Raw genomic sequence first — 86,496 nt, forward strand, 5'->3', positions numbered from 1 at the left:
ACCCCTCATCCGGCGCTTCGCGCCACCTTCTCCCACAAGGGGAGAAGGGAAGAATTCTCCTTCACTCCCCGATCAGCGTCAGCCACTCGTCTTCGGTCAGCACCTTGACGCCGTGCTTGTTGGCCTCGGCAAGCTTCGAGCCCGCGCCGGGGCCGGCGACCACGAGGTCGGTCTTCTTCGATACCGAGCCCGACACTTTTGCTCCGAGCCGCTCCGCGGTGGCCTTTGCTTCATCCCGCGTCATCTTCTCAAGCGAGCCCGTGAACACCACGGTCTTGCCGGCAACGGCCGAGTTGCGCTTCGGTTTCTCGGCGTCGACGATCTCGACTTCCCTGGTCAGCCGCTCGACGATGCCGCGATTGTGGCTCTCGCCAAAATAGTCTGCGATGCTCTTGATCACGGTGTCGCCGATCTGGTCGAGCGCGTCCATGTCGGCGATCGCCTCCTCGTCGCCTTTGGCAATCCTGAGGCTCGCATCGTGGAAAGCATCCCACGAGCCATAGCCGCGCGCCAGCGCCAATGCCGTGGTTTCGCCGACATGGCGCATGCCGAGCGCATAGATGAAGCGCTCCAGCGCGATTCTGCGCCGGCTTTCGATGGCGCCGAACAGATTGCGCACCGAGGTCTCGCCGTAACCCTCGATCTCTTCCAGTTTGAGCTTTGAATTGCGCTTTTCCAGCGTAAAGATATCGGCGGGCTCCTTCACGAAACCCTCGTCGAAGAAATACTGGAGCTGCTTCTCGCCGAGACCATCGATGTCGAAGGCGCGGCGCGACACGAACAGCTTGAGGTGCTCGATCTTCTGATAGGGGCAGGCGAACTCGCCGGTGCAGCGGGCGCGCGAGCCTTCCTCGCCCGCGGCCGTCTCCTCGCGCGTGACGTCGGTGTGCAGCGGGCACGGGCACTTCTTCGGGAAGTGAAACTCCTTGGCGTTGTTCGGCCGCTTGTCGATGACGACGTCGACGACCTGCGGGATGACGTCGCCGGCGCGCTGGATCACGACGGTGTCGCCGATCCGGATATCGCGGCCCTCGCGCAACACTTCGCCCTTGTTGCCGATGCCCCTGATGTAGTCCTCGTTGTGCAGCGTGACGTTCTGCACGATCACGCCGCCGACGCCGACCGGCTCCAGCTTGCCGACCGGCGTGAACGAGCCGGTGCGGCCGACCTGGATCTCGATGTCTCGCAGCACCGTCATGGCCTGCTCAGCTGGGAACTTATGCGCGATGCCCCAGCGCGGCGTGCGCGAGACGAAGCCGAGCCGCTCCTGCCAGTCGATGCGGTCGATCTTGTAGACGACGCCGTCGATGTCGTAATCGAGTTCGGCGCGCTGCTGCTCGATCGCATGATGGAAGGCGAGCAGTTCCTCGACCGAATGGCACAACTTTGTCAGCGGATTGGTCTTGAAGCCGCAGCGCTCGAACCAGTGGATCATGCCGCTCTGCGTGCCCTCGGGCATTGCGCTCATCTCGCCCCAGGCATAGGCAAAGAAGCCGAGCGGGCGCGAGGCGGTAATGGCCGGATCCTTCTGCCGGAGCGAGCCTGCGGCCGAATTGCGCGGATTGGCGAACACGGTGTCGCCCGCCGCCTTCTGCCGCTCGTTGAGCGCGAGGAAGGCATGCTTGGTCATGTAGACCTCGCCGCGCACCTCGCAGACATCAGGGACGTTGCGGCCCTTCAGCTTCTGCGGAACGTCCTCGAGCGTGCGGATGTTCGCGGTGACGTCCTCGCCCACCGCGCCGTCGCCGCGCGTCGCCGCGGTGACGAGCTCGCCGCCCTCGTAGCGCAGCGACATCGAGAGGCCGTCGATCTTCGGCTCGGCGGAGAAGCCGACCTTGTCATCGGCGAGCTTGAGGAAGCGCACGATGCGGCCGACGAAGTCGCGCACGTCTTCCTCGGCGAAGGCGTTGTCGAGCGACAGCATGGGAACGGCATGCCGCACCTTCTTGAAGCGTCCAGACGGCGCAGCACCAACCTTCTGCGACGGCGACTCTGCGCTGACGAATTCGGGAAAGCGCTGCTCGATCGCGTTGAGGCGCTGCCGCAGGGCGTCGTACTCTGCGTCGGTGACGGTGGGCGCGTCCTCCTGGAAGTAGCGCTCGTTATGTCGCTCGATCTCGAGCGCGAGCCGAGTGTGCTCGACCTTGGCCTGGGCCTTGGTGAGATCGGCGACATCGCGAAGCGGGGCTGCTTTGGATTTTGCTGCTCTGGCCATGGTGGTTGAATACGACGGACCGGGTGGGACGGTAAAGGCGGTTACGGTCTCGTGCCCCGGACGCTGCGCAGCGCTTCCCTGGCGATGCGAAGCATCGTCCAACTCAGCGGTGCGCTGCAGAGCCGGGCCCAGCAGGGCAGCATTCTGGGTCCCGGCGCGCGCTCCGCGCGTCCGGGACACAAAAATCAAGCCGTCGCCGCCCTCAGCAGCCTCTCCGCCGCCGCCCTCGCTTCGGCCGTGATTTCGGCGCCTGCGAGCATCCGCGCGATCTCCTCGCGACGGTGGTCGGCAGCCAGGGCGTTGACACGGGTGGCGACGCGCTTGCCCTTGTCGAGGGCGTCCTTGGAGATCAGCAGATGCTGGTCGGCACGGGCGGCGACCTGCGGGGCGTGGGTCACGGCCATGACCTGCACCTTGCCGGCGAGGCGTGCGAGCCGCGCCCCGATGGCGTCCGCCACCGCGCCGCCCACGCCGGTGTCGATTTCGTCGAACACCAGCGTCGGCGCCGAGCCGCGATCGGATAGCACGACCTTGAGCGCCAGCAGGAAACGCGACAGCTCGCCGCCGGAGGCGACCTTCATCAGCGGTCCCGGCTTGGTGCCCGGGTTGGTCTGCACCCAGAACTCGACGCGGTCGAAGCCTTGCGGCCCGGGCGAACTCTCGTCGGTTTCGACCTGGGTCATGAACTTTGCGCGCTCGAGCTTGAGCGGCGCGAGCTCGGCATTGACGGACTTGTTGAGCTTGTCCGCCGATTTCTGCCGCGCCATCGACAATTTCTTGGCAGCAGCGGCATAGCGGGCGTCGGCCTCGATCGCTGCCTGCTCCAGCTTCTTCAATAGCGAGGCGCCGGCATCGATCAGCACCACATCGGCGGCATATTTGGCGGCGAGCGCGGCAAGCCCATCGACCGGCGTCGAATATTTGCGCGAGGCGGCACGCAGAGCGAACAGCCGCTCCTCGATGCGTTCAAGCTCGCCGGGGTCGAAATCGGTCGCGGCCAAGGCGGCCTGGAGATGCTGGTCGGCCTCCTCCAGCGCGTTGATGGCGATGTCGATCGCCTTCACCGCCGGTTCGACCAGCGCCGGTGAATTGACGCCGCGGCGCTCCAGCCGGCGCACCGCGGCCGAAAGAGCCGAGACCGGCGAATGATTGCCACCGACGGCTTCCTGCGCCTCCCGCAGATCCGAGGCGATCTTCTCGCCCTGCATCATGGTGGTCCGGCGCGAGGCGAGCACGGTCTCCTCGCCGGCCTTGGGCGCGAGTTGCTTGAGCTCGTCGGACGCGTGGCGCAGATAGTCGGCCTCGCGCGCGGCGCGCTCCATACCGGTACGATGCTCCTCCAGCGCGGCGTTCGCACCGCGGCGCGCATCCCACAGCGCCTCCACGGCCGAGACCTCCTTTTCAAGGCCGGCGAAGGCGTCGAGGAGGCGGCGGTGGGTGGCGGCATCGACCAGCGCGCGCTCGTCATGCTGGCCATGGATCTCGACCAGCGCAGCGCCGACCGCTTTCAGAGTCTGCACGCTGATCGACTGGTCGTTGATGAAGGCGCGGGTACGGCCGTCGGCGAGCTGCACCCGGCGGAGAATCATCTCGCAAGATTCTGCAAAATTCGTATCATCCAGACCGTTTTCGGCGAGGATTTTCGCCGCGGGGTGACTCTTCGGGACATCGAACACGGCCGTAACCTGCCCCTGCTCTGCGCCATGGCGCACGAGGCCGGCGTCGCCGCGGCCACCGAGCGCCAACGCAAAGGCATCGAGCAGGATGGATTTGCCCGCACCGGTTTCGCCGGTCAAAACCGCGAGTCCGGTGGCGAATTCGATATCGAGCCGTTCGATCAGGACTATGTCACGGATCGACAGACGCGCCAGCATGGAACCCTATTTCCTAGCCGAGACCCATTTTCTTGAAGGTCTTGCTGATCCATGACCCCTGATTCTCGCTCGGCTCGAGACCGCCGGATTTTACAAGATTATATGCGTCCTTGTACCAGCGGCTGTCAGGAAAATTGTGCCCAAGCACCGCGGCGGCGGTCTGCGCCTCGCCGACGATGCCGATTGCCATATAGGCCTCGGTCAGGCGGTACAGCGCCTCCTCGACGTGGCGGGTGGTCTGGTACTGTGTCACCACGGCCTTGTAGCGGTTGATCGCCGCCGTGTAGTCGCGCTTTTGCATATAGTAGCGGCCGACGTTCATTTCCTTGCCGGCGAGCTGGTCGCGCGCGCCCTCGATCTTGGCCTTGGCGGAGGTCGCGTATTCCGAGTTGGGATATTTGCGCACCACCTCTTCCAGCGAGGCGATTGCCTTCTCGGTACGGGTCTGGTCGCGGCTGATGTCCGGGATCTGGTCGTAGTGCGAGGCGGCGATCAGGTATTGCGCATAGGCCGCGTCCGGGCTGCCGGGATGCAGCGTGACGTAGCGGGTGGCGGCGCCGATGCACCCGTCGAAGTCGCCGCCCTGATAGGACGCGTAGGCCGACATCAGCAGCGATTTGCGCGCCCAGTCGGAATAGGGATGCTGGCGGTCGACCTCTTCGAACTTCTTGTTCGCCGCCTTCATGTCCTTCTTCTCGTTCATGAGGTACAGGCCCTCATTGTAGATCTTATCGGCGGGCTCCTCGACGAAGGTGTCGTCCTTGGCGGTGAACTTGTCCCACAGCGCGCCGGTGCCGCAGCCGGCCAGCGGCAACGCGAGCAAGAAGAAGGTGGCAGCGCGGAGCAACCCACCAGCCCCGGTCCAAGCCTTTGGCGAAACCGAGAGATGTCCGCGCGTCATACGCTGTGCCGACATGAATTTAAGACCTGACGCCCTGTGATGCGGTGCCCGCCAGCCCATGAACCCGTCATGGGCGCGAAATGTGACCGTGGTGCCTGCCATGAGACCACGCCGGTGTAACCGAAAAACGATCTTCAACGAACCGGATAGGCAGGCATTCCGCCCGGATTAAGGCGAACTTGCCGCAATCCTAGCCGATCAACGTTACCAGGAGTTTCCCGGGGGAAAGCCGCAGCCAAACGCCTGCGACAGCAGGTCGGTCAGGACACGTCCGGCCCGTAGGCCGCAGCGATCCGTCCGCCAACCATGCCGCTGCCGACCTCGACGACGGGACGCGTGGTGCGACGGGCCGCCTCGCCCTCGACCACCCGCCAGGCGGTACGATCAGCGAGCAGCGCGGTCAGGACGGCGTGGTTGAGCTTGTGGCCGCCACGAACCGAGCGATAGGCACCCAGCAGCGGCAGACCGGCCAGCGCGAGGTCACCGATGACGTCCAGAACCTTGTGGCGAACGCACTCGTCGGCGTAGCGCAGGCCGTCGGTGTTGAGCAGCCGCTCGTCGTCGAACACGACAGTGTTGTCGAAGGAGGCACCGAGTGCGTAGCCCGCGCTCCAGAGCCGGGCGACATCGCACATCAGGCCGAAGGTCCGGGCACGGCCGACTTCGCGGCGGAAGCGCTCCGGACTGAGGTCGAAGGTGAAGCTCTGCTGACCGATGACGGGATTGGTGAAATCGATCTCGACCTCGGCGCGGAACCCGGTGGCGTAAGGCCGTATCTCGCCGAAGGAGCCACCGATCTTGACCGAGACCGGCTTCAAAACCTGGATGAAGCGCCGTTGTGCCGGCTGGGTGACGATTCCGGCCTGGTCGATCGCAGCAACGAAGGCCGCGGCGCTGCCGTCCATGATCGGCACTTCCGGACCGTCGATTTCGATGGTGGCGTTGTCGACACCCATTCCCCGCAGTGCAGCAAGCACGTGCTCGGCGGTCGAGACCAGCGGGCCGTCGCGATCACCGAGAACAGTTGCGAAGTCGGTCGCGATCACCTGCTCGGCCGTCGCCTGAAACTCGCGGTCACTTCCCTCAAGGCCGGTGCGGACAAAAATAAGACCTGCGTCGACAGGCGCAGGTCCAAGGGTGAGGGTGACGGGAAGACCGGAATGAACGCCAACGCCGGCCACGGAGGCTTGCGCACGAAGCGTTGTTTGCCGGCTAAATTTCATCAGGAACCGCCCCACTACGACCACTGCGACTTATACAAGTTCCGACTGACCGGCCATGGCCGCCCGTCCGAATCCGTATCCCCAAGTCACGGCAAACCATAGTCACTGCCCGAAACAGCGCCAACTCACGCTTTTTTACCGATTGTTACCCCAAACCCGCCGTATTCGCGCCAAGGCTTAACCAAATTGCGCCGAGTTTTGGGTTGATATCGGCACGTTTACTGAACCACCCAATGCATAATTAATGATTTAAAATCAGTTGCTTGGATGTGCAGTCCGCGCATTTGCGGGGCCAAAGGAAAGGTCCCGGCAAGCTTCCCGCCGGGACCTTTTTTCGTCTGCCTTATTGTAACAATCCTCAGGTCGCCTGACGCCGCAGGAACGCCGGGATATCAAGATGGTCGTCTCCCTGTGGCGCCGGCGCAACAGGTGCGGGGCGGCCGTGCATGTCGAGGCCCTGCGGCGCCGACCGGCGAGCATACTCCGATACCGGCTCATTCGAAGCGACCTGCTGCGCAACGGACCGCTGCGGCTTGCGATCGGGCAACGGCGCCATCGCCGGCCCAGCGCTGCGCGCCGCGATCGGCGGCTCGCTCTCCTCGTCGCGACGGCCGAGGCCGACATTGGCGAGGCGCTGCAGCAGCGACAAGCGGGTCTTTTGCGGAGTTTCGTCCTCGACCTCGCCGCGGGCCTGGCGAATCTCGGCCTGCGCGGGCATCGGCAGTTCATCGAGGCGCGGCATCCGCGGCGCGCGCACGGGCGGCCGCTCGGCCTGGGGCGGGATGAAGTTTTCCGGCGTCATCGGCTCCTGCATAGAGAGCGGCGCCTGCTCGGGCTCCGGGAACAGGGACGGCTTTTGCGCGATCGGGCGCACGGTGACGTCGCCATAGGTCTGCGTTGGCGCAGGCGCTTGCGGGACTTCGGCAACGGCGGCGGCGATGGCCGCGAGCGCCGCACGCTCGACGTTGGGACGTGGAGCCATGGGAGCGCCCGAGCCCGACGCAGCGGCCGGGATCTGGCCTTCCAGCTTCTGGGCGCGCTCGGCCATGCGCTGATTGTCGGCGCGCAGCCGTGCGGTCAGGTCGGCGAGACGGCTCTCGGCCACCGCGGCCGGAGCCGGAGTCTGCTGGCCCTGGGGCGCCGGGTTCGCAACCGGGGCGCTGGTGGCTTGGGTGTTGCGGGCGATCGCGGCCTGCTCGATGCCGGTGGCGACGACGGAGACGCGGATCAGGCCATCGAGCGCTTCGTCGAAGGTCGCGCCGACGATGATGTTGGCGTCCTGGTCGACCTCTTCGCGGATACGGGTCGCGGCTTCGTCGACCTCGAACAGAGTGAGGTCCTTGCCGCCGGTGATCGAGATCAGCAGGCCCTTGGCGCCCTTCATCGAGCTGTCGTCGATTAGCGGGTTGGCGATCGCGGCCTCGGCGGCGGTCAGCGCGCGCTTGTCGCCGGAGGCCTCGCCAGTGCCCATCATCGCCTTGCCCATTTCCTTCATCACCGCTCTCACGTCGGCGAAGTCGAGGTTGATCAGGCCTTCCTTGACCATCAGGTCGGTGATGCAGGCAACGCCGGAATAGAGCACCTGGTCGGCCATCGCGAAGGCGTCGGCGAAGGTGGTCTTCTCGTTGGCGACCCGGAACAGGTTCTGGTTCGGAATGATCAGAAGGGTGTCGACCACCTTGTGCAGCTCGTTGATGCCGGCTTCGGCGGTGCGCATGCGGCGGGCACCCTCGAAGTGGAACGGCTTGGTCACGACGCCGACCGTGAGAATGCCCATGTCGCGTGCGGTCTTGGCGATGACGGGAGCGGCACCGGTGCCGGTACCTCCGCCCATGCCGGCGGTGACGAACACCATGTTGGCGCCGGAGAGATGGTCGCGCAGCTCGTCGATCACCTCTTCCGCGGCGGCGGCGCCGACGTTCGGCTGTGAGCCTGCACCCAGGCCCTGCGTGACCGCCGTGCCCATCTGCACGATGCGCTGCGCCTTCGACATCGTCAGCGCCTGCGCATCGGTGTTGGCGACCACGAAGTCGACGCCCTGGAGGCCGGCCGTGATCATGTTGTTGACGGCATTGCCGCCGGCGCCGCCGACGCCGAACACGGTGATCCGCGGCTTCAGTTCGTGAATATCAGGAACATTGATATTGATGGTCATGTTTGCCTCTCGATCACGCGCGCGTGGGTTCGCCCCGGCCGGCGGCCGCGGGAGTTGATGAAAGTCGGGAATTGCGGAATAGAATCATCAGAAGCCTTCGCGTAGCCATCGCCCGACCTTTCCGAAATAACCGCCGGTCCCTGTCTTGACCTGCTGCCGCGTATGCCGCGGTTCGACATGTTCTTGGTGGACATATTGCGGGTAGACCAGCAGCCCTGCGGGCACCGCGAAGGCGGCGTTCTTCGCCTCGTTGGGCAGCCGGCCAAAACCGAGCGGACGTCCGACCCGCACGGGCCGGCCGAGAATCTGCGTCCCGAGTTCGACGAGGCCGGTGAGCTGCGAGGCGCCGCCACTGAGCACGACGCGCCCGTTGGGCTCTGCCGCGAAGGGCGAATCCTTCAGTCTGTCCCGAACCATTTCGAAGATTTCCTCGGCACGGTGCTTGACGATGTTGGCGATGGTGGCGCGGGAGACGATCTGCGGCAGATCCTGCTCGTCACCGGCCGTCGGTACAGACATCAGCTCACGCGAGTCCGATCCGCCGGTGAGGACGGTCCCATATAACGTCTTGATTCGCTCGGCATCGGCAATGGTCGCCGAGAGTCCGCGTGCAAGATCCATCGTGATGTGTTGCCCGCCGACCGCAAAGCCGGCCGCATGCACGAAGCGACCGCCGGCATAGACCGCGATCGTGGTGGTGCCCGCGCCCATCTCGACGACGGCGGCGCCAAGATCGGCTTCGTCGTCGGTCAGCACCGACAGACCGGCCACGTAAGGGCTCGCCGCCATGGCTTCGACATTGAGGTGGCAGCGCTCCACCGCCAGCATCAGGTTCCGCGCCACCGTGGCGTCGCAGGTGACGACGTTCATGTCGACGCCGAACTGGCGCGCAACCATGCCGCGGGGATCTCGGATGCCCTTGGCGCCATCGAGCGTATAGCCGACGGGCAGCGCATGCAGCACAGTGCGGCCCTCGCCGGTGGCATGGCGCATGCCGGTCGAAGTCACACGGCTGACGTCGGCGGGCGTTACCGCTCCGCCGCGGATATCGGCGGCAGCTTCAACCAATTGGCCGGAGAGCCTGCCGCCGGAGACCGACAGCAGCACGGACTCGACCCGCACCTTGGCCATCTTCTCTGCAAGCCCGACGGCCTGGCGCACCGCCTGCTCGCATTCGGCGAGATCGACCACCGCGCCGGCCTTCATGCCGCGCGACTGGATCTGGCTGTAGCCGATCAGTTCGATCGCATGGGTACGTCCGCGCAGGGCCTCGCTCGGCGCCGACGGCTTCAGCCGCGCGATCATGCAGGCGATCTTGCTGGTGCCGATGTCGAGGCAGGCGACGAGGCCGCCGCGCTTGTGCGGCATTGGCCGGGTCTTCGGGGTCTGGGTACGGTCGAGGCCGGTCATGCGGAGTCTCCGGCCTTCTTCTTCTTTTTGTCCTTGAACAGGTCCTCGCGCGCTTTGGCGGCGTCGTCGGACAGCTGCACCACCAGGCGATCGGGCAGGCGCATGTCGACCGCGAGGATGTCGCGGGAGAACAGCCTGTCGTCCTTGTCGAGCCTGGAAAGCGTCGCAAGGGCGTTGCCGACGTCCTGCTCGGGCAGGCGGATGTCGAGACCGTCCTTCAGCCTCAGGTTCCAGCGCCGCTCACCGACGTAGATCGCGGCTTTCGTCACCGAATTCACCTGCGGATAGCGCGCGAGCAAGGCCAGGAAGTCGCGAGCCTGCGTCTCGGCACCCTTGCCCACCACGAGCGGCAGCGACAGGAAGCGGCGGGACACGTAGGGCTCGAGCACGGCACCGTCGTCGGCGATCACGGAGAGCCGGCCGGCCTGCTGCCACAGCGCAAACGCCTTGCGCTCGGTGATCTCGATCATGAGCTGGCCCGGATACAGCTTCAGCACGGTCGCATCCGCGATCCAGGGATTGGCCTTGAGCTTGTCGCGGACGCCATCGGCGTCGAGGAACAGCAGCGAGGAGCGGCCGCTGACACCGCCGATCGCGAGGATCTCGTCCTGGCTGAGCTGCTTGCGGCCGTTGATCACGACGGAGGTGATGCGGAAGCCGGCCGAATTGGCCAGCGCGTTGCGGGCGTCGCCGACAGCTGTGACGAAATCCTGGAGATGGCCACCCTTGACGATGCCGAAGCCGCAGCTTCCGATCAGCAGCAGCACGGTCATGCTGATCCCGACCCGGCGCGGCAGATAGCGCTCGACCAGCGCTACCATGCGCGGCGGCGGCTCGCGCTCGATGATGGGTTTGGCTCTGGTCTTGTTCCTGATCTTGTCGCTCGCGGCAGCGCGCCTTTCGTTGCGCTTCTGCTCCACCCACTCGCGCAGAAGCACGACCGCTCCGACAGCGGCCGCCTTCAGGTCAGCTTGGGGCCTCAGCGATCTGAAAAGCGACCGGGTGAGGCTTCCTGCACCATCCATTGCACGAGCTCGTCAACAGTTTGCCCGCGACATCACGCGGGTCCTGGCGAACATGGACGTCTCGGACTTGCCGGCCGGGTGCTGGTCTTCAGCAGAAGAAGCCTTTCCCCTTCAAAGCGTTCGCTGGAGGTGAGATCACCCGCAACAGCTCACGCGCCGGCAGCCAAAGCGCCATATGCGCCGCCAGCGTTAACCTTCGGCCTTCCTGGTAAACAAAAGGTAAAGTTCGTTAACGCGGAAAGCTTTTTGCCCCGCGCTGTGAGGCATTTATGCCGCGATATCCGGCATTTTACCGGTTTTGGCCGCCAAACCGGGCGGTTTCGGCCGTTTGGCCGTTAACCAGTCCTAATTATTTCCTCACCCGCTGTTCGGCGAGCTCGATCAGGCCGCGCAGGAAGTCGACGAACGCGACGCCTTCGGCCTTCAGCGACTTGGGGTAGAGCGAAGACTTCGTCAGCCCGGGCAGCGTGTTGGTTTCGAGGTAGACCAGACCCTTGTCCGAGACAATGAAGTCCGAGCGCGAATAGCCGGTGCACGACATCGCGCGATGCGCCAGCATCGCCTGCTCTTTCAGCGCGGCGGTGACTTCGGCCGTGAAGCGGCCCGGGCAGATCTCCTGGGTCGACTTCAAAAGATATTTCGCCGCGTAGTCGAAATTGCCCTCGCCCGGAATGATCTCGATCGGCGGCAGCGCGATGATCGAACCGTCCGGCCGCTCCAGCACGCCGCAGGTTGCCTCGACGCCGGCAATGTAGGGCTCGATGACGTACTCCTCGTGCTTGGCCGCATTGCGGACGGCGACGAGGTCCTGCCTGGCGTTGACGAAGATCAGGCCATAGCTCGAGCCGTCCCGCGCCGGCTTTGCGATCAGCCTGCCGTATTCGGCAAATGCCTCGTCGATCGTCTCGAGCGCAATGTTGGCCGGCGGCGTCACGCCACCGAGCGCGGCAAACCGCTTGGCCGCGACCTTGTCGAAGGCGAGATGCGAGGAGGCCGACCCCGATCCGGTGAAGGCCACGCCGCGCGCCTCGCACGTCACCTGCAATTCGCCGTTCTCGGCGCGCCCGCCGTGCAGGCCGAGCACGAGCACGCGACCTTCCGCCTTGGCCTGGTCGAGCGCCTGCTCCAGCGGAATGCCGCGCGTGGCGGGCTTGAACTCGTCCTCGAACGGACGGGCATGATCGAGCAGCTGCTTGGATTGGACGACGTGCACCTTGTCCTGCACGTCCCAGAACCAGAGATCGGCCTCGGGCAGCGCCTGATGCATTGCCTGGGCTGAAGCGACCGAAACCAGACGCTCCCGGTTGGAGCCGCCGAAGAGGATGGTGATTTTCATAGTCCGCGATCTCTCCAACTTATCATTCCGAGGCGCGACGACGTCGCGAGCTATGATGCGCAACTGCGCATCGGAGAATCCATTTTTCCACCGTCTCTGCGGCCCGATGGATTCCGGGCTCTCGCTTCGCGAGCCCCGGAATGACGGTGATCATGGAATTCCAACCCGCTTGATTTCCCAGTGTAGCTCAATTCCGGAATTTGCCTTCACCCGTTCGCGCACGGTCTCGCCGAGCGTTTCGATGTCGTGCGCGGTGGCCTCGCCCGTGTTGATCAGGAAATTGCAGTGCATCTCCGAGACCTGCGCGCCGCCGACGCGCAGACCGCGGCAACCGGCGGCGTCGACCAGCTTCCAGGCGGAGTGGCCGGGCGGATTCTTGAAGGTCGATCCGCCGGTCTTTTCCCGGATCGGCTGCGCGGTCTCGCGATGGCTCTGCACTTCCGCCATGCGCGCGCGGATTGCTTCCGCATCCCTGAGCTCGCCACGAAAACGCGCGGAGGTGAAGATGATGGACGGATCGACGCCGCTGCTGCGGTAGACGAACTGCATGTCGGCGTTGGAGAAGACGTGCTTTGTGCCGTCGCGGCCGATGCCGGTCGCCTCGATCAGCACGTCCCTGGTCTCACCGCCATTGGCGCCGGCGTTCATGCGCAGCGCACCGCCGATCGTGCCGGGAATGCCGAAGTAGAATTCCAGCCCGCCAATATTGGCGCTGGCCGCGACTTCCGCCACGCGCTTGTCGAGCGCGGCAGCACCAGCCGTGACGACGTTGCCGCTTACGCTGGCGTCGCCGAACGCGCGCGGCCCGAGCCGGATCACCACACCTCCAATGCCGCCGTCGCGCACGATCAGGTTGGAGCCGACGCCGACGACGTAGACCGGAATGTCGTTCGGCAGATGTGCCAGGAAATAGGCGAGATCGTCCTCATCCGCCGGCGTGAACAGCACCTGCGCCGGCCCGCCGACGCGAAACCAGGTGAGCTCGGCGAGCGATTGGTTGGCGAGCAGCCGGCCGCGAAGCTCGGGTATCGCGGCCTTGAGATCGGGCGTGATGTCGGGGAAGGTCACGAGATGCCCTCACGTGAGGGAGGCACCCTGTCCCCGTTCCCTCCCCCCTTGTGGGGGAGGGTCAGGGAGGGGGGTAGCCCCAAGCGAGATAGGAGTTCGTAGCTACCCCTCTCCCCCATCCTCCCCCACAAGGGGGGAGGGAGCGCAGTTTGCCGTATGGCGGGCTGGGAGTCCTTCATCAGCATCGTCACCCCAGCGCCTTCAATTCGCCGGGCAGCGCATAGGCCCATTGCGTGATGTTGCCGGCGCCGAGGCAGACGACGAGATCGCCCGATGTCGCGAGACCATTGACGATACGCGCGAGATCCGTCACTGCCGGCAGCGCGATCACTTCGCGGTGTCCATGCGCGCGAAGGCCGGCGACGAAATGGTCGCGGTCAATGCCTTCAATCGGCGCCTCGCCTGCGGCATAGACATCGGCGACGATCACGGCATCGGCATCGTTGAAGCAGGTGCAGAATTCCTCGAACAGCGATTGCAGGCGGGTGTAGCGGTGCGGCTGCACCACGGCGATCACCTTTCCGCTGTAGGAGTCGCGCGCGGCCTTCAGGACAGCCGCGATCTCCACGGGGTGATGGCCGTAGTCGTCGATGACGGTAATGCCGTTCCACTCGCCGGTCTTGGTGAAGCGGCGCTTGACGCCGCCGAAATTTGCAATGGCGCTGCGGATCTTGTCATCCGGGATGCCGAGAGCATGTGCGACCGCAATCGCCGCGGTCGCATTCGACGCGTTGTGCCGGCCGGGCATCGGCAGCGCGAGGTCGCCGATCTCATGCGTTGTGCCGGCCTTGCGGTCGCGGATCACGACCTTGAACTTCGAGCCGCCGCCACCGGCAGTCAGGTCGAGCAACCGCGCATCCGCCTGCGGATTCTCGCCATAGGTGATGATGCGCCGATCCTCGATCTTGCCGACGAGGCTCTGCACGATCGGATGATCGATGCACATCACGGCAAAGCCGTAGAACGGCAGGTTCTCGACGAAGCTGCGGAATGCGTCCTGCACGGCCTCGAACGTCTTGAAGTGGTCGAGGTGCTCGGGGTCGACATTGGTAACGATCGCGACTTCGGTCGGCAGCTTCAGGAACGTACCGTCGCTCTCGTCGGCTTCCACCACCATCCAGCCGCCGGCGCCGAGGCGCGCATTGGAGCCATAGGCATTGATGATGCCGCCGTTGATGACGGTCGGATCGAGGCCGCCGGCGTCGAGCAGCGTCGCGACCATCGTGGTCGTGGTGGTCTTGCCATGGGTGCCGGCAATGGCGACGCAGCTCTTCAGCCGCATCAGCTCAGCCAGCATCTCGGCGCGGCGCACCACGGGAATGCGCTGCGCGCGCGCCGCCATCAATTCCGGATTGTCGCGCTTGATCGCCGAGGACACCACGACGACGTCGGCCCCGTCGACGTTCTCGGCCGCGTGGCCGACTGAGACTTTTGCGCCCTTCTTGCGCAGCCGATCGAGATTGTAATTGTCGGAGGCGTCCGAGCCCTGCACGGCATAGCCGAGATTGACCAGCACCTCGGCGATGCCGCTCATGCCGATCCCGCCGATCCCGACGAAGTGGATGGGTCCGATCTCGCGCGGCAGTCTCATGCTCTGTTCCCTGACCTTGCCGCCTGCGAAGGCGGCATTTGGCGAAGGTGACGGCTCAAATCAGCCGCGTGCCCTTGTATTGGATGCCCCGCTTTAGAAGGCGATGACAAGGGCTTTTTCGCGTCAGATTCCCGCAACTTTGATCACGAGATCGGCGAGCCTCTCGGCAGCATCGAGCCGCCCCGCCCCCTTCGCCGCCACAGCCATCGCCGCAAGGCGCACCGGCTCGGCGGCGAAGCCGGAGATTTCCGCGGCAAGACGGTCCGAGGTGAATTCCGTCTGCGGGATGCGGATCGCGCCGTCGACCTTGGCCAGCACGCCGGCATTGGCGAACTGGTCCTGATCGATCGAGCCGGGCAGCGGCACCAGGATCGAGGGCCGGCCGATCGCGGCAAGCTCGGCAACGGTGCCGGCGCCGGAGCGCGAAACCACCAGATGGTTGGAGGCGAGCCGCGCCGGCAAATCCGTGAAGAACGGCGCAAGCTCGGCATTGATCTTGAGCCTGTCGTAGACCGCACGCACGCGCGCCATGTCCTCGTCGCGCACCTGCTGGGTGAGGATCAGCCGACCCCACAGCGCGGGCTCGAGCCGCTCGATCGCACCGGGCACGATGTCGGCCATGATGCGCGCACCCTGGCTCCCGCCGACGACGAGCAGTCGCAGCGGGCCGCTCGCTTCGGGCGCAGAATATTTCACCGCGGCAGCCGCGAGGATCGCTGGCCGCATCGGCGTGCCGACCGTCGTGGTTTTGCCGGCAAGCGCCGGATCGCGGTCGAGCACGCCGGGCAAGGACGTCGCGATGGCGCGGACGCGACTTGCGAGGAAGCGGTTGGCGCGGCCGAGCACCGCATTGGCGTCGTGAATGATGCCGGGGACGCCGGCGAATTTCGCCGCGACCAATGGCGGCAGGGTCGGATAGCCGCCGAAGCCGACGACGGCGACCGGCTTCAGACGCTTGATCAGACCATAAGCAGACAGCGTGCCGGCGGCGAGCGTGAGGCCGGCATAGGCGAGCTGGAGCGGGTTGCGCCCGCGCGCAGTCTCGCTTGCGACGACGTCGATCATGTCCTTGCTGAACAGCCCGCTGTAGCGCAGCGCGCGCTCGTCGGTGACGAGGCGCACGCGAAAGCCGCGCCGGATCAATTCGACGCCGAGCGCCTCGGCCGGAAACAGATGGCCGCCGGTGCCGCCCGCGGCGAGAAGAATCAGGGGAGACGTGTCCATGGAGACGCCTTTTACAAGGTCTTTCTCGTCATTGCGAGCGAAGCGAAGCAATCCAGACTGCCTCTGCGGAGACAGCCTGGATTGCTTCGTCGCTTCGCTCCTCGCAATGACGAAAACTACGCGTAGCTGCGCATCGCCTCGGCGTGGCCACTTGCCTCGACCTCGGTGCGCGGGCGCAGCCGGGTCAGCGCCAGCATCATGCCGACGCCGTAGGCGAGCGACACGATCGAGGAGCCGCCATAGGAGATGAAGGGTAGCGTCATGCCCTTGGCGGGGATGAGCTGGAGGTTGACGGACATGTTGATCGCAGCTTGAACGCCGAACAGGATGGCAAGCCCGGAAGCTGCGAAGCGCGAGAACATGTCCTCATTGGCATAGGCGCGCGACAGCGTGCGGATGACGACGAAGGCGAACAGCGTCAGCATGGCGAGGCACAGGATGATGCCGAACTCTTCGGCCGCGACCGCGAACACGAAATCAGTGTGGCTGTCCGGCAGGCTGCGCTTGGCAATGCCCTCACCCGGTCCGAGCCCGAACCAGCCGCCGTTGTAGAAGGCCTCCATCGCGGTATCGACCTGGAAGGTGTCACCGGAAGCCGGATTCATGAAGCGCTTGATGCGGCCTGCGACGTGCGGAACGAACAGATAGGCGCTGAACAGGCCGGCGGCGGCAGCGCCCGCAAGGCCGAACACCCAGATCATGCGCATGCCCGCGATGAAGAACAGCGAGCCCCACACCATCAAGACCAGCATGGTCTGGCCGAAATCCGGCTCCATCACGAGCAGCGAGACCAGCATCAGCAGCAGCACCAGCGCCATCGAGGTCGCCGGCATCTCAGGCCGCCTGGTCGATTCCGCGAAAAGCCAGGCCGCGACGACGACGAACGAAGGTTTGGCGATTTCAGAGGCCTGGATGTTGACTCCGAGCAGCGTGATCCAGCGCCGCGAGCCCTTCACCTCCGGGCCGATCGCGAGCGTCAGCACGATCAGGATGATGCTGGCCGCGAAGATGATCAGCGCCGAGCGGCGGATCGCGCGCGGCGACAGGAAGGAGACGCCGACCAGCACGATGCAGGACGGCAGGAGAAACAGCACGTGGCGGCTGAAGAAATGGAAGGGATCGAGCCCGATGCGGGTCGCAACCGGCGGGCTCGCCGCCAGCGACAGGATGACGCCGGTGAGCATCAGCGCCAGGATGGCGCCCATCAGCGGCTTGTCGACGGTCCACCACCACTCGGAAAAGGGGGTGCGTTCTTCACGGGAGAGCATGGGCGGCCGCTTTCGGACAGAGGTCGGTCCATTGGTCGCCGAGGTTGGTTTACGGGTGGTTAATGAGATAAGGATCTTTAGAGGTAGCTTGCGTCGCCCACCACAAATGCGCGTCATACCCCGCGAAGGCGGGGTATCCAGTGCGCCGCGGCTTCACGGCTCAAGCACCGCCTCTGGAATACTGGGTCACCCCCCTTCGCGGGTGACGACAGAGAGAAATGAGAACACAGCGTACCCTCACACCACCGGCTTCACACCCGGCAGCGCCTGCACCAGCTCGCGGAACTTGGTGCCGCGGATCTCGAAATTGCGGTACTGGTCGAAGGAGGCGCAGGCGGGTGACAGCAGCACCACGGCGTCCTGCAAACCGGACGCTTCCGCATCGCGCGCGGCATTCGCGACCGCGACATCGAGCGTCTGGCTGATCTCGTGCGCCACTTGCGCGCCCAGCGTTCCCGAAAACTCCTGCGCCGCCTCGCCGATCAGATAGGCCTTTCGGATGCGCGGGAAGAAGGAGGTCAGGCCAGTGATGCCGCCCGCCTTCGGCTTGCCGCCAGCAATCCAGAAGATGTCGGCAAAGGACGACAGTGCATGCGCGGTGGCATCCGCGTTGGTCCCCTTGGAGTCGTTGACGAACAGCACATTGCCGCGGCGGCCGACCTGCTCCATGCGGTGCGCCAGGCCGGGAAAGCTGCGCAGGCCGTTCTGGAGCACATCCTGGCTGATGCCCATCGCCAGCGCGGCAGCGGCGGCGCAGGCCGCGTTCTGTGCATTGTGCAGCCCACGCAGCGAACCGATGCCGCCGAGCGCGGCGACCTCGCTGCGGGCGCCGCCCGAGGCGCGCACGATCGTGCCGTGCTCGACATAAATTCCGGAGGCGACCGGATTCTTGACGGAGATGCGCACGACGGTCTTTCCGGCGCGGTCAAGCCGGTCGGCGATGTCGCGGCAAAAGCCGTCGTCGACACCGACGATCGAGGTGCCGCCCGCTTGCACGCCGGCGACGAGGCGCTCCTTCACCGCGGCGTAATGCGCGATGGTGCCGTGACGGTCGATGTGATCCTCGCTGACATTGAGCAGAATGCCGACGGAGGGATCGAGCGAGGGCGTGAGATCGATCTGGTAGGACGACATCTCGATCACATGGACGCGGCCCATGCGCGGCGGCTCCAGCGACAGGATCGCGGTGCCGATGTTGCCGCCCATCTGGGTGTCGTAGCCGGCCACCTTGGTCAGGTGCGCGATCAGCGCCGTCGTGGTCGACTTGCCGTTGGTGCCGGTGATGGCGACGAACGGCGCGTCCGGCGCATGCCGCCGCCGCTCGCGGCAGAACAGCTCGATGTCGCCGATCACTTCGACGCCCGCCTCGCGCGCCTTCAGCACGCTCCAGTGCGGGACCGGATGCGTCAGCGGCACGCCAGGTGCGAGCACCAGCGCTGCGAGATTCGCCCAGGAGACGTTGCGCAAGTCCGCGGTGATGAAGCCGGCTTGCGCCGCCTTGGCGACATTCTCGGCGCTGTCGTCACCGGCGATCACCTCGGCGCCGCCGGCCTGCAGGGCGTGGCAGGAGGCGAGCCCCGAGCCGCCGAGGCCGAACACGGCGACCGTCTTGCCGGCAAAGGACGTGACCGGGATCATCGATCGCTCACCGCAGCTTCAGCGTCGACAGGCCGGCAAGCGCCAGCATCACCGAAATGATCCAGAACCGGATCACGATCTGCGGCTCGGTCCAGCCCAGTTGCTCGAAATGGTGGTGGATCGGCGCCATGCGGAAGATGCGCTTTCCGGTGAACTTGAACGATACCACCTGCACGATGACGGAGACCGCCTCCAGCACGAACAGGCCGCCGATCACCGCGAGCACGATCTCGTGCTTCACCGCGACCGCGATCGCGCCCAGCATGCCGCCGAGCGCGAGCGAGCCGGTATCGCCCATGAAGATCGAGGCCGGCGGAGCGTTGAACCAGAGGAAGCCGAGCCCGGCCCCGAGCAGCGCGCCGCAGAGCACCGCGAGCTCGCCGGTACCCGCGACATATTTGATCTGGAGATAGTCGGCGAACACTGCGTTGCCGGCGAGATAAGCGATCATCGCAAAGCTCGCGGTGGCGATCATCACGGGCACGATGGCGAGGCCATCGAGACCGTCGGTGAGATTCACCGCATTGCCGGCGCCGACGATGACGAAGGCGCCAAAGACGACGAAGAACCAGCCGAAATGCAGCACCGTATCCTTGAGGAAAGGAATCGTCAGCGCGGTCGACGCGGGATCGCGATTGAGCCGCACCAGCGCATAGCAGGCGGCCAGCGCAATGACCGCCTCGATCAGCAAGCGAAGCTTGCCGCCGAACCCGGTCGTGGTCTGCTTGGTGACTTTGAGGTAATCGTCATAGAAGCCCACGAAGCCGAAGCCGAGCGTCACCGCGAGCACGATCCAGACGTAGGGGTTGAGCGGATTGGCCCAGAGCACGGTGCCGACCGTGAGGCCGGACAGGATCATCAGCCCGCCCATGGTGGGCGTGCCCTTCTTGCTGAGATGCGATTGCGGTCCGTCGGCCCGGATCGGCTGGCCCTTACCCTGCCGGATGCGCAAGTGATCGATGATCCAGGGGCCGAACAGGAACACGAACAGCGCGCCGGTGACGACGGCGCCACCTGTGCGGAAGGTAATATAGCGGAAGACGTTGAGGAAGGTGCGAACCGCACCGAAGCCCGGAAATGTGTTGGAGAGCTCGATCAGCCAGTAAAACATTCAGAAGGTCCTATGGCGCCTTTGCACGCGAACTTGGCCTTGACCGGCCTCACGTGCCTCACGCGCATTCGCTGGTCTTGGTTGCGCAGGTCTTGGTCATGGTCGGGCGACCTCTAAGAAACCGGACGGCTTCGCGCCGCAAAGGGTGGGATCTGGAACAGCGCCTTCCAAGCAGTTTACGCCTTTGCCTGCAAGGCGGCCACCAGTGCCGGCACAAACTTGTTGACCCAGAACATCTTCTTGCTGCCCTTGACAACCACGACATCGCCTGCCTTCAGCAGGCCTGCGACGGCATTGGGCTGCAGCGTGGCGGGATCGTCATGCCAGCCGAGGGCTTTGCCGGCCGGCAGCACGTCGTGGAGGTGGCGCATCAGCGGCCCGACGCAATAGACGCCGTCGATCCCTGCGAGATGCCCGGCGAGACCGGCGTGATAGCTTGGTGCGTCATCGCCCAGTTCCAGCATGTCGCCGAGCACCGCAATGCGGCGACCGCCGCTCACGTGGCGCGCCTGAAGGCTTTGCAGCGCAGCAGCCACGCTGGCCGGATTGCCGTTAAAACTATCGTCGATCACGGTAACGCCGCCGACGACCTGCTCGACGCCGCGGCCGGTCATGATGCCGACCCGGTCGAGCTTGATCGCGAGCGTCGCCGCATCGAGGCTCGCCGCACGGATCGCGGCGAGTGCCGCAAGCGCATTCTGCACCCGGTGCGGCGCACCCGGCGTGAGGCTGAATGCGAGCTCCTTCTTGCCGATTCCGGCGACCACCTGCCAGCTCTCGCCATGCGGGGCGTGCGTGATCTCGTGCACCTCGGCATTCTCGCCGAAACGTACGACCTTGCCCTTCCATTCGGGCGCCTTGATCCCGGCCGGCAGCACCAGCACGCCGTCCGGGGGCAAACCGAGTGCGATCGACACCTTTTCGCGGCGGATCGCCTCGAGCGAGCCGAGCTTTTCCAGATGCACCGGCTGGACGTTGACGACGAGAGCGACGGTCGGCCGCGTCAATTCGCTGAGCCGCGCGATCTCACCACGCTGGTTCATGCCCATCTCGACCACCCAGAGGCTCGCATCGGGCCTGGCGTTGCACAACGTCAGCGGCACGCCCCAGAAATTGTTGAAGCTCGACGGGCTCGCAAAGGCGTTCGGATAGGCCGCCAGAAATTCCTTGGTGCTGGTCTTGCCCGCGCTGCCGGTCAGGCCGATCACCGGCCCGTTGAAGCGCGCGCGCGCGGCGCGTGCCAGGCCCCAGAGACCGTCGATCAGCGTGTCCTTCACAACAATCTGCGGAATGCGAATCCCCGCGATCTCGTGCGGCACGATCATTGCGGCCGCACCGGAAGCTTCGGCCTTGTCCGCGAACTCCCATCCGTCACGCGCACTGGCGAAGGCCGAGACGAAGCCGCCGCTCGGCGTGCCGCTGAGCGCAACGAACAGGCTGCCCGGCTTCACCAGCCGGCTGTCCTGGGTGACGAGACCGATTGGCGTGTCCGGGAATGTTCCGGCAACACCCAGCGCACGCGCCACTTCGGCAACTGTCCATAGTGGCGCGCTCATGCAACCCTCGACGCTAATGCGGCGGCGACCGCCTCGTGATCACTGAAGGGCAGCAGCTGGCCGCCGACAATCTGCCCGGTCTCGTGGCCCTTGCCGGCAATGAGTAGCGCATCGCCTTCTTGCAGGTCCTCGATCGCGGTGCGGATCGCCGCGGCGCGGTCGCCGATTTCGCGCGCGCCCTTTGCGGTCGCAAGGATTGCAGCGCGAATGGCTTCGGGCCGCTCGCTGCGCGGATTGTCGTCGGTGATGATGACGCCGTCGGCGTTCTCCGCCGCGATCGCGCCCATGATCGGCCGCTTACCGGCATCGCGATCGCCGCCGGCGCCGAACACGACGATGAGTCGTCGCCTGGCGTAAGGGCGCAGCGCCTGCAACGCCTTCGCCAGCGCATCGGGCTTGTGCGCGTAATCGACGAAGATCGGCGCGCCGTTGCGCTCGCCGACGCGCTCGAGCCGGCCCTTGGCCCCTTCGAGATGTTCGAGGCTTGCAAACACATTCGCCGCATCGCTGCCGGTGCCGATCGCAAGGCCGGCCGACACCAGCGCGTTCTCGATCTGGAATTCGCCGACCAGCGGCAGCCGGATCGAATGCCGCTTGCCGCGGTGTTCGAGCGCAAGCACTTGCGAGAAACCTTCGACCACGGCATCGACGAGACGAATGCCCTCGCCTGCGCCATCGCCACTGCGGCCGACGGCCATCACGCGCAGGCCGCGCGCCGTCCCGGCCTCGATCGCTTCAGCCGAGCAATCATGATCGGCCGAGATCACCGCGGCGCCGCCCGGCGGAACCAGTTCGCGAAACAGCCTGAGTTTTGCGGCCAGGTAATGCGCGACGGTCGGATGGTAATCCATGTGGTCGCGCGAGAGGTTGGTGAAGCCGCCGGCGGAGACGCGCACGCCGTCGAGACGATACTGATCGAGCCCGTGCGAAGACGCCTCGAAGGCGAGATGCGTGACGCCGTCGCGTGCGATCTCATCCAGTTGCCGGTGTAGCGCGATCGGATCGGGCGTCGTCAGCGAGCCATAGACCGTGCGCTTCGGCGACACCAGGCCGATGGTGCCGATGCTGGCGGAGACATGCGCGAGCCGCTCCCAGATCTGCCGCGTGAACGCCGCGACCGAGGTCTTGCCGCTGGTGCCGGTCACCGCGGCTATGGTCGCCGGCTGCAAGGGGCAGAAGCTCGCCGCGGCCAGCGCCAGCGCGCGGCGCGGATTGGCGACGCTGATGAACGGCACCTTGCAGGCCGCCGGCGGATGGTCGCCGACAATGGCGACCGCGCCTGCGGCAACGGCCGCATCGATGAAGCGCGCGCCGTCGGTCTTGCTGCCTGCGAGTGCGAAGAAAACATCGCCGCGCTTGACCGCGCGACTGTCGAGCGCAAGCCCTGTCACATCGAGCGCGGCAGCGGCGGCCTCGATCGCGGCATCATTGCCAAGGACATCTTGGCCAAGGAGATCGCGCAGTTTCATGGTCTTCCAGTCGACATGCCGTGCCGGAACGCCGAATCGGCGTAAAATACCGACTCAGCACCGGCGACGGGCTACCCGTTGATTACTGGGTTGCTCTGGATGCTGCAAGAATAAGGCGCTCGGACGGCGGCAGGTCGAAGCGAGGTTCGACGCCCAGAAGCGGCGCGATCCGTTCGATCACCTTGCCGCCCGTGGGCACCGCATTCCAGCCCGAGGTGATGAAGCCGTGGGTCTCCGGCAGCGCCTGCGGCTCGTCCAGCATCACGAGGATCTGATACTTCGGATCGTCGCAGGGCATGATCGCGGTGAAGGAGTTGAGCACCCGCTTCTTGGCATAGCGGCCGTTGATGACCTTCTCGGACGTGCCGGTCTTGCCGCCGACGTAATAGCCTTTGATGTCGGCGGTCTTGGCGGTGCCGATCTCGGCATTCAGCCGCATCAGGAACCGCATCTTGTCGCTGGTCTCCTGCTTGATCACGCGCTTGGCCAGCGCCGCCGCTTCCGCTTCGCTGCGCTTCATGAATGTCGGAGGAATGAGATAGCCGCCGTTCACCAGGGCGTTGATGCCCATCACTGCCTGGAGGGGCGCCACGGACAGGCCCTGACCGAACGCGACGGTAACCGTGTTCAGCTCACTCCAGCGGCGCGGCACCAGCGGAGCCGCACTCTCGGGCAACTCGGTGCGCAGCCGCGTCAACTGGCCCATCTTGGCGAGGAACGCCTTGTGCGCCTCGACGCCCTGGCCGAGCGCGATCCGCGCTGCGCCGATATTCGACGAGTAGGTGAACACTTCCTTGGTGTTGATGAACCGACCGAGCGGATGGCTGTCATGGATGGTGAACTTGCCATAGTGCAGGTTTCCGCGCGCGTCCCACGACGAGTTCAGGTTGATCTTTCCGGAATCGAGCGCCATCGCCAGCGTGAACGCCTTGAACGTCGATCCCATTTCGTAGACGCCGGTGGTCAGGCGGTTGATGCGATCGGGGTCGTGGGCTTCCTTGGGATTGTTGGGATCGAAATCCGGCAGCGAAACCAGCGCAACGATCTCGCCGGTCTTGACGTTGGAGATGATGCCGGACGCCGCCTTGGCGTGGAACTTTTCCTTGGCTTTCGAGAGTTCGTCGCGTAGCGCGTGCTCGACGCGCAAATCGACCGACAGCTCTATCGGCTTTTGCAGCCGGTCGGTGGCAAAGCCGGCGCGGTGGAGATCAGCGAGGCCTTGATTGTCGAGCCACTTCTCCATGCCGGCGATGCCCTGGTTATCAATGTTGACCAGACCGATGAGGTGGGCGACCTCGTTGCCGGTCGGATAGACGCGCTTGTTCTCGCGCAGGAATCCGATGCCGGGAATGCCGAGCTTGTGGATGTCCTGCTGCTGCTTCGGCGTGATCTCGCGCTTGAGCCAGACAAAGCCCTTGCGCGTCTTCAGGCGCTCGCGCACCTCGGCCTCGTCGAGGTCGGGCACGGTCGCGGTCAGCAGCTCGATCGCCTCGTCCTTGTCGATGATGCGGCGCGGCTCGCCGAACAGGCTCGACGCCTTGACGTCGGTTGCGAGGATCGCGCCGTTGCGGTCGACGATGTCGGGCCGCGCGGTCGCGACCACCTCCTGCGCCGCGGCGCGCCGTGCACTGTGGGCGTCGGCGCCGATCGCAAACATCACGAGCCGGCCGCCGATCAGCGCATAGACCCCGGCGAAGGCGAGGATCGCCAGCCCGACACGCGCCCGCGCCTTGGCGGCACGGTCGACATTGCGCCCGTAGAGCAGGCTGCGGATCAGCCGCTGCCGCCAAGGCTCATTTGATTTCTCGACAGGCTTGGCCGGAGTTGCAGCACTCATTGCTTGTCCTCGGGCTGAGGCACCGAGCCCGTCACCGCATCCGGATCGCTCGCAGCCTCGATGGTGTTGAGCATGGCCCCGATCGGGTCGGGCTCGCCTGGCCTGAACATCCGCGGCGGACGCTCCGGCAGGTTCTTCAATGAGTCATATTGCGTCGCGTTGATCTGCTTCAGCGGCAGATGCCGCTCGGCAAGGCCTTGCAGGCGCAGCGGCGCATCGAGCTTGGCCCATTCGGACCGCAGCGACGCGATGGCGTCGCGCTGCTCGCGGATCTCCGCATGCAACCGCAAAACCTTCTCGGTGCGGGCCGTGGAATCCATCTTGATCCGGTAGACATAGGCGGCCGCGAAGATCAGCGCGCCGATGACGAGGAGGTGGATGATGCGCATGCGCTAGCCACCCCTCATCACGTCGGAGAGTCTTGGCCATGACGACGGCTCGCCGTCGTCATGCGCGGGCGCAGCCGTACGCTCGGCGGCACGAAGTTTAGCGGAACGGGCACGCGGATTGCGCGCAACTTCCTCTTCGCCTGCGATCACCGGCCGCCGCGTCAGAAGCTGGAAACTCGGCGCTGTCTGCGCCATTTCCGGCAGATGGCGCGAGCCGCCGCCGGTCCTGGATCGCTCGGACAGGAAATTCTTGACGATGCGGTCTTCCAGCGAGTGGAACGAGACCACCACGAGCCGGCCGCCAGGCCGCAGCACGCGTTCGGCTGCCGCCAGCGCAGTCTGGAGTTCCTCGAGCTCTTCGTTGACGAAGATGCGCAGGGCCTGGAACGTCCGCGTCGCGGGGTGGATGTCCCCGGGCTTTGAACGAACCACCCTGGCGACGAGATCGGCGAGCGCGCGCGTGGTCGTGAAGGGCGTCTCTTGTCGGTCCGCCACGATGGCGCGGGCGACGCGGCGCGAATGCCGCTCCTCGCCGAAGAGATAAATGATGTCGGCGAGATCAGCTTCCGAGGCGCGCGCGACAACGTCGGCCGCGGTCGGCCCCGACTGCCCCATCCGCATGTCGAGCGGACCGTCGAGGCGGAACGAGAAGCCGCGACCGGCCTGGTCGAGCTGCATCGAGGAGACGCCGACGTCCATCACGACGCCGTCGACGGCGTCGACACCTTGCGCCGCGCAGACCTCATCAAGGTTCGAAAAGCGGTCCTCGACCAGCGTCAGCCGGCCCGCGGAGCGCTCGACCAGCTCGGCACCATCAGCGATCGCGGTGCGGTCGCGATCGATTGCGATCAGACGGGTTCCCGGCACGTCGAGGATGGCGCGGCTGTAGCCGCCGCCGCCGAAGGTGGCATCGACATAGATGCCGCCCTCGCGCGGTGCGAGATAGTCGATGGCCTCGCGGCCAAGGACGGGGATATGCGGAACCGAGCTCATGCGGCACGCCTGCCGAGCGCCCAAGTGGACGTCCGAACGAACATCCATACCAAATTGGGGGCGGGCAAGCCCATTGCGCCTCGAATTGTTCCGCGTCGCGGCGGTTCCACGACCCAACCCCTGTGCAACATGGCTGCCGAACCCGGTCGCCCCGGACAGCAAGCCCGGTGTTCCCAGTGGAATTTGTCGGGCAGCCATGGAATTTCGAGCCAAAAACGCTTTGGCCGCCTCCGGACGCGGGTCGGCTCTTCACCTCTCAGTAACGGCCCTTAGCGTTAAGAAAGCGTTGATCGTTTCCTTACAAGTGGAAAAGGTCGCGAGCCGGTGATGCTTCATCCACACACAAGGCGCAAAATGCATCCGTTAACCGCCCCGCGCGATTGCGCCGGCGGGAGGGTAAAGGAATAGTAAAGTGAGGGCCTTAACGGCCTATGGTTCCCCCGTTCGATTTGAGCTGCCTATGCCGCCCGGTTCGCCCGCGCCACCTGGACCCGACTCGAAGCGTCAACGCGTTCTCCCGGTTCCCAAGACTGCGGCGATCATGCGGACGTTCGACCCGGATTCCTCAATCGTGTCGGACATCATCCCCTCGCCGAACCACGGCGACCGCAACAAGGGACGGCAGCCCGATATGATCGTGCTGCACTATACCGGCATGCCCGACGTCGAGGGCGCATTGGCGCGCCTCTGCTCCGTCGGCACCGAGGTCTCGGCGCACTATGTCGTGCTCGAGGACGGTCGCATCGTGCAATGCGTGCAGGAGGCCAAGCGCGCCTGGCACGCCGGCATGTCGTCCTGGGCCGGCGAGGACGACATCAACTCGTGCTCGATCGGCATCGAGATCGTCAATCGCGGCCATGACTGGGGCTATCCGGAATTTCCGCTGCGCCAGATCGCGGCCGTGATCGCGCTGTGCCGCGGCATCATGCTCCGCCGCAAGGTTCCGGCGCACCGGGTGCTCGGCCATTCCGATGTCGCGCCGGCGCGCAAGAAGGACCCCGGCGAAAAATTTCCGTGGCATTCGCTGGCAAATTCTGGCGTCGGCCATTGGGTCACGCCCGCACCTGTCGTGCGCGGCGAGAGCCTCATGCTCGGCACCATCAGCGACGAGGTGCTGAGCCTGCAGCAGGCGCTCGCCAGATACGGCTACGGCGTGCCGCTGACCGGCAAATACGACGCTGCGACGATGGAAGTCGTCACCGCCTTCCAGCGCCATTTCCGCCCGGCGCGCCTCGATGGCGTCGCGGATCATTCGACGCTGTCGACATTGCAAGCGCTGCTGGCGAGCCTACCGGCGGAAGGGACGGCGGTGGCGGCGAAGTGACGATGCTAGCCACATGCTCGTCATTGCGAGGAGCTCTTGCGACGAAGCAATCCAGACCGTCTCAGCGGAGGCAGACTGGATTGCTTCGCTGCGCTCGCAATGACGGAGGTTTTGGCGGCTAGCCAAGTTCGTTCATCCGCCGCGCATACAATCTCCGCAGCGGCTCCAACTGTGTCGCCTCCGTCGCCGCAACATACGCAGCGCGCGCCTCGTCCTTCCGTCCAAGCCTCCGTAACAAATCCGCCCGCACCGCGGGCAACATCTCATAGCCTTCGAGCGCGCCGCGCGCGGCGATTGCGTCGACGAGATCGAGCGCGCGCGCCGGACCGTCGACCATCGACACCGCTGCTGCGTGGTTGAGCTCGATCACCGCAGATGGGTTGATCCGCAGCAACACCTCATAAAGCCCGGCGATCTGCGGCCAGTCGGTTTGCGCGTAGCTCGGCGCGCGGGCATGCAGTGCGGCAATCGCGGCCTGCACCGCATAAGGGTGCGGCCGGCCGGGCGCACGAAGCGCGTCGTCCACCAGCAGCAATCCCGCCTCGATCTGCGCGCGATCCCACAGCGTGCGGTCCTGTTCTTCCAGCAGCACGATGTCGCCGGCCGCGGTCTCGCGCCCGGCGCGCCGCGCGTCATGCAGCAGCATCAGCGCGAGCAGGCCTTTGATCCCGGCGCGACCGGGCATCAGCCGATCGAGCAAGCGGCCGAGCCGAATGGCTTCGACCGCGAGGTCGGGCCGCATCAGGTCCGTGCCCGAAGTCGCCACATAGCCTTCGGTGAAGACGAGATAGATCACGGCGAGCACGCCGTCGAGCCGCGGCGCCAGCGCGTCGCGCTCCGGCACCTCGTAGGGTATGCCGGCGAGCCTGATCTTCTGCTTGGCGCGGACGAGCCGCTGCGACATCGCCTCTTCGCTGACCAGAAAGGCGCGGGCGACCTGCGCGGTGGAGAGGCCGCAGACGGTGCGCAACGTCAGCGCGACCTGGACCTCGGGCGCAAATGCGGGATGGCAGCAGGTGAAGATCAGCCGCAGCATGTCGTCGTCGAGCATTGCCGGCGGCTCGTCGGGCGCGTGCGCATTGAGCTCGAGCTCATGCACCAGCGCCTGCTGCTTGGCGCGAAAAACAGCCCGGCGGCGGATGCGGTCGATCGCCTTGTTGCGGCCGATATTGACCAGCCAGGCGCGCGGATTGTCGGGCACCTCGCACGTAGACCAACGCTCCACCGCGACCGCAAAGGCATCCTGGAGCGCATCCTCGGCGAGATCGAAATCGCCGACGAGGCGGATCAGCGTGGCCAGCGCCCGCCCCGCCTCGTCGCGAAAAATTCGATCGATGTCGGCCGGAGAGATCACTTGTAGATCATGACCGGCCTGACCTCGATGGATCCGTCCCGGGCCCCGGGAATCCGCGCGGCCAGCGCGATGGCGGTGTCGAGATCCTTGGCTTCGACCAGATAATAGCCGCCGAGTTGCTCACGCGTTTCCGCGAACGGGCCGTCGGTCGTGAGAGTCTTGCCCTCGCGCACGCGCACGGTGGTCGCGGTGGTCGTCGGCTGCAGTCCGTCGCCGGCCTTGAAATGGCCACTCTGGACAATGGACTGTGTATAGGTGCCGTACTCCGCCGACATCTTCTGGCGGTCCTCCGGGGTCATCTTGCTCAATTCCGCTTCGTTCCGATAGATCAGTAGCAGATACTGCATCGCTTACTCCTGTTGTTCGGCTGGGTTGCCGACATCCAGTCGAACGGGCCACACGTCAAACGACACCTTCAGGATAAATTATTTGCAAGCCGCGTGCGCGGCGATCTCCGCTTGACGGAACCGTCACAAATGCCCATGCGTAAGCCGTCAGTCGGCCGGACGGCCGCCCTTGCAAGTGCCGAAAGGCCGCCGGGGAGGAAAGTCCGGGCTCCCTTGACATGCGGTGCCGGATAACGTCCGGCGAGGGTAACCTCAGGGAAAGTGCCACAGAGAACGAACCGCCCTGCTTCGCCTTCGGGCTTCGCAGGGCAAGGGTGAAAAGGTGCGGTAAGAGCGCACCGCGGCTCCGGCAACGGGGCCGGCATGGTAAACCCCACCGGGAGCAAAACCGAATAGGGACGGCTTAAGCGGGCTGTTCGCGCAAGCGATAACGCCGCGGGGCGATGTCAGGCCCGCCGTCCGGGTAGGTTGCTCGAGGCAATGTGCAAACATTGCCCCAGAGGAATGGCCGTCACGCATCGCCGGCGCAAGCAGGCGGTGCCCTACAGAACCCGGCTTACAGGCCGGCTGATATCTTGCAACGAGGGGTTCGATGCTGACCGCATCGGACCCCTCACCATTTTCTTCTCCGTCATTCCGGGGCGTGCGCAGCACGAACCCGGAATCCATCAGGCCGCAGAGTCGGTGGACGAATGGATTCCGGGTTCGCGCTTTGCGCGCCCCGGAATGACGCGTCGGTTAGTGCCGCGCCGCTTTCGCAAGGACAAGCTGCCCTGCCTCGCGCCGCAGCTTGCTCGCCTCGAACCCGTGCATGCCGAGCTGCCATTGCAGTCCGACGATGGCGCCCTTGGTCGGCTGCAGCAATGCGAGCGAGGCGAACAGCGTCACCGGCAGCCACACCGCCAGTTGCAGCCAGACCGGCGGCGCATAGGCAGTCTCGACCGCGAGGATCGCGGGCACCACGAGATGGCCGACCAGGACCATCACGAGGTAGGCCGGAAAGTCGTCGGCGCGCTGGTGAGACAGCTCCTCGCCGCAGTGGTCGCAACTATCGGCGACCTTCAGGAAGCGGCCGAACATGTGCCCTTCCCTGCAGTTCGGACACTTGCCGCGAAAACCGCGCCATATCGCCTGTGCCAGAGAGACTGAACCGGTCGCCATGACCCCACCTCTTTCTTTTCAACGATCCATACAATAATATCTTGCATCCATACATTCAAAGAATATGGGCCATATTTGCATGGATTGGATCCCTACAATCTCGGAGCTGAGCGGACCGCGCTACCAGCGCATCGTCGATGCCATGGAGGCCGATATCGCGGCTGGCCGGCTGGTGCGCGGCCAGCAATTGCCGACGCAGCGCGCGCTGGCAAAAGCGCTCGACGTCGACCTGACCACGGTGACGCGCGCGTACACCGAGGCGCGGCGTCGCGGGATCCTGGAGGCCCGGGTCGGGCAGGGTTCGTTCGTGTCGGAGACCAGCGCGCGCCGCGCGGTCGACGTGCCGCATCCCGTCGCGATCGACCTCTCGATGAACGTGCCGCCGCATCCTCTCGAAGCGCAGCTCGACGAGCGCATCATCGCGGGGCTCGAGGTCATCCGCGCGCAATCGGGATTGACCGCGCACCTCAACTACCAGCCGCCCGGCGGCAGCGCGCATGAGCGCGAGGTCGCAGCAAGGTGGATGCGCGCACGCGTTCCGCGTGCGCATGCCGACCGGCTCGTGATCTATCCGGGCGCGCAGACGATCCTGTTCAACCTGCTCGCCTGCCTCGCGCGGCCCGGCGACGTCGTGCTGACGGAGGCGCTCACCTTCCCGGGCATCAAGGCGGCCGCGGCGCGGCTCGGCGTCAAGCTCGCCGGGGTCACGATGGATGATGGCGGTATCCTGCCCGACGCACTGGCAAAGGCTTGCCGCGCGCTTAAGCCAAAAGCCGTCTACCTCATCCCGACGCTGCACAATCCGACCACCGCCACGCTTCTCCCTGAGCGGCGTAGCGCGATCGCAAAAATCATCCGCGATGCCGGCACCACGCTGATCGAGGACGATGCCTACGGGCTGCTTGATCGCTCGGCGTCGCCGATCGCCAACCTCATTCCGGAGCGAACGTATCTGGCGACGACGCTGTCAAAATGCATCGCGCCGGCGCTGCGCGTCGCTTATCTTGTGACGCCCGACAGCGGCGCGCAGCAGGAGCTGCGGAGCCATTTGCAGGCCACCGTGCAGATGCCGGCCCCGCTGATGGTCGCGCTGGTGACGCATTGGCTCGAAAACGGCATCGCCGACCGCATCATCACCGCCATCCGCAACGAGGCCGTCGGCCGCCAGCAACTCGCGCAGCGCGCGCTGAAGGGCTTTCAGTTCCTGGCCAAGCCGGCCGCGCATCATCTGTGGCTGCGGCTGCCCGAAGGTCGCCCCGACGTCGCGGCACATCTGTTGCGCAACGGGCTCGCAGTCGTGGCCGCCGATGCCTTTGCAGTCAATGGGACACCGCCGCATGCGGCGCGTGTTTCGCTCGGCGCGGCGCGGAACAGAGCGGAATTGGCGGAGGCGCTACGCATCCTCGTCGGCGCGTTGCACAAGCCCGCCGACAGCAAGCAGATCGTCTAGAGCATGATCCGAACGCCCGCCTCGCGCCATCACGCTTGCGTGCGGCTTTGAGATTGACCGCTCCGGTCGCATCTGTGCTATGCGCCAAGCGGCGGTCACCGCTTCGGGATCGCTGGAAGCGACAGGAATTCACCCGTGGAAGCGTCCAACTATGCGTTGCTGCTGTTCGGCGCGCTGGCCGGCGGCTTCGTCTCGGGGCTGGCCGGATTCGGCACGGCGCTTATGGCGCTCGGCATCTGGCTCTACGTGCTGCCGCCCTCGCACGCGGTGCCCTTGGTGCTGATCTGCTCGGTGATCGCGCAGACCTCGACGCTGCCGTCGATGTGGAAGAGCTTTGACCTTTCGCTGGTGTGGCCGTTCCTGATCGGCGGCCTCGCCGGCGTGCCGCTCGGGATCATGATGGTGGCGTCCGCCGATCCAAAAGTGTTCAAGCTGAGCGTCGGCGTGCTGATCCTGATCTTTTCGACAGCGCTCTATCTCAACAAGAAGCCGCTCGCCGTCACGTTCGGCGGCCGGATCGCCGACGGCGCGATCGGCTTTGCCGGCGGCATTCTCGGCGGCCTCGCCGGCCTGTCGGGGCCGCTGCCGATCCTGTGGGCCAACATCCGCGGCTGGAATAAGCAGGAGCGGCGCGGCATCTTCCAGCTCTTCAATTTCACCGTGCTCGCAACCGCTTTGGTGTTGCAGACTGCCTCGGGCCTCGTCGCCTTCAAGGTGGTCGGGCTCGCGCTGGTCGCCTTTCCGGGCACGCTGATCGGCGCATGGGCCGGCGCGCGCGTCTATCACGCGCTGAACGACAAGCATTTTGGCGATGTCGTGCTCGGCCTTCTGTTCGTGTCGGGTCTTACCCTCGTCTGGAACAGCATTGCCGCGCTGTAGGGGAAAAGCGTGGGGCCTTGCTACGCCGGCTCGCGCACCGGTGGCGCAACGGGTTCGGGATCAGACGGCTCCGTAGCCTTCGCCTGTGCTGGCGGCGCAAGGCGCTTCCTGAACTCCCGCAGCAACAGCCACACGCTCAGGGCGGCCTGCAGCGTCGTGGTCGCAATCGACAAGTACCAGACATGCTCCATCCGGAAGCCCGGCCACGTGGAGATCCAGACCGACGGCAGAGAATAGGTGAGGACCCGCGTTGCCGAGGTCCACAACACTGGCGTGGTGTTGCCAAGCCCCTGAAACATGCTGGAGCAGATGAAGATCAGCCCCTGCGCCACCATGTTGAGCGAGATGATACGCAAAAAAAGCGACGCAACCGCCATCGTTTCCGGATCGTTCGAGAACCCGGCAAGCAGCAGACCAGGCGCGAACTGCGCGACGATCAGAAAAGCCATCATCACGGCGGTCGCAATAAGCGACGCCTTGACAAAGGTCTCTCGCACGCGCGCCCCATTGCCTGCACCGAAATTCTGGCCGGCGATTGGCCCTGCAGCAAGCGCGATGGCGAGCGCCGGCATCTGGATCAAGCCGAGCAGACGCGTGCCGATGCCAAATCCTGCCTGCGCCGCCGGACCAAAAACGCTCAGCACGTAATAGCCCACGGCCATGATGATGAAGACCATCACGAACTCGCCGCCTGCCGGCAGCCCGACATTGAGAATTCTCCTCCAATCCCGAAGCTGCGGCCGCCATTGCGCGGGATGAAAGGCGACGTAACGCTCCCGCCTGAGGAAATAGACAAGCAGCATCAGCACGCCGATGAAGACCGCGATGGAGCTTGCAAGGCCCGCTCCGGCGACACCCAGCGCATGTCCAGTGCCCCAGCCCGTGATCAGCACCGGCGCGAGCGCGATGTTGATGGCCACGGCAAGGACCTGCACCAGCATACTGGGCCGCACGATGCCGGTGGCACGCAATGCGGACGCCATCACCTGTGTCGCGAATTGCAGCGCCAGCGCCGGCATGAACCAGAGCAGATAGGTCGTGCCGGCCTCGATCGTGGCTTCGTCCGCTGCAATCGCGCGCATATAAGGGCGCGAGAGTGCAAAACCCCCGGCCAATGTCAGCAACCCGAACAGCAGGGACAGGACGACCGCCTGGTTAAACACGAGATTGGCGTCGTCGAGGTCCTTGCGCCCCACGGCGTGCGCCATCAGCGCCACTGTGCCGACGCCGAGCACCTGCATCAGCGCATTGACGAGAAAGCCCGCATTGCCGGCCGCAGCGACGCCGGCAACTGCGGCATCGCCGAGCCCTGCCACGAAGTACAGGTCGACCAGCTGGCAGATCATGATCGTGATCATGCCGACCACGATCGGTGGCGCCATGCTCAGGATGTGGTTCACGATGGAGCCGCGTGTCAGGTCCTTCATCTCATTCCCCCTCGAGGACGTGACGGCGGGACGATCGTCCCGCTGCCGCGCGCCTCATTCCGCTGCTGCGACGTGCCCGAGTTCCACCACCTGGCGCTCGAACAGGCCGCGGTAGATGCCCCCTAGCTTGCCCGCGAGCGTGGCATGGGTGCCTTGCTCGACGATCTCGCCGCGGTCGAACACCAGGATGCGATCGAGGCTGCGCACCGTCGACAACCGGTGCGCGATCACGATCGAGGTGCGGCCCTTCATCAGCCGCTCCATCGCCTGCTGGATCAGCGCCTCCGATTCCGAATCCAGGCTCGAGGTCGCCTCATCCAGGATCAGCACCGGCGCATCGGCGAGGAAGGCGCGCGCCAGCGCCACGCGCTGCCGCTCGCCGCCCGACAGTTTTACGCCGCGCTCGCCGACGAGGGTGCCGTAACCCTTCGGCAGGCGCAGGATGAAGTCGTGCGCATTGGCGAGCCGCGCCGCCTGCTCGATCGCCTCCAGGCTGGCGCCGGGCCGGCCGTACGCGATGTTCTCGGCGAGCGAGCGATGAAACAGGATCGGATCCTGCTGCACGATCGCGATCTGGCTGCGCAACGATTGCTGCGTGGCCTTCGCGATGTCCTGCCCGTCGATCAGGATGCGACCGCCCGAGACGTCGTAGAGCCGCTGCACCAGCTTGACGAAGGTGGTCTTGCCGGAGCCGGAGCGGCCGACGAGGCCGACCCGTTCGCCGGCGCGGATCGTTACCGACAGGCCGTCGTACAACGGCGCGCGATGGCCGCCATAGTGGAACGTGACGTCGTCGAACACGATCTCGCCGCCCTCGATCGCGATCGGCTGCGCGTCGGGCGCATCGGCGATCCCGATCGGCTCGTCATGGATCGCCACCAGCTCCTCCATGTCGTTGACCGAGCGCTGCAGGTTGTTGATGTGCATGCCGACGTCACGCAGGTAGGCGTGGATGACATAGTAGCTGGTCAGCACATAGGTGACGTCGCCCGGCGAGGCGTGCCCAAACATCCAAAGCAGCACCGAACCGCCTATCACGGAGGCACGTAAGGCCAGCAGCACCGCGAGCTGCGCCAGATTGGTGTAATTGTAGCGCAGCCAGGTCCGCCGCACGCGCACGCGCCAGCGGTTGATGACACGGCCAAGCCGTGCATCCTCGCGCGCTTCCGCGCCGAACGACTTCACCACCGCGTTGCATGTCAGCGCGTCAGCCAGCGTGCCCCCGACCTTGGTGTCCCAGGCGTTGGAAACCCGCGCGGCCGGCGCGATGTAGCGCGTGGAGAACAGCACCGTCATCGTGACATAGACCAGCGCACCCAGCGCGATCACCGCGCCAAGCGAGGCCCAGTGCACGCCGAGCAGGATCATCGACCCGATCAGCACCAGCAGCGAGGGCGCCAGCGCCATCAATATGGTGTCGTTCAACAGGTCGAGCGCCCACATGCCGCGGGTGACCTTGCGCACCGTGGATCCGGCGAAGGAATTGGCGTGCCAGTCGGTCGAGAAGCGCTGCACACGCATGAAGGCGCCTTCGGCGACCTCGGACATGATCTTCAGCGTGAACGGCACGATGGCCTGGAGGCCGGTCAGCCGCAGCGCCATGGAGGCTGCGCCCAGCGCCACGATTCCGCCCAGCGCCACCAGCGCCGCGTGACGCGCATCCGGATCGAACGGGCCGCGCGTCAGCGCGTCGACCAGATGTCCCGAGAACACCGGCATGAACAGATCGGCGATGGTCGCCCCCAACAGGCCGCCGGCCACGATGAACGTGCGCCCCGGCTGCTTGAGCCAGTGCCGGAATACGAAAGGCAGCACCACGCGTATTGCCGCGGGCTTTTTTGACAGAACGGTCATGGCATCACCCGGCCGCATCTCGCGCGGGCCGGCTCCATCAATGGACGCAGGCCGGCCGCGAGGGCCGAGACGGCGTCACTTAAGATTGGCTTTGACTTGGGAAGCGGAGCGATCGGGGCCTGGCGCCCGATCGAAGCTGGCGGAAATGACCTCTAGAAGGCCGAGCACATACCGAGCCAGAACATCATCGAGCGCGGGCGTGCGATCTGCAAATGCGACGAAATCATGCAAATCCTCCCCGGTTCGATTCAATGAGGTGCGCTTTATAGATGTATCGCTTGCGATTTGCAACACGGCTCGCGCGAGATCAAGCGCGAGTGTTGCAATTTAGTGCGCATCGCCGCCGGCGCCGAACGGCGAAGCCGGCTTTTTCAGCAGCATGACCGTGAGACTGAGGGCGAGATAGAACAGTGTCAGCATGAAGAAGGCATCACCAAAGCTCATCACCACGGCCTGGCGGTGTACGATCTGGCTGAGCTGCTTCATCGCCATCAGCGTGGCGTCGCCGAGCCCCTGAAACTTCTGCATGAACATGTTCAGCGTTTCGGTCGCGGTCGCATTGCCCCAGGTCACGCGCTCCTGGAGACGCGTGATGTGGAGGTCGGTGCGGTCGTTGAGCACGGTGTTGATTACGGCCAGTCCGACCGCGCCGCCGAGATTGCGCATCAGGTTGAACAGGCCCGAGGCGTTCTTGACCCGGTCCGGCGCCAGCGTGCCGAGCGCGATGTTGTTGGTCGGCACCATCGCGAACATCATGCCGATGCCGCGCAGGATCTGCGGCATCAAGAGTTCGTAGAAGTCGTAGTCGCGCGTGATCCATGTCATCTGGTAGGAGCCGATCGCGAACACGACGAGGCCGAACGCGATCATGTAGCGCATGTCGACCTTCGCCATGAGCCGGCCGACCAGCGGCGCAACCAGGAACATGGTGATCCCGGAGACGAACATGGTTTCGCCGATCATCAGCGCGCTGTAACCGCGCACTTCGGCGAGATAGCGCGGATAGATGTAGGTCAGGCCGTAGAGGCCGATGCCGATGCAGAACTGGAGCAGGCAGCCGATCGCGAAATTGCGGTCGGAGAAAGTGCGCAGGTTGACGATCGGCTCGGCCGCCGTGAAGACGCGCCAGAAGAAGGCGATCGCCGAGATGGCACAGATCCAGGCGCAGATCGCGACCGAAGCATCCTGCATCCATTCATATTGCGGGCCTTCCTCCAGCACGTATTCCAGCGTGCCGAGGAAACCGGCCATGAAGATCAGGCCCCACCAGTCGAAGCGGTCGAGCAATTCGAAATGCGGCTCGTCGAAATCGACCAGCGCCAGCACGCCGATGGTGATGCCGATGCCGGGCACGACGTTGATGAAGAACAGCCAGTTCCACGTCATCAGATCGGTGATGTAGCCGCCCACCGTCGGCCCGATGGTGGGGGCCAATGTCGCGACGAGGCCGATGATGGGACCGACGATGTGGAATTTCGAGCGCGGGAACACGGTATAGGCGGAGGCGAACACCGTGGGGATCATGCCGGCGCCGAGAAATCCCTGGAGCGCGCGCCACAGGATCATCTCCTCGATCGTGGAGGCAAAGCCGCAGAGCAGGCTCGAAATGGTGAAGCCGGCCGCCGAGATTGCGAACAGCAACCGCGTGCCGAAAGCGCGCGACAGGAAGCCCGATAGCGGGATCGCGATGACTTCGGCAATCAGATAGGCGGTCTGGACCCAGGAGACTTCGCTGGAGCTGGCCGACAGGCCGGCCTGGATTTCGCTCAAGGACGCCGAGACGATCTGGATGTCCAGGATCGACATGAACATCCCGAACACCATGACGATGAAGGCGATCAGCCGCTTCGGCGCGATGCGCTCCGAAGCCGGGGCCGCCATCATGGCCGGTGAAGCAGTCGTGGCATCGGCCATGGCGTTAGCTCTCACTCAAGCCGCAGGTTCGTCTTACCTCTCCTGCTTGCGGGAGAGGTCGACGCGCTCGAAGAGCGCGGCGGGTGAGGGCTCTATCCTCTCGGGGTGTCTCCCTAGCGGAGACATCCTCTCCCCTGCCCTCTCCCGCAAGCGGGAGAGGGCGCGCAGCGTCGCTCGGGGCTATGGCGCAGCTGCGCATCATCGCAGCCAATCCTACTGCGGGTGAATCGCGGTGGGATCGTCGAGATCGATCTCGCTGTCGGCGTCGGCCGCGCCCTTGTTGGTGTCGACGGTCGCATAGACCGACATGCCGGCGCGGAGCAGGTTCTGCTTGGCGACAGCCTTGGGCACGCGGATGCGGACCGGCACGCGCTGCACGATCTTGGTGAAGTTGCCGGTGGCGTTGTCCGGCGGCAGCAGCGTGAACACCGAGCCCGCGCCCGCTGCGATGCTGTCGACGACGCCGGCGAATTTGCGCATGCCGTAGGCATCGACCTTGATCGTCACCGGCTGGCCGGGGCGGATGCGCTTGAGCTGGGTTTCCTTGAAGTTGGCGTCGATATAGACGCTGTCGAGCGGCACGACGTTGCCGAGACGCTGGCCGACTGCGACGAAGTCGCCGGCGCTGACGAGGCGGTTCGAGAACGTTCCGTCGACCGGCGCGCGTACGGCGGTGAAACTGAGATCACGCTCGGCCTTGGCGAGGGTGGTCTTGAGCTCGGCGAGCTGCGCCTGCGCTTCGGCCTGCTGCGCCTTGGCGACGTCGACATTGCTGACGGCGACGTCATAGGCGGCCTGCGCGGCCTTGACCGCCGCGGCGCCCTGGTCACGCCCAGCTTCCGAGGATTCGAATGTGGCACGCGAGGCAAAGCCCTTGCTGTTCAGCGCCTGCTGCCGCTCGTAATCAAGATCGGCGCGCTTGAGACCCGCTTCCGCGGAGACCAGCTGCGCCTTGGCTTGCGCGACCTGGCTGTCGAGAGCAGCAACCTGGCGTCCGATGCGATCGATCGTGGCCTGCTGGGTCGCGATCCGGGTCGCGGCGGCATCGACCGCGATCTTGTAGTCGCCGTCGTCGATGCGCAGGACGATATCGCCGGCGCGCACCAGCGTGTTGTCGCCGGCGAGGATCGAGGAGATGTGACCGGCGACGCGCGCGCCGAGCATGGTGTTGTTGGCGCGAACATAGGCGTCATCGGTGGAGACGTAGAAGCGGCCGACCAGCGTGTAGTAGCCGGCATAGCTCGCGGCCGCGAGCGCCAGCATGAGGCCGACGCCCATCAGGACAAATTTGCGTTTACCGGATTTGGGCGCGGCCGCAGCGGTTGCATTCGGAGCCGGCTTGTCGGTCACCGGCTTCTCCAGCGCCTCGCTGGTGCGGCGCTTGGTCTCTTCGGTCACATGGGAGCGCAACTGCCCGGCGATCGCTGCAGATGTCTCGCTCGCAGCTTCAGTGTTCGCGGGGGTCGTCTCTACCGCTTCCTCGCGAAGGACGCGCGCAGCCTGGTCTCTCGATGCGGCCATAAAGGCCTCCCCAACAAAAAAGCGCGACCCCGGACGGGCCGTCGTGCGGCCCGATCCTGTCGCCTATCCCAAATACCATTGACCGAACGGTTCGGTCAATATACATATTCTGCCCGGCAGAACCTTACCGGCCCGAATCCTCTATTTGGGTTTCAGGATCCAAACCCTGCGGCAAAACCTTTCGAGACCCTAAACCAATGGTTGCAGCCGAGCACGAACATCTGCACGTCGTCTCCGAAGAGGACAGCTCGAAACGCCGCCAGATTCTGGACGGTGCCCGCAAGGTGTTCATGGATCTCGGCTTTGACGGCGCCAGCATGGGCGAGATCGCCCGCGCGGCCGCGGTCTCCAAGGGCACACTCTACGTCTATTTCGCGGACAAATCCGCGCTGTTCGAAGCCATCCTCGAGCAGGAGGCGCTCCAGCACGGTCAGGTCGCGTTCAATTTCGATCCCGCGCGCGATGTCGAGACCACTCTGAGGGATTTCGGCCAGGCCTACATCCACCTGCTCTGCCGGCCCGGCGGCGGATCGGCGATCCGCACCGTGATGGCGATCGCCGAGCGCATGCCCGACGTCGGCCGGCGCTATTATCTGCGCGTGCTCGACAAGACCATCAACCGGCTCTCCGAATATCTCAAAGCCCATATCGCTTCCGACGATCTCAACATCGACGATTGCAACCTTGCGGCCTCGCAGTTCATGGAGCTGTGCAAGGCCTCACTGTTCTTGCCCTTCGTCTTCCAGGCCGCACCGGCGCCGTCGGAGGAACGCATCGCCGAAGTCATCGACAGCGCGACGCGGATGTTTCTGGCGGCTTATCGGGCGAAGTAGCGGCAGCAGTCCACGCGTTGCGCATGCGGTTCGCGGTGCATTATATTGAGCGCCATGTCCCGTGATCTTCGCCCGCCGGTCGATATCCTCCATTATGAGATCGTCCAGGAACAGGCCTCAGCGCTTGGACGAATGGGCCGCACGCTCGAACAGGCCCTCGCGGAATTGCGCGCGTTCGACGCCACGCACGCGCTCCCGGACATACCGGCCTCGCTGCAGCCGGCCCGGCGCAAGCTGGTGATGGCAGCCGGCCAGGCGCTCTGGATGTTCGTGGTGCAACGTGAAGCGACCGGCCTGCGCGACAGCCGCCATATCATGCGGACCTACACCGTACCGGCCGAAGTTCAGCACTGCATGGGGCTCACGCCGTCGACGGACGTTGGAAAACGCAGGTCATGATCACCCCCAGTCGCCACCGCGCGCTTGCGCACGACGCCTGGAGCGAGTTGGCCGTCCGCACCGCGATTGCAGACATCGTTGCCGATGCCATCGCTGATTTCGATCCCCAGACGTTTTGGCCCGGTCACCCCGGCGACGACGGGGTGGACGGCAACCCCAGCTTCTACTATGGCGCGGCGGGCGTCATCTGGGCGCTCGATTATTTGCATCGTGTCGGCGCCAGCCCTGCCGCAAAAGACTTTCGCGCGGTCTTGCCAAAACTCCTCGAACGGACAACCGCCAGGTTCGAGAGGGATTCGCCGGCCGGCTACGCCAAACACGGCTCGTTGCTTTTTGGCGACATGGGAGCCGCCCTTGTCGCCATGCGCCTTGATCCCACGCCGGGCTTGGCCGATCTCGTCCATGCGCGCGCCGAAGCCAATACCGAACTCCCGATTCGTGAACTGATGTGGGGCATGCCCGGATCCATGCTGGCTGCGATCCACATGGCCCAGATGACACGGGAGCCGCGATGGCGTGGCCTGTTCGAAATGCAAGCGGCCCGGCTGTTGGATGATCTGGAGGAAACGCCGCAAGGTCGGCTCTGGACCCAGGATCTGTACGGCGCCAAGGACCGCTGGCTCGGGCCTGTGCATGGCTTCGCCGGCAACATCATCCCGTTGCTGCGTGGATGGGACTGGTTGACGCCGGCACAGCAGGCGCAATTGGCCGATGTTGTGCCGCAGACCCTGGCCGCGAATGCGTGGTCGTCCGAGACTGGCACCAATTGGGGCGCGAGAAGCAAGCGCGAGACGCCACCGAGCTTGTGTCAGCACTGCCACGGCGCTCCCGGCATGGTGACGACATTTGCCGACGCGCCGTTCGCGACGCCTGATTTTGACGAACTTCTGCTGGATGCCGGCCGGTTGACCTGGACCGCCGGACCGCTGACCAAGGGTTCGAACCTGTGCCACGGCACCGGCGGGAACGGCTACGCATTCCTCAAGCTTTACCGCCGCACGAACGATCCGGTCTGGCTCGACCGTGCACGCCAATTCGCCATGACGGCCATTGTCCAGTATCGCGGCGCCAGGACGGTCGTTGACCGCGGACGCTATTCGCTTTGGACCGGCGACGTCGGCCTGGCGATCTACCTCTTGGACTGTATCACCGGGGAGCCGCGCTTTCCGACAATCGACGTGTTCTGATCCGAAGTGTGGTGGCTCGCGGTGCAGCGCTACGCCCGGCGAGATCGATTTACACCTGCGGATGCGTGAGATAGCGGACGATGTCGGCGGGCATTTTGGAATGTGTCCGCCTAATCGTCCGCGAACTCGTCTTCCTCGTTGATCTTCTCGCGCTTGCTCTTGTGCGCACCGAGCGAGCCGGTCACGTAGGGATCTCGCGAGTTCGTATAGGGATTGCGCGACTGCGCCCGCGCGGCAACCTCATCGCCGGAGACGGCGGCCGGCTGGCAGATCAGGCGGCGGCTGGCGCGGCGCATCAGATCCACGTGGATGTGGTCGTAGTGATAGACGTTGGAGCCTGGCGCCAGCACGGTGGTGAAATGCGCGCACGCCCCGGACTGCACGTCGCGCAAAAAGCCCTGCTCTTCCGGCATGCCGCGCCAGCCGTCCTTCACGGTGACGCGGCGGCCGTCGGCGAGCACGAAGGCTGCGATATCGAGCGCGTTTCCGAAGGCGTGCTCTGAGATGTGGGCATGCGAATTGCCGTTCATGCCGCGGCAGGAATAGGCGGAGATCTGCTTGATCTCGACGACGCGGGTGCCGAACCAGCGCATCGCCGACGGCTGCACGGTGTCGGCGAACCAGCGGTCGAGTTCGGACACGATCGGACACGCCAGCGTCGCGACCGGCTTCACTGCGACCGGGCCGACGGCGGTGACCGCATTGCCCTGCGCAGGACCGAGGCGCGGCGGCGGTTGTTGCGCGGGGGCTTGCGAATAAGGCGCCGGCCCCGGCGGCCTTGCCGGATAGCTCGGCGCATTCATGTAGCGCGCCGCACCCGCGGCATCGGTGCCTTCGGGTGGCAGGTCGATCTCGTCCTCCTGCGGCGCCACGCCGGGAGCGTTGAGCGAGACCGGGCCGGATGACGCGCCGTAACCGGACGGCTGGCGCACCGCACTCTCGGGATAGTTCTGGCGTTGCGGGTAGCCGGATCGCGGCTGCGTCACCGGCCAGCGCGGCTGGTTGCCGATGCTTCCGGGCGGACGCAAATCCTCGTCGGCAAAGCCGTAGCTCGAGGAGCCTTCGCCGATGGCGGCGACCTTTAACGGGAATTCGGCGCCGCACATGCCGGGGCCGGAGATCGGCTCGATGCGGACGATGTCCGCGCTCTCCTTGACCGCGCCCGACTTCAGGCATGCGGCTTCCGCCTCGGCCCGCCACGGTTCACGTTCGGCCTGAAAGAAGCCGCGTCCGCAACCCGCAAGCGAAACAAGGACGATGGAGCCGACGAGATACAAACGAACTCCGCGCGTCATGCGCGCACGTTCGGTGAATTTACTTAAAGACTCTTCAACGTGTTGATTTCAGCCTTCCTTAACCATGCCGGGGTCGCCGCTGAACGGCAGCGGGGCTGACTTTTTTGGGAGGAGTCTTTCTGTTAACCATGATCCTTGCCCGCAAAGTAGCGCGATAGCGGGAGCGATCCCAGGGAGCAACGTCATGACGTTCGTCGGAAGACTGAGCGTTATCGCCGCGTACCTCGCCATGGCCTTCGTCGGCGCCATCGTGCTCGGCATGATCTGAACGACGCATCCAACGACCTTGCTCCACTTCGCCGAGGCCGTGATCGGCTTCGCGCACCATTGATCAACGCAGGTCCAGTGCTTGCCTGAGCGGAGCGAAGAGAGCAGCCGCGGCAAGGCGGACCCGTTGTGATGTTCATCACATAACACCAGCCCCGCCCAGCGTAAGGTCGAACCACGCTCAGTCGTTCACCGACCTCAGGTCATCGGGACCACGCAATTTTGGAGATTGTCATGAACAAGCTCTACATCGCCACCACCGCACTCTTCCTCGCGTCGACCGCCGCTGCACATGCCGGCAACGCGATCTCGTTCCAGATCGAAGGCCAGCACATTCGCATTGAGACGCCGCGCAACTGCGCCTCGCTCGACTGCGTCACCATCGTCGCCCCTAGCCTGTCGAACAAGCCGATCAAGCTGAACAGCATCAATCTCAACGGCCTCGGCGGCTCCAAAGACGATGACGACACCACGCCGGCTCCGACCACGACCGCGCAGCCGGCTCCGGTGCAGCAGCAGCCGGTACCGCAGGCGCCCGTCCAGTCCATCGCACCGGCCGCGCCCGCTGTCGCTGCTCCCTCCGTTCCGGCCACGACCGTTGCCGCCGCGCCTGCCGTCGGCTTCGATACCCCGGCGCAGCCTGCGCCCGTTGTCGCACCTGCTGCTGCGCCTGAGCCAGTCGCGCTTGCACCTGCTCCGGTTGCCGCCGCGCCCGCGTCGGCCGCGACCACGCCGCTCGGCGTGTGGGCGACTGAAGAGAACAAGGGCAATGTCCGCGTCGAACAGTGCGGCGCCAATCTCTGCGGCTACGCCGAGAAGACCAACGCGCGCATCCTGATCAACATGAAGCCCGAGGGATCGAAGTGGAGCGGCCGCATCCACGATCCCGACTCCGGCCGCAATTACGACTCCACCATCGCAATGAAGGGGCCGAATGCGATGCGCGTGCAGGGCTGCGCCTTCGGCGGCATGTTCTGCGGCGGCCAGACCTGGAAGCGCGTGAGCTGACGCCAAATACATCGCAACACGACGCATACACAATCGTTCGTCATGCCCGGGCTTGTCCCGGGCATCCACGTTCTTGGTGCTGCGCGTCAAGGCGTGGATGGCCGGGACAAGCCCGGCCATGACGATGTGGAGACACCGACGTTTCGATTGTTGGTATCGTTTCGGCGGGCCGGCTCATAGACTTAGCACTAATAGACTTGGCACTAACGTTCGCCTCCCCCTTATGCAACAGATGTTCATCCGCCGTTCAGCCTGCCCCGGTTGAAACTGCGCACTCTCGCCTCGCGTTTCTCACCGGGATCTCCTCGTGGATTTTATCGTGGCCTGGCGCCGCTTCGTGTTCGCGCTTCCGCTGCTGGTGCTGCCGCTGGCCGGCGCGAGCGTGGCTTCTGCATCGGATGCAATCGAGCTTGCGCAGGCACAGCCGCAAGCCCAGCCGGCACCGACACCCTCCCCCGCGCCGGCAGCCTCGCCGACACCGGCGGCGGACGCCCAGCCCGCCACCGTCGAGCCGATCGGCAACGTCGCGACCGTGACGGGCATCGCGACCGTTATCCGCGACAGAAATTCTTATCCGCTGCGAGTCCGCGACGACATCTACCTCAACGACATCGTGCAGACCTCCTCGAACTCCGCGCTCGGCATCACCTTCAACGACGCGACCACGTTCAACCTCTCCGCCGGCGCCAAGATCACCATCGACAATTACGTCTATGAGGACGGCGGCAAGCAGAATTCGGCGATCGTCGACATCGGCAAGGGCACGGTCGCCTTCGTCGCCGCAGCGGTGGCGAAGACCGGCGACATGAAGATCACCACGCCGACGGCGACGCTCGGCATCCGCGGCACTACCGGCGTCGTCAACGTGCCCGTGGGCGCGGCCGCCAGCAGCGCCGCCAACGTCAACATCAAGCTCTATCCGGACGCCGACGGCCGGGTCGGGCACATCGACGTCGACGACCGCAGCAGCGGCACGCGTCTCGGCGCGCTGACGCAAGGCGCCAGCGGCTTTGCGATTCGCGCGAGCGCAGGCAGCGCCGGCGGCATGCGCTTTGCCGCGGTGCCGATCACGATTCCGCCGCAGCAGATCGCGCGCGACCGCAGCTTCGTCAGCCAGGTACATCTGGCCCAGACCACGGGCCGCCAGATCGTCACCGAACAGCGCGACTTCCGCCGCGCCAATCCTACCGCAAGCAGCCGCATTCCGCGGCCGGCCCAGCCGCCGCAACAGCAGCAATTGCGGCCGACGACCGCGCCGGGACAACAGCCGCAGCGGCCGAACGGCCAGCCGGGACAGAACAACCGTCCGGGTCCGCAACAGCCGGGCGCGCCAAACCGCCAAGGCGCGCAGCAGCCGCCCCAGCGGCAAGGACAAGGCGGCGCCGTGCAGCCGGGCACGCCGCGTGCGGGCCAGGGTCAGCGGCAAGGTGCGGGACAGCCGGCGGGCGTGCCGCGCACCGGTCAAGGCACACAGCCGAGCGGCGCGCCGCAAGCGCAGCCGCCGCGCACGGGGTTGCCGCCCGGCGCACAACCGGCCGTCCAGCCGCAACAACAATTCCAGCGCCCAGGCGGGATGCAGCAGCGCCTGCCCGGCGCACAGCGCCCCGCGGCGCCGCGCAAGCCGGCGCTGGCTCCGAAGGAGAAGAAGGAGCGGCGGTAGAATGCAAAGCGCATCAACAGCGTCGGTGCGCTCCCCGTTCTTACGGGGAGAGGGTTGGGGTGAGGGGCTGCTTCCGCGTCGGCGGTGAAAGACGGACTCGCGGAGAGTCCCCCTCACCCGGAATTCAAGCTACGCTTGAATTCCGACCTCTCCCCGCAGGCGGGGCGAGGTGAAGACAGCTCACGCTTCGCCGCGCAGCCACGCCTTCACCTTTTGCAGCAGACCATGCCGCAGTTCGTCGACGGACGCCGCTTCGGCCGGTGTCAGGGTCTGCATGGCGGCGTCGACGTCCTCGCTTGCAAGCGGCGACGCGATTTCAGCGTCGGCCGGCGCCAGCCCCGCGGCCGCCAGCGCGATCGGGCCGATCTGCACCAGGAACGCGCGCTCGTACTCGCGCGACAGCCGCGCGGTCGCATCCTCCAGCGTCAGCCAGTCGACCGCCCTGATGTCGTTCATCAGCTTGCGGACCGGACCGCCCTCGGCCTCCATCCGCCAGAAATGCACGGCCTTGGAGCGCCCGCCGGACTGGTAGACGAGCGTGCCCAAGAATTCGTGGACGGCGACGTCGTGGCCGGTCTCCTCCAGCACCTCGCGATGCGCGGCTTGCTTCGGCGTCTCGCCGTCGTCGAGCTTGCCCTTGGGCAAGACCCATTCGTTGCGCTTGCGCTGGCGTACGACCGCGATCAGCGGCGGCGCACCACGCCGCAGCACAATACCACCCGCTGCCAGAACCGGCGCCCGCGCCATCGAAAGATCTCGCCGTGTCGAATCGTCCCCGCGGACGATATAGGCGGCCGAGACGGCGGAATGAAGACTAGTTTTTTCTCAGCAGCGCCTGGCCCGCCCGGATGCGCGTGCCTTCGGCGATGCCATCGCAAAACGAAAAATCGCCGGGCGCGAGGATGATGATGGTCGAGCCGTGCTCGAACCAGCCGAGCTCCTCGCCCTTGCTCACGTTGACGTCGCAAGGGAAGTTGACCGGGCCGCGCGTCTGCGCGTTCAGCACCATATCGAGGAAGTGCAGGCGGATGCTCGCGACCAGGATCGCCGCAACCGGCACCAGCGTCACCGCCTCGCCGGAGCTGAGATGCGTGCGGATCACCGCGCGCTCGTTCTTGCAGAACAGGCGCTCGACCCGCTTCAGCGCGATCGGGTTGACGTTCCAGACGTCGCCATGGATCAGCGTGACGCGCTCGATATGCGCGTCAAAAGGCGCGTGGAAGCGGTGATACATGCTCGAGGTCAGCCGCAGTGTGACGAAGGAGCCGTTGCGGTGCTGGTCGACAAGGGCGGAATCGCCGACGAGGTCGAGCAGCGAATAGGGCGCGCCCTTGACCTGGAACAGCTCGGTATCGGCGATCCGGCCATGGGCGCCGACGATGCCGTCGGAGGGACTCGCGACAATGGAAGGGTCGGGATCAAAGGGCCGCAGGCCCGGCTTCAGCTCCCGGGTGAAGCAGTCGTGCAGGCTCTTGAAGTGGCTCTTGCGCGCCTCCGACAGATCGAGGTCCGAGAACAGCTTCCACAGCGCGATGGAGCCGTCCCGAACCAACGTGTTCTCGATCTTGGAGAACCAGCCCATGAAGCGGGTCAGCGCGGCGCGGGGGATGCGGTTGGTCAACAGGAAGTTGAGGTCTTCCTGCTGGGTGAAAGAGGCGATGAGGGCTTTGACTGTCATGAATCTGTCAGCTCGCAAGGTTAGCGCTTGTTGTCATGGAAACGACACTCCCGATTCTCTCTTTGTCCGTGGCCGCCGCAGCGTCCGCCGCCGCTGCCTTCCCGAAGCTCAAGGCGCGGATCGAACTGTCCCGCGCCAAGCATCGCTCGCTCTCCGGGCACTCCAAAATGTCGCGCCGGGTGGCGCGGCTGGTCCCGTTCTACGAATTCGAAGGGGATGAATACTTCGGCTGCGACGGCGCGCCGGCGAACGTGGTGATGCAGCGCAAGGATGCCTTCTTCCGCCTCGCGCGCGTCTACGCCGATCGCTACCCGAAAGGGCGCGTGATGACCAGGGAAGCGGCGGAGAAGATCTCCGACCTGAACTTCACCGAAACCTACCGCGTGCCGTTCCAGTTCTCGCGCCTGGTCCGCGAAAATCTGGGCACCTCGACCTTCATGGAGTCCTCGAGCGGCGTCACCGTTAGGGATGTCGACGGCAACATCTCCTACGACCTCACCGGCTCCTACGGCGTCAACATCTTCGGCAACGACTTCTACAAGGAATGCATCGAGGGATCCGAGAAACGCGCGCATGCGCTCGGCCCCGTGCTCGGCCCCTACCATCCCGTCATCCTCGAGAACGTGCAGCGGCTCTGCCAGATCTCCGGCCTCGACGAAGTCTCCTTCCACATGTCCGGCACCGAGGCCGTGATGCAGGCGGTGCGGCTTGCACGCTACCACACCAAGCGTAGCCATCTCGTTCGTTTCGCCGGCGCCTATCACGGCTGGTGGGGCGACGTGCAGCCCGGCGTCGGCAACCCAATTCCCGCGCACGAAACCTACACCCTCGCCGAAATGTCGCAGAAGACGCTGCAGGTGCTGCGTACGCGCCGCGACATCGCCTGCGTGCTGGTCAATCCGCTCCAGGCGCTGCATCCGAACGCCAACGCGCCCGGCGATTCCGCGCTGGTCGACTCGTCCCGCGGCGGCAATTTCGACCGCGCGGCTTACGCCGAATGGCTGAAAAAGCTCCGCGAGGTCTGCACCGAGCGCGGCATCGTGCTGATCTTCGACGAGGTCTTTGTCGGCTTCCGCCTCGCCGCCGGCGGCGCCCAGGACTATTTCGGCGTGCGCGCCGACATGGTGACCTACGGCAAGAGCCTCGCCGGCGGCCTGCCGGTGGGCGTGGTCTGCGGCAAAAAGGAGCTGATGCGTCGCTTCCGCGACGACCGCCCCGCCGACGTCTGCTTCGCCCGCGGCACCTTCAACTCGCATCCCTATGTCATGACGGCGATGGACGAGTTTTTGAGCCGGCTCGCCAGCCCCAACTTCCGCGCCGTCTATGACCATCTGGACGAAACCTGGAACGGCCGCGCGCAAAAGCTCAACCAGATGCTGGAGGGTGCCGGCCTGCCAGTGCAGGTCGCCAATCTGTCGTCGATCTGGACGGTGAAGTACACCAAACCGTCCCGCTACAACTGGATGCTGCAATATTACCTGCGTGCCGAAGGCCTGTCGTTGAGCTGGGTCGGCACCGGGCGGCTGATCTTCAGCCTGAACTACACCGACGCCGACTTCGCCGAAGTCGCCGACCGCTTCGTCCGCGCCGCGGCGAAGATGAAAGCCGACGGCTTCTGGTGGCACGATGCCGCGCTCACCAACAAGCGCATCAAGCGGCAGATCCTGAAAGAGATGCTGGCCAAGCGCTTCGGGCGCTGAGGTTAATTCCTCCAACGTCGTCATGGCCGGGCTTGTCCCGGCCATCCACGCGTCTCCGCGCGACAGTTCTAAGACGTGGATGCCCGGGACAAGCCCGGGCATGACGCAAGCAATAGACATTCGTGGTCTGGGCAATGAGCGTATCAGGCGTGCTGCTCTTCCAGCGTGGGCTCGCCGAGCAAGCCCAGCGTGTGCTCGGGGTTGAGATGCAGGCCGGGGTCCATCAGCTCGCCGCGCATCAGCGCCAGCGGCGCGTTGCGATAGAGCATCAGGTCGTGGAAGGGATCGGTCAAGATCTTGGTCATCCAGACGAGGCCGGTCTCGACGTCGCGGATGAAGAACAGGTGCACGGTGCGGAACAAGAGGCCGCCGATGCCGACCGCGAGCCAGATCTTGGCGACCTGACGCATGAAGTCGGTCGCTCCGATCCAGGGCTTGAACAGTCCGAACAGCGAGGGATCGGCGAACAGCACCAGCGGCGATGCCGCCCAGATCGACATCAGCACGACCTTGCGCTGAAGGTTGTAGCCGACCTTGATCTCTTCCTTGTGCTCGTGCGTCGCCTGGTTGATGTGGTCGTAGCCGTGCGGCTCGAAGAAGAAGTGACCGGCCTGGCGCGAAGTCATCGAGACCAGCCAGCCGACCAGCGCCGAGATCATGGGATCGACGAACAGCCAGACATAGGCGAACAGGAAGCTCAGGGCGCTGACGAAGTGCAGGCTCTGATTGATGCGGCTGTGATGATAGTAGCGATGGTCGTCCCAACGCTGGATCCGCAGCTGCTCGAGATAATTCTTGATCATGCTCTCCCCCAAAATGCTTTCGGGTACGGGATTTACAGAGATTCGATGTACGCCATGTGACATCATCATTTTGTCATGTGACGATGTGCAGCGACGCGGTGACGCACGGGTTACTCTATCTCCTCACCCTGAGGAGCTTGCGAAGCAAGCGTCTCGAAGGGCGAGGCCCAACTGGCGATAGACGGGCCTCCATGGTTCGAGACGCGCGCAACAGCGCGCTCCTCACCATGAGGAGCAATTACACACTCGAGCCGCCTTGTTCACGCCGCCTTGGCGACGTCGAGCTTGCGGAAGCGCACCAGCGAGAAATGGCCGAGCGGCGGAATCAGGCGGCGCTCGGCCAGCTCGATGCCGTTGGCGCCGGCGAGCCACTTCGCATAGCGCGACCAGGCGAACTCGGCGGTGCGGAAGCCGAGCGGACGCACCACCGGCTGGAGCCTCTGCTCGATGAAGCGGCGCATGCCGGCATCGGCGCTGACGCGAGTGAGGATGATCAGCTCGCCGCCCGGGCGCAGCACGCGCGCGAATTCGTCGAGCGCCTTTTCTGGATTTGGCACCGCAGTGACGACATATTGCGCCATCACGACGTCGAAGGAATTGTCGGGGAATTCGAGCTTCTCGGCGTCCATCACCGCGAGGCCCTCGACATTCTTCAGCTTGCCATCGGTGACGCGCTGGCGCGCCTTGTCGAGCATCGCTTCCGAAATGTCGGTGCCGAAGATGCGCAGATGGGGAGCGTACATCGGCAGCGAGATGCCGGTGCCGACGCCGACCTCGAGCACGCGGCCGCCGATCTTGTTGGTAGCCGCGATCGCCGCCTGCCGGCCCTTGGCGAACACGCCTCCGAACACGAGGTCGTAGACCGGCGCCCAGCGGTCATAGGCCTGCTCGACCGTACCACGGGTGAGGTCAAGCTGCTGGGTGCCATCAAGGTTCATGATCTTAGCCATCTCTGAGGTTCTCGCTGTGGTTCAAAACGGTGAGGATCAGCCGCGCACCGGCCGCCGCGCCATCACCGGCGAGGCGCGCAGGATACGGCTGGGCTGAAGTGAAGTAAGATTGCCGACGAACTGCCGCGCGCTGTTCTCCCAGGAACGCTCCAGCGCGAAGTTGCGGCAGGTCTCGCGCGACATGGTGAGCGCGCGCAAGCAGGCGGCGCGCAAATCCTGATCGATCGCGCCGATCGGGTGGTCGGCAATGACGTCCTTGGGTCCGGTCACCGGAAACGCCGCAACCGGCGTGCTGCAGGCGAGCGCCTCGAGCTGCACCACGCCGAAAGTGTCGGTCAGGCTCGGAAACACGAACACGTCGGCCGCGGCGAGGTGCGCAGTGAGGTCCGCGCCCTTCTTCTCGCCGAGGAAGACGGCGGCCGGATATTTCTTTTCGAGCAGCGCCCTCTGCGGGCCGTCGCCGATGACCACCTTGGTGCCGGGCAGATCGAGCGAGAGGAACGCCTCGAGATTCTTCTCCACCGCCACGCGTCCCATCGTCATGAAGAACGGCCGCGGCAGATCGAGCCTTGCGGGAGCGTCGGGATGGAACAGCTCGGTGTCGACGCCGCGGGTCCAAAAGCCGAGCCGCTTGAAGCCACGCTCGGAGAGCTCCTGCCGCAGCGACGGCGTCGCCACCATGGTCATGGCGGCGGCATCGTGGAAGTGGCGCAGCACGGCATATCCGACGGCGGCAGGAATGCCGGTGCGTACCGAGACGTATTCGGGAAAGCGCGTCGTGTAGGAGGTGGTGAAGGCGAGGCGGTTGCGTCGGCAATAGGCCCGCGCGGCCCAGCCGATCGGCCCTTCGGTGGCGATGTGCAGGGCTTCCGGCGCAGCCTTCTCGATCCGCCGCGCGATCTCTTTAGCATTGGGCAGCGCGATGCGCAGGCCCGGATACGTCGGCAGCGGCCATGACGGAAAGCCGTCGGGCGTCAAGAAGTCGATCTCGACATCCAGCGCCTTGGCGGCATTGGCCAGCGAGGTCAACGTCCGCACCACACCGTTAACCTGCGGATGCCAGGCGTCAGTCGCGATTAATACCCGCATGGGAAAATCCCGAGATTTTGATGATTCTCGGCTTACGACCATCAACCACGGATGTTTCAGGCGTGTGACGTCACAGAAGTGTCGACGGGCTGTTTTGTTCGTTAACGGGCTGGCCGAGCCACGAAACTGTCATGAAACAATCGTTGCCGCCATGAAACCGTTTTCGGTTTTCCGTGCAAACGTCCCGAAACCTTTTGCCGTTAGTGATCTCTGCAACAGAGCACCGCAAGCGGTGCCGCGGTGAGCAAGAACACCGAGCAAACAGGGGCGATCAAATGTTCAATCTGGGCACGTTCAAGAGTTATTCGCGCGCCGTTGCTTTGAGCGCAGTGGCTGTTACCGCAATCGCATTCGCCGCCCCGGCCAAGGCCGCGCCCGTGCAACTCTTCCCCTTCTTTCAGCCGCTGCCGCCGATCGCCGCACCGCAGCCGTACCAGCCCTATCAGGCGACGCCCTACCAGGCCGCGCCGTCCGAGGATCAGGACGCCGTCGAGATGCCGGCCCGCTTCCGCCGCCAGACCGTGTCCTACGCCACACGCGAGGCGCCGGGCACCATCATCATCGATACGCCCAACACTTATCTTTATTACGTGCTCGGTGGCGGCCAGGCCGTTCGCTACGGCATCGGCGTCGGCCGCGACGGCTTCACCTGGTCGGGCACACAATCGGTGACCAGGAAGGCCGAGTGGCCGGACTGGACCCCGCCGCCGGAGATGATCGCCCGCCAGCCCTATCTGCCGCGCCACATGGCTGGCGGCCCCGGCAACCCACTCGGCGCCCGCGCCATGTATCTCGGCGGCACCATCTACCGTATCCACGGCACCAACGCCCCCGACACCATCGGCAAGCACGTCTCCTCCGGCTGCATCCGCCTGACCAATGAAGACGTCTCCGACCTCTACTCCCGCGTCAACGTCGGCACCAAGGTGATCGTGCTCCCGATGACGGAGCGCCGCGCGGACCTCGGTAGCGCAACGCGGTGAGCAACAGGACATTGTGACGCAAACGGCCCCGGAACCCTCCGGGGCCATTTTCGTTTGCATGGTGCTCTCCGGGCGCCCGCGCTTTGAGAGGCACGAGCGCAATCATCACGGAGGCGCAGATGCAGTCAGTCCGGCAAACGTCGCGAAGCCGATGGTTGTGGTCGATCGCGAGCGCGGGAGGATTGCTGTGGCTTTTCTCTGTGCCCTCTGCTCTCGCGCAGCAACCGGCGAGCGACGACGCGGCTCGACAAGCCTTTAACAATTCATGCCGCACCTGCCACTCCGTGAAGGAAGGCGACAATCGGCTCGGCCCCAACCTCAGCAAGATCGTCGGACGGAAGGCAGGCTCGCTGCCGGACTACAACTATTCTCCCGCCATGAAGGATGCGGACTTGGTCTGGGATCAGGACAAGCTCACGCGCTTCATCGTCAAGCCAGACGAGGTCGTGTCCGGCAACAAGATGCAGCCCTATGGCGGCATCTCGCCCGAGGAAGCAGGCAAGGTGGTTGCTTATCTGCAATCGGTGTCGGGCTCACAATAGCGGCCCCCGGGGCACCACGCCATTTTGACTTGCGATTGCGGCTTATCCTTCGAGACGCCCGCCTCCGGCGCGCTCCTCAGGATGAGGACGGAGTATGCGGCCGCCCAACCTGTACGACGAACTTGTTACACCGACAAATTACACACGCAATACTTGCACAAAGCCACAGATGCCAGTTAGCCTCATCCTGAGGAGCGCGCTCTTGCGCGCGTCTCGAAGGATGGGGCGGGCACGATGACAGAAGGCGCGTACCTCTACATTCTCAGATGCGCCGATGGCAGCTACTACATCGGAACGACACGGACCGAGCTTGAAATCAGGGTCGCTCAGCACAACACCGGGACATTCGGCGGCTATACAAAGTTACGCAGACCCGTCACGCTGGTCTTCTCGCAATGGTTCGACAGGATCACCGACGCGATCGAATGCGAACGCAAGCTGAAGAAATGGAGCCGCGCCAAGAAAGAGGCTTTCATGCGCAGCGATTTTACCGAACTTCACGAATTGGCGAAGCGCGGATCACATCATCCTTCGAGACGCCCGCCTGCGGCGGGCTCCTCAGGATGAGGACTGAGTGCGCGGCTAACAGGAGACGGCCTGACAGACCTCGTTGCGCCAGCGAAACGCCGCTCCGCGATACCTGCGCCAAGTCACGAATGCCCTTTGAGCCTCATCCTGAGGAGCGCGCTCTTGCGCGCGTCTCGAAGGATGGGGCGGGTGACCAACGGCCTTACCGCCGCCCGCCTGCGCGCCGTTCCGAGATCAGTCTCAGCCACGCCGAGGCATGAAACGCGCTCATCAGGAGATACATCGGGACCATCCCGCCCAGCAAAGAGCCATGTTCAGCGGAGCAGAGCATGTCGGCCGTGCCGCCGCCGAGCACGGCCGTCAGCAAGGCCATGATCGCGAAGGTCGGCGACGCCGCGAGGCCAAGCCATCTGGCGAGATGGCGGGCGGCCACGCTGCTGTCGCGACCAGTCCCGGCGGCGATGCTGACGGGATGGGTCATCGCCTTTCGCTCGCGGCCTCTTCGCGGAAGGCCTTCTCGCCGGCGTCCGAGATCTCCACCCACTTCTTGTCGGGCGCGGCGCCTTCCGTGTAGCTGTCGTGCCAGTTCCACCATTTGTAGGTCGGCGTCTGGGGATAGCCTTTGGGCGAATCCTCCCAGACCTCCTGCCGGCCGAGTGGCGTGATGTCGAGGTAGTTCCAGGTGCCGCCCATCTGCTCGTCGCCGCGGCTCTTGACGAAATAAGTACGGAAGATGCGGTCGCCGTCCCGGTAGAACACGTTCGTGCCGTGCCATTCGTCGACGCCGAAATCGGCATCGAAACTGTCCGTGATGGTGACCCATGGCATGATCCAGCCCATCCGCTTCTTCAGCCGTGCGATGTCGGCCTGCGGCGCGCGCGAGGCGAACACGAGTGTGGTGTCGCGGGCATTCAAATGGGCGACATGGGCGACCTGATCGGCCACCATCGAGCAGCCGCGGCATGCATGATCTGGCCAGCCGAACACGCCCGGCTCGAAGAAGGCCCGGTAGACGATCAGCTGCCGCCGGCCCTGGAACAGATCGAGCAGACTGACCTTGCCGCCGGGCCCCTCGAACGCATAGGTTTTGTCCACCGCCATCCACGGCATGCGCCGGCGCTCGGCGGCCAGGGCGTCGCGGGCACGGGTGTGCGCCTTTTCCTTCACGAGCAGTTGCTGACGGGCTGCCTCCCAGTCCTGCGGCGACACCACCGGCGGTGTTTGCATGGCGGGCTGTCCGCTATTTCCTGAGTGCTCGACTGATGTCATCATGGTTCTCCAAAGCTCTTGCTTGGACGATCGTTCTGCGTCTCGCTATGACAGACGCGGAACCGATCGCCCCTCACCGCACATTGTCGGCCGTAAACGATTTCTGGCACCGGACGGTTGCGCGGTGGGAGTAACAAGTGTGGCGGGATTTGAATGGAATCGCTGATCACGGCCGCGGCGCGCGCGCTTGAAGCTGGCGATCCGCTCGGCGCATTGAACCGTGTCGCGTTGCGCAACGACCCGCCTTCGCTCGCACTGCGCGGCATCGCGATGGCGCAGCTCGGCGATCTCGCAAAGGCGAAGACGCTGCTGCGGAGTGCTGCACGCGCCTTCGGTCCGAGAGAGGCGGTGGCGCGCGCAAGGTGTGTCGTGGCCGAGGCCGAGATCGCGCTCGTCTCGCGCGACCTGAACTGGCCGGTGAAAGCGCTCGCGGCGGCGCGGGCGACGCTCGAAAAGCACGGCGATCTCGCCAATGCCGCGCATGCGGGCCACATCGAGGCGCGCCGCCTGCTCCTCGTCGGACGCGTCGACGAGGCAGAGCGCACGCTCGCCGAGGTCAGCACCGCATCGCTTCCGCCTGCGTCTCAGGTTGCCCGCGAGCTGGTGGTCGCGGGCATTGCGATCAGGCGGCTCAGGACGGAAGCCGCGCGTGCCGCGCTCGACCGCGCGGCCAAGGCAGCGCGGCTGGCCGGAATCCCAGCACTGACGGCGGAAGTTTACAGCACGAACCTTATCCTCGATACGCCCGCGGCGCGCCTGATCTCCCGCGGCGGCGAACACCCGTTGTTGCTCGGGGAGGTCGAAAGACTGGCGACCTCGACAGCACTCGTCCTGGACACCTTCCATCACGTCGTGCGCAGGCGAGGCGTGGTCGTGTCGCTCGGAACGCGACCGGTGCTGTTCGCGCTCGCCCGTCTTCTGGCACAGGCATGGCCGGCGGATGTCTCGCGAGAGACGCTGATCGCCGCTGCGTTTCGAGCGAGGCACGTGGATGAATCGCACCGCGCGCGGTTGCGGGTCGAGATCGGGCGGCTCCGCACCCAGCTCAAACCGCTGGCCGATGTCAGCGCGACGAAGCAGGGTTTTGTGCTGGCGCCGCGGAAGACGCGCGACGTCATCGTGCTGGCGCGGCCGGTCGAGGAGAAGCACGCCGATGTCCTCGCCTTCCTCTCCGATGGCGAGCCGTGGTCGAGCTCGGCGCTCGCGCTCGCGCTTGCCATGAGCCCGCGCACGGTTCAGCGGGCGCTTGAGGAGCTGGCCAGATCGAGCAAGGTGCAGTCGTTCGGGCACGGACGGGCGCGCCGCTGGATGACCCCGCCTGTCCCGGGTTTCCCGACAGGCTTGTTACTCCACGGACCGCTCCTGAAGACGTAGGATGGAAGCCCTCAACCGGGATCAAGCACATGAAGCGTTCAGCCGCCGAGATCGTCAGGGAGTACGGACCCTTCGCGGGCGTCGAGACCGTCCATGGCGTTACCTATGACGGCACGCACGTCTGGTTCGCGTCCGGCGACAAGTTGAATGCGGTCGATCCGGCAAGCGGCAGGATCGCACGCTCCATCGATGTCGCCGCGCATGCAGGAACGGCGTACGATGGCAAGCACCTGTTCCAAATCGCCGAGGATCGCATCCAGAAGATCGACGCCGCGACCGGCAAGGTGCTCGCCACAATCCCCGCGCCGGGCGGCGGCGGCGACTCCGGACTTGCCTGGGCCGAAGGTTCGCTCTGGGTCGGCCAATATCGCGAGCGGAAGATTCATCAGGTCGATCCGGAGACCGGGACGGTTCTTCGCACCATCGAAAGCAAGCGCTTCGTGACCGGCGTGACCTGGGTGGACGGTGAACTCTGGCATGGCACCTGGGAGGGCGAGGAAAGTGACGTGCGACGGATCGACCCTGATACGGGCAAGGTACTCGAGCAGCTCGATCTGCCCGCCGGAACGATGGTCTCAGGATTGGAGTCCGATGGCGGCGATCGCTTCTTCTGCGGCGGCGGCAGTCGCGGCAATGTGAGAGCGGTCCGCAGGCCGAGGCGGGCCACGCGATGACGGTTTGAACACGCTGCACGGTGAGGCCGCAGCCGTTAACCCATTCGCCCCAATTCCACCCCATCCATGCGCTCTAGCGCCCTCCTCTCCCGCCCTGTAGAATCCACCCCGGGCGGTCTGGGGGATTGATGCGTCTGACGTTGAACTTGAAGACTGTCCTGATCGCGGTCGCGGTCCTCGCGGCGTCGTTTTTCATCAGCCTGAAGGCGATGGACTGGCTGTCGCCGCGCGCGACCAATTCCGCGCCGCCCGTCGCGCAGCTGCCGCCGTTGCCCCCGGTCGCCAAGAGCTCGATCGTGGTGGCCCCGGTGTCGATCGCGCTGGCGGCGATCCGCGACCAGGCCGAGAGGGCCGCGCCGCGCAATTTCGCCGGCAAGGCCGACAACCCGATCTCGCAGATCCTGCAGAACGCCGACATCGGCTGGACGGCCGCGCGTGGTCCGATGTCCGCCGTCGGCGACAAGGACGTGCTGACGCTGTCGACACCGCTCACCGGCAAGCTGAACGTGACGGGATCGCTGTCGTCGAAGGCTACCGGCGCGCTCGGCGAGGCGCTCGGCAACGTGCTCGGCGGCAATGCCGCCAAACAGATCGGCGCGGTCAACATCAAGAATTTGAATGCCAGCGCCGAGATCAATGGCAACGTGGTCGTCACCTCGCGCCCGAAGCTCGCGGCGAACTGGCACCTGGAGCCCAATCTCGGCGCCCAGGTCAATCTCGGCGACACCAATCTCTCGGTCGCCGGCGCCAAGGTCAACGTGCCGGCGCAGGTGAAGCCGCTGATCGACAAGACGGTGGGCGAACAACTCAACGCTGCCTCCGAACGCATCCGCAACGATCCCTCTCTGCGGGAGAATGCAAAGCTGCAATGGGCCAAGGCTTGCCGTTCGATCTCACTGCAAGGCACGGGATCTTCGGCCTCCCTGCCGCCGCTCTGGCTCGAGATGAAGCCGGTGCGGGCGATCGCCGCGCAGCCGCGTGTCGACGCGAAGGCCGTCACCCTGCTGCTCGGCCTGGAAGCCGAGACCCGCGTCACGACGACGCCAACCAAGCCGGACTGCCCGTTCCCGGACAAGATCTCGATCGTGCCGCCGACCGGCACCGGCGTGAACATCGGCGTGCCGATCGACGTGCCCTTCACCGAGATCAACAAGCTCATCGCCGCGCAGATGGTGGGCCACACCTATCCTGAGGACGGCTCCGGCCCGGTCGACGTCACCGTGAAGAGCGTCAACGTGATCCCATCGGGCGACCGGCTGCTGATCTCGCTGCTGGTGCGCGCCAAGGAGAAGAAGAGCTGGCTCGGCCTCGGCGCGGAGGCGACCGTGCATATCTGGGGCCGGCCGATGCTCGACCAGGCCCAGCAGACGCTGCGCCTCGCCGACATCCAGCTCGCGGTGGAATCCGAAGCGGCCTTCGGCCTGCTAGGGGCCGCCGCGCGCGCAGTGGTGCCGCAGATGCAGCAGGCGCTGGTGCAGAAGGCGACGCTCGATCTGAAGCCGATCGCGGCCAACGCCCGCGAGAGGGTCGCAGCCGCGATCGCCGACTTCCAGAAGAGCGAGGACGGCCTCAAGGTCGAAGCCAATATCAGCAGTCTGACGTTGGCCGATATCGCCTTCGACGCGAAGACGCTGCGGGTGGTCGCGGAGGCCGGCGGCACGCTGAATGTGTATGTGACGAAGCTATCGGGGATGTAGCGCGCTTTCACTCACCGGGCCCGCGCACGCGTCGTTCGCGCCGCTGGCATTCTCGTCGGAGGATGCTAAGCTGTTCTTCGGAGAAGTGCCGACAGCACTGTAGCTGATAACGCGAGGACAACATGGAAGCCGGCATGGTCACGCCTGCGCCGGCGCTGGTGCGCTTTTCCGGCATTCAGAAAACCTATGATGGCGAGCACCTCGTGGTGAAAAACCTCGATCTCGACATCAGGAAGGGCGAGTTCATCACCCTCCTCGGCCCGTCGGGCTCGGGCAAGACGACCACGCTGATGATGCTGGCTGGCTTCGAGGTTCCGACCCATGGCGAGATCTACCTCGCTGACCGGCCGATCAAGAACATGCCGCCGCATAAGCGCGACATCGGCATGGTGTTCCAGAACTATGCTTTGTTTCCGCATCTGACGATCGCGGAGAATATCGCCTTCCCGCTATCCGTTCGTAAAATCAACAGGGCGGAAGCGCAGGAGCGCGTCAGAGCCGCGTTGCGCATGATCAAGATGGAAACCCTGGCGCACCGGCGGCCCGGGCAGCTGTCCGGCGGTCAGCAGCAACGCGTGGCGCTGGCCCGCGCGCTGGTTTTCAACCCGCAGCTCGTGCTGATGGACGAACCCCTGGGAGCCCTTGACAAGCGCCTGCGGGAGCAGATGCAACTGGAGATCAAGCAACTGCACGAGACGATGGGCATCACCGTCGTCTACGTCACACACGATCAGAGTGAAGCGCTCACCATGTCGGACCGCATCGCCGTGTTCAACGACGGCATTGTGCAGCAGATTGACACGCCCGACGCGCTTTACGAGCATCCGGTGAACAGCTTCGTCGCCCACTTCATCGGCGAGAACAATGTGCTGACCGGCACCGTCGAGACGGTCGAGAAGGAATATTGCCGCGTCGCGCTGCCTGGTGGCGGCACCGTTACCGCACGGGCGGTCAACGCATCAGGTGTGGGCACATCGACTTCCCTGTCGGTGCGGCCGGAGCGGATCTCCATTATCCTGGACGGCACCTCCAGCGACGGGCCGAACCGCCTGCCGGCCAGGGTGCAGAACACCATCTATCTCGGCGACCACGCGCTGGCCGTTCTCGATGTCGCCGGCAACGGGGAGTTCATTGTCAAGCTTCAGCCGGACGCACATGGCAGCCTGAGACATGGCGAAAGCGTGTTCATCACCTTCCAGCCCGAGGACTGCCTGGCCCTCGATCCCGTCTGATCCAACCTACAGCCTTTTGCCACGCAAGGGATCGGCATCGATCCACCTCAACGCAACGCACATGAAGAAGGAACAAAGACCATGCTGAAGCGCAAGATTGGCAAGATTGCTCTGGGTTTCGCCGCGGCGCTCACCGCCAGCGCCGCGCTGGTGACGGTCGCACAGGCGCGTGACCTCACCGTCGTATCGTGGGGCGGCGCGTATCAGGATGCCCAGAAGAAGGTCTATTTCGAGCCGTTCAAGAAGGCGGCCGGCATTCCCATGAACGACGAGTCCTGGGACGGCGGCATCGGCGTGCTGCGCGCCAAGGTGCAGGGTGGCGCCGCCACCTGGGACGTCGTCCAGGTCGAGAGCGACGAACTGGCTGTCGGCTGCGAGGAAGGCCTGTTCGAGAAGATGGACTATTCCAGGATCGGCGGCGAGGCCGCCTACATGCCGGCGTCCGTCAATCCCTGCGGCGTCGGCGCCATCGTGTACGATTTCGTTCTCGGCTACGACAAGGACAAGCTGAAGGAGGCGCCTGCGGGCTGGGCCGACTTCTTCGACACCAAGAAAATTCCGGGCAAGCGCGCCCTGCGCCAGGGCCCGAAGACCACGCTGGAGATCGCCCTCATCGCCGACGGCGTCGCGCCGAAGGACGTCTACAAGGTGCTGGCGACCGACGAGGGCATCGAGCGCGCGTTCAAGAAGCTCGACACCATCAAGGGCGACCTCGTCTGGTGGAAGGCCGGCGCCCAACCGCCGCAACTGCTCGCCTCCGGCGAGGTGGCGATGACCTCGGTCTACAATGGCCGCATCGACACCGCGAACAAGAAAGAGAAGAAGAATTTCGGCATGGTGTGGGACGGGGCGCTCTTCACGCTCGACAGTTGGGTGATCCTGAAGGGCAGCCCGAACAAGGATGCGGCCTACAAGTTCCTGGACTTCGCCGGCAAGGCGGAGAACCAGTCCAAGCTGTCCGAGAATATTGCCTATGGCACCTCGAACAAGGACGCCGCTGCCCTGATCCAGCCTACCGTTCTGAAGGACTTGCCGACTGCGCCTGATAACATCAAGAACGCGGTCGAGATCAACGTCGGCTTCTGGCTCGAGAACATCGACCGCCTGACCGAGCGCTTCAACAAATGGGCCGCCAAATAGCGCGCTGCCGAAGCGACGTGCGGCACAGGCAGAGGATCGACACATCTTCGCCTGTGCCCCACCCCTTTCCTGAAATTGAAGGGCGACAGCATTTGAGAGCAGGTTCGTTGCGGCCGTCCTTCGAGACGCCCGCTTTAGGCGGGCTCCTCAGGATGAGGACGGAGTGTGCGGCAGCGATTTCACAGGAACCGATTTCGATGAGCCTCATCCTGAGGAGACCGCAAAGCGGTCGTCTCGAAGGACGAGGCGCGCGTTTAGGTAGCTCTAAAAGGCCATATGCGATTGCCTTTCCTGAAGTGGCGCGGGATTTCCGGTCAAAGAGGCTCAACTCATGACAGCCGCGTTCCTGACCGGCGCCGATGCGCAGATCGAGATGCCGCTCAAGCGCCGATTGAGGCGCGCGGAGCGCGCGCGCCAGCTCAAGGCATTGGCACTGGTTCTGCCGCTTCTGCTGTTTCTGCTCTTCACTTTCGCAGGGCCTATCGCCGGCATGCTGTGGCGCTCGGTCGACGACCGCGAGGTGCGTCAGGTCCTGCCCCAGACCGTCGCTGCTCTCGCCGACTGGGACGGCAAAGACCTGCCGGACGAGAAGGCTTACGCGGCGCTGGCAAGCGACATCCTGGCGGCGCGCGCCTCCGGCACCATGGCGATTGCGGCCAAGCGGCTAAACTACGCGCTGAACGGTTTTCGCACGATCCTGACCAGCACGGCACGTAATCTGAAGGCAGCGCCGGAGCCCGGCACCGCCAAGGACACGCTGGGCAAGATCAACCCGGCCTGGCGCGAACGCACCACCTGGACGACGATCAAAGACGCCAGTGGCCCGGTGACGGGCTTTTATCTGCTGGCGGCGCTCGATCTCACCCGGAACGCAGACGGCGCGATCGTCGCGGCCGCGCCGGACCAGGCGATCTACCGCAACGTCTTCACCCGCACCTTCATCATCAGCCTCAGCGTCACGGTGCTCTGCCTGATCCTCGGCTTCCCGGTTGCTTACCTCTTGGCGACGCTACCGCCCGGCCGGTCGAATCTGCTGATGATCTTCGTCCTGCTGCCGTTCTGGACTTCGCTTCTGGTCCGCACCTGCGCCTGGATCGTGCTGTTGCAGAGCAAGGGCGTCGTGAACGACAGCCTGCACTGGCTTGGCATAATCGACGAGCCGTTGCGCCTGATCTACAACCGCTTCGGTGTCTGCGTGGCGATGACCCACGTTCTCCTGCCGTTCATGATCCTGCCGCTGTACAGCAGCATGAAGGCGATCTCGCCTGCCTACATGCGTGCCGCCGCCTCGCTCGGTGCGCCGCCGGTCACCGCCTTCCTGCGGATCTACCTGCCTCAAACGCTGCCCGGTATCGGCGCGGGAAGCCTGCTCGTCTTCATCCTGGCGCTCGGCTACTACATCACGCCGGCACTCGTCGGCGGCGCCGCCGATCAGATGATCAGCTACTTCATCGCCCTCTACACGACCGAGACGGCCAACTGGGGCCTCGCCTCGGCGCTGGGTGCGGTGCTGCTGCTCGCCACCCTCCTGCTGGCCCTTGTCTACGGAAAGCTGGTGCAGGGACAGCAGGTCACGGGAGGAATGAAGAATTGAGCGATAATCCTTCCCTCCGCACGCCCAGCCAGCGCATCGCGTGGACCGCGACCATCGTGATCTCCACGCTGGTGTTCATCTTCCTGATCGCGCCAATCCTGGCGATCATGCCGCTGTCCTTCAGCTCGGGCTCCTACCTGACCTATCCGCTGCCTGGGCTCTCCTTGCGCTGGTACGACGACTTCATCAATTCGCCGCGTTGGATGACGTCGCTGAAGAACAGCATGATCATAGGCGTCGCCTCGACCCTGCTGTCCATGGTGCTTGGCACGCTGGCCGCGCTGGGGCTGGCGCAGTGGAAGAGCCGGCTCAAACCGCTCGTGCTGGCTTTCGTGCTGTCGCCGGTCGTCGTGCCCGGCGTCATCACCGCGGTCGGTCTCTATTTCTTCTTCGCGCCGATCGGACTGACCGGCAGTTACCTCGGCTTGATCCTGGCCCACACCGCGCTGGCGACGCCCTTTGTGGTGATCACGGTCGGCGCGACGCTGCAAAGCTTCGACACCAACTTGGCGCGCGCCGCCGCCTCACTCGGCGCCTCGCCGCTCGACGCCTTCCGCCGCGTGATCCTGCCGCTGATCCTGCCCGGCCTGGCGTCCGGTGCGCTGTTCGCCTTCGCGACCAGCTTCGATGAGGTGGTGATCGTGCTGTTCATGGCCGGGCCGGAGCAGCGCACCCTGCCGCGCGAGATGTTCAGCGGTATCCGCGAGAACATCAGCCCGACCATCACGGCAGCGGCCGTGATTCTGACGACGGTATCGGTCATCCTGCTCGCCACCATGGAAGGCCTGCGCCGACGCAACGAACGGCTCAAGGGCAGCAGCGCCTGACCGGCGGTGTTCGCGACGCGATCGGCGCTTCAAGAGTTCGACGAGGTGCCGAGAATGATGGAGCACTCCGCAAATGGGGCAAGCGCAAGTGGGGCAAGGCCGGAAAAGACACGCCCACGCGCCCGGTGAAAACCGGGCGCGCTTGGTTTAGGCCGTCACGTCAGCCGCGCTACTCCGAGTACTTGAACTCGGGCATGTTCTTCAGCTCGTCCTTGGACGCGTTGAACACGGCGTGGTCCGGGTACCACTTCGACGCAGACGACGTGGCCGTCGCGGCCTTGTCCGTGCCGGTCGCAGCCCCGGTCGTCGTCGTGGGCGAGGCCGGCCGGCCGGGCGGGCTGGTCGCGCCGGTACCGGTGTAGGCGATGGCCTCGTTGGCGAATTTCAACTTGTCATAGGGAATGGCGACCAGATGCTCGCCCATGCCCAGGAAGCCGCCGACGCCGATGACGGCCGTCTTGATGGCGCCGCTCTTGTCCATCAAAAGATCGTTGACCGAGCCGATGTTCTCGTTGGACTCGTTGTAGACCTTCAGCCCCGACATCTTCGATGCACGCCATTCACCCGACGCCGAGGTCGTCGTCGCAGTGGATGCGGTCGGCGCCTTGTCGGTGGTGGCAGTCGGCGATTGCGCAAACGCAACGGTTGCAAGCAGTGCGGTCCCGGCGAGGCCGGCCGCGATCGATTTCATCAACATGTTGTCCTCTCCTTCGATAGAAACTCGTGCGGAGAAAACGGACTTGATCATTGGCAGTTCCGTATCGCGCCGCAATTTCCTCGCGCGATGCGCGAGATGGAAGCGCTGGCGATTTGTTCCTGGGTCCCCCAAGGAACATGCTGCAGCGCACGGTTCCCCGCCGTCGATGATGCGCCCTGGGAAGAAGCACCATCGCGGCGAGGAACGCGCGCCAACCTGCGTCGCTCAGGTCAGCCCTTGTAGTCGATCAGCAGCGCCAAGAAATTCGAGCTGCCCGACGAATTCGTTGCGCTGCCATTGGCGCCGTACGGCGAGACCGACGATTGCGACTGCTGGAGCGCCTGGAGAAACTGCTGCAGGATCTCCGCCGTGGTGGAGCCGCTCGACGTGCTGGTCGTCGTATCCGTGGACGCCGAATCCGAAGAGCTGTCATCCGGGGGCGGTGCGGGCGGAGGCCCTCCTGCACCAGCGGTGCCGCCGGGACCGTTGGCGAAGGCGGACTGAAACACGCCCTTGAGCTGGTCGGCCTGATCGGAGCTCAGCGTGCCGTTCGACACCTCCTTGGAAATAAGGTCGTCGATCTTCGACGTCATGTCGTCCTTCGAGGGCCGCGTGCCGCTCGACCGATTGCTCGACCGGCTCTGCTGGAGTGCCGTGTCGATGTCATTCAGCGCCGTCGACAGCGCCGACTGGTCCGACGAGGAGACCGTGCCTGCCGAGACTTCCGATTGCAATTGCTGCTGCAGCCGCTGCAGCGGCGACTGGTGGTTGCCGGCGGAGGCCGCCGAAATCGAGGTCATGATGGGCTCCGTAGATTTTGCGGGGTTTCGTAGCCGACCACGTCACGCTATGGTTATCCGCCTTAACGAGACCTTGCCGCTCCACCACCCGGCGGTTGCGAGCTGTTGCGAGATCGCGGCCAGAAACAGTCTGAAACAAAAATCTTCGCCTTTTGGCCCGAATCTTGGACAAACAAAGCTCATGGCCATTTCCAATCCCAACATCCTGGTCGTCGAGGACGACCGCGAAACGCGAACGTTGATCGCGAAATATTTGCGCAACAACGCCTGCAACGTCACCGCTGTGAGCGACGGCCGCGAGATGTCGCGCGCCATGGCCGACCACCGCGTCGACCTCTATTTGTTTACGCCAAGAACTGAAGCGATAAGAACTGAAGCGATAAGCACTGAGGCGGTAAGGACGGAAGCGGTCACGGCGGCCTTGAGCAGCTGACATGCGGCTTTTGGGATTTTTCCATCTCAGGAGCATCAGCGGGCAGATCGCCGCACTGGTCGTGGTTTCGATCGTCGCGCTTCATCTCATCATCACGGCGGGTTTTCTGATCACGCGGCCGGACCGCGCCGCAGCGCCGCCCGACAGCGAGCATGAGCTGGTCAATGCCGCGCTGCTGCTGTCGGCGGCCGATTCGAGCGAACGGCCGCGCCTCCTTTCCGACATCGCACGCGCCTTTCCGGATCTGCGGGTCGAAGCGATCGCGCCCGGCTCCGTGACCGCCGCCGGCGAGGTCGAGGGTCCGCGCCTGCACGGCATGCGCCGCCATCTCGGCGAAGGCTACAAGGTGGTCGCGTTGGCGCCGAACGGCGGCTTGTCCCGGATCGGCATCCAGCTGCCCGACGGCACCACGATCGCCGGCCATATCGGCCGGGGACGGCCGGGATGGTTCTGGGGCAATCCCTGGCTATCGACGCTGCTGTCGGCCGTGATCAGCGTGACGCTGCTTGGCGTATGGGCCGCGCATGCGCTCGCCGCGCCGCTGTCGTCGCTTGCAAAGGCGGCCGAAAGCTTCAGCCTCGACGGCACCGCCGAGCCGTTGCCCGAGCGCGGCCCGGAAGAGATCCGCTCGGTCGCACGCGCGCTCAACCGCATGCATGAGCGGATCGCGCGGCTGATGTCGGATCGTACCAGGATGCTGGCGGCGATCAGCCACGATCTGCGCACGCCGATCACGCGGCTGCGCCTGCGCGCCGAGTTCGTCGAGGACGAAGGCAATCGCAAGCGCATGCTGATCGATCTCGACCAGATGCGCTTGATGCTGGAATCCGTGCTGTCGCTGCTGCGCAACGACCGCAAGATCGAGGCGGTGACGCTGGTCGACATCGCGAGCACGCTGCAGCTGATTGCCGACCAGTTCGGCGACATGGGCCATGTCGTGCATTATGAGGGTCCCGTATCGGCGACCGCCGCCGCGCGTCCCGACGATCTGCATCGCGGCATCACCAACCTCGTCGAGAACGCGGTGCGCTTCGGCGCCGAGGTGACGATCCGCCTCGACCTCGCCGGCACGAAATTCATTATCGACGTCGAGGACGACGGCCCCGGGATTTCCGATGCACGCAAGCAGGCGATGCTGGAGCCGTTCGTGCGCGGCGACGACGCGCGCACCATGGACGACTCCACCGGCTTCGGGCTCGGCCTGTCGATCGCGCGCGCCATCGCGATCGGCCATGGCGGCGAGCTGTCGCTGCATGACCGCGAGCCGCACGGGCTGATCGTGCGGATGCAATTGCCGGTATGGCAGCAGCCGCGGCTGGCGGCTTAAGGCATGATCCGGAAAAGCGTGCAGCGGTTTTCCGAAAAGATCATGCCCTAAAGGAACGCCTCAGGCCGCGAGCGGCGGGTGCTCGACGGCTGCAGAGTCGAAGATCGCCACCGCCTCGAAGCGATAATTGCACGCAGGGCAATTCCAGAGATACGAGATGCGCCCCTCGCCCGGCTCGATCCAGTCCGGCTGCGGGATCGGCGTGCCGCATTGGGCGCAGGGGTTCAGCCTGGGGATATCGCCAATATGTGCCTTGGCCATGTCTGTTTTGGCCGTGTCTGTTTTGGCCATGTTTGTTCTTGTCATGGCACCTCTCCCGATTTGCAGTGCTTTGATACTCGCTTTCGCGTCTATGCGCGAATACACAGGCCCGCTGTCGCGAGCTGCGGTTTTGCACCTGAGGGACCCTTACCGCAGCATTGCGTCGTAACAGCGGCTCGGCGCCGCAAAATCGTCAGTGGCGGCGTTTGGTCACATCATCGCCGCGTTCGGCAGGCCTAACGGCAGCCGGGCGTAGGTCACTCAGGACCCAAGATATCCTCAAGACATTCTCAAGGGACATCTGATGAAAATTTTACGCATTGCCGCGCTGGTTGCGGCCGGGCTGATGTTGCCGCAGGCGGCGCTTGCCGGCGAAGCCGACTATGCCGAGGCGGTCGCCGCCCATGCGCGCGCCAATGGCGTGCCGGAGGCACTGGTGCATCGCGTCATCATGCGCGAGAGCCGCTACCAGCCGCACCTGATCGGCCATGGCGGCACGATCGGGCTGATGCAGATCAAGCTCGCGACCGCCCGCGGGCTCGGCTACACCGGCGATGCCGCAGGCCTGCGCGATCCCAACACCAACCTCACCTATGCCGTAAAATATCTCGCCGGCGCCTATCACGCCGCCAATGGAGATCACGCCCGAGCCATTCGTTATTATGCAGGCGGCTATTACTACGCCGCAAAGCGGCAGCGTCAGGAAACGCAGCAACAGGCCAGCGCCGACCCGGGCGCACAGGCTTGGCTGGAGCCGAACGGCAATCCGCAGCCGATGTTCGGTGCAGTGCCGCACCGGAAGCTGGCGCAGCGGGTTCGCAGCGCGCGGGCGCAGGTTCCCCATCAGTGATTGCCGTCATGGCCGGGCTTGCCCGGGCATGACGAGCGGGTATGCGTTGACACAAGCCCCCACTGGCCTACATTAGAGCCGTTCCGAGGGGTGCTCCGAGGAGGAGCTGAGATACCGCTAAATGGGTCAGAAGGCCCAGGACCGCGGTGACCCTTTGAACCTGATCCGGGTCATGCCGGCGAAGGGACAGGGATGTTGCAGACCACCAAGCGGCCGGAGTCTCCGGTATCCATCATCGGCGCAGGCATCGCAGGCGCCTGGCAGGCGCTGCTGTTCGCGCAGGCCGGCCACGCCGTGACCCTGCACGAGCGCGGTGACGCCGCGATGACCGATTCCACCAGCCATTGGGCCGGCGGCATGCTCGCGCCTTATTGCGAGGCGGAAGTTTCCGAACCCATCATCAGCCGCCTCGGCCTGCGCTCGCTTCATATCTGGCGGCGCGAATTGCCGGACACCCCGTTCAACGGTTCCCTCGTCGTCGCCCATCCCCGCGAGCGCAACGATTTCGAGCGCTTCGCCCGGATGACCGAGGGCCACCGCCGGCTCGATGCTGCGGCTCTGGCGGGGCTCGAACCGTCGCTGGAGGGCCGCTTCCGCGACGCACTGTTCTTCGAGACCGAGGGCCATGTCGAGCCGCGCCGCGTGCTGCCGAAACTGCACGAGCGCATCCGCGCCGCCGGCGGCACCATCAAGTTTGGCAGCGATGCCACAGCCAGCGATCTCGACGGCATCGTGATCGACTGCCGCGGGATCAGTGCGCGCGACGAGCAGCCTGCCTTGCGCGGCGTCAAGGGCGAGATGATTTTGATCGAGACCAGCGAGGTTGAGCTCGCCCGCCCGGTGCGGCTGATCCATCCGCGCTGGCCGCTCTATGTGATCCCGCGCGATCAAGGCCTGTTCATGCTGGGCGCGACCTCGATCGAGGCCGAGGACACCGGCGTCAGCGTGCGTTCCGCACTGGAGCTGCTGGGCGCGGCCTATGCCGTGCATCCCGCCTTCGGCGAGGCCCGCATCGTCGAATTCGGCTCGGGCCTTCGCCCCGCCTACCCCGACAATCTGCCCCGCATCGGCATTCGCGGCAACAGCATCGCCGTCAACGGCCTCTACCGCCACGGCTTCCTGATCGCGCCGGCGCTGGCCGAGCTGACGCTGCAATATGTCGAGCGCGGCCAGATCGACAACGAGGTGATGCAATGCGGGTGATCGTTAATGGCGAGCATCGCGAGGTGGCCTCAGTGAGCGTCGACGCGCTGCTGGCCGAGCTCGACTACGAAGGCACGCATTTCGCCATCGCTCTGAACTACGACGTGGTGCCGAAAAGCCGCTGGGCAGAGACCCACCTCAAGGCCGGCGACGAGATCGAGATCATCACACCGCGGCAGGGAGGGTGAGTGGTGATGGCATCTTTCCATTTGTCGTCCCGGCGAAGGCCGGGACCCATAGCCACCGCTCGTCATGGCGGCGAAAGGTCTCTACCAAGCTGCCCCAAGAGAAATCACGCGGTATGGGTCCCGGCCTTCGCCGGGACGACAGCTATATCTGAGGAGACACCTTCGACATGGTGACCTTCTACGGCAAAACCTTCCCCTCACGCCTGCTGATCGGCAGCGCGCTGTATCCTTCCCCTGCGATCATGCAGGCGGCGATACGCGCCTCCGGATCGAAGATCGTCACGGTGTCGCTGCGGCGCGAATCCGCCGGCGGCAAGACCGGTGACGCCTTCTGGAATCTGATCCGCGAGCTCGACGTCACCGTGCTGCCGAACACCGCCGGCTGCCGCAGCGTGCGCGAAGCGGTGACCACGGCCAAGCTCGCGCGCGAATTGTTCGGCACCTCCTGGATCAAGCTCGAAGTGATCGCCGACAACGACACGCTGCAGCCCGACGTGGTCGGCCTGGTCGAAGCCGCGACCATCCTGATCAAGGACGGCTTTGAGGTGTTCCCCTATTGCACCGAGGATCTCTCGGTCGCGAACCGCCTGGTCGATGCCGGCTGCAAGGTGGTGATGCCATGGGCCGCTCCCATCGGCAGCGCGAAGGGCATCACCAACCGCGACGCGCTCAAGCTGCTGCGCGAGCGGCTGCCCGACATCACGCTGGTGGTCGACGCCGGCATCGGTGCGCCCTCGCACGCCGCCGAGGCGCTCGAGCTCGGCTATGACGCCGTGCTGCTCAACACGGCAATCGCAAAAGCCGCCGATCCCGTCGCGATGGCCAATGCCTTCCGCCTCGGCATCGAGGCCGGCCGCACCGCTTTTGAGGCCGGGTTGATGAACGCGCGCGATTTCGCCTCCCCTTCCACCCCTGTCGTTGGGACACCTTTTTGGCATGCCGTATCCTGATCGCAACGCGTATCCTGATCGTTTCTATCCCGTCGTCGACAGCATCAAATGGGTCGAGCGCCTGACCAAGCTCGGCGTCGGCACCATCCAGCTGCGCGCAAAGGATCTCGACGACGCGCAGGCCCTGCAGATCGTCACCGACGCGCTGGCGATCACGCGGGGAACGCAGGCGAAGCTCGTCGTCAACGACTACTGGCGCGCGGCGATCGTCGCCGGCGCGAAGTATTTGCATCTCGGCCAGGAAGATTTGGCTGACGCGGATCTCAAAGCGATCCGCGAGGCCGGTTTGTCGCTCGGAGTCTCCACCCATGACGACAATGAGCTTGCGGCCGCGCTCGCGGCCAAGCCGGACTACGTCGCGCTCGGCCCCATCTTTTTCACCACGCTTAAATCGATGAGCTTCGAGCCGCAGGGCATTCCAAAGATCACCGAATGGAAGAAGCGCATCGGCAGCATCCCGCTGGTCGCGATCGGCGGCATCAAGTTCGAGCACGCCGCGGAGATTTTTGCCGCGGGCGCCGATTCCATCGCCGTCGTCAGCGACGTCACCCAGAACGCCGACCCCGATGCCCGCGTGCGGCAATGGCTCGGCCTGCCTGCGGAGGCAGCGTGATGCCCACACTCTCTCCATTCGTCATTGCGAGCGCAGCGAAGCAATCAAGGGTCTCTCCGCCGAGACAGCCTGGATTGCTTCGTCGCATCCGCGCAAAATTGCTACGCAATCTTGTCGCGAGCTCCTCGCAATGACGGAGACACTCTCTTCATCCCGTCACCCTGAGGTGGCCGCTTCTTCAGCGGCCCTCGAAGGGCGACGGCCCGGCTCGTTCATCCTTCGAGGCGCGCAAGTGCGCGCACCTCAGGATGACGAGATCAACAGCATGCACACAAATTAAAACCGGAGGATCCCATGAACATCCGCTCCAACCCCGACAAGACCATCCCCGCCGTCACGACCGGCCCGCTGCCGTCGTCGCGAAAAATCTTCGCTTCGCCTGACGCCGCGCCGGAGCTGCGCGTGCCGCTGCGCGAGATCATCCTCTCCGAGGGCGCGGGCGAGCCGAACCTGCCGGTCTACGACACCTCCGGCCCCTACACCGACCCGAGCGTGACCATCGACGTCAACGCGGGTCTTGCCCGCAACCGCAAGGCCTGGGTGCTGGAGCGCGGCGGCGTCGAGGAATATGAGGGCCGGCAGGTCAAGCCGGAAGACAATGGCAGCGTCTCCACCGACAAGGCCGCGCGCGCCTTCTCGGCCTATCACAAGCCGCTGCGCGGGCTCGACGACCACAAGATCACCCAGCTCGAATTCGCCCGCGCCGGCATCATCACCAAGGAGATGATCTACGTCGCCGCGCGCGAAAACCTCGGCCGCAAGCAGCAGCTCGAGCGCGCCGAGGCCGCCCTCGCCGACGGCGAAAGCTTTGGCGCGGAAGTGCCCGCCTTCATCACCCCGGAGTTCGTCCGAGCTGAGATCGCGCGCGGCCGCGCCATCATTCCCTGCAACATCAACCACAGCGAGCTCGAGCCGATGATCATCGGCCGCAACTTCCTCACCAAGATCAACGCCAATATCGGCAACTCCGCCGTGACATCGTCGGTCGAGGAAGAGGTCGAAAAGATGGTGTGGGCAATCCGCTGGGGCGCCGACACCGTGATGGACCTCTCGACGGGCCGCAACATTCACACCACCCGCGAATGGATCTTGCGCAACGCGCCGGTGCCGATCGGCACGGTGCCGATCTACCAGGCGCTGGAGAAGTGCAACGGCGATCCGGTGCAGCTGACCTGGGAGCTCTACAAGGACACCTTGATCGAGCAGTGCGAGCAGGGCGTCGACTATTTCACCATCCACGCCGGCGTGCGCCTGCAATACATCCACCTCACCGCCAACCGCGTTACCGGTATTGTTTCGCGTGGTGGTTCCATCATGGCGAAGTGGTGCCTGGCGCATCACAAGGAGAGCTTCCTTTATACGCATTTCGACGAGATCTGCGACCTGATGCGCAAGTATGACGTCTCGTTCTCGCTTGGCGACGGCCTGCGTCCGGGCTCGATCGCGGACGCCAACGACCGCGCGCAATTTGCTGAGCTGGAAACGCTCGGCGAACTGACAAAAATCGCGTGGGACAAGGGCTGCCAGGTCATGATCGAGGGCCCCGGCCACGTGCCGATGCACAAGATCAAGATCAACATGGACAAGCAGCTCAAGGAATGTGGCGAGGCGCCGTTCTACACGCTCGGGCCGCTGACCACCGACATCGCGCCGGGCTACGACCACATCACCTCAGGCATTGGCGCGGCCATGATCGGCTGGTTCGGCTGCGCCATGCTCTGCTACGTCACGCCGAAAGAGCATCTCGGCCTGCCCGACCGCAACGACGTTAAGGTGGGCGTCATCACCTACAAGATCGCCGCCCACGCCTCCGATCTCGCCAAGGGCCACCCGGCGGCGCAACTGCGCGACGACGCACTCTCCCGCGCCCGTTTCGACTTCCGCTGGAGCGACCAGTTCAACCTCGGCCTCGATCCTGACACCGCCAAGAACTTCCACGACGAGACCCTGCCGAAGGAAGCCCACAAGGTCGCCCACTTCTGCTCGATGTGCGGCCCAAAATTCTGCTCGATGAAGATCACGCAGGACGTGCGCGATTACGCGGCGACGCTGAACGACCCGGCGGCGGTGGGCATGTCGATGAGCGGAGTCGCCGAGGACGGCATGGCCAGGATGAGCGAGAAGTTCAAGGAGATGGGGAGCAGCGTGTACCTGGATGCGGAGAAGGTGAAGGAGAGCAATCGGGTGTTGTGAGCGCGCCATCTTCGTCGTGCCCGGGCTCGACTCCATCAATCGGAAACGAAAAGCCGGGCAAAACAGCCCGGCTTTTTGGTCAAGAAACCATTCTCTTCAACAACGGCTGCTGCTCTTTAACACCGGGTATGCATTCTGCCTCCCAGGGAAAGCGCCGATTGACGTCCTGCCAGATCACCTGGAGGCAGGGGAATGCGAGCCGGGATTTGGAGTAGAACCAGATCGCAGTGCCCAAGTATTCGGGGTAAGCCTTAAACGGCACTTGCCAGAAGCCGAGCTTGTAGTCGTTCTCCAAGAAATCGTCGGAGATATCGCCATTGGAGAATTTGTGCCCCACCGCCACGCGATCACGGACAAGGTTGATTATGGCCTGCGCGTTCTCGGAGCGCTGGCCGAAGATGATAAGCTCGGGGTGGCCGTAGTTTAGAAACAGGCCGATTGAAAATGCAAACGACGGATCGGCATCGGGAATTCCGACGATATGACAACCGTGATTGCGGACGTTGCGAAAAATGGCCTCGTCCGGCGCTCCATCCGGTTTAGGCCATTCGAAATCGTCCAGCATTCGCGGCGCTCCGCGGCGAGATCGGAAGAGGGGCGTAGCGTAACCCATCACTTGACTTTCGCAACTCCAACTGCCGCGATGACGGCTACGTCCACACCATTCTACGGACCGGCGCTTTGCCTCTAGCCAACCTCCATCGCCTCCCCGACCAGCTTCGCCCCAACCTCCGCCTCGTCTTCGTCGGCACCGCCGCGAGCACCCGCTCGGCCGCCGTCGGGCATTATTACGCCCATCCCGGCAACCGGTTCTGGCGTGCGATCCATGAGGCCGGCATCACGCCGCGGCGCTATCAGCCGAGCGAATTCGCCGCGCTGCTCGAACTCGGGATCGGCTTCACCGATCTCTCCAAGTCGGGCGCCGGGATGGATCACCAGATCGCGGCCGCGTTGATCGACGTGGCGGGGTTCAAGGCCAAGATCGAAATGTATAGGCCGAGGACGATTGCGTTCACGAGCAAGAAGGCGGCGAGCCTGTTTTATGGCAGGTCGTCGGGCGTGATTTCGCTGGGGCGGCAGCAACGTGATGGAAGTCTGCCCGAAGTGTTCGTGCTGCCATCGCCGTCCGGCGCCGCATCCGGGCATTGGACGCTGGAGCCGTGGCGCGAGCTGGCGAAGTGGATCGGTTCGTAATGTGAGTTAGCGACAGCGCCCCAAACTCAGCTGTCGTCCTGGCGAAAGCCAGGACCCATTACCCCAGGACAAAGTTTGGCGAAGACTCGTGGTCCTGCGACCGTCCGCAACCGATAGATTCCGCGGTATGGGTCCTGGCTTTCGCCAGGACGACGCCGTGGGTTTGGGCGGCACGCGCGATGAAAGCCAAATAAGTTGTCGGAATCCGCACCCGCCGTTCGTCCTCTGGATGCAAAGCGCGAGAACTGAACGACCCGCAATCGCCGGCGAGCGGCCGCGCTGCCGCAACCCCGTCATTGCGAGGAACTCGCGACAAAATTGCGGAGCAATTTTGCGCTGATGCGACGAAGCAATCGAGGGTCTCTCCGCGGATAGATTCTGGATTGCTTCGCGGCGCTCGCAATGACGGAATATGGAGCCATCTGATGCCCCCCACCATCACCGCCTTCGAAAACTCACCCGACCGCGGCAGGGGGCTGGCGCGTGACATGCCGGTCCGCTGGGCGCTGGAGGAAGTGGGCCAACCTTACGACGTCCGCCTCGTATCGTTCAGCGCGATGAAACAGCCCGCGCACCTCGCGCTGCATCCGTTCGGACAAATTCCGACCTATGAGGACGGCGATCTCGCCCTGTTCGAGTCGGGCGCGATCGTGCTCCACGTCGCCGAGCGCCATGATGGGCTGCTGCCGGTCGAGGCGAATGCCAGGAGCCGCGCGATCGCGTGGATGTTTGCCGCGCTGAGCACGCTGGAGCCGCCGATCGTCGAGCTCGCGATGGCCATGCTGTTCGAGCGCGACAAGCCCTGGTACGAGGAGCGCCTGCCTATGCTGCAAGATCGCGTCCGTGTCCGGCTCGGCGAGTTGTCCGCGCACCTCGGCAAAGCCGACTGGCTCGACGGTGCGTTCAGCGCCGGCGATCTCCTGACGGTGGCCGTGCTGCGCAGGTTGAACACATCGGGCCTGCTGGACGAATATCCCGATGTCGCCGCCTATGTCGCCCGCGGCGAAGCGCGGCTGGCGTTCAGGCGTGCGTTCGAGGCTCAATTGGCGGTGTTTACCGCCGCATCGACCGGCTGAGAAGGCCGTCCTGCAATCACCGGCCCTCACCCCGCATACGCCCGGTCCAGATCCGCAATCACGATCTTCTTCATCTGCATCATCGCCTGCATGACGCGACCCGCTTTGGTGCGGTCGGGGTCGCCGAGGTAGCGGGAAAGCGCGGTCGGGATCACCTGCCAGGACAGACCGAACTTGTCCTTGAGCCAGCCGCACCTGGATTCTTCACCACCGTCCGCGGTGAGCCGGCTCCAGAAATAGTCGACCTCACCTTGCGTCTCCACGCTGATGAAGAACGATACCGCCTCGTTGAAGTGGTATTGCGGACCGCCATTGAGCGCATTGAAGCGCTGCCCCTCGAGCTCGAACACCGCCATGAAGTCGCTGACGGTCTCGATCTTGGCGTTGGGAAACACCGATTTGTAGAAGGCGACGGCTTCGGGGACGTTGTTGTCGAACCAGAGGAACGGCGTGATGGAGGTCATGAACGGGTATCCTTGGTGATGAAAAGAGGCGCGCAAGCGCGGCCTCATCCGGAGGACGAAGAACCAGACCGCTATCCGACAGGCAGGGCATCTTTTTTTTCACCGACCCTGTATGATGGGCCTGAAGTTGCCCGGTTGAGGAGCCCGCCCATGCTGACCCTCTATTCCTACCCGGAACTGTGCGGCGTCGCCGACAACAATGGCTATGGCCTCAAGGTCTATGCCTTCCTCAAGCTCGCGGGCGTGCCGTTCGTGCACGAGCACCTGTTCGATGCCTCCGCCGCGCCGCGCGGGCAGTTGCCCTACATCGTCGATGACGGCGAGACCATCGGCGACAGCGAGACGATCATCGCGCATGCGATCGCAAAATATCGCCTGACCATCGATGCCAAGCTTTCACCGGAGCAGCGCCGCACCAACCATCTGGTCACGCGCATGCTGGACGATCTCTACTGGGTGATGTCGTATTCGCGCTGGAAGGACGAGCGCTACTATCCGGCGTTTCGCGATGCCTTCATCGCACAACATAAGCAGATCGATGCCGCGGGACTGGACAAGGCCAAGGCCTACAACGCGCAGCGTTATCATTTCCAGGGCATCGGCCGCTACACGCCCGAGCAGGCCTATGCGCGGGGCCTGGCCGACCTCCAGGTGCTGGCCGAGATCGTGCCCGCGACGGGCTTTGTCCATGGCGATGCGCCGACCGGCATCGATGCCGGCATCTACGGTTTTGTCGCCAACATCTATTTCCTGCCGATTCCGACGCCGCTGAAAGCGTTCGTCGATGCGCACGGAAATCTCGTGGCGCATTGCGAGCGGATTCATACGGCGGTGAGTGGATCGTAATTCGTAGCTCGTAGGGTGGGCAAAGCGAAGCGTGCCCACCAACTCTGTCAGCGCTGCTGAGATGGTGGGCACGGCGCTTGCGCGCCTTTTCCCACCCTACGAGACCTGCCTACCGCATCGTGATCGCCAGCCCGCTGAGATCCGCGTTGGCCATCAGGCCGACCTGCGATCCCGTCAACTCCAGCACCGCGCCCTTCTGGTTGGTCAGCACGATGGCGCGTGCGCCGCGGCCGATCGCGAGGCCGGCACCGGCGGCGCCGTAGACGCCGGCAACGTCGGAGGGACGGTTGATGTTGGAGACGCGGCCGCGCAGCACGGTCTTGGAGCCGCCGAACACGAGGCCGTAGTCGAGCCCGCCGCTGGAGAGCGAATAGGCGCGGCCGTGGAAGTTCAGCACGCCAGAGCCGCCCGAGCCGCCGATGATCCAGCCCGCCTTGTAGATCGTCAGCACCACGGTGCCGCCGTCGGCCAGCGCCGTCGTCGAGAGGCCGGCAAGCGCGGCAATGGCGAGGAGCGCGACGCGCAAGGTGGAAGCGATCTTCATGGGGCGTCTCCGGAGGCTATTTTTCAAGGGTGGAATCGAATCAGATGGGCCGAATGTACCCGATCGATCGCGGCGGCAACATGATGGCGGCTATATGCGCTAACGTTCCGCATCCGCTGTGTCGTCATGCCCGGGCTTGTCCCGGGCATCCACGTTCTTCGCGGCGCCGGAGCGGCCGTGGATGGCCGGGACAAGCCCGGCCATGACGCCGTTGAGAGTTCGTGCCACAAAAAGCGCCACTGCCATCATGCCATTCTGCCCCTGTTTTGCCCGACGGAGCAAATGATTGTTTTGCTTTTACCGAATTAGAAAAAGATCAATGATTTCTGCTTGATGCCTACTGTGCATGGGGTTGTTTTCGCATTTTTTGTTTTGCGCCCTCGCCGCCCGTCAATTCCGATTGCAACTCCCCTGCATGTCGCTACGCTCATGCGCCGACACGACGTCCGAGGTGACCCATGCCGATCCAGCATTTTGCGCCCCCGCCGCACGTCAAGGCGCCGCCACTGTCCTTTGCCGCACGGGCCGGCGACCTCCTGTTCATCTCCGGCATTCCCGGCTTCGATGCCAAGGGCGCGCTGCCGGACGGCTTCGAGGCGCAGTTCGCCAACGTCGTCGTCAACATCAAGCGCGTGCTGGATGAGGCCGGCGCCACGATGCGCGACCTCGTCAAGGTCAACGTGCTCTTGACCCGCGCCGCCGATGTCGCGGCGATGAACGCGCTCTATGCCGGCGCATTCGGCCCGCCGCCCTACCCGGCACGCACCACCTGCGTGGTGCAGGCGCTGCCCGATCCGAAGATGCTAATCGAGATCGAGGCGGTGGCCTCGCTTTCGAAGTGAACCACGTCCGGCGCGTGTGACCTGCCGGGCACTCGGCCAAACCAAGTGCGCGGCTCTCTCTGACATATCCGTGAAACGGCGGCTCCCCCGCTTGCAAAGGACCGGCTTTTCTCGCACGAATTTTCAGGTCACACTTTCCCATCAGGAGATTTTTGCATGCGTCGCGTTCTCGCTCTTTGTGCCGTTGCCGGCATCGTCACCTCCGCGTTCGCCGTGCCGGCCTCGGCGGCAGTCGGCTATTACGTGATCCGCTGGGACAACACCGGCATCTGCCAGGTCTGGAACGAGGACCTGAAGTACAAGCCGTTCCAGTGGGGGACTTCGACCTACAAGATCGTCAGCAAGCCGCTGCCGACCTTCGCGGCGGCTTCTGATCTTCAGATCAAGCTGCGCGCGGAGCGCCGCTGCACGCTCTGAACCGGCTCACGGCAGACCGGGTTTGAAGGCGGGTTGCGCGAGCAGCCCGCTTTTTTCTTGTCCAAGGCCACGACGCCGCCAGCCCTGTTTTTCCGCCAAATTCCGGCATTGCCAGTCCGCACGCTTTGAACCTGTCGCGGCTTGCCGCCTACTCACATCTTGTTCGGGGCGCGCTCCCCAAAAGCGTCCCGCACCACGCCTCCCGTCATTGTCGGGAGGCGCATCATATCTTTCATTTGAGGAGCTGATCATGCGTCGTATTTCCGTGCTGTGCGCTGCCGTGGGTCTTGCCGTGACCGCCTTCGTCGCCGCGAGCCCGGCCGAAGCCGGCTATCATTTGATCCGCTGGGCAGACAGCGGCGCTTGCCAGATCTGGGACGAGAGCATTCCGACCACGCCATGGCCGTCCGGCTATCACCGCGCCAGCGTGACCGTCCCGACCTTGCTCGCCGCGATCAACCTGAAGGATGACGCGTTGAAGCACGGCCACTGCACCTGATAAGAATTCGATCGGCGGACGGAAGAGCCGGGCAAGGGCGCCACATCGCGTCCTTGCCCGCTTGCATTTTTACTCGCACACAGCGGCTGACGAGGCGCAGTGAGCCAGCGCCTCACGCGTCCTTGTTGGCGCCGGGATGGATCAGGATGTCGCGCGCGGCGGCGAGCTCGATGAAGGCTTGCGCGCTGCCACCCTGGTCGGGATGCCTGCCCTTGGCGGCGCGGCGATAGGCCTGGTTGATGTCCTCGCAGGTGAGCTGCACGGCGAGCGGCAGGCCGAGCATCCTGCGCGCGCGGTCCTCGCTGGAAAGCTTCTTCGGCATCGCGTTGCGGCGGCCGAAGCGCGGCGCCGTCAGATCATGAATGACGTCGAGGACGACGCCGATGCGGCGCTGGGCTGCGAGTCTGACGCCGTGATCGTCGTTGTCGACGGCCTGGCGCAGCACGGGAAGCGCCTGCTCGGCTGCCTGCCGCAGCGTGATATCGGTGCTCATCCGCACGATCTCGGCCACCAGCCGGCCCGCCTCGGGCCAGTCGCCGGACTCCGCCGACCGCAGGCGCTCGAGCGCCAGTTTCCAGGATTCAAGCCGTTCCATCATGCGCGCAACGTTTAGCAATCAAGGTCAGTATGCCGAGGCCGCCGTTTCCGACCCCTTAATTTCGAGTTAGCCTTTCATGAAACTTCGAAACGAATCCGGGAGGAATATGCCATGGCGTTGCTCGCAAACCACATTGCCGTCGTCACGGGCGCCGGTTCCGGCATCGGCCGGGCGATTGCGGCAGGCTATGCGCGCGAGGGCGCGCAAGTGGTGCTGCTCGACGTCAATGCCGACACTGTGGCGGAAGCCGCCCAGGAGATCCGCAAGGCCGGCAGCAAGGCCGAGAGTTTTGTCCTCGACGCGACCAAGCGCGAAGACTGTTTCGCACTCGCCAAACAGGTCGCGGAAAAGGTCGGGCAGGTGTCGATCCTGGTCAACAATGCCGGCATCACCCGCCGCAACGCTTTCACCGCGGAGACGGAGACCGTGGCGAAGGACTGGAACGACATCATCTCGCTCAACCTCAACGGCGTCTTCAACATGACGCAGGCCTTCCTTGCGCCCTTGCGCGCAGCCAAGGGCCGCATCGTAAATATCGGCTCGATCCAGTCCTTCGTGCATCTGCGCACGCCGAGCTCGGCGGCGTACACGACCTCGAAGCACGGCGTGCTCGGCTTCACCAAGGCGCTTGCCGTCGAGCTCGGCAAGGAAGGCGTGCGCGTCAACGCGATCGGGCCCGGCTTCATCGAGACCAACATCAACGCCAATGTGCGCGCCACCAATCCGGCGCTGGTGCAGGCCTTCGTCGACCACACCCCGCTGGCGCGCACCGGCAAGCCCGACGACATCGTCGGCCCCGCGATCTTCCTCGCCTCGGATATGTCGGCTTATGTCACCGGAACAATCGTGATGGTGGATGGCGGGTATCGGACAGTGTGAGCGAGAGCGCCCTGTCGCTGCGAGGCAACCTGTGCCAATCGCGGCGCCTTCGCGGCAATCCCAAGGTCAATTGGTGCTGGACGCCCGCGGTTAACCTTTCGTTAACCAAACCCGGCCACCGTAGATCTACGGCTTGGGGGTCGTTTGTTCTCGATCCGCTTCCAAAGACGGAAGCGGGCGTAGATCGGGAGGGTATTGATGACCACTGTTCATGTCGCAGCGTCCGAACCGGGCGCGCAATTTCTTGCTCCAAACCAGATCGTTCCGCTCCTGATCGGCGCGACCGTGGACGAGGTCGAGCGCGAGCTCGTACTCCAGACGCTCGCGCGCTGCGACGGCAACCGCACGCGCGCCGCGCGCGTGCTTGGCTTGTCGGTGCGCACGCTGCGCAACAAGATCAGGCTCTACGCCGCCTCCGGCATCGACGTGCCCGCCTATCAGGATTAGCGCGCGGCGGCGCGACGTCGATCCGTACTGCCGATTGATGTTGATCAAGCCCGGCGCGATGCGCGGGCGGAATTGCCGCTGTCGTCAAACGCCGCTAAGTAGCTTGCTTCCGCAGAGGGAGCAGTGGCGTGGCAGACGAACAGAGACGGCAGGGCCCTCAGGGTCCGCGCGGGCGGCAAGGCGAGCCGGGACGGCCGGGGCCGCAGGGCCATCCGGGCAAGCGGGGGCCGGACGGCGCGCGCGGCAAGCCGGGGCCACAGGGCAAGCCGGGACCAGTCGGAAAGGCGGGACCGCAGGGCAAGCAGGGCGCGCCAGGGCCGCAAGGCAAGCAGGGCGAGATTGGTCCACGGGGACCAGCTGGAGCGCAGGGCCCCACCGGCCCGCGCGGCGAGCCCGGTCCGCCCGGCCAACTGCCGTCGATTGAACAAGTGTTGCCGTGGCTGGACCAGCTCTTCGACGCCTGGGATGAGCGCCGCCGTCAGCGCGAGCAAGAAGCTGCCGAGCGAGCGGCGCTCGAAGCCGCCGTGCATGAGGCCGACGATACGCTTGTCGATGACGGTGGCGACGACGGCGAAGGCGACGATCACAAGAAAAAGAAGAAAAAGAAAAACCGCAGCCACAAGGAGTAGCGATTTCTGGGTCCCGGCTCGGCGGCGCACCGCTAACGCGCTGCACCGCCTCCTGGACACGCGAATTCATCAAGAAGCCTTGGTTGAATCATCCTTGCGGGGCAGCATGCCCATCCGCTCGAACTGCCAGCGCATCGCGCGATACCAGAGATATCCGACCACCGCGCCGCACAGGGCCACGACGACGACGTTGGCGCTGCTGAACGAGCCGCTCCACCACATCATCCACGCGGTCCACAGCAGCGTGAAGACGAGGGCGCCTGCTTTGAGGGGAAGAAGGGGACGGGTCATGGTCGGGCTCCGGGTTGGCAAAACCCCGGCGAACATCATCGCGCGTTGAAGCGGCGCCAACCGTGAGCCAGATCACGAAACGGCTGCAGGGACTGACTAGCCGAAACGCAACCGCGAACGCTCCTTCACCTTCTCCGCCTCGACCTCGCGATCACGCGCCGGCGCATGGGTGTGCAGTGAGTTCAGCAACCGGTGTGCGGCCTCCGAGACCTCGGCCACCGCGCGGTCGAACGCCGCCTCATTGGCCTGCGACGGCTTATTGAAACCGGAGAGCTTTCGCACGAACTGGAGCGCACTGGCATGGATCTCCTCCTCCGTCGCTGCCGGCTCGAAGTTGAACAGCGTCTTGATATTGCGGCACATGAAGTGTCTCCGGATGTTTCCCCTCAAAGACGATCGGCTGAACCAAAATCCTACATCCTTCCGGACAGTTCTGTTAAGGTTCCCGGCAAAGCGGCCGCAGATTACGAGCCGCAGGGGAGAGGAACATGAAAACTTGTTGCGCGGTGCTGTCGGCCGTTCTGCTGTCCATCTCGTTGCCAGCCATCTCGATATCGGCGACGGCCGCCGATTATCCGGCGCCTAAGCAGGGCGACTGGATCGCCAGGGATTTCAAGTTCCATACCGGCGAGGCCATGCCGGAGCTGCGTCTGCACTACACCACCGTCGGCGAGCCAAGCGGCCAGCCCGTGCTGGTGCTGCACGGATCGGGCGGCTCGGCCGCGAGCATGCTGGCCGCCAACTTTGGCGGCGAGCTGTTCGGTGCGGGGCAGCCGCTCGATGCATCCAAATACTACATCATCATTCCTGACAGCATCGGCCACGGCAAATCGTCAAAACCCTCCGACGGGATGAAGACGAGCTTTCCCAAATACGACTACGACGACATGGTCGAGGCCCAGTATCGGCTGGTGACGGAAGGGCTCGGCGTCAAGCATTTGCGGCTCGTCATCGGCAATTCGATGGGCGGCATGCATACCTGGCTGTGGGCGAGAAATACCCGAAAGCGATGGATGCTTTGATTCCGATGGCCTCGCAGCCGACCGAGATGGCATCGCGCAACTGGATGCTGCGCCGGATTATGCTCGACACCATCCGCAACGATCCCGACTACAACGGCGGCAGCTACACGAGCCAGCCGCGCATGATGAAATACGCCATCAGCGCCTACGGCATCGCCAGCATCGGCGGAACGCTGGCCTATCAGGCGCAGGCGCCGACGGCCGCCAAGGCCGACAAGATCGTCGACGAGCGGCTCGCGACACCGATCACCGCGGATGCCAACGACTTCGTCTACCAATGGGAGGCTTCGCACGACTACAACGCCGCCGACAGGCTGGAGCAGATCGAAGCCTCGCTGCTGCTGATCAATTCCGCCGACGACGAGCGCAACCCACCCGAGACCGGCATCACGGAAGCCGCGATGAAGCGGGTCAGGAATGGGCGCCTGTACCTGATCCAAGCGAGCACTGAGACGCGCGGCCACGGAACCACAGGCAACGCAAAATTCTACAGCGAGCAGGTCAGGCAGCTCCTGCAAACCGCGCCGCAGCGGGCGATGTAGGACGGCGCGCTCCACGTCCTCATCTCGCAATGCATCATATGCGGCGCCTCCACGCCGCATATTATTTGAGCATGCAATGCGCTCGCAGCTCGGGCTTAATCGCATCAACGATACGAATCGACGCGCGGGATAATCGCGCGCCAGTGGCACGGCAGGCGATGACGAGGATCGCATGTACAGATTCGCACTGTGCGTTTGGCTGGCGGCACTGACTGGCGTCGCCTTCGCGTTCGATAACGGTCAATACGACAACGTTCCGCCGGACATTCGCGCCTGGTTCAAGAGCGTGATGGCGCCGAACGGCGTGCCCTGCTGCGATATCTCCGACGGCCATCGTACCGAATACGACGTGCGCAACGGCGCCTATTGGGTGCCGATCGAGGGCCAGTGGATGGCGGTGCCCGAGCGCGCCATCATCCGCGATCGCGGCAATCCGGTCGGCCAGGCCGTGGTGTGGTACGTACGCCACCGCGGCGCCATCATCATCAGTTGCTTCGTGCCGGCCGACGCGGTGTAGCCGACGGCGGCAGGGTGAATTTGGTTGGCTGCCGACAGCCCGATCGGGTAGTTTGTTACGAAACTGCAGCGGAGACATCCCGTTGACCGACGTTTGCCCCGAAGACCTCGCCGCCCTCTATCCGAAGCCGAGCCCACGCGTGATCGCGAAGGCGCGTCCCGCGATCGATGCGCATGCGAAGCGATTTATCGAAATGTCGCCGTTCTGCGTGCTCGCGACATCGGGCACCGATGGCAGTGTCGATGCCTCGCCGCGTGGCGGAAACATCGGCTTCGTCCACGTCGCCGGCCCCAACCAACTGCTGATGCCCGACCGTTCCGGCAACAACCGGATCGACAGTTTTCGGAACGTCGTCGAAGGCTCAGGCTTCGTGCATCTGCTGTTCTTCGTGCCCGGCATCGATGAGACGCTGCGCGTCGGCGGGCGCGGCACGCTGTCGGCCGATCCGGATCTGCTCGCCTCCATGGTGGAGTTCGGCAAGCCGCCGCGCGCGGTGTTGAACGTCGCCGTCCGCGAGGTCTATTTCCACTGCGGCAAGGCGTTGATGCGCTCGAAGCTGTGGTCGCCGGACAAGGTGCAGCGCTCGGTGATGCCGAGCATCGTTGAAATCATCCACGAGCAGACCAGTCTGGGCGAGCCCGAGAGCCAGGACGTGGTGGAAGCGCGCTACAAGACGCAGCTGTAGCCACGCGCAGCAACCACATTGGTTGTCCCGGACAAGCGCAGCGAAGCGAAGCGTGGATCCGGGACCCATAGCCACAGCGAGTTGTTTGGCGAGGACTCGTGGTTACCAGGCGCGCGACACAACCTCTCCCTGGGGTTATGGGTCCCGGCCTTCGCCGGGACGACACGGGAGTGTGTGGCGACGTTAGTGCCTAATGCCCCTCGCCCTCGAGCCCGCCGACGTGCTTCTGGGTGTAGAGCTCGAGGCCGATGCGGCCGATGAGGTCGAGTTGAGTTTCGAGGAAGTCGATGTGGTGCTCCTCGTCGCTCATCAGCTTCTCGAACAGGTCACGCGTGACGTAATCCTTGACGCTGTGGCAATAGGTGGCCGCTTCCTGGTAGAGCGCCCGCGCGCTCATCTCGGCGGCGAGGTCGCACTCGATGATCTCCTTGACGTTCTGGCCGATGCGCAGGGGATCGAGCACCTGCATGTTCGGGAAGCCGTCGAAGAACAGGATGCGCTCGGTGAGCTTGTCGGCGTGCTCCATCTCCTCGATGGATTCCTTGCGCCAGACCTTGGCCATGTCCCGCAGGCCCCAATTGTCGAGGAAGCGGTAGTGCAGCCAGTACTGGTTGATTGCAGTCAGCTCGTGACGCAGTGCCTTGTTGAGATACTCGATGACTTTTGCGTCGCCCTGCATGGTTCACTCCAGCTCTTGCAGTCCAATCCGGCCGGAGACCGAATTTAGAATGTTTCTAAAGCAGTTTAAAGGCAAGGGCAACCGGCTACCGGACGGAGCCGGGGATAAGCTCGGTCGACGGTGGAGTTCAGCAGGCCGCCAGCGCGAATTCGACGGGCTCAGACGTCTCGTCGTTCGCCGCCACCTGATGGCCGTGTGGGCAGCCGGAGCAGCACGATTGGGCGCAGGGGCCAAGCGCTTCGTCGATGATGGTCTTGATCGTGCGCGCGCAGCGACCGCATTCGGCGCTACAGCCGAGGCAACCATAGACCTGCTTGGCATGGCGAACGGCGTCATCGGACTCGGCGACGGCGGCGCGGATGTCGTCATCGCTCAGCACGTTACAGGAACAGACGATCATGGAAAGCGGCAGGCCCTTTGGTGATGCGCCAGTATCGATATTTAAGCGACCGACCGGATGCAAAGGGAAAAACCGGTATTTGAAGCTATTCCAAACTGGCCCGGGACCAGCCTAGAACGGCTCTAAAACACGGCGTTGCGCTGGATCAAAATTAAGCTGCATCGGGC

At 64.8% G+C, this 86,496-nt stretch carries 83 protein-coding genes, 1 other RNA gene, 2 pseudogenes and 1 riboswitch; of the genes and pseudogenes, 40 read left to right on the forward strand and 46 right to left on the reverse strand.

The window, feature by feature from the left end:
• Positions 1-61: 61 nt before the first annotated feature.
• From ligA to rsmH, 19 genes are all read right to left on the reverse strand, one after another.
• Entirely contained in the window at positions 62-2,215 is a 2,154-nt protein-coding gene (ligA, locus tag FXV83_RS27005; protein ID WP_148742622.1) for an NAD-dependent DNA ligase LigA, read from the reverse strand.
• Positions 2,216-2,400: 185 nt separating this feature from the next.
• A complete protein-coding gene (gene recN / locus FXV83_RS27010) occupies positions 2,401-4,089 on the reverse strand; it encodes a DNA repair protein RecN (protein WP_148742623.1) in 1,689 nt (562 codons plus the stop codon).
• Positions 4,090-4,102: 13 nt separating this feature from the next.
• Positions 4,103-5,005: an outer membrane protein assembly factor BamD gene (locus FXV83_RS27015; RefSeq protein ID WP_148742702.1), complete on the reverse strand. Its 903-nt coding sequence runs from the start codon at positions 5,003-5,005 to the stop codon at positions 4,103-4,105.
• 245 nt (positions 5,006-5,250) lie between these two features.
• Positions 5,251-6,213 (reverse strand): UDP-3-O-acyl-N-acetylglucosamine deacetylase, encoded by a 963-nt coding sequence (gene lpxC, locus FXV83_RS27020; protein WP_148742624.1) that lies wholly within the window; start codon positions 6,211-6,213, stop codon positions 5,251-5,253.
• Positions 6,214-6,571: 358 nt separating this feature from the next.
• Positions 6,572-8,368, reverse strand: a complete 1,797-nt coding sequence (gene ftsZ / locus FXV83_RS27025) for a cell division protein FtsZ (RefSeq protein WP_148742625.1) — start codon at positions 8,366-8,368, stop codon at positions 6,572-6,574.
• Between the two features lie 87 nt (positions 8,369-8,455).
• Positions 8,456-9,778 carry a cell division protein FtsA gene (ftsA, locus tag FXV83_RS27030; protein WP_148742626.1) on the reverse strand — a complete coding sequence of 441 codons (1,323 nt, stop codon included), beginning with the start codon at positions 9,776-9,778 and terminating at the stop codon, positions 8,456-8,458.
• A complete protein-coding gene (locus FXV83_RS27035) occupies positions 9,775-10,803 on the reverse strand; it encodes a cell division protein FtsQ/DivIB (protein ID WP_148742627.1) in 1,029 nt (342 codons plus the stop codon). The genes ftsA and FXV83_RS27035 overlap by 4 nt, the downstream gene beginning before the upstream one ends.
• Before the next feature lie 349 nt (positions 10,804-11,152).
• A complete protein-coding gene (locus FXV83_RS27040) occupies positions 11,153-12,139 on the reverse strand; it encodes a D-alanine--D-alanine ligase family protein (protein WP_148742628.1) in 987 nt (328 codons plus the stop codon).
• 150 nt (positions 12,140-12,289) lie between these two features.
• A complete protein-coding gene (gene murB, locus FXV83_RS27045; protein WP_148742629.1) occupies positions 12,290-13,207 on the reverse strand; it encodes a UDP-N-acetylmuramate dehydrogenase in 918 nt (305 codons plus the stop codon).
• 187 nt (positions 13,208-13,394) lie between these two features.
• Positions 13,395-14,798, reverse strand: coding sequence for a UDP-N-acetylmuramate--L-alanine ligase (gene murC, locus FXV83_RS27050; protein WP_148742630.1), 1,404 nt, complete (start codon positions 14,796-14,798; stop codon positions 13,395-13,397).
• A 123-nt stretch (positions 14,799-14,921) separates the two neighbouring features.
• Positions 14,922-16,022, reverse strand: a complete 1,101-nt coding sequence (gene murG, locus FXV83_RS27055; RefSeq protein WP_148742631.1) for an undecaprenyldiphospho-muramoylpentapeptide beta-N-acetylglucosaminyltransferase — start codon at positions 16,020-16,022, stop codon at positions 14,922-14,924.
• 116 nt (positions 16,023-16,138) lie between these two features.
• Positions 16,139-17,290, reverse strand: coding sequence for a putative lipid II flippase FtsW (gene ftsW, locus FXV83_RS27060; RefSeq protein ID WP_148742632.1), 1,152 nt, complete (start codon positions 17,288-17,290; stop codon positions 16,139-16,141).
• A gap of 237 nt (positions 17,291-17,527) precedes the next feature.
• Complete coding sequence (murD, locus tag FXV83_RS27065) at positions 17,528-18,928, reverse strand: UDP-N-acetylmuramoyl-L-alanine--D-glutamate ligase (RefSeq protein ID WP_148742633.1); 1,401 nt, start codon at positions 18,926-18,928, stop codon at positions 17,528-17,530.
• A gap of 7 nt (positions 18,929-18,935) precedes the next feature.
• Positions 18,936-20,039, reverse strand: coding sequence for a phospho-N-acetylmuramoyl-pentapeptide-transferase (gene mraY, locus FXV83_RS27070; RefSeq protein ID WP_148742634.1), 1,104 nt, complete (start codon positions 20,037-20,039; stop codon positions 18,936-18,938).
• Between the two features lie 176 nt (positions 20,040-20,215).
• Positions 20,216-21,595 carry a UDP-N-acetylmuramoyl-tripeptide--D-alanyl-D-alanine ligase gene (locus tag FXV83_RS27075; RefSeq protein WP_148742635.1) on the reverse strand — a complete coding sequence of 460 codons (1,380 nt, stop codon included), beginning with the start codon at positions 21,593-21,595 and terminating at the stop codon, positions 20,216-20,218.
• Positions 21,592-23,064, reverse strand: a complete 1,473-nt coding sequence (locus FXV83_RS27080) for a UDP-N-acetylmuramoyl-L-alanyl-D-glutamate--2,6-diaminopimelate ligase (protein ID WP_148742636.1) — start codon at positions 23,062-23,064, stop codon at positions 21,592-21,594. The genes FXV83_RS27075 and FXV83_RS27080 overlap by 4 nt, the downstream gene beginning before the upstream one ends.
• Before the next feature lie 82 nt (positions 23,065-23,146).
• Positions 23,147-24,901: a peptidoglycan D,D-transpeptidase FtsI family protein gene (locus tag FXV83_RS27085; RefSeq protein ID WP_148742637.1), complete on the reverse strand. Its 1,755-nt coding sequence runs from the start codon at positions 24,899-24,901 to the stop codon at positions 23,147-23,149.
• The gene (gene ftsL, locus FXV83_RS27090; RefSeq protein ID WP_148742638.1) at positions 24,898-25,290 is read right to left on the reverse strand and encodes a cell division protein FtsL; all 393 of its coding nucleotides are present in this window, start codon (positions 25,288-25,290) and stop codon (positions 24,898-24,900) included. The genes FXV83_RS27085 and ftsL overlap by 4 nt, the downstream gene beginning before the upstream one ends.
• A gap of 3 nt (positions 25,291-25,293) precedes the next feature.
• Positions 25,294-26,283 carry a 16S rRNA (cytosine(1402)-N(4))-methyltransferase RsmH gene (gene rsmH / locus FXV83_RS27095; protein WP_187436184.1) on the reverse strand — a complete coding sequence of 330 codons (990 nt, stop codon included), beginning with the start codon at positions 26,281-26,283 and terminating at the stop codon, positions 25,294-25,296.
• 541 nt (positions 26,284-26,824) lie between these two features.
• Between rsmH and FXV83_RS27100 the strand changes: the two genes are divergently transcribed.
• Positions 26,825-27,607: an N-acetylmuramoyl-L-alanine amidase gene (locus FXV83_RS27100; protein WP_148742640.1), complete on the forward strand. Its 783-nt coding sequence runs from the start codon at positions 26,825-26,827 to the stop codon at positions 27,605-27,607.
• Between the two features lie 118 nt (positions 27,608-27,725).
• Here the strand turns inward: FXV83_RS27100 and FXV83_RS27105 are convergent, their stop codons facing one another.
• Positions 27,726-28,958 carry an RNA polymerase sigma factor gene (locus FXV83_RS27105; protein WP_187436194.1) on the reverse strand — a complete coding sequence of 411 codons (1,233 nt, stop codon included), beginning with the start codon at positions 28,956-28,958 and terminating at the stop codon, positions 27,726-27,728.
• Positions 28,958-29,308 (reverse strand): YciI family protein, encoded by a 351-nt coding sequence (locus FXV83_RS27110; RefSeq protein ID WP_148742642.1) that lies wholly within the window; start codon positions 29,306-29,308, stop codon positions 28,958-28,960. The genes FXV83_RS27105 and FXV83_RS27110 overlap by 1 nt, the downstream gene beginning before the upstream one ends.
• Before the next feature lie 147 nt (positions 29,309-29,455).
• Here FXV83_RS27110 and rnpB point away from each other — a divergent pair.
• Positions 29,456-29,883, forward strand: an RNA gene (gene rnpB / locus FXV83_RS27115) — RNase P RNA component class A.
• Between the two features lie 163 nt (positions 29,884-30,046).
• Here the strand turns inward: rnpB and FXV83_RS27120 are convergent.
• Positions 30,047-30,469, reverse strand: coding sequence for a DUF983 domain-containing protein (locus tag FXV83_RS27120; protein ID WP_148742643.1), 423 nt, complete (start codon positions 30,467-30,469; stop codon positions 30,047-30,049).
• 79 nt (positions 30,470-30,548) lie between these two features.
• On the opposite strand from FXV83_RS27120, the gene FXV83_RS27125 reads away from it, so the two are divergent.
• Both FXV83_RS27125 and FXV83_RS27130 read left to right on the forward strand, forming a co-directional pair.
• Entirely contained in the window at positions 30,549-31,919 is a 1,371-nt protein-coding gene (locus FXV83_RS27125) for an aminotransferase-like domain-containing protein (RefSeq protein ID WP_187436186.1), read from the forward strand.
• Positions 31,920-32,054: 135 nt separating this feature from the next.
• Entirely contained in the window at positions 32,055-32,798 is a 744-nt protein-coding gene (locus FXV83_RS27130) for a sulfite exporter TauE/SafE family protein (RefSeq protein WP_148742645.1), read from the forward strand.
• A gap of 20 nt (positions 32,799-32,818) precedes the next feature.
• On the opposite strand, the gene FXV83_RS27135 is transcribed toward FXV83_RS27130, so the two are convergent.
• From FXV83_RS27135 to FXV83_RS27150, 4 genes are all read right to left on the reverse strand, one after another.
• On the reverse strand, positions 32,819-34,225 hold the full coding sequence (locus tag FXV83_RS27135; protein ID WP_148742646.1) for an MATE family efflux transporter: 1,407 nt from the start codon (positions 34,223-34,225) through the stop codon (positions 32,819-32,821).
• 54 nt (positions 34,226-34,279) lie between these two features.
• Positions 34,280-36,079 (reverse strand): ABC transporter ATP-binding protein, encoded by a 1,800-nt coding sequence (locus FXV83_RS27140; protein WP_187436187.1) that lies wholly within the window; start codon positions 36,077-36,079, stop codon positions 34,280-34,282.
• Between the two features lie 327 nt (positions 36,080-36,406).
• Positions 36,407-37,993, reverse strand: a complete 1,587-nt coding sequence (locus tag FXV83_RS27145; RefSeq protein WP_148742648.1) for a DHA2 family efflux MFS transporter permease subunit — start codon at positions 37,991-37,993, stop codon at positions 36,407-36,409.
• Positions 37,994-38,206: 213 nt separating this feature from the next.
• The gene (locus FXV83_RS27150; RefSeq protein ID WP_148742649.1) at positions 38,207-39,514 is read right to left on the reverse strand and encodes an HlyD family secretion protein; all 1,308 of its coding nucleotides are present in this window, start codon (positions 39,512-39,514) and stop codon (positions 38,207-38,209) included.
• Positions 39,515-39,711: 197 nt separating this feature from the next.
• Between FXV83_RS27150 and FXV83_RS27155 the strand changes: the two genes are divergently transcribed.
• Genes FXV83_RS27155 through FXV83_RS27165 form a run of 3 tightly spaced genes read left to right on the forward strand, consistent with a single transcriptional unit; the run spans position 39,712 to position 41,933 of the window.
• Positions 39,712-40,347 carry a TetR/AcrR family transcriptional regulator gene (locus tag FXV83_RS27155; RefSeq protein WP_148742650.1) on the forward strand — a complete coding sequence of 212 codons (636 nt, stop codon included), beginning with the start codon at positions 39,712-39,714 and terminating at the stop codon, positions 40,345-40,347.
• Between the two features lie 54 nt (positions 40,348-40,401).
• Entirely contained in the window at positions 40,402-40,746 is a 345-nt protein-coding gene (locus tag FXV83_RS27160; RefSeq protein ID WP_148742703.1) for a DUF6665 family protein, read from the forward strand.
• The gene (locus tag FXV83_RS27165) at positions 40,743-41,933 is read left to right on the forward strand and encodes a lanthionine synthetase C family protein (RefSeq protein WP_148742651.1); all 1,191 of its coding nucleotides are present in this window, start codon (positions 40,743-40,745) and stop codon (positions 41,931-41,933) included. Before FXV83_RS27160 ends, FXV83_RS27165 begins: the two co-directional genes overlap by 4 nt.
• Positions 41,934-42,043: 110 nt before the next feature.
• On the opposite strand, the gene FXV83_RS27170 is transcribed toward FXV83_RS27165, so the two are convergent.
• Positions 42,044-43,228 (reverse strand): extensin-like domain-containing protein, encoded by a 1,185-nt coding sequence (locus FXV83_RS27170; RefSeq protein WP_148742652.1) that lies wholly within the window; start codon positions 43,226-43,228, stop codon positions 42,044-42,046.
• A 501-nt stretch (positions 43,229-43,729) separates the two neighbouring features.
• Here FXV83_RS27170 and FXV83_RS27180 point away from each other — a divergent pair.
• Both FXV83_RS27180 and FXV83_RS27185 read left to right on the forward strand, forming a co-directional pair.
• A complete protein-coding gene (locus tag FXV83_RS27180) occupies positions 43,730-44,503 on the forward strand; it encodes a DUF2147 domain-containing protein (protein WP_148742654.1) in 774 nt (257 codons plus the stop codon).
• 316 nt (positions 44,504-44,819) lie between these two features.
• Positions 44,820-46,163: a FecR domain-containing protein gene (locus FXV83_RS27185; RefSeq protein ID WP_187436195.1), complete on the forward strand. Its 1,344-nt coding sequence runs from the start codon at positions 44,820-44,822 to the stop codon at positions 46,161-46,163.
• Positions 46,164-46,343: 180 nt separating this feature from the next.
• Here the strand turns inward: FXV83_RS27185 and FXV83_RS27190 are convergent, their stop codons facing one another.
• Both FXV83_RS27190 and asd read right to left on the reverse strand, forming a co-directional pair.
• Entirely contained in the window at positions 46,344-46,910 is a 567-nt protein-coding gene (locus FXV83_RS27190) for an NUDIX hydrolase (protein ID WP_148742656.1), read from the reverse strand.
• Positions 46,911-46,977: 67 nt separating this feature from the next.
• Positions 46,978-47,841 (reverse strand): archaetidylserine decarboxylase, encoded by an 864-nt coding sequence (gene asd / locus FXV83_RS27195; RefSeq protein ID WP_148742657.1) that lies wholly within the window; start codon positions 47,839-47,841, stop codon positions 46,978-46,980.
• 35 nt (positions 47,842-47,876) lie between these two features.
• Here asd and FXV83_RS27200 point away from each other — a divergent pair, with 35 nt between their 5' ends.
• The gene (locus FXV83_RS27200) at positions 47,877-49,541 is read left to right on the forward strand and encodes an aminotransferase class III-fold pyridoxal phosphate-dependent enzyme (RefSeq protein WP_148742658.1); all 1,665 of its coding nucleotides are present in this window, start codon (positions 47,877-47,879) and stop codon (positions 49,539-49,541) included.
• Between the two features lie 143 nt (positions 49,542-49,684).
• On the opposite strand, the gene FXV83_RS27205 is transcribed toward FXV83_RS27200, so the two are convergent.
• The 3 genes from FXV83_RS27205 to FXV83_RS27215 form a co-directional block, all read right to left on the reverse strand.
• A complete protein-coding gene (locus tag FXV83_RS27205; RefSeq protein WP_148742659.1) occupies positions 49,685-50,344 on the reverse strand; it encodes a hypothetical protein in 660 nt (219 codons plus the stop codon).
• A gap of 260 nt (positions 50,345-50,604) precedes the next feature.
• Positions 50,605-51,294, reverse strand: coding sequence for a class I SAM-dependent methyltransferase (locus tag FXV83_RS27210; RefSeq protein ID WP_148742660.1), 690 nt, complete (start codon positions 51,292-51,294; stop codon positions 50,605-50,607).
• A 36-nt stretch (positions 51,295-51,330) separates the two neighbouring features.
• Positions 51,331-52,383 (reverse strand): glycosyltransferase family 4 protein, encoded by a 1,053-nt coding sequence (locus FXV83_RS27215; protein WP_148742661.1) that lies wholly within the window; start codon positions 52,381-52,383, stop codon positions 51,331-51,333.
• Positions 52,384-52,658: 275 nt separating this feature from the next.
• Between FXV83_RS27215 and FXV83_RS27220 the strand changes: the two genes are divergently transcribed.
• From FXV83_RS27220 to FXV83_RS27230, 3 genes are all read left to right on the forward strand, one after another.
• Positions 52,659-53,366, forward strand: coding sequence for a L,D-transpeptidase (locus FXV83_RS27220; RefSeq protein WP_187436188.1), 708 nt, complete (start codon positions 52,659-52,661; stop codon positions 53,364-53,366).
• A gap of 119 nt (positions 53,367-53,485) precedes the next feature.
• A complete protein-coding gene (locus FXV83_RS27225) occupies positions 53,486-53,908 on the forward strand; it encodes a c-type cytochrome (RefSeq protein ID WP_148742663.1) in 423 nt (140 codons plus the stop codon).
• A gap of 234 nt (positions 53,909-54,142) precedes the next feature.
• Positions 54,143-54,475, forward strand: coding sequence for a GIY-YIG nuclease family protein (locus FXV83_RS27230; RefSeq protein WP_148742664.1), 333 nt, complete (start codon positions 54,143-54,145; stop codon positions 54,473-54,475).
• Between the two features lie 163 nt (positions 54,476-54,638).
• Here the strand turns inward: FXV83_RS27230 and FXV83_RS27235 are convergent, their stop codons facing one another.
• Both FXV83_RS27235 and FXV83_RS27240 read right to left on the reverse strand, forming a co-directional pair.
• Positions 54,639-54,917 (reverse strand): hypothetical protein, encoded by a 279-nt coding sequence (locus FXV83_RS27235; RefSeq protein ID WP_148742665.1) that lies wholly within the window; start codon positions 54,915-54,917, stop codon positions 54,639-54,641.
• Positions 54,914-55,708, reverse strand: coding sequence for a DUF899 domain-containing protein (locus FXV83_RS27240; RefSeq protein ID WP_148742666.1), 795 nt, complete (start codon positions 55,706-55,708; stop codon positions 54,914-54,916). Before FXV83_RS27240 ends, FXV83_RS27235 begins: the two co-directional genes overlap by 4 nt.
• A 150-nt stretch (positions 55,709-55,858) precedes the next feature.
• Between FXV83_RS27240 and FXV83_RS27245 the strand changes: the two genes are divergently transcribed.
• The 7 genes from FXV83_RS27245 to FXV83_RS27275 all read left to right on the forward strand — a co-directional run bounded on the left by FXV83_RS27245 (position 55,859) and on the right by FXV83_RS27275 (position 64,243).
• The gene (locus FXV83_RS27245) at positions 55,859-57,079 is read left to right on the forward strand and encodes a helix-turn-helix domain-containing protein (RefSeq protein WP_148742667.1); all 1,221 of its coding nucleotides are present in this window, start codon (positions 55,859-55,861) and stop codon (positions 57,077-57,079) included.
• Between the two features lie 29 nt (positions 57,080-57,108).
• On the forward strand, positions 57,109-57,753 hold the full coding sequence (locus FXV83_RS27250; RefSeq protein ID WP_148742668.1) for a Vgb family protein: 645 nt from the start codon (positions 57,109-57,111) through the stop codon (positions 57,751-57,753).
• Positions 57,754-57,881: 128 nt separating this feature from the next.
• On the forward strand, positions 57,882-59,450 hold the full coding sequence (locus FXV83_RS27255; RefSeq protein ID WP_148742669.1) for a DUF4403 family protein: 1,569 nt from the start codon (positions 57,882-57,884) through the stop codon (positions 59,448-59,450).
• Positions 59,451-59,572: 122 nt separating this feature from the next.
• Positions 59,573-60,682 carry an ABC transporter ATP-binding protein gene (locus FXV83_RS27260; RefSeq protein WP_148742670.1) on the forward strand — a complete coding sequence of 370 codons (1,110 nt, stop codon included), beginning with the start codon at positions 59,573-59,575 and terminating at the stop codon, positions 60,680-60,682.
• An 81-nt stretch (positions 60,683-60,763) separates the two neighbouring features.
• Positions 60,764-61,822 carry an ABC transporter substrate-binding protein gene (locus FXV83_RS27265; protein ID WP_148742671.1) on the forward strand — a complete coding sequence of 353 codons (1,059 nt, stop codon included), beginning with the start codon at positions 60,764-60,766 and terminating at the stop codon, positions 61,820-61,822.
• Positions 61,823-62,153: 331 nt separating this feature from the next.
• On the forward strand, positions 62,154-63,416 hold the full coding sequence (locus FXV83_RS27270; RefSeq protein ID WP_148742672.1) for an ABC transporter permease: 1,263 nt from the start codon (positions 62,154-62,156) through the stop codon (positions 63,414-63,416).
• Positions 63,413-64,243, forward strand: coding sequence for an ABC transporter permease (locus tag FXV83_RS27275; RefSeq protein ID WP_187436189.1), 831 nt, complete (start codon positions 63,413-63,415; stop codon positions 64,241-64,243). The genes FXV83_RS27270 and FXV83_RS27275 overlap by 4 nt, the downstream gene beginning before the upstream one ends.
• A 169-nt stretch (positions 64,244-64,412) precedes the next feature.
• Here FXV83_RS27275 and FXV83_RS27280 read toward each other — a convergent pair whose 3' ends face one another.
• On the reverse strand, positions 64,413-64,940 hold the full coding sequence (locus tag FXV83_RS27280; protein ID WP_148742673.1) for a PRC-barrel domain-containing protein: 528 nt from the start codon (positions 64,938-64,940) through the stop codon (positions 64,413-64,415).
• Between the two features lie 230 nt (positions 64,941-65,170).
• Positions 65,171-65,740, reverse strand: a complete 570-nt coding sequence (locus FXV83_RS27285; RefSeq protein ID WP_148742674.1) for a hypothetical protein — start codon at positions 65,738-65,740, stop codon at positions 65,171-65,173.
• 181 nt (positions 65,741-65,921) lie between these two features.
• On the opposite strand from FXV83_RS27285, the pseudogene FXV83_RS27290 reads away from it, so the two are divergent.
• Both FXV83_RS27290 and FXV83_RS27295 read left to right on the forward strand, forming a co-directional pair.
• Positions 65,922-66,083 (forward strand): annotated as a pseudogene (locus FXV83_RS27290) (response regulator); the annotation flags it as partial.
• 91 nt (positions 66,084-66,174) lie between these two features.
• On the forward strand, positions 66,175-67,500 hold the full coding sequence (locus tag FXV83_RS27295; RefSeq protein ID WP_148742675.1) for an ATP-binding protein: 1,326 nt from the start codon (positions 66,175-66,177) through the stop codon (positions 67,498-67,500).
• A 60-nt stretch (positions 67,501-67,560) separates the two neighbouring features.
• On the opposite strand, the gene FXV83_RS27300 is transcribed toward FXV83_RS27295, so the two are convergent.
• Positions 67,561-67,761: a ubiquitin family protein gene (locus FXV83_RS27300; RefSeq protein ID WP_187436196.1), complete on the reverse strand. Its 201-nt coding sequence runs from the start codon at positions 67,759-67,761 to the stop codon at positions 67,561-67,563.
• A gap of 304 nt (positions 67,762-68,065) precedes the next feature.
• On the opposite strand from FXV83_RS27300, the gene FXV83_RS27305 reads away from it, so the two are divergent.
• The 6 genes from FXV83_RS27305 to thiC all read left to right on the forward strand — a co-directional run bounded on the left by FXV83_RS27305 (position 68,066) and on the right by thiC (position 73,758).
• Complete coding sequence (locus tag FXV83_RS27305; protein WP_148742676.1) at positions 68,066-68,611, forward strand: lytic transglycosylase domain-containing protein; 546 nt, start codon at positions 68,066-68,068, stop codon at positions 68,609-68,611.
• 76 nt (positions 68,612-68,687) lie between these two features.
• A riboswitch (TPP riboswitch) is annotated at positions 68,688-68,816 on the forward strand.
• Positions 68,804-69,814 carry an FAD-dependent oxidoreductase gene (locus tag FXV83_RS27310; RefSeq protein WP_148742677.1) on the forward strand — a complete coding sequence of 337 codons (1,011 nt, stop codon included), beginning with the start codon at positions 68,804-68,806 and terminating at the stop codon, positions 69,812-69,814. It overlaps the preceding riboswitch by 13 nt.
• Complete coding sequence (gene thiS, locus FXV83_RS27315; protein ID WP_148742678.1) at positions 69,805-70,002, forward strand: sulfur carrier protein ThiS; 198 nt, start codon at positions 69,805-69,807, stop codon at positions 70,000-70,002. The genes FXV83_RS27310 and thiS overlap by 10 nt, the downstream gene beginning before the upstream one ends.
• 167 nt (positions 70,003-70,169) lie before the next feature.
• Positions 70,170-70,952, forward strand: a complete 783-nt coding sequence (locus tag FXV83_RS27320) for a thiazole synthase (RefSeq protein WP_148742679.1) — start codon at positions 70,170-70,172, stop codon at positions 70,950-70,952.
• Positions 70,939-71,565: a thiamine phosphate synthase gene (locus FXV83_RS27325; RefSeq protein WP_148742680.1), complete on the forward strand. Its 627-nt coding sequence runs from the start codon at positions 70,939-70,941 to the stop codon at positions 71,563-71,565. The genes FXV83_RS27320 and FXV83_RS27325 overlap by 14 nt, the downstream gene beginning before the upstream one ends.
• Before the next feature lie 294 nt (positions 71,566-71,859).
• On the forward strand, positions 71,860-73,758 hold the full coding sequence (gene thiC / locus FXV83_RS27330) for a phosphomethylpyrimidine synthase ThiC (RefSeq protein WP_148742681.1): 1,899 nt from the start codon (positions 71,860-71,862) through the stop codon (positions 73,756-73,758).
• Between the two features lie 79 nt (positions 73,759-73,837).
• On the opposite strand, the gene FXV83_RS27335 is transcribed toward thiC, so the two are convergent.
• Positions 73,838-74,323 carry a DUF4262 domain-containing protein gene (locus FXV83_RS27335; RefSeq protein WP_187436190.1) on the reverse strand — a complete coding sequence of 162 codons (486 nt, stop codon included), beginning with the start codon at positions 74,321-74,323 and terminating at the stop codon, positions 73,838-73,840.
• Between the two features lie 116 nt (positions 74,324-74,439).
• Between FXV83_RS27335 and FXV83_RS27340 the strand changes: the two genes are divergently transcribed.
• Complete coding sequence (locus FXV83_RS27340; protein ID WP_187436191.1) at positions 74,440-74,952, forward strand: mismatch-specific DNA-glycosylase; 513 nt, start codon at positions 74,440-74,442, stop codon at positions 74,950-74,952.
• Between the two features lie 425 nt (positions 74,953-75,377).
• Positions 75,378-76,028 (forward strand): glutathione S-transferase family protein, encoded by a 651-nt coding sequence (locus FXV83_RS27345; RefSeq protein ID WP_148742684.1) that lies wholly within the window; start codon positions 75,378-75,380, stop codon positions 76,026-76,028.
• A 26-nt stretch (positions 76,029-76,054) separates the two neighbouring features.
• On the opposite strand, the gene FXV83_RS27350 is transcribed toward FXV83_RS27345, so the two are convergent.
• On the reverse strand, positions 76,055-76,492 hold the full coding sequence (locus tag FXV83_RS27350) for a VOC family protein (RefSeq protein WP_187436192.1): 438 nt from the start codon (positions 76,490-76,492) through the stop codon (positions 76,055-76,057).
• Positions 76,493-76,642: 150 nt separating this feature from the next.
• Between FXV83_RS27350 and FXV83_RS27355 the strand changes: the two genes are divergently transcribed.
• Positions 76,643-77,338, forward strand: a complete 696-nt coding sequence (locus tag FXV83_RS27355; RefSeq protein ID WP_148742686.1) for a glutathione S-transferase family protein — start codon at positions 76,643-76,645, stop codon at positions 77,336-77,338.
• Positions 77,339-77,447: 109 nt separating this feature from the next.
• Here FXV83_RS27355 and FXV83_RS27360 read toward each other — a convergent pair whose 3' ends face one another.
• Positions 77,448-77,882 carry a hypothetical protein gene (locus tag FXV83_RS27360; protein WP_148742687.1) on the reverse strand — a complete coding sequence of 145 codons (435 nt, stop codon included), beginning with the start codon at positions 77,880-77,882 and terminating at the stop codon, positions 77,448-77,450.
• A 99-nt stretch (positions 77,883-77,981) separates the two neighbouring features.
• Positions 77,982-78,131: a hypothetical protein gene (locus tag FXV83_RS43080; protein ID WP_187436193.1), complete on the reverse strand. Its 150-nt coding sequence runs from the start codon at positions 78,129-78,131 to the stop codon at positions 77,982-77,984.
• Between the two features lie 209 nt (positions 78,132-78,340).
• Here FXV83_RS43080 and FXV83_RS27370 point away from each other — a divergent pair, with 209 nt between their 5' ends.
• From FXV83_RS27370 to FXV83_RS27380, 3 genes are all read left to right on the forward strand, one after another.
• A complete protein-coding gene (locus tag FXV83_RS27370; RefSeq protein ID WP_148742689.1) occupies positions 78,341-78,724 on the forward strand; it encodes a RidA family protein in 384 nt (127 codons plus the stop codon).
• Positions 78,725-78,880: 156 nt separating this feature from the next.
• On the forward strand, positions 78,881-79,141 hold the full coding sequence (locus tag FXV83_RS27375; protein ID WP_148742690.1) for a hypothetical protein: 261 nt from the start codon (positions 78,881-78,883) through the stop codon (positions 79,139-79,141).
• 250 nt (positions 79,142-79,391) lie between these two features.
• The gene (locus FXV83_RS27380) at positions 79,392-79,640 is read left to right on the forward strand and encodes a hypothetical protein (RefSeq protein WP_148742691.1); all 249 of its coding nucleotides are present in this window, start codon (positions 79,392-79,394) and stop codon (positions 79,638-79,640) included.
• Positions 79,641-79,752: 112 nt separating this feature from the next.
• On the opposite strand, the gene FXV83_RS27385 is transcribed toward FXV83_RS27380, so the two are convergent.
• Positions 79,753-80,238, reverse strand: coding sequence for a J domain-containing protein (locus FXV83_RS27385; RefSeq protein ID WP_148742692.1), 486 nt, complete (start codon positions 80,236-80,238; stop codon positions 79,753-79,755).
• Between the two features lie 111 nt (positions 80,239-80,349).
• Between FXV83_RS27385 and FXV83_RS27390 the strand changes: the two genes are divergently transcribed.
• The 3 genes from FXV83_RS27390 to FXV83_RS27400 all read left to right on the forward strand — a co-directional run bounded on the left by FXV83_RS27390 (position 80,350) and on the right by FXV83_RS27400 (position 82,193).
• Complete coding sequence (locus FXV83_RS27390) at positions 80,350-81,117, forward strand: SDR family NAD(P)-dependent oxidoreductase (protein ID WP_148742693.1); 768 nt, start codon at positions 80,350-80,352, stop codon at positions 81,115-81,117.
• A 198-nt stretch (positions 81,118-81,315) separates the two neighbouring features.
• Complete coding sequence (locus FXV83_RS27395; protein ID WP_148742694.1) at positions 81,316-81,564, forward strand: helix-turn-helix domain-containing protein; 249 nt, start codon at positions 81,316-81,318, stop codon at positions 81,562-81,564.
• A gap of 128 nt (positions 81,565-81,692) precedes the next feature.
• The gene (locus FXV83_RS27400; RefSeq protein ID WP_148742695.1) at positions 81,693-82,193 is read left to right on the forward strand and encodes a collagen-like domain-containing protein; all 501 of its coding nucleotides are present in this window, start codon (positions 81,693-81,695) and stop codon (positions 82,191-82,193) included.
• Between the two features lie 69 nt (positions 82,194-82,262).
• Here FXV83_RS27400 and FXV83_RS27405 read toward each other — a convergent pair whose 3' ends face one another.
• Both FXV83_RS27405 and FXV83_RS27410 read right to left on the reverse strand, forming a co-directional pair.
• On the reverse strand, positions 82,263-82,484 hold the full coding sequence (locus FXV83_RS27405; RefSeq protein ID WP_148742696.1) for a hypothetical protein: 222 nt from the start codon (positions 82,482-82,484) through the stop codon (positions 82,263-82,265).
• Between the two features lie 96 nt (positions 82,485-82,580).
• Positions 82,581-82,847 carry a DUF2277 domain-containing protein gene (locus tag FXV83_RS27410; RefSeq protein WP_148742697.1) on the reverse strand — a complete coding sequence of 89 codons (267 nt, stop codon included), beginning with the start codon at positions 82,845-82,847 and terminating at the stop codon, positions 82,581-82,583.
• 125 nt (positions 82,848-82,972) lie between these two features.
• Here FXV83_RS27410 and FXV83_RS27415 point away from each other — a divergent pair.
• The 3 genes and pseudogenes from FXV83_RS27415 to FXV83_RS27425 all read left to right on the forward strand — a co-directional run bounded on the left by FXV83_RS27415 (position 82,973) and on the right by FXV83_RS27425 (position 85,250).
• Positions 82,973-84,048, forward strand: a pseudogene (locus tag FXV83_RS27415) (alpha/beta fold hydrolase).
• A gap of 172 nt (positions 84,049-84,220) precedes the next feature.
• Complete coding sequence (locus tag FXV83_RS27420; RefSeq protein ID WP_148742698.1) at positions 84,221-84,565, forward strand: hypothetical protein; 345 nt, start codon at positions 84,221-84,223, stop codon at positions 84,563-84,565.
• Positions 84,566-84,647: 82 nt separating this feature from the next.
• Positions 84,648-85,250 (forward strand): pyridoxamine 5'-phosphate oxidase family protein, encoded by a 603-nt coding sequence (locus FXV83_RS27425; RefSeq protein WP_148742699.1) that lies wholly within the window; start codon positions 84,648-84,650, stop codon positions 85,248-85,250.
• A gap of 190 nt (positions 85,251-85,440) precedes the next feature.
• Here FXV83_RS27425 and bfr read toward each other — a convergent pair whose 3' ends face one another.
• Together bfr and FXV83_RS27435 are read right to left on the reverse strand one after the other, a co-directional pair.
• Positions 85,441-85,929, reverse strand: a complete 489-nt coding sequence (gene bfr / locus FXV83_RS27430) for a bacterioferritin (RefSeq protein ID WP_148742700.1) — start codon at positions 85,927-85,929, stop codon at positions 85,441-85,443.
• Between the two features lie 127 nt (positions 85,930-86,056).
• Positions 86,057-86,329 carry a (2Fe-2S)-binding protein gene (locus FXV83_RS27435; protein ID WP_148742701.1) on the reverse strand — a complete coding sequence of 91 codons (273 nt, stop codon included), beginning with the start codon at positions 86,327-86,329 and terminating at the stop codon, positions 86,057-86,059.
• Positions 86,330-86,496: the final 167 nt, after the last annotated feature.

It is taken from the genome of Bradyrhizobium hipponense (assembly GCF_008123965.1).
GTDB classification, from domain to species: Bacteria; Pseudomonadota; Alphaproteobacteria; order Rhizobiales; family Xanthobacteraceae; genus Bradyrhizobium; species Bradyrhizobium hipponense.

Bases quoted from the DNA above. Each gene is read 5' to 3' on its own strand.
- ligA (WP_148742622.1), bottom strand. From the start codon at position 2,215: ATGGCCAGAGCAGCAAAATCCAAAGCAGCCCCGCTTCGCGATGTCGCC.
- recN (WP_148742623.1), bottom strand. From the start codon at position 4,089: ATGCTGGCGCGTCTGTCGATCCGTGACATAGTCCTGATCGAACGGCTC.
- FXV83_RS27015 (WP_148742702.1), bottom strand. From the start codon at position 5,005: ATGTCGGCACAGCGTATGACGCGCGGACATCTCTCGGTTTCGCCAAAG.
- lpxC (WP_148742624.1), bottom strand. From the start codon at position 6,213: ATGAAATTTAGCCGGCAAACAACGCTTCGTGCGCAAGCCTCCGTGGCC.
- ftsZ (WP_148742625.1), bottom strand. From the start codon at position 8,368: ATGACCATCAATATCAATGTTCCTGATATTCACGAACTGAAGCCGCGG.
- ftsA (WP_148742626.1), bottom strand. From the start codon at position 9,778: ATGACCGGCCTCGACCGTACCCAGACCCCGAAGACCCGGCCAATGCCG.
- FXV83_RS27035 (WP_148742627.1), bottom strand. From the start codon at position 10,803: ATGGATGGTGCAGGAAGCCTCACCCGGTCGCTTTTCAGATCGCTGAGG.
- FXV83_RS27040 (WP_148742628.1), bottom strand. From the start codon at position 12,139: ATGAAAATCACCATCCTCTTCGGCGGCTCCAACCGGGAGCGTCTGGTT.
- murC (WP_148742630.1), bottom strand. From the start codon at position 14,798: ATGAGACTGCCGCGCGAGATCGGACCCATCCACTTCGTCGGGATCGGC.
- murG (WP_148742631.1), bottom strand. From the start codon at position 16,022: ATGGACACGTCTCCCCTGATTCTTCTCGCCGCGGGCGGCACCGGCGGC.
- ftsW (WP_148742632.1), bottom strand. From the start codon at position 17,290: ATGCTCTCCCGTGAAGAACGCACCCCCTTTTCCGAGTGGTGGTGGACC.
- murD (WP_148742633.1), bottom strand. From the start codon at position 18,928: ATGATCCCGGTCACGTCCTTTGCCGGCAAGACGGTCGCCGTGTTCGGC.
- mraY (WP_148742634.1), bottom strand. From the start codon at position 20,039: ATGTTTTACTGGCTGATCGAGCTCTCCAACACATTTCCGGGCTTCGGT.
- FXV83_RS27075 (WP_148742635.1), bottom strand. From the start codon at position 21,595: ATGAGCGCGCCACTATGGACAGTTGCCGAAGTGGCGCGTGCGCTGGGT.
- FXV83_RS27080 (WP_148742636.1), bottom strand. From the start codon at position 23,064: ATGAAACTGCGCGATCTCCTTGGCCAAGATGTCCTTGGCAATGATGCC.
- FXV83_RS27085 (WP_148742637.1), bottom strand. From the start codon at position 24,901: ATGAGTGCTGCAACTCCGGCCAAGCCTGTCGAGAAATCAAATGAGCCT.
- ftsL (WP_148742638.1), bottom strand. From the start codon at position 25,290: ATGCGCATCATCCACCTCCTCGTCATCGGCGCGCTGATCTTCGCGGCC.
- rsmH (WP_187436184.1), bottom strand. From the start codon at position 26,283: ATGAGCTCGGTTCCGCATATCCCCGTCCTTGGCCGCGAGGCCATCGAC.
- FXV83_RS27100 (WP_148742640.1), top strand. From the start codon at position 26,825: ATGCGGACGTTCGACCCGGATTCCTCAATCGTGTCGGACATCATCCCC.
- FXV83_RS27110 (WP_148742642.1), bottom strand. From the start codon at position 29,308: ATGCAGTATCTGCTACTGATCTATCGGAACGAAGCGGAATTGAGCAAG.
- FXV83_RS27120 (WP_148742643.1), bottom strand. From the start codon at position 30,469: ATGGCGACCGGTTCAGTCTCTCTGGCACAGGCGATATGGCGCGGTTTT.
- FXV83_RS27125 (WP_187436186.1), top strand. From the start codon at position 30,549: ATGGATTGGATCCCTACAATCTCGGAGCTGAGCGGACCGCGCTACCAG.
- FXV83_RS27135 (WP_148742646.1), bottom strand. From the start codon at position 34,225: ATGAAGGACCTGACACGCGGCTCCATCGTGAACCACATCCTGAGCATG.
- FXV83_RS27140 (WP_187436187.1), bottom strand. From the start codon at position 36,079: ATGACCGTTCTGTCAAAAAAGCCCGCGGCAATACGCGTGGTGCTGCCT.
- FXV83_RS27145 (WP_148742648.1), bottom strand. From the start codon at position 37,993: ATGGCCGATGCCACGACTGCTTCACCGGCCATGATGGCGGCCCCGGCT.
- FXV83_RS27150 (WP_148742649.1), bottom strand. From the start codon at position 39,514: ATGGCCGCATCGAGAGACCAGGCTGCGCGCGTCCTTCGCGAGGAAGCG.
- FXV83_RS27155 (WP_148742650.1), top strand. From the start codon at position 39,712: ATGGTTGCAGCCGAGCACGAACATCTGCACGTCGTCTCCGAAGAGGAC.
- FXV83_RS27160 (WP_148742703.1), top strand. From the start codon at position 40,402: ATGTCCCGTGATCTTCGCCCGCCGGTCGATATCCTCCATTATGAGATC.
- FXV83_RS27165 (WP_148742651.1), top strand. From the start codon at position 40,743: ATGATCACCCCCAGTCGCCACCGCGCGCTTGCGCACGACGCCTGGAGC.
- FXV83_RS27170 (WP_148742652.1), bottom strand. From the start codon at position 43,228: ATGACGCGCGGAGTTCGTTTGTATCTCGTCGGCTCCATCGTCCTTGTT.
- FXV83_RS27180 (WP_148742654.1), top strand. From the start codon at position 43,730: ATGAACAAGCTCTACATCGCCACCACCGCACTCTTCCTCGCGTCGACC.
- FXV83_RS27190 (WP_148742656.1), bottom strand. From the start codon at position 46,910: ATGGCGCGGGCGCCGGTTCTGGCAGCGGGTGGTATTGTGCTGCGGCGT.
- asd (WP_148742657.1), bottom strand. From the start codon at position 47,841: ATGACAGTCAAAGCCCTCATCGCCTCTTTCACCCAGCAGGAAGACCTC.
- FXV83_RS27200 (WP_148742658.1), top strand. From the start codon at position 47,877: ATGGAAACGACACTCCCGATTCTCTCTTTGTCCGTGGCCGCCGCAGCG.
- FXV83_RS27205 (WP_148742659.1), bottom strand. From the start codon at position 50,344: ATGATCAAGAATTATCTCGAGCAGCTGCGGATCCAGCGTTGGGACGAC.
- FXV83_RS27210 (WP_148742660.1), bottom strand. From the start codon at position 51,294: ATGGCTAAGATCATGAACCTTGATGGCACCCAGCAGCTTGACCTCACC.
- FXV83_RS27215 (WP_148742661.1), bottom strand. From the start codon at position 52,383: ATGCGGGTATTAATCGCGACTGACGCCTGGCATCCGCAGGTTAACGGT.
- FXV83_RS27220 (WP_187436188.1), top strand. From the start codon at position 52,659: ATGTTCAATCTGGGCACGTTCAAGAGTTATTCGCGCGCCGTTGCTTTG.
- FXV83_RS27225 (WP_148742663.1), top strand. From the start codon at position 53,486: ATGCAGTCAGTCCGGCAAACGTCGCGAAGCCGATGGTTGTGGTCGATC.
- FXV83_RS27230 (WP_148742664.1), top strand. From the start codon at position 54,143: ATGACAGAAGGCGCGTACCTCTACATTCTCAGATGCGCCGATGGCAGC.
- FXV83_RS27235 (WP_148742665.1), bottom strand. From the start codon at position 54,917: ATGACCCATCCCGTCAGCATCGCCGCCGGGACTGGTCGCGACAGCAGC.
- FXV83_RS27240 (WP_148742666.1), bottom strand. From the start codon at position 55,708: ATGATGACATCAGTCGAGCACTCAGGAAATAGCGGACAGCCCGCCATG.
- FXV83_RS27245 (WP_148742667.1), top strand. From the start codon at position 55,859: ATGGAATCGCTGATCACGGCCGCGGCGCGCGCGCTTGAAGCTGGCGAT.
- FXV83_RS27250 (WP_148742668.1), top strand. From the start codon at position 57,109: ATGAAGCGTTCAGCCGCCGAGATCGTCAGGGAGTACGGACCCTTCGCG.
- FXV83_RS27255 (WP_148742669.1), top strand. From the start codon at position 57,882: ATGCGTCTGACGTTGAACTTGAAGACTGTCCTGATCGCGGTCGCGGTC.
- FXV83_RS27260 (WP_148742670.1), top strand. From the start codon at position 59,573: ATGGAAGCCGGCATGGTCACGCCTGCGCCGGCGCTGGTGCGCTTTTCC.
- FXV83_RS27265 (WP_148742671.1), top strand. From the start codon at position 60,764: ATGCTGAAGCGCAAGATTGGCAAGATTGCTCTGGGTTTCGCCGCGGCG.
- FXV83_RS27270 (WP_148742672.1), top strand. From the start codon at position 62,154: ATGACAGCCGCGTTCCTGACCGGCGCCGATGCGCAGATCGAGATGCCG.
- FXV83_RS27280 (WP_148742673.1), bottom strand. From the start codon at position 64,940: ATGTTGATGAAATCGATCGCGGCCGGCCTCGCCGGGACCGCACTGCTT.
- FXV83_RS27285 (WP_148742674.1), bottom strand. From the start codon at position 65,740: ATGACCTCGATTTCGGCGGCCTCCGCCGGCAACCACCAGTCGCCGCTG.
- FXV83_RS27295 (WP_148742675.1), top strand. From the start codon at position 66,175: ATGCGGCTTTTGGGATTTTTCCATCTCAGGAGCATCAGCGGGCAGATC.
- FXV83_RS27300 (WP_187436196.1), bottom strand. From the start codon at position 67,761: ATGGCCAAGGCACATATTGGCGATATCCCCAGGCTGAACCCCTGCGCC.
- FXV83_RS27305 (WP_148742676.1), top strand. From the start codon at position 68,066: ATGAAAATTTTACGCATTGCCGCGCTGGTTGCGGCCGGGCTGATGTTG.
- FXV83_RS27310 (WP_148742677.1), top strand. From the start codon at position 68,804: ATGTTGCAGACCACCAAGCGGCCGGAGTCTCCGGTATCCATCATCGGC.
- thiS (WP_148742678.1), top strand. From the start codon at position 69,805: ATGCGGGTGATCGTTAATGGCGAGCATCGCGAGGTGGCCTCAGTGAGC.
- FXV83_RS27320 (WP_148742679.1), top strand. From the start codon at position 70,170: ATGGTGACCTTCTACGGCAAAACCTTCCCCTCACGCCTGCTGATCGGC.
- FXV83_RS27325 (WP_148742680.1), top strand. From the start codon at position 70,939: ATGCCGTATCCTGATCGCAACGCGTATCCTGATCGTTTCTATCCCGTC.
- thiC (WP_148742681.1), top strand. From the start codon at position 71,860: ATGAACATCCGCTCCAACCCCGACAAGACCATCCCCGCCGTCACGACC.
- FXV83_RS27335 (WP_187436190.1), bottom strand. From the start codon at position 74,323: ATGCTGGACGATTTCGAATGGCCTAAACCGGATGGAGCGCCGGACGAG.
- FXV83_RS27345 (WP_148742684.1), top strand. From the start codon at position 75,378: ATGCCCCCCACCATCACCGCCTTCGAAAACTCACCCGACCGCGGCAGG.
- FXV83_RS27350 (WP_187436192.1), bottom strand. From the start codon at position 76,492: ATGACCTCCATCACGCCGTTCCTCTGGTTCGACAACAACGTCCCCGAA.
- FXV83_RS27355 (WP_148742686.1), top strand. From the start codon at position 76,643: ATGCTGACCCTCTATTCCTACCCGGAACTGTGCGGCGTCGCCGACAAC.
- FXV83_RS27360 (WP_148742687.1), bottom strand. From the start codon at position 77,882: ATGAAGATCGCTTCCACCTTGCGCGTCGCGCTCCTCGCCATTGCCGCG.
- FXV83_RS43080 (WP_187436193.1), bottom strand. From the start codon at position 78,131: ATGATGGCAGTGGCGCTTTTTGTGGCACGAACTCTCAACGGCGTCATG.
- FXV83_RS27370 (WP_148742689.1), top strand. From the start codon at position 78,341: ATGCCGATCCAGCATTTTGCGCCCCCGCCGCACGTCAAGGCGCCGCCA.
- FXV83_RS27375 (WP_148742690.1), top strand. From the start codon at position 78,881: ATGCGTCGCGTTCTCGCTCTTTGTGCCGTTGCCGGCATCGTCACCTCC.
- FXV83_RS27380 (WP_148742691.1), top strand. From the start codon at position 79,392: ATGCGTCGTATTTCCGTGCTGTGCGCTGCCGTGGGTCTTGCCGTGACC.
- FXV83_RS27385 (WP_148742692.1), bottom strand. From the start codon at position 80,238: ATGATGGAACGGCTTGAATCCTGGAAACTGGCGCTCGAGCGCCTGCGG.
- FXV83_RS27390 (WP_148742693.1), top strand. From the start codon at position 80,350: ATGGCGTTGCTCGCAAACCACATTGCCGTCGTCACGGGCGCCGGTTCC.
- FXV83_RS27395 (WP_148742694.1), top strand. From the start codon at position 81,316: ATGACCACTGTTCATGTCGCAGCGTCCGAACCGGGCGCGCAATTTCTT.
- FXV83_RS27405 (WP_148742696.1), bottom strand. From the start codon at position 82,484: ATGACCCGTCCCCTTCTTCCCCTCAAAGCAGGCGCCCTCGTCTTCACG.
- FXV83_RS27410 (WP_148742697.1), bottom strand. From the start codon at position 82,847: ATGTGCCGCAATATCAAGACGCTGTTCAACTTCGAGCCGGCAGCGACG.
- FXV83_RS27420 (WP_148742698.1), top strand. From the start codon at position 84,221: ATGTACAGATTCGCACTGTGCGTTTGGCTGGCGGCACTGACTGGCGTC.
- bfr (WP_148742700.1), bottom strand. From the start codon at position 85,929: ATGCAGGGCGACGCAAAAGTCATCGAGTATCTCAACAAGGCACTGCGT.
- FXV83_RS27435 (WP_148742701.1), bottom strand. From the start codon at position 86,329: ATGATCGTCTGTTCCTGTAACGTGCTGAGCGATGACGACATCCGCGCC.